This window comes from Yoonia tamlensis (assembly GCF_900115105.1).
Taxonomy (GTDB): Bacteria; Pseudomonadota; Alphaproteobacteria; order Rhodobacterales; family Rhodobacteraceae; genus Yoonia; species Yoonia tamlensis.
Window position 1 is genome coordinate 976,926 of sequence record NZ_FOYP01000001.1, and the last position, 115,343, is coordinate 1,092,268.

The window sequence follows — 115,343 nt, forward strand, 5'->3', positions numbered from 1 at the left end:
GGGCCGGATGTTCCTTGCGGGGGTTATACCGGGCCTGTTGGCTGGGTTGATGCTGATGGTAACGATCTACGTGATCGCGCGTATTCGCAACATGCCCAAAGGCGAATGGCTTGGCTGGGGTGAAGTCTCAGGCGCGTTGATTGATGCCTTCTGGGGGCTGATGTTGATCGCAATCATTATGGTTGGCATTTACGGGTTTCCGGGTATCACAGGCGCAATCTTTACGCCAACTGAAGCCGCCGCCGTAGCGTCGATTTATGCCTTCTTCGTTGCGATTTTTGTTTACCGCGATATTGGTCCGCTAAAATCGCGCCCTTGGCTGAGCGAGGATGAGTACCCCGCGCTGAGCCTGGGGTTTCGTGTGATCGTCTTCGCGTTGATCGGCTTTTGCCTTCACTACTTCCCTAGCAGCAATGCACCGGATGCGTTCTACCCTCGTCGAATCGGTGGGCCCGTCGCATTTGGTTGGGTCGCTCTGTGTCTGGTTACCGGCTGGGCGATGCTTACATTTCACGCCCAACGTGGACTGATAGGGCGTGTGATGATTCTTGTGCTCGGTGTCCTACCTGCAATCGCCGCAGTCGTGTACGTAGCCCCCGGCGTCTATTCTTCGATTGCAGTAAGTGCGACGGCTGCGACCGGACTTGCGTGGTTTGGCGTGATCATTGGAATCGTTGTCGCCACATTTGTCGGCGCACTGCTGGGCCTATGCGCTGCCCTTCCGGCGACGATATTTGTGTTCTCGCTGCGTGTCAGTTCCAAAGCGGCCGAAGAAACAGGCACGGGGTATCGTCAGTCGCTGGGCGGGGCTGTTCTAAGCTTTGCAAAAGGTGTCGCGAACTCCGTTGTCTATTTCGTGCCTGCGTTTGTTCATAAAGACACACGCGCAGCGCTTTTCGACGCAGGCAAGCTGACCATCACCTTGATGTTCATTATCGCCAACGCGTTGTTGCTGAAGCACGTGCTGACAGATGAGCAAATCCCGCAGCATATCGCGGATGCGATGCTGGGTGCGGGCATGGGGCCGATTACCTTCTTGATCATGGTCAATGTGATTTTGCTGATCGGCGGGCAGTTCATGGAACCGTCAGGCCTGATCGTGATTGTGGCGCCATTGGTGTTCCCGATTGCAATCCAGCTTGGGATTGATCCGATCCATCTGGGCATCATCATGGTGGTCAACATGGAAATCGGGATGATCACGCCGCCCGTTGGTCTGAACCTGTTCGTGACATCCGGTGTGGCGGGCATGCCTGTCATGGCCGTTGTGCGCGCGGCATTGCCATTCTTGGCCGTGTTGTTCGTGTTCCTGATCATGGTGACTTACATTCCGTGGATTTCCACCTATCTGCCCACATTGTTCATGGGGCCGGAAATTATCGTGAACTAGCAAGCGATAACCGTGAAACAAAAAGACCGCCGGGGGAAACCCCGGCGGTCTTTTTGTTGGGGTTTGATTTGGCGGCTCTTCTCTGCTCAAGTCGGTGCATATGTTTCCCAACCCGAAAGGAAGAATGAAATGGTGAATGTCCTTGGCATAGGCGGCGTATTTTTTCGCGCGAAAGATCCGGCTGCGTTGGCGGACTGGTATCAAACGCATCTGGGTATCGCGCCCGCGCCAACATCGGCAGAGGCTGCGCCTTGGGTCACTGAAACAGGCGTGACCGTATTTTCACCCTTTGCCGCTGATACCGACTATTTCCCGAGCGATAAGGCGTTTATGTTCAATTTCCGCGTCGCCGATCTTGACGCTGCCTGTGCAGAGCTTGCGGCGGCGGGGGTCACCTGTGGCGATGTGCTGGCAATGGACGGGGTCGGGCGCTTTGCGCGTATCCACGACCCCGAAGGCAACCCGATCGAGCTGTGGGAACCAGCAACCTAGGGCCGCGGCGGACGCGCAGACGCATCGCAGGTCTGGTCAGGGTTCTCGGATGCGCAGCCGGTTTCGGCCTTGAGGCATGACAGGATCGCGTTCGAGCCGGCTTCGCCCGCGTGATAGTGATACCCGCCCGCGTCTACGTGGCCGTTGCAGCTATCAAGATCAGCGGGCGCTGTGCCATCAAGCAACAAGCGGGCGTAGATGTCATAGCCGTCCATCGCAATGCCGATCCGTACTGCGTCAGACCCTGCGTCTTGCGTGCCTTTGATACAGTCGGTTGCCACGTGGTAGTGATAGCCGACATGGGTGTTTACATGGCCACCGCAATCGTCAAACGGGGCAATCGTATGGGCGGCAAGGATCGCGTCAACCGGCGCAGCCGCATCAAGCCGCACGCCGTTGCTTGCAATACCGGCGCCCGAAACATTCGTCCGGTTGCTGCGCGCGCTATCTTGCGGCACGAGCGGGATCACATAGGTCATGCTTGCATTGGCATCCATATATTCGGGCAGGCATTGCACACAGTAGTTCTGGTATTCGGGCGCAACATCGGGGCGGGCTGCGGCCTCGCAGGATTCTTTGGTATCCGTGACACGCACAGCACCTGACGCGCTGTCAAACAATTGCCAGATGTCATCCCCGTATAGCGCGGCCAGACCGGCGATAAATGCGCCGTCCACATCATGCACTTCGCCGTCTTTCAACCAGATGCCGCCAGCATCTGCGGTATCATCGACCGATGAGGGGCACCATGGACCCGGGGTATAGTCTTGGGGTTCGGGTTTGACCGTGATCGAAAAACAGCTGGTTTGCGTACCGCCCGACAAGGTGCAGTCAACCAGCGAAGGCCCGCTGATCACCGTAGCGTTTGCAAAAAAACCTGCGATGTCGCGCAGCCGGTCTGTATTGGCATCAGCAAACGCGGGGCTACAGTACATAGCCAAAGCGGGAAGGGCGAAAGAATAGCGCATATTCGGTCCGATCATTAGAACTGCACGGCAAAAGCCGGCTCAGGTCTTATACGGGCGGACCAGCGTTTTCCGCCGCACCTTGAGATCAGTTTTTCAGGCGGCTTCGAGCGCTGCGATAATCGCGCTGAAATCATCGGCCTTCAAGCTCGCACCGCCGACCAATGCGCCATCGACATGTGGAACACCGAAAATCTCGGCTGCGTTGCTGCCCTTTACGGACCCGCCGTAAAGAATCCGCATCTCGGCGCCATCGTCGAAACGCGCGTTCAGTCGCGCGCGGATATGGGCGTGTACTTGGGCGATCTGGTCACGTGTCGGTACTTTGCCCGTGCCAATGGCCCACACCGGTTCATAGGCAATCACCGTGTTCTGCGCGGTTGCTGTGGCCGGAACAGAGCCGGCCAGTTGCGCATCAATAACAGCAAGTGTCGTGCCGTTTTCACGTTCAGCCAGCGTTTCGCCAAGGCAAATAATCGCTGTGATACCCGCAGCATAGGCCGCCTGTGATTTGGCAGCGACAACGTCGTTGCTTTCGCCGTGATCTGCGCGGCGCTCTGAATGGCCGATGATCACATAGGTAGCACCCACATCCGCCAGCATTTGTGCGCTGATGTCGCCTGTATGCGCGCCTGACGTGGCGGCGTGGCAATCCTGCCCGCCGATATCAAGCAGCGAATCCTGACAGGCTGCGATCAATGTGGCAGGCGGGCAGATTAGAATATCGATCTGCGCGTCGGCGTGCCGTGCGGCCAATGTTTCGATCTCGGCCAGATTGGCGCGAAGCCCGTTCATCTTCCAGTTTCCAGCGGCAAGTTTACGCGGCATATGCCCATCCTTTTGTCTGCGGTTGCTAGTTGCTATCAATTGCGCGCGCAGATCGGAAGGGGTCGGATGTCCAAAACTGAATTGCGGCGGCTGTTTTCGCGCGGCAGACAGCGACCGTCACCGGCACAACTTCTAGGGTTTGGCGAAAAGCGTTTCGTCAAATTTGATCGATTCGCCGCATCCGCAGGCATCAACCACATTTGGGTTGCGGAATTTGAAACCGGATTCGAGCAATGAGGTTTCATAGTCGATTTCGGTGCCAAACAAGAACATCTGCGCCATCGGTGCAATCATTACACGTGCGCCGTCGATCTCGACAACCTCATCTAGCGGGTCGACCTCGGTGACATAGTCCATCGTGTATTCCATGCCCGCACAGCCGCCTTTTTTGACGCCGATCCGCAGGCCCTGATGGCCGTCTTTTTGCATCAGCGCTGCAATTTTTGCAGCCGCTTTTGGGGTGACGCTTACCGCTTGTTTGCCCGGAATGCTGAACATGAATGTTCTCCTTTGGACCCAACTTAGTTGCTGCGGGGCATGATCTCAAGAAGGGGCGCGCCGTTTAACCCGTTGTTGATCGCAAGGATCAGCAAAGACACCGCGATTGCCCAGCAAAACGACGCCAACGTGCCGATGATCACATATTCGGCTTTTGCGTTGTTGGATGCCGCATCAAAGCGCAAAATGGACTTTGCCGCGATCAAGAATCCGATACCTGCGGGCAGCCCTGCGATAAACATCAGATAGATCAGCCCGCGTTCAAGTTGCCCGATCATCATGCCGCCTGCGGGCAGGCTGTCGCTTGGGGCGCCCGCTGCATAAGGGCCCATCAATTTGCCCACGGCAAAACCGCCAGCGCGGGTGGCATAGATCGCACCGGCAGCCAGCAACATGCATTCCGGTGCCCAAGCGGTTGTTTGCATTGCCCAAATGCCATTATGCCAAAGCGCAGGGGCAAACCCCGCGACAGCGGCCAGTGTTACAAGATGCGCGCCCTGATCGGCCAGATAGGCCATAATCGTGTCACTGCGATATTTGATCCACAGCGATTTTGCCAGATCAACGATCAGGTGCAACCCAGCCAGGATCGCTATCCACCAGTCAAACGATCCCAGTGCAATGATAGCCGTCAGATAGACAATCCCGATATGGGTCAAAAGCGTCAGTGGCCGGTCTTTGGTTGCGACCATCTTTTCGGTTTGCAGCACATAATCTGCAAGGACATGTGCAAAAAACAATGCGGCAAGTGTTTCAAACATCAGTCAAAATCGCCTTCCAATAGGCTCAGGGCCGATATGATCGCGTCAAAACCCGCAGCGTTTAATGATTTTGTCACGGCTTGGCGTGACTTTCCCAGATTTTGGGCAATTTCGGTAAATGAAACAGTATCGTTTGGTATGATTTTTTGCAGTATGGTTGCTGCCTGCGCCTGCGTCCAGCCCTGCGAGATATGGTCGGCAAGGATCGCCGCTGCGCCTACGCCACCCTTGTCCGCGTGGCCTATGGCTTGCCCTGTTTTTGTCGCCTTGAGAAAATCAAGCAATTGCCCCGAGGCAATAAATGCCGCGCTGTTTTCGACGTTCAGATCATCCGACAAACGCGCGGGCCGCGGACCGGTTGCAATTGCGACATAGCTGTCGAAATCCGCACTTTGCGCGCGCAATGCCGCGCGAAATCCAAGCGCGGACCGCAAGGCATATTCCGGTTTGGCCAAGACAACCTGCCATCCATCGCCACGGTGGCGCGTGAACCGCAGCGGGGCACCGAACCATTCCCCCTGCATTTCGGCGCAATGCCCCAAAGCAGCCAGCGCGTCCGCAAGACGATCCTGTCCAAGCGCGGTCGAGCCGATAATGTCACCTGTTAATACAGCGATTTGGGTTTGGTTACCTGTTGTCATGCACCCAATATAGGGTGCATTTGTGAATTCGCAACCATTTTAGGTTGCTTATTGTGATTTGCAACCTATTTAGGGTGCGTTGGCTACATGAACCCGAGTTCAAGCCGCGCTTCGTCGGACATCATTTCCATGCCCCACTGCGGCTCGAATGTCATTGCGACGTCCACATGTTTGACACCCGGCAGCGGTTCAACCGCATCGGCAACCCAGCCCGGCATTTCGCCCGCCACCGGACAGCCCGGCGCGGTCAGCGTCATGGTGATATTCACCGCGTTATCGTCTTTGATATCAATTGTATAAATCAAACCAAGATCAAAGATATTCACAGGAATTTCAGGATCAAAGACGGACCGGCACGCCTGCACGATGTCCTCGTAAAGCGGATGATCGGTTGTAGATGGCGCAATCAGTGGCGCGCCTTCAAGCGGGGCTGTTGTGTCGGTCATGCGTCGTTTCCTTAAATCCTGAGCAAACATATAGGGATTGGTGCGCCCAAGGTAAAGGCCACCCCGGCGCCCCTGTGTCACTTGCACGCAGGGCATTGCCCCAACGTGATTTCGCCAGAACCCCTTGGCATTTGCATCCAGATCGGTGAAAGACAGGGCATGACACAAAGTTTTTCATTCTCGCTTAATGCCACCGATGGCAAGGCCCGCACGGGTGTGATTTCAACCCCGCGCGGCGACATCCGCACGCCCGCCTTTATGCCTGTTGGTACCGCCGCCACGGTCAAGGCGATGATGCCCGAAAGCGTCGCGGCGACTGGGGCTGATATCTTGTTGGGCAATACATATCACCTGATGCTGCGCCCTACGGCGGAACGTATCGCCAATCTGGGCGGGCTGCATAAGTTCATGAATTGGGACAAACCCATTCTGACCGACAGCGGCGGGTTTCAGGTGATGTCCCTGTCTGATTTGCGCAAAATGTCGGAAAAAGGCGTGACCTTCCGGTCGCATATAGACGGGTCTAAACATGAATTAACGCCTGAGAGGTCGATGGAAATCCAGAAACTTCTCGGGTCCGATATCGTGATGTGCTTTGATGAATGCCCCGCACTTCCGGCGGATCGCACGCGGATCAACGAAAGCATGCAAATGTCGATGCGGTGGGCACAGCGGTCGCGCGATGCCTTTGGCGACCGGCCCGGCTATGCGCTGTTCGGCATTCAGCAGGGCGGGCTTGAAGAAGATTTGCGCGCTGAAAGTGCGGCCGCGCTGCGCGACATCGAATTTGATGGCTACGCTGTCGGCGGGCTTGCCGTGGGCGAGGGCCAAGAAGCGATGTTCAACGTGCTTGATTTTGCGCCGGATCAATTGCCCACAGATAAGCCGCGTTATTTGATGGGTGTTGGCAAACCAGACGATATTGTCGGTGCGGTCAAACGCGGCATTGATATGATGGATTGCGTGCTGCCCAGCAGGTCAGGGCGTACAGGCCAGATATTCACGCGCCACGGTGTGCTGAACATCAAAAACGCGCGCCATGCCGATGATCCGCGCCCGTTGGATGAAAACTGCGGTTGCCCTGCGTGCCGGAATTACTCGCGCGCCTACCTGCACCACGTGTTCCGCGCCCAAGAGATGATCTCTGGCATGCTGCTGACTTGGCATAACTTGCATTATTTTCAGGACATCATGCAAGGCATGCGCGATGCCATTGCCACGGGCAGCTTTGCCGCGTGGGAGGCTGATTTTCATGCTGGCCGCGCGCAGGGCGATATTGAACCGCTCTAAAAGGTTCGGCGTCAAAAAACGCAATTTCTCTTAGCTGATCTTAAGGTTTTTGCGTTTGGATGCTTGCGGCTGGCGTCAGACACGGGCAGTCTGCGCTGCGAAATAACGACATGTTTGGTTGAAAGGTTAACGCCACAACCCCACATGAATTCGGCAAGAGGAGATGCGCAAGCTGCCGTTAGACGGGGCTGGGCGTCTTGCCAGTAAAGGAAATGACTATGCAAGAACCACTGAGTTCATCCTACCCCGTCCTGCCGCTGCGCGATATTGTGGTGTTCCCACATATGATCGTGCCGCTGTTTGTAGGCCGTGAAAAATCTGTCCGCGCCCTTGAAGAGGTGATGCAGGACGATAAGCAAATTCTTTTGTCCAGCCAGATCGACGCGGGCGAAGATGACCCTGCGCAGGACGGCATCTATAAGTCCGGCGTGCTGGCCAATGTACTGCAACTGCTGAAACTGCCCGATGGCACCGTCAAGGTGCTGGTCGAAGGGCGCAGCCGTGTGCGCATCACAGGTTTCATTGACAACCCCGAATTCTTTGAAGCTTCCGCAGAATATCTTGAAGAGGTCGCAGGCGACCCCGCCGAGGCAGAGGCGCTTGTGCGCAATGTCGCGGCTGAATTTGAACGCTATTCCAAGATCAAGAAAAACATCCCCGAAGAGGCGCTTGCCGCGGTGAGCGACGCAACAGAACCTGCCAAGCTTGCTGATCTGGTTGCCGGACATCTGGGTATTGAGATCGACCAAAAACAAGGACTGCTTGAAACCTTGTCGGTGACAGAGCGGCTTGAGAAGGTCTTTGGCTTGATGCAGGGCGAAATGTCCGTGTTGCAGGTCGAGAAAAAGATCAAAACACGCGTCAAAACCCAGATGGAGCGCACCCAGCGCGAATACTATCTGAACGAGCAAATGAAAGCCATTCAGAAGGAACTTGGCGATGGCGAAGAAGGCCAGAATGAAGTGGCTGAGCTGGAAGGCAAGATCGCTGAAACCAAATTGTCCAAGGAAGCCCGCGAAAAGGTCGACGCAGAGCTGAAAAAGCTCAAGAACATGTCGCCCATGTCCGCAGAGGCCACAGTCGTGCGCAACTATCTTGACTGGATTCTCGCGGTGCCGTGGGGCAATAAATCGCGCACCAAAAAAGATCTGGGCCACGCGCAAAAGGTGCTGGATAACGATCACTACGGCCTTGAAAAGGTTAAAGAACGCATTGTCGAATATCTCGCGGTGCAGCAGCGCTCGCAGAAACTGAAAGGCCCGATTATGTGCCTTGTCGGCCCTCCGGGTGTGGGTAAAACAAGCCTTGGTAAATCTGTGGCCAAGGCGACAGGGCGCGAATTTATCCGCATCTCACTGGGTGGGGTGCGCGACGAATCCGAAATTCGTGGCCACCGCCGCACCTATATCGGGTCGATGCCTGGCAAGATCATTCAGGCGCTCAAAAAGGCGAAAACAACCAACCCGCTGATCCTGCTCGATGAAATCGATAAAATGGGGCAGGATTTCCGCGGTGATCCGGCGTCTGCTATGCTCGAGGTTCTGGACCCCGAACAAAACGGCACATTTGTCGATCACTACTTGGAGGTCGAATATGACCTGTCAAACGTGATGTTCCTGACCACGGCGAACAGCTATAACATGCCGGGGCCGCTTTTGGACCGGATGGAGATTATTTCCCTGTCGGGTTACACCGAGGACGAAAAGGTCGAGATTTCAAAGCAGCATCTGCTGCCCAAGGTCATGAAAAACCACGGGCTGAAACCTGCTGAATTCTCGGTCTCTGACGATGCGCTTTTGTCGATGGTGCGGGTCTATACCCGCGAGGCAGGCGTGCGGAACCTTGAACGCGAATTGGCCAAAGTGGCGCGTAAAGCCGTGACCAAGATCGTCAAGAAAGAAGCCACCAAAATTGCGGTGACCGCCGAAAACCTGAACGATTTCCTCGGGGTAGAACGGCACCGCTACGGGCTGGCCGAAGAAAGCGATCAGGTTGGGGTTGTCACCGGTTTGGCATGGACCAGCGTTGGCGGAGAGTTGTTGAACATCGAAGCCCTGCGCCTTCCGGGCAAGGGCCGGATGAAGACCACCGGCAAGCTGGGCGATGTGATGAAGGAATCGATTGATGCGGCATCCAGCTATGTGCGCTCTATTGCGCCGGAAATCGGTGTAAAACCACCGCTGTTCGACAAGATCGACATCCACGTGCATGTGCCTGATGGTGCGACGCCCAAGGATGGTCCGTCTGCGGGTTTGGCAATGGTGACATCCATTGTGTCTGTGCTGACCAAAATTCCGGTCCGCAAAGATGTCGCCATGACCGGCGAAGTATCCTTGCGCGGGAATGCGATGCCCATCGGCGGGCTAAAGGAAAAGCTGCTGGCCGCGCTGCGCGGGGGCATCAAAACCGTGTTGATCCCGCAAGAAAACGCCAAGGATCTGCCGGAAATCCCCGATAACGTCAAAGAGGGTCTGACCATTATCCCCGTGACCCATGTGTCAGAGGTTCTTAAGCACGCGCTGGTGAGCGCGCCCGAGCCGATCATCTGGGACGAGGCCGCAGAAGAGGCGGCGGCAGCCGCGCTCAGGGCAAGTGAAACGGGCGAGGGTGCGCGCGCGCATTAACCGCCAAGCCGACAAACCATCAAAGGCGCGCCCGCAACGGTGCGCCTTTTTTGTCTTTGCGAAATCAGGCGCTGGCATGTCTCGCGGCACCTGCTAGGTTGGGCGCAAAGAAAAGGAACCCCCATGACCAACCTCGACACCCCAGCCACCGACGACGTCAACGCAACGCCTGTTTTGAAAAAGCCGCAGTTGTTCAATGAGGTCGTCGCGCGCACGGGACTCAAGAAACGCGATGTTAAACCTGCCGTTGAGGCTGCGCTTGCTGTTATCGGCGAAGCGCTCGCGCGCGGGGAAGAACTGATCCTGCCTCCGATGGGCAAGACCCGGATTGTGAAGTCAAAGGAGCTTGGCAATGGCGCAGCGCTTTTGACGCTCAAGTTCCGCACAGCCAAAGTGCACGCACCCGCGCAGGGCACAGCCGACACAGACGAAGACGCATAAAGCGGTATCTATGACCTATCCGGAAGTTTACATCCTCCGTCACGGCCAGACGGCGTGGAACCTTGAAGGGCGTATGCAAGGCGAACTGAACTCGGCGCTGACGGAACAGGGCAAACAAGAAGCGGCGCGCCAAGGCGCAATTCTTGCGCAATGTGACCTGACGGGATTCGCGTTTTTCACCAGCCCGCAGGGCCGTGCCGTGCAAACTGCGGGAATCGCCTGCGCGCCCTTGGCTGAAATCATACGTACCGATGACCGATTGCGTGAAATCGGCGTCGGCGACTGGTCCGGTTTGCTGCGCGATACCTTACCGCTGCCCGATGCGCCGGATCCGTTTATGGCCCAATACGAGATTGCCCCGAACGGCGAAGGAATCGCCGCTGTCCGGACGCGTTGCAGCAGTTTTTTACATGATTTAAAGGGGCCTGCGGTCATTGTAACCCATGGCGTCACCGGACGCACATTGCGTGAAATTCTGGCGGGTCCCGAAGCGATCAAAGGCACCACAATCCACGGCGGACAGGGATGTGTCTATCATTTGAAAAATGGTTCACAAAACTTGCTGACTTAGGCTTGCGCCCGCCCGCAACATGCCCTAAATCGTGCGCATCGGGTGATTAGCTCAGTTGGTAGAGCGCTTCCTTTACACGGAAGATGTCGGGAGTTCGAGCCTCTCATCACCCACCAGATCCCTTACTTTCAAGTGACTGTTCGCAGTCCGGCATCGCAACCCGCAGCATGCCGGTCTTTCGCGACCTGTTTTGCGCATTGAAGCGGTGAACATGGTGGGGGTGCAGTCAAAAGACAAAACATGTTGTTTGCTGACGTCATATCCTACAGTTCGACAGGAATGGTCTGATTTTCGGCATCCATCCCGCAATTTATTGCAAAAGACAATCGCGCCTTTGCGGGCACCTTGCGTACCTTTCATAGCAGTTCCTGTAAGTTAACACCGAGGAAACGACAAACATGTATGATATTATCCCCGATATTCACGGACAGGCTGGCAAGCTCAAGGGCGCACTTTGTGATTTAGGCTTTCGCAGGCGCAACGGTGCATGGCGGCACGACGATCCGGCACGACAAATTGTTTTTCTGGGCGATTTTATTGACCGGGGCCCCGAAAACCAAGAGGTGATCCGCATTGTCAGATCGATGCTGGATGCAGGAACGGCCTTGGCTTTAATGGGGAATCACGAACTCAACGCAATCCACTTCCATACCGATGTCGACGGACCATTGCGGCCGCACGACGATAAAAACATAGCGCAGCATGCGTCGTTCTTGCAAGAATATCCACTTAACTCCGCTGCAGCAAAGGACGCGATCAGTTGGATGGTGTCTTTGCCGCTCTATCTCGAGTTTGGCGGATATCGCGCTGTTCACGCGTGTTGGGCCGCGGAAAAAATTGATGCGCTAAAGCGGATTTCCAAAGATGGGGTTCTTACCAAGGAGCAATTTATCCGCGCTGCCAATCCTGACGATCCGCTATTTGACATAGTCGAAACTGCCCTAAAAGGTCCCGAGATCGCACTACCGGATGGAGTATCCTTTGTCGACAAAGGCGGGCACAAGCGAACAAATATCCGCATAAAATGGTGGGACAGCCGCGCTGACACTCCGCAAAAAATTGCAATGTCAGTACCCGAACCACATCTTCTGCCTAACGACCCGCTGCCCGCGGACATCTTGCAAGCCACCTACCCAAGCGATGCACCTCCGGTTGTTTTTGGCCACTACTGGATGGAATGCCCGCCGGTACTACAGGCTCGGAATGCATTGTGTCTGGATTATTCTGCTGGAAAGGGGGGACCCTTAGTTTCGTATCACGCCGAAACGGGTATTGGCGTGCTTTCTCTCGACAACCTTAGAATTCATGACCTGGATTGATATCCGGCGTTAGTGCAAGACATCTTTGAATGAATGCCGGATTGCGGCCATTGCCGTGCAGGTCCGTTTCATGCCTTTGATTGTCCGAGTCTAACGCGTCTGTTCAGCTTTTGTGATCACCTAAGAAATTGCAAATAAACAATAGATATTGGCAGTTGTGCGTTTGCGTGATGCAAGTGGATTTTGTTCGTCGTCATATAAAATGGGACATCAGAGCGGCTTGAGCATTAGAGGCTCTGGCTCGTTTGTGTGATTGATTATGCGGCTTGTTTTTGATGTTGCAAGCGGCGTTGTTGGATTGTCTGTTTCTTGATCTTCTTCCTTTCCCTGAGAATAACTTGGTCGCGTCCGAAGTAGACGTCAGCTGGTGTGACGTTGTTCAGGCTCTCGTGGTAATGCTGGTTGTTGTCGTAGTCGACGAAGGCCCCTATTTGGCGTTCGAGATCACCGGGTAGGTAGTAGTTCTCCAGAAGAACCCTGTTCTTCATGGTCTGGTGCCAGCGTTCGATCTTGCCTTGGGTCTGCGGGTGGAATGGCGCGCCGCGGACATGCGTCATTTTCCGATCCTCTAACCACTTGGCCAGATCGCCTGAGATGTAACATGAGCCGTTGTCGCTGAGCAGACGTGGTTTGTGCCGCACCACGGCCCGGTCGCAGCCTGATGCTGTCAGAGCCAGTTCAATCGTGTCTGTCACATCTTCGGCCCGCATATTTGCGCAGAGTTTCCAGGCGATGATGTAGCGGCTGTAATCGTCCAGGATCGTGCTGAGATAATACCAACCCCAGCCGCTCGCCATTGTGCTTGAACCAATGGCGCATCAATGCCTCGCTCTTGAAGTAGGTGAAGTCGGTCTGCCACATCTCGTTTATGGCCGTTGTCTTATCTTTGAACTCATCGGCCGATTTGATCACCACGTAATCAGGCGCAGTGATCAGATCGGCTGCTTTGAGAATGCGATAAGCTGATGATTCAGAGACAAAATACCGTTTCTCATCCGTGTATTTGACGGCCAGTTCCCGCGTGGTCAGCGCTTCATGTTCCAGCGCAAACTCAATCAAGTCGTCACGGCGGGTATCCGGGATGCGGTTCCAGACTGATCCTGGGCGTGGGGATCTGTCAGCCAGCCCATCCAGGCCGCCGTCGACATAGAGATCATACCATCGATAAAATGTCGTGCGCGGGATGCCCAGCATGTCGAGGGTCTGCTGAACCGGCAAATGCGATCCCTCTACGGTGCGGATGATCTCCAGTTTCTCGGACGCAAGATATCTCATTCCTCGAACTCCCCAGCCCCTGTCATGCTTTTTTTGAGCAGGCGGTTTTCAAGGGTCAGATCAGCGACGCACTCTTTCAGGGCCAAGGCCTCAGAACGTAAATCCTTTACCTCAGGCGACGTGGCCTGCCGTGCCGTATCGCCAGATAACCGGCGCTTGCCAGCTTCAAGGAACTCCTTGGACCAGCTGTAATAAAGGCTCTCAGCGATCCCTTCCCGGCGGCACAGCACAGAGATGCTTTCCTCGCCACGCAGGCCCGCCAAGACAATCCGGATCTTCTCCTCGGCTGAATAAGTTTGGCGCGTCTTACGGCGGATGGTTTTAACCACCTTGTCTGCGGCGTCTTTCGATGTCTGCGGTTTCTTCGTCATCTCGATCTCCTAATCGATAAGATGAACCAGAAATCCTCCGTTATTCAAATCCTCAAATCTGTCCCAGGGGTGCTGACGTCAGACACTGGAACCGTCAGAGTGCCGGCATGGCATTCCTACTTTCACGATCAGATACAGCGCCACTGATGCTGGAACGGCGCCACGTTAAGAGGCTGGTCGCACGTACAATTGAAGATTTTCGTCGCAATATCGGCGATAGTTATACGATGTTTACCTATGCGCCGCTCTTGCTGGTTGGCTTGTTGCGGTGGCGGCTTAAGGATCCGCTTGCGCTTGTCGCGGGGACAGAGCCGTTGGCTGATGATTTGCTGGGCATAATCGACAGGGCAATTGTCGACCTTGAAGGTCGCGTGAACGTTCGTGAAAGTCTGCAGCGACGCCGCAACAAGTTCCTGCCCATTTTGTACGATATCAAGAATGAACTGCAAGGGGAGGGAACCAATCCTGACCTTTTGCTCGATATTTATAATGCAGGTGATTGATTGCAACGCGCGTACGCTTTGGGCGGCCCTTGATCTATGCTGCGCGGACCGTTTGCGGACCCTGGCCTTGTGCCTTCACGCATGGGCATCTGTATGTCTTTGGACCCAATGGTTTGCAATAACGGCTCTAAGTTGTCCTTGTAATTCGTTTTTTTCTAACGTTACCTGAAGAAAGCCACCGTTGGGTAATCGTGTTTATGCGCATTTTTATCCCTAAAATGAAAGACTGTTTCGATGGGGTTTGACGATCTAGAGGACGCGACATTTCTTGCGCAGCAGGTCAAGACAGGGGCCGTTTCGCCGGATGAATTACTGGACGAGGCGCTCGCGCGGGTGGCCGCGTTTAATCCGCAGATAAATGCCGTGACACTGCTACAAGAAGACACCGCGCGTGCGGCCATCCGGGCAGGTTTGCCGGACGGCCCGTTTCGGGGTGTTCCGTTTCTGCTTAAGGATCTGGGCGCCGAGGCAATTGATTTTCCGTCGCATAGCGGGTCCAACCTGACGCGTGATCGCCGCTATACCTACGACAGCGAGATTTACAAACGTATGCGGGCCACGGGTGTTGTAACCTTTGGGCGCACGACTTCGCCCGAAGGCGGCATCGGTGCCGCGACCGAAGCTGCGGTATACGGCGGCCCGACACGGAACCCGTGGGATATAACGCGCACATCTGGCGGGTCATCTGGAGGGGCTGGCGCGGCTGTGGCTGCAGGCATTATTCCGATGGCGCATGGATCGGATGGCGGCGGTTCGGTGCGCATTCCGGGGTCCAGCTGCGGCTTGTTCGGCTTTAAGGCGACGCGTGCGCGGTTGCCTGACGGCCCCATGGCTGGCGAAGGTTGGGCTGGCATGGCAATTGACGGGTTTTTGACCCGCTCGGTGCGCGATAATGCCACGATGCTTGATGCTTGCGCCGGTCCTGATCTGGGCGCGCCCTATGCCGCACCCGCGATGGAGACGACCTATAGCGCGGCCATCGCGCGCCCGCCGCGCCGTTTGCGGATCGGGGTTTGCGATACGACATTCACCGGCACACCAATTGACAAGGCCTGCCAAAGCGCTGTGCATCAAACCGCCAAAACGCTGGAAGGGCTGGGCCATCACATCATCCCGTTCTGCCCAAAGGCCGATCATATCGGCATGATGCATGCCTGGACCAAGATCGTGGCCTGCGGCACCGCCAACTGGATTGAAGCCAAGCTGAAATCATTGGGCCGCGATTTGCAGCAAGACGATGTTCAGGGCATCGCGCGCGGTGCTTTGGCCTTTGCGGCAAATATTTCGGGTGCCGATTATATCGGGGCGGTTGATAAAATTCATGCTTATGGGCGTGAAATGGCTGCGGCATTTGCAGATGTGGATATCATCCTGTCAGCGACACTGGCCGAGCCGCCCGCCTTGGTGGGCCGCCTGAGCCATGACCGCGAGGACTACGAAAACTATCGCATCGGGCAGGGAGGCGTATTTGAATATTCGCCGTTTTGTGCGGCGTTTAATGCCAGCGGCCAGCCAGCAGCGACATTGCCGCTGCATTGGACGGATGACGGGCTTCCTGTGGGTGTGCATCTGGCCGCGGCTTATGGCGCTGATGCAAATTTGATCGCCCTGTGCGCAGAACTTGAGCAGGCCGCGCCATGGCACGCACGTAGACCGAATATGCTGTCAGAGTATCTTGCTTTTGCGCAGAACCAGCCGCAGAGTAAAGTTCAGAGGATAAACGATTGAACACAAATGTCGCAGTCGACGCGCAAAATGTCGGCAAAATCTATGGCATTGGCAATAGCGCCGTAACCGCGCTTGGCGATGTTTCTTTATCCATTCAGAAAGGCGAGTTTTTTACCCTTCTTGGGCCCTCGGGCTGCGGGAAAACCACGCTTTTACGGTGTATCGCTGGGTTTGAAACGCCGACATCGGGCGCGATCCACCTGTCTGGGCGCGATATTACCCATACGCCACCAAACGCGCGGCCGGTGAACACGGTTTTCCAGTCCTATGCGCTGTTTCCGCATCTGACGGTGGCGCAGAACGTGGGTTTTGGTCTGAAAATGCTGGGCAAGCCTGCGGATGAGGTGACGAAATCTGTCGCGCGGGTGCTTGCGCTTGTCAAACTCGAAGAATTTGCCGACCGCTTTCCGCAGCAGCTTTCGGGTGGGCAGCAGCAGCGTGTCGCACTGGCGCGCGCGCTGGCGCCCGAACCCGAAGTGTTGTTGCTTGATGAACCTTTGTCGGCGCTTGATCTCAAATTGCGCAAGGAAATGCAAAGCGAGCTGAAGCGCCTGCAAACCGAGACAGGGATCACATTCATCTTTGTGACCCACGATCAGGAAGAAGCGTTGACCATGTCGGACCGTATCGGCGTGATGTCACGCGGAGCACTTTTACAAGTCGGCACGCCGCATGAAATCTATGAAAATCCGGCAGACCGTTTTGTAGCGGATTTTATCGGCGAGACGAATTTTCTTGAAGGTACTGTTGCCGATGGCAAGGTCCGGATTGGTACGGGCGACGTTCTGGATGTGGCGCTAAAGGTGCAAACAGGCGCCGTGACCCTTGCGATCCGCCCCGAGCAGGTCAGCATTGTTCCAACCGGCAGCGGCATTGCCGCCAAAATCACCGAAACAACATATATGGGCACGGATACCCATTATACGCTTGCGCTTGATGATGGCAGTGACATTGTCGCGCGCGTGCAGTCAAACACGACCCAAGCGCATAAGGTCGGCGATGCGGTTGCGATCCGGATCGGGACCGTACAGGTGCTGCAATCATGAGCAAACCCAGCGGACAGCGCAGCAAAGGTGTGAACGGTTGGTTGCTTTCGACACCTGCGCTTGTCCTGCTGCTTTTGGCGGCGAGCGGACCTTTGTTGATCGTCGCGGCCTATTCGGTGATGGAAAAGGGCGACTATTCGGGTGTGCGTTGGGTATTATCCGGCGAAGGCTGGTTTCGTGTACTGTTCGAGCGCGATATTTTTGACCAGACAGTCAGCCTTGCCGATGCGAACCTGTCGATCTTCTGGCGGTCGGTCAAACTGTCGATTGCAACCACGCTGATCACGTTCTTTCTGGGTCTGCCGACCGCGTGGTTTATCGCAACACGCCCTGCCAGTTCCCGCGCGTTCTGGCTGTTTCTGATCACGATCCCGTTCTGGACAAACCTGTTGATCCGCACATTTGCGATCATGGAAGTGATCCGCAATCAGGGCATTCTGAACACGGCGTTGATGAAATCCGGCCTGATATCAGAGCCAATTCAAATTCTTTACACCGATACGGCCGTGCTGATCGGTATGGCCTATGTCTATCTACCGCTGATGGTGCTGCCACTTTATGCGGCAGTGGACCGGTTTGATTTCAAGCTGATCGAAGCGGGCTATGATCTTTATGCGTCGCGCTGGCAGATCCTGCGCAGGGTGATTTTGCCGATTATCAAACCGGGGATCATTGCGGGGTCCATCCTTGTCTTTATTCCCAGCCTTGGCGCCTATGTGACGCCGCGCGTATTGGGGGGCGGCAAGAATATGATGATCGGCAATTTCATCGAACTTCAATTCGGTCAGGGGCAGAACTGGCCGCTTGGGGCGGCGCTGTCGACGGTGCTGTTGCTGGTCGTTCTGGTGTCTTTGGTGGTCTATACCCGCGTGTCTTCAAGGGATAATCAAGATGGCTAAACCGCGCGCATTTGATGTGACAACCCTGCCCGGGTTTACCTTTATCGCAATCTTGTCGTTTGTATTGCTTTACGCGCCGATTGTGACGCTTGTGGTCTATTCGTTTAACGGCGGCAATTCGGTCAACCAATGGGGTGGTTTTTCGCTGGAATGGTATGTCGTGGCCTTCAACAACGCGGCGGTGCAGGACGCGACCATGCGTTCGCTGATCATCGCGCTTTGGGCGGCGGTGATTTCTACCAGCGTGGCGACATTGGCCGCACTTGGCACGACAAGACGTGGCAAGTTCAAAGGGCAGACGGTGATCTATATCATCATCAACCAGCCACTGATGGTGCCTGAAATTGTGACCGCTGTGGCGCTGCTGATCTTCTTTTCATCGGTCAAACTGGCCACCGGCTATAGCGGATTGGGTTATCTTATTCTGGCGCATTCGGCCTTTTGCATTCCCTTTGCCTATCTACCCATCCGCGCGCGGCTAGAAGGCATGGATACCGCAATGGAAACTGCCGCAGCCGATCTTTATGCGACGCCTTTGCAGACATTTCGCTATGTGACGCTGCCGCTGTTGTTACCCGGTGTCATTGCGGGCGCGATGCTCGCGTTTATTATCTCGCTTGATAATGTGGTGATCACGGAATTTGTGAAATCCGCAGGGCAAGATACACTGCCTACCTATATGCTTGGTCAATTGCGCCGCGCGCTCACGCCGGAAGTAAACGCAATTTCGACCACATTGCTTGCGCTGACGATCTTTATTCTGATCGCTTTCGCACTCGTCACTAAAAAGCGGAATTAACCCGCGTATTTCACCAACGGAGAGTCAAATGAAAACATATTGTCTTGCAACCGCTGCATTACTTGGCAGCACGGTCGGCGCCTATGCCGAAGGCGAGCTGAACCTGTATAACTGGGGCAACTATACCAGCCCCGAACTGATCGAAAAATTCACAGCCGAAACCGGCATCAGTGTGACGATCACCGATTACGACAGCAACACAACCGCATTGACCAAGGTAGAGGCCGGCGCGTCGGGCTATGATCTTGTGGTGCCATCGGCAAACTATATTCCGATCTATGTCGAAAAAGGTCTGCTGGCCGAACTTGATCATTCCCGTATCCCCAATATCGGCAACATCGCCCCTGAATGGCAGGATGTCGCTTGGGATCCGGGCCGGTTCTATTCTGTGCCATGGCAGTGGGGGTCTGTTGGTATCGCGGTCAACACATCCGTCTACAGCGGTGATCCGAACACGTCGGAACTGTTCTTGAACCCGCCGCCAGAACTGATCGGCAAGATCAACGTCGTTCCCGAAATGACCGATGTGTTGAACATGGCAATCTTTAACGCAGGCGGCGAAGCCTGCACCGAAGATCTGGAAGTGCTGCGCACCGTGCGTGACCGTCTGATGGCGGCCAAGCCAAGCTGGCTGTCGATGGATTACGGCACCACCGACAAGCTGTCGTCAGGCGACTATGCCGCGTCGGTGAACTGGAACGGGTCCACCATGCGCGCGCGCGTCAATAACCCCGATGTCGTTTACGGCTACCCCGTCGAAGGCTACCCGTTGTTCATGGACTCAGTCGCGCTTTTGTCCGACGCGCAAAACGTTGACGAAGCTTATGCATTCATCAACTTTATCCTCGAGCCTGAAAACGCGGCGATGATTTCTGCCTTTGCGCGCTATGCAAACGGCGTTGCAGGGTCGGATGCATTCATGCCCGAAGACATGAAAACAGCCCCTGAAATTGTCACCCCAGCCGAATTTGCCAGCGCGGGCCAGTTCCTGCCGACATGTCCGCAGTCAGCGACAGATCTTTACACAGCGATCTGGACCGAACTGTTGAAATAATAACGTTTGCGGGGCCGTATTGCGGCCCCGCATCTTTAGACGTGCCGGAATGCGTGACATTACGCATCTTTGAACCCTTCCAGCACGTTCACCGTATTCACGCCGACAGCCTCGATCGCATAGCCACCTTCCATGCAGAATACGGTCGGCAAGCGCATCCGCCCGATCCGGCGCCCCGCATCGGTGAAATCATCGCTTTCCAATTTGAAAAAGCTGATCGGATCGTCCTTATAGGCATCCACACCCAATGACACGACCAATGCCTGCGCGCCCCAAGCGGTGATCCTGGCAATTGCATCGTCCAGCGCCTGTGCCCAAAGGTCATAACCCGTTCCGGCGGTCATCGGATAATTCAGGTTTGCCCCTTCGCCCGCGCCTGCGCCCTTTTCATCGGCGTAGCCAATAAAATAGGGGTATGTTTCTTGCGGTGCCCCGTGCAACGACACAAACATCACATCCGGACGGTCGTAAAATATCGTTTGGGTGCCATTGCCGTGGTGAAAGTCGATATCAAGCACCGCAACCCGTGCAGCACCGGAATTGCGGAACATTTCAGCCACCACAGCCGCGTTGTTGATAAAGCAATACCCGCCGTATTGGTCCGCCGTCGCGTGATGCCCGGGCGGACGGCAAAGCGCAAATGCAGCATCAGCCCCAGCAGCAACATGGCGCTGCGCCGATTGGGCGCAAGCCACAGACGACAGTGCAGCAGCCCATGTTCCCCGCGTGATCGCCGTTTCAGAGGCATGACAATAATACCCTACCTTGCCGTCGATATTTTGCGGTATCCGGTCCATATGCATCCCGCGCGCAGGCACATTTGCGGCAATAATTTCGCCTGCCATGCCTTCGGCTTTCCAGTCGTCCCATGCGGTTTCCAAAAACGACAAATAACCCGGATCCAGCAGGGTTCGGATCGGGCCCATATCGACGGCGGCGGGTGCGTTGATGTCGGTCAGGCTGCGTTCGCGCAGTCGGGTGAGGACATATTCAACCCGAGAAGGGCGCTCGAACGGGGTGACAAATTGCCCGCCGGACAGTTCCGCTTGCGGAAAATGAAGCCGGTGATCTTCGCTATAATAAATGCGCATGCGCGGTGCCTGTTTTGGGGTGAGATGGTAATGAATCCTAATACGCCGAAACGACTCTGTCACGCTATGCGTGATCTGGCGGCGGGCATGTAGAAAATTTGTGGGGGAGCGGTAACGCTTGCGCGACGGGGCTGCTTTGATCAGCCGGCACAATGAAAACCCGGTTCTGGCAGCGGGGTGGTTTGCCGAACGCCCTTGGTGCAAGGCGTCCGGCTTGGAATTGGTGCCTGGCTTTCCCTAGATGGGTCAGGCACTGTTTTGGGCGTTAGTCGTGAAATTCAGACCACATGTTGGATTCCGAAATCAGGGAAGGCGCGCCGATATGACCGTTCGCGCGCGCAGCGCTAGTGTTCCCGAAATAATAGCGGATACCGATCGAAGCCTCGGCCGCGCGCATTTCATCTGTTTCACCTTCATCCGCAATTGAATATGTGCCAAAGAAAGCGAGCTCGTAAGTGGCAGCAAGCTGCGTACCACCCAGCATGGTTTCCCCGCCGATTGCGATATTGTGGAACGCGTAATCTTCGCCTTCGTCTTCATAGTCCGCAGCGCGTGCAACCTGGATGTCAGCATAAAGCGACGTATTGGCCAGCCCGTTATAGGTAGCGCCGATACGAATTAATTTACCGTCTTGGGTGCCGTTAGGGCTGCTCGCATCGCGCTCTGCGCCAAACCCGCCGATTTGGCCGTATGCGCCAAAATCATCATTGATTTGATAATGCGCTTCGATCCCATAACCGGACAAGGCAAATTCGCCATCACCGTCACCGTTATTTGCCGTGCCGCCGGTGACAAATGCGCCCAGATCCAGATTGTCGCGCATCCCGTAAAGCGCGTGCACCGCAAAAAGCGCGTTATCGGCGCGGTTGTCGTCAAGATCTTCAACTTCGTTTACCTTCAGATCGACTGCGCGCATGCGCCCGTCAACGATCAAACGGTAATCGCCAAATGTGTAACCGTAAGATCCGTCGATGACCGCGGTCGCGCCCGAGTAAGGCTGGTCGCCGTTCAAATTGGTGCCGCTAAGCCCACCAATGCTGGCACCGACAAAAGCATCTTGTGCCGTTGCACTGCCTGCGCAAAGCGCAACAATCATTGCGGTCGTGGAAAGTTGTGTAAAATGTGCCATCGTTAGCTCTCCTTAAAAGAAATTTGACAGAATTTTGCATAAACTCTTACGAAATGACAGGAAAGCTTGCCAATCGCGCAGTTCAAATGTGCAAATGCGACCCATTTGGCACAGAAATTGCGTCAGTTGCGCGTTGTTAAAGTGGATACGAGTTGGGGGCGAAATTGCAGCACAGCGAAGTTGCGGATGCAGCTTGTCGCGCCCTGCCAATTGCGGGGATTTCGAAAACCTTGCGCCGAAGTCATTTTTTGCAAAACGACCGCTTGACGAGGGGCGGGCGCGGACATAGAAGCACCCCACGTTCGGTCACAGACCGGAAAGTAGATGCGCGGTTGTAGCTCAGCTGGTTAGAGTACCGGCCTGTCACGCCGGGGGTCGCGGGTTCGAGCCCCGTCAACCGCGCCACTACTTTGTTCTGTGATTTGATCTGATGCGCGGTTGTAGCTCAGCTGGTTAGAGTACCGGCCTGTCACGCCGGGGGTCGCGGGTTCGAGCCCCGTCAACCGCGCCACTCTCCATACTTTTTGATTCGTGTCTTACCGCAAGAGAGGTTTTGCGTTCTTGGCATGGCGGGCCAAAAGGCGGCGCTGTTGCTTGCCGGTAGGGATCGGATTGGCGGGGATCACGCGATGGGTTTGCACCGCCAGTTCCGGAAACAGGGTTAGAATTTCTTCGCGCGCTTCTGCGCTGACGGCCCTGAGCGCCTCTGGTCCGGTGAACAGGCTTTCTGTCGGGGCGCCATTGGCAAAAATGATCTGATGCGCATCAAACAGCAGGTGGAAATAGGTGACGTTGTCGATTGTATGATCAACTGCGAATCCGGGCAGGGAGGTCAGGTGCACCGCGCTGACCAGCACCTGTTGGGCGTCAAACATGCGCACAGCGATCGGGGAATTCACCTGCATCCTGTGCTGGCGCGACACATGCATATCCCGTTCAGGAAGCCCGCCACCCATTGCGCCGGCGCTGATTTTGACAGGGCGCAGTTTTTCATTCGCTCCAAGCGCTTCTGCCCCGACATGTCGTTCACCGATCCAGCGCAGCGGTTTTGGGCCGTTTTGGGTCAGCACCATGTCCCCGACTTCCAGCGTTTCAATTGCGCGTGCACCGTCTGGCGTGCTGATCAATGTACCGCGGCACAGGCACACGACCATTATCGCGATATCGTCAATCAGCGCGCCATAGGAATTGGCGTCGCCGTCAATCTCGGTGATGGTCAGCGTATAGTCGCCGGAGGCGGTGAAATCGACGGGAAAGCTATAACTTGTAAAGGTGATCGTGGTCGGCAACACATCTTCGTTCAGGATGATATTGCCGTTGGAATCGCGGATCGTCACGTTGAACCCGTCACCACCGACGAGGGCACGAAAATTGTTCCTGATCGCCGCCTCGAATGTGATGTCGGTCGTTTGCGCCGCATCAATGGTGAAATTCTGCTCCATCACCGTGATCTGACCGCCGCTGCCGTTCACTTCGGAAACGCGGTCTGTTGATCCGTTACCCTGATAGGTGTTTTCGGTGTGGCTCGCCTCGATATCGTTGCCAGCGCCATTGTCGTTCCAATTGGCGGCACCGTTATCAAACGATCCGTTGATGATAATATTTGTCGTTCCCAATAGTCAGCCTTTGGCGTTTGGCGTGTTGCGGCGGTTTCATGGGCAATAGCGCATAAAACCGCCGGCATATAACAGCGCAGTCCGCCAGTTTGGCAATGCGGTCAGGTACGAAACCTAACGTCAGAAAGTTAATCTTTGCTGTTCATTTCATGCAAGATACGCGCCCAAGACCGGATACCTTTGTGAAATGACGACAGGTCGTACTTTTCATTGGGCGAATGGATGGCGTCATCGTCCTTGCCAAAGCCGATCAGCATTGCGTCCATGTTCAGGATGTCCTTGAAATGTCCCGCAATCGGGATTGATCCGCCGCAACCGACAAAGGCCGCAGCGTTGGGCCATTCGTCAGATAGCGCTTTGCGGGCCTGGTCGAATGCGGGATGGGTGGTGGTCATCTGGCCTGCAGCGCTGGCACCATGGTCGCTAAAGGATACGGTGCAATCGCTGGGCAGCATATCTTGCACCATTTTACGGAAACTTTCGCGGATCTTCAGCGGGTCTTGGGTGCCGACAAGCCGGAAGCTGATTTTTGCGTGGGCCTCGGATGGCAGCACGGTTTTGAATCCGTCGCCGGTATAACCCGACCAAATGCCGTTGACCTCGCAAGTCGGGCGGGACCAGATCATTTCAAGCGGGCGGCGGCCCTTTTCACCAGCGGGCTCGGAAAGTCCGACCTCGCCCAAAAAGGCCTGATCGTCGAATTTCAGATCATCCCAAGCGGCGGCAAGTTCATTCGACAGCTCTGGCACGCCATCATAGAACCCCGGCACCGTGATCCGACCGTTATCGTCATGCAATGCGGCGATAATCCGCGCCAGAACGCGCGCAGGGTTCATCGCAAGCCCGCCATACATGCCCGAATGCAGGTCCTTGTTAGGGCCGGTGATGGTCAGTTCTTCGCCCAGCAGCCCGCGCAGTTGCGTGATAATGGCTGGTGTGCTGTCGCCATAAAGTCCCGTGTCACATATCAGCGCGATATCGGCGGTCAGTTCTGCGGCGTTGTCGCGCATGAACGGGGTAAGTGAGGGCGATCCTGATTCTTCCTCGCCTTCAAAAAAGATCGTGATGTTGCCGGGCAGGGTACCATGCACGGCCTTCCATGCGCGGCAGGCCTCGACGAATGTCATCAACTGGCCTTTGTCATCGGATGATCCGCGGCCGCGGATAACGCGCCCGTTGGCGGTGTCTTCGATTTGCGGGTCAAACGGGTCGCGATCCCAAAGATTAAGCGGATCAACGGGTTGTACGTCATAATGCCCGTAAAACAGCACATGCGGCCCGCTACCCCCCGAATGGGCCACCACCATCGGATGCCCCGTGGTCGGGCGTTTTGATGCCTCAAAGCCGATGCTTTGCAAATCCGCGACCAGCCAATCGGCGGCGGTGTCGCAATCGCCCTTATAGGCGGGATCGGTGGAAATCGACGGGATGCGCAGCAGTTCAAGAAGGCGCTCTGTGGCGGCGTTCAAATCGGTATCAATGCGCGCGAGTACGGGGTCAAGTGTCATGGGGCGGTCCTGTGTTATGATTGCCAAGAGGGTGGCATGATTGGCGCCAAGGTCAATCACAAACAGGATTCAATTGACATGGGGCGACCGGCTGGAAATTGTCGGGGCAATGACATCGGGACCGCAATATGATCGACTATATCCAAGACATTATTACCACAGCATTTGACTTTGATGGCACTGACAGGCTGGCGCGCCGCTATGCGTTCGCGCAGCTGATGATTGGCGGGGTGATCATTGTCGCTGTGCCGTTCCGGATTTTAATGTCTGTTGCGGACGGTATACGTAACCGGCGCGCGCGTGCGGCGCTGTTGGATGAATTGACGCGTGACATACCGGCGGGTGCAACCGCAGCGCAAGTCAAGGATCTGCTGCCATTGCAGCAAGTAAACCGGCGGCGCGCCTATACGGCCCCGCTTTTGCCGCCGATTGCGCTTGCGACTGCGCCTGCCGACGGATCCTACTTCATGACGTTGCGTCAATTTGCGCAGGAAAAATCCCGATCGGGCGCCGCGATGAACACCTATGAGCGCGAGGCCATGGGGCCAGTGGCCTATATCCATGATTGTTTTGGAACCGGCGGGTTCGGCCAGTTTGATGGCTATACCCAGACGCCACCCTACAAAACGCATGAGTTGCGCGCGATCATGGGCCAGCTGGGGTTGTCTGAAATGGCGAACGCCGTGGAATCGGCCAATGCGCTGCATCTGCAACGTTATCAATTATTTCAGGATTTCACGGCCACCGGCATGCCGGCCGCGCAGGCAAAGGCGCACCCCGATATGCCCGACTATACGCCGCTTGATAATGCGATTGCTGTGGCGGGCGGGCAGGCGCGGCTGTTGCGCGCGGCCGACCGGTATTTTCAGGCCGCTTACCCGTGGTTGGAAAATGATACAGATAGCGCCGTGTTGCCGCTATAAATATAGATGCAGTCAGTTTGATCTAGGTCAACGTCCGGCGCGCGCTTGGCTGGCACTAGGGAGAGGGGCGACAGTTTGTAGCGTGTTGATTGCGCGGCGTTGCCACTATATGAGGTTTAGAACGATTCAAACTTGGGGCTGATCCATGTTTGAGCCGCAAGACAAAGGAAGTATCAGTGGATTATTCTGCCCAGCTTGATGCCGCAATCGCACGTTTGCACGACGAAGGCCGTTACCGGACCTTTATTGATATCGAACGCAAGCGCGGCCAGTTTCCGCACGCTACATGGCGCAAGGAAGACGGGACCGAAACGCCGGTCACCGTCTGGTGCGGTAATGATTATCTGGGCATGGGCCAGCATCCGGCGGTTTTGACCGCCATGCACGAGGCTGTTGACGCCACCGGTGCCGGTTCTGGCGGCACCCGCAATATTTCGGGCACAACCGTTTACCATAAACGGCTCGAGGCTGAACTGGCCGATCTACACGAAAAAGAAGCGGCGCTTTTGTTTACGTCCGCCTATATCGCCAATGACGCAACGCTGAGCACATTGCCCAAGCTGTTTCCGGGGCTGATCATCTATTCCGATGCGCTTAACCATGCGTCGATGATCGAAGGCGTGCGCCGCAACGGTGGCGCAAAACGTATTTTCCGGCACAATGATCTGGACCATTTGCGCGCGCTGATGGCCGCCGATGATCCGGCTGCGCCGAAGCTGATCGCCTTTGAATCCGTTTATTCCATGGACGGTGATTTTGGCCCAATCGCACAGATTTGTGATCTGGCGGATGAATTCGGCGCGTTGACCTATATCGATGAAGTTCACGCCGTTGGCATGTATGGTCCCAAAGGGGCAGGCGTTGCCGCACGTGACGGGCTGATGGGGCGGATCGATATTATCAACGGCACCTTGGCCAAGGCATACGGTGTTATGGGCGGCTATATCGCGGCCTCTGCCAAAATGTGTGACGCGATCCGGTCCTATGCGCCCGGATTCATCTTTACGACCAGCCTGCCGCCCGCGGTGGCAGCCGGTGCTGCGGCCAGCGTCGCGCATCTCAAGGCCGATGACAGCCTGCGCGTACGGCACCAGACACAAGCCAAGATTCTAAAGCTGCGGCTCAAGGGGCTGGGCATGCCGATCATTGATCACGGCAGCCATATTGTGCCGTTGATTGTCGGCGATCCGGTGCATACGAAAAAACTGTCGGATATGCTTTTGTCCGAATTCGGAATTTACGTGCAGCCGATCAATTTCCCGACCGTGCCGCGCGGAACCGAAAGATTGCGCTTTACGCCTTCACCCGTGCACGGGCCGCGTGAAATGGATGCGCTTGTCGGGGCGTTGGACAGCCTTTGGTCCCACTGTGCGCTGAACCGCGCCGAGTTGGCAGGTTAATCTTTTTTCAACGTATGCATGGCACCCGCGAATATGTTAGCGTCCGCACAGGTGCTTTGGTGATTTTGATTCGGATTGCTGGGTTGCTGAGGGGCATTAACCGACGGGACAGTCGATGATCGGGAAGACCTTTAAACGGGCAGGCAAGGGCGATGACGTTCAAACCAAGGGGTTTGACGATTTTGAATTGCGTCTTGGCGATCTGATGCGTGGCGAACGCGCGACTATGGGCAAAAGCCTGCTGGACGTGCAGCGCGAGCTCAAGATCAAGGCAGCCTATATTGCGGCCATCGAAAACGCGGATCCCTCTGCTTTTGATACGCCCGGATTTATTGCAGGCTATGTGCGGTCCTATGCGCGCTATCTGAAAATGGATCCCGATTACGCCTTTAACACATTCTGCGCCGAAAGCGGCTTTGCAACGGCCCATGGCATGTCTGCCAAGGCATCATCGTTGCAAGGCAAATCCGGCGATCCCGCGGTCGCCCCATTGGGCAAGGATATCTTTTCTGCTTCGACCACCCCGTTCGTGCCTGCGGCCGATCGGGTCATGGCAGGCTTTGAACCCCGTGCGATCGGGTCGGTTCTTGTGCTGGTTGCGATGATCGGCGGGCTTGGCTTTGGAGGATGGACAGTCCTGCAAGAGGTGCAAAAAGTGCAATTTGCACCTGTCGAGCAAGCCCCAGTGATCGTGTCCGATCTTGATCCGCTTGCGGGTGTGACCGGACCTGTGGACGAAGGGCAGGATCTGGCCGGCTTTATTGCTCCGTCACGTGATGATCTGGACCGGCTGTATCGCCCGCAAGCGCTTGACCTGCCTGTACTTGTCGCGCGGGATGCGCCGATTTCGACCCTCAACCCAGGCCTGTACGGGTCTGTGCTTCCCGCTGAAATTGACACCGATACCGTGGTGGCCGAAGCCGTTGATACGTCACCCCATCCGCCTGCTATTCAGGTGGTTGGCCCCGATGTCCCCGCATTGCAACTGGTTGCGGTGCGTCCGGCATGGGTGCGCGTGCGTGCCGCTAATGGTACGGTCATTTTTGAAGGTGTGATGGCACCTGGCGAAAACTTTGAAGTCCCCGCCACCGAAGAGCCCGCCACATTGCGCGTTGGCGAAAGCGGCGCGGTCTATTTTGCCGTGAATGGCGTGCATTACGGACCAGCAGGCCAAACCGGTGTTGTGACATCCAATGTCGCGCTTAGCGCCGAAAGCCTGCTTGAAACCTATGCTGTTGCTGATCTGACTGCAGATGATGATCTGGCGGCCGTTGTGCGCGTGGCTGAAAATACCGCAAGCGAATAGGCCGCCAAGCGGTTGCTGCAGCCGGCATTGATGCATAGATTGCGGATAACCGTGACTGCTTGAAAGCTGCCCCCATGTCCCTGAATTCCATCCGCCCGTGGCGCCATATCGAACGCCGCAAATCCCGCCAGATTATGGTGGGCAATGTGCCTGTCGGGGGCGATGCGCCAATTTCGGTGCAGACGATGACCAATACGCTGACCACTGATATCAAAGGCACTATTGCACAGATTCAGGCCGCAGCGGATGCTGGCGCGGATATTGTGCGCGTCTCGGTTCCCGATGAGGCGTCCAGCAAGGCGCTCAAACAGATTGTCCCCGAGGTCTCCGTGCCTATCGTCGCGGATATCCATTTTCACTATAAACGCGGTATCGAGGCTGCCGAAGCAGGTGCCGCCTGTTTGCGGATCAATCCGGGCAATATCGGTGATGAAAAACGTGTCCGCGAGGTGATCAAAGCCGCGCGCGACCATAATTGTTCCATCCGCATTGGCGTGAACGCTGGGTCGCTCGAAAAACATCTGCTGGATAAATACGGCGAACCGTGCCCCGATGCGATGGTGGAAAGCGGGCTTGATCATATCAAAATCCTGCAAGACAACGATTTTCATGAATTCAAGATCAGCTGCAAAGCGTCCGATGTCTTTATGGCCGCTGCCGCCTATCAGCAATTGGCTGACGCCACAGATGCGCCGATCCACCTTGGCATCACCGAAGCCGGCGGGCTGATTAGCGGCACCGTCAAATCTGCTATCGGAATGGGCAATCTGCTTTGGGCGGGGATTGGCGACACAATCCGCGTGTCGCTGTCGGCTGATCCCGTTGAAGAAGTCAAAATGGGGTTTGAAATCCTCAAATCTTTGGGCCTGCGCCACCGCGGCGTGAATATTATTTCCTGCCCGTCCTGCGCGCGCCAAGGGTTTGACGTGATCAAGACCGTTGAAACGCTTGAACGGCGGCTAGAGCATATCAAAACACCAATGAGCCTGAGCATCATCGGCTGCGTCGTCAACGGTCCGGGCGAGGCGCTGATGACCGATGTCGGCTTTACCGGTGGCGGCAACGGGGCGGGCATGGTCTATCTTGCGGGCAAGCAAAGCCACAAACAATCGAACGACGACATGATCGAACATATCGTTGAACAGGTTGAAAAGAAGGCTGCGGAACTGGACGCAGTGCGCGCAGCAGAGTAACGCGCGGGCGGTTTCTTGCCGGTCAAGAAATATGTTCTATAGAGCGCGTACATGAGTGTGCAACCTTGATGCTGTTTAATTGAACGCTTTTTAGGAAATCACTTATGTATAAATATTCAAAACCGGCGATTGTTCTGACCGCTAGTACAATTGCACTTGCTGGCTGCACAATCGACCGACCAGACCGTTCAGACCTAGAAGGTCCCGGTATCGATTTTGCGTTTTCAGGTGGCGCAGAGTTTACGTTAAGCGAAGATTCACCGCGCCGAACGCCAGCTGATAGTTGTGCGATTGTGCGCGACGTAAACGGCGGGACGGTCAATAATCGCAGCGTCGATGTCAGCGCCTCGGCATTTGATCAATCTGGCATGAACAGGTTCCGCATTACCGTTGAAGGTGAAGGCGTAAGGCGTGGAGCGATCACTGTCACACCATCCCCCAACCCGCGTCTAAACTTCAACGACACCCGTGACGTTGATGTCATCGAGTTGGTATTCTTTCCCGAAGCTGATGGCGTGCTGAATGGCGGTATTGTGCAATTTTCAATTGATAGCCCGTTTACGCCCGGCGTGACGATTTCCGCGTTTGCGTCTGACAGCTTTGGCAATGAAACAAGTTTTGCGCCTTTTGAGCTGATAAGTGCGCTTGGCGCCGGAATCTGCAACTACTGACCGCGACCACTGTGCGGCAATGCCATTGTGTACATCTAAGCTGACAAAAGTGATTTGGCGTTCTTGCAATGCCTATGTACCAGCTGTTTTTGTCGGGTATTTGACAGGGATCGTCAGTGCCGAATCCCTGTCAAAGTCAGCTTTGGCAGCCTAGGAGCGCCTAACTATACCAGTTGCCCAGTTTTACTTCGGTTGGTCCCGTCAGAAGTGCTGCAAATTCTGCCGGATCTTGTGTGCCGCCGTCGCGCCCGCGGTAGTGATAGGGGTAGACATAGGTCGGCGCAAACGCGGCCACGGCCGAGGCCGCCGCGGTGATATCCATCGTAAACGGCAGGTTCATGCAGACAAAGGCCACATCGATATTTTCAAGTGCGCGCATTTCGGGGATGCCTTCGGTATCGCCTGAAACATAGATGCGCAGCCCGTCCACGGTAATGACATAACCGTTGTCGCGCCCGACGGGGTGGAAATTCATCCGCTCTGGCGTGGTGTTATGCGCAGGGATCGCGGCTATCTCGACCGCGCCTGCCTGGCCTGTGTCACCATTGGCCAGCGAGGTAGTGCGCGCCATCAATTCGGCGGGCAGTTTGTCGTAAACCGCAGGGTTGCTGATCAGGGCCGTTTGGTCGGTGACAAGCGCGCCAAGCGTTTCGGTGTTAAAGTGATCCCCATGTTCATGGGTGATCAAAACCAGATCGGGCGCGGGCAAATCTGCATAAAGACCGGCATCACCCACCGGATCAACATAGATCACGCCCGCGGGGGTTTGCAGCACAACAGAGGCATGCGCAACCGGATGCACGCTGACGTGGCCGCTCGCAGTTGCGAACTGGTCTGCGCCATGGCCCGCAGCAGACAGCCGGAAGGGCAAGAACGTTACAGTGCCAACTGCGGTGGCACCTTTGATGAAATTGCGACGTGTAGTCATGGCTGGCTCCCTTTGGTGATAAGAACGCCACCAGTTTAACCTATGCGCGCATTATGTCGAGCCAGCCCAATTGACGATTGCGTGACGACTAGTCTTCGCGCAATTCTGCGACGATGGCCGCCATGGCGTCGACAGGCACATAGCCGCGCAGCATCTGGTCTTCGATCACAAACGTCGGGGTGCCGGTGATTTGCATTTGCTGGCCCAATTGGCGGTTGGCGGCGATCACCGCTGTCACAGCATCGGAATCCATTTGTGCGATGATGGCTTGCGCATCCAGTTCCAGAATTTCGGCAAGCCGCGTCATGCTGACTTCGGTGATGTCACCGTTAAATTCCATCAAAGTATCATGCACAGATTTATAGGCTTCATCACCTGCAACCATTAGCGTGGCCACTGCAAAGCGCGATGCCAGCACGGATTGTTCGCCCAAAATCGGGTATTCCTTGACGATAAAGCGGATATTGGCATCCGCGCCCAATAGCGTCTCGATTTCGGGGTAGGCGCGTTTGCAATAACCGCAGCGGTAATCCATGAATTCGACAATTGTGATATCGCCCGCCGGATTGCCACCGACATAGGAATGGCGGTCATTAAACAGATCATCCGCATAGGCCACGGCAAGCTGTTGATCATTGGTAACCTGTGCCTGTTGTTCGCGCATTTGCAACACGGAAATTGCCTCTTGCAGGACCTCGGGGTTTTCCAAGAGATAGGCGCGCACTTCGGCGCGAAAGGCTGTCCGCTGCGCATCTGTCATCGGCTCCGCGTCTTGGGCAATGGCGGGGGCGGACAGGGCAAAAAGCAGGGGCAGGGCAAAGCGCAGGGACATAAGGACCATCTCGTTTTCATAAATTTGCATGTGTCAGACCATATCCGCGCATGAATGCCAAGGTGCATTGACCTCACATAGCGGTGACGGGCACATAGGGCGCAAAGATCGAGGGCAGAGATATGCGACATTCACAACGGGGCGAGGTTGATCCATTTATCGTGATGGACGTCATGGAAGCCGCGCGCAAGGCCGAGGCCGCAGGCCGCCATATCATCCACATGGAGGTGGGCCAGCCCAGCACCGGCGCCCCCGCACAGGCCCGCGCCAAATTGATTGCCGATCTTGATGATCCGCTTGGCTATACCGTGGGGCTGGGGTTGCCCGCGTTGCGCGCGCGGATCGCGCAGCATTATGGCGATTGGTACGGGGTTGATCTTGATCCGGCCCGTGTCGTGGTGACCAGCGGCGCGTCCGGTGCTTTCCTGCTCGCGTTTTCGGCGCTTTTTGACAATGGCGAACGGGTCGGACTGGGCACGCCGTGCTACCCGTCATATCGCCAGATTTTGCGCGCGGTGGGGCTGACCCCTGTCGATATTCCAACAACGCTTGCGCAAAGGTTCCAGCCACAGCCCGCACATGTTGCCGATTACGATCTCGCGGGGCTGATCGTGGCATCGCCCGCCAACCCGACCGGCACGATGCTCGATGCGCCGGCCATCAAGGCGCTGTCGGACGCCTGCAATGCGGCGGGGGCTGCGTTTATTTCGGACGAAATCTATCACGGCATCGACTATGATATTGCGCCCGTATCGGCGCTTCAGGTCACGTGTGACACCTATGTGGTGAATTCTTTTTCCAAGTATTTTTCAATGACCGGCTGGCGGGTTGGCTGGATGGTCGTGCCCGACGATCACGTGCGCCGGGTTGAGAGGCTGGCGCAAAACATGTTCATCTGCGCGCCCCACGCGGCACAGCGATTGGCGCTGCACGCGATGGATTGCCCCGCAGAGCTGGAACAGAACAAAGCCGCCTATGCCGCCAACCGCACATTGATGATCGACGGGTTGCGCGCCGCAGGGCTGACCCGTTTTGCGCCGCCGGACGGGGCGTTTTATATCTATGTCGATGTGTCGGACTATACCGATGATGCGCGCGCGTTTGCAGCGCAGATACTGGAACAGGCGGGCGTGGCGGTGACGCCCGGGCTTGATTTTGATGCGGCGCGCGGGCACCGCTGGCTTCGGTTTTCTTATGCGCGCAGCACCGATGACATCCGCGAAGGTCTGGACCGGATCGCGCAATTCATGCAGGCGCAGAAATGATTTTGCGGCTGGTTTGCTGCCTGATCCTGCTGTGCAGCGGCGCGCAGGCGCAGGTCACTATCGACCCTGCACGCACTGTCGTGCGCGATGGCTGGTGGCAACTTGAAGTGCAGGTCGGACTGTCAAAAATGACCCCTTACAGGTTGTTTACATTGGATAATCCGCGCAGACTTGTGGTAGATTTTCAAGATGTGGTCTGGCCCGATATCGCGGCGCAGACGTTGGTTTCGGGTGACCGTGCGACCGGCCTGCGGTTTGGGGCATGGGGGGCAAAATGGGGACGTATGGTGGTTGATCTGGCCGGACCGATGGCCGTGCAAGAAGCCGCGATGCAAACGGGCGATCAAGGCGCGCAGTTAACCATTATCTTGGGGCGCAGCGACGCCCAAAGCTTTGCCGCTGCAGCAGGCGCGCCCGCGGGCGCCGATGATTTTGCGCCCTTGGTCTTGCCGCGATCCGATGCAAGCCGGTTTCGGGTGGTTATTGACCCCGGCCATGGCGGGATCGATCCCGGAGCCTTGCGCGAAGGGCTGACCGAAGCTGCGTTGATGTTGCAATTGGGGCGCGAAGTAGTGAACGCACTTGACGCGCTTGAAGGGGTCGACGCGGTGCTGACACGCGAGGCAGATGTTTTTGTGCCGCTCTATGCGCGGGTGCAAATGGCGCGTGACGCAGGCGCCGATCTGTTTATTTCGCTGCATGCGGATGCACTTGAAGAAGACGCCGCAAGTGGTGCTTCTGTCTATACTTTATCGACCGACGGCGGCTCTGTTGCGGCGGACCGGATGATCGCGCGCCACGAGGCAGGCGATCTGTTGGCGGGGGTGGATCTTGCGCAACAGGGCGACAGTATCGCAGCATTATTGATGGATCTGGCGCGTGACCGGACAGGACCGCAAGGGCATGCATTTGCCGAAATACTGATTGCGCAAATGCAAGCGGCAGGCGTACGCGTCAACAGCAGCGCGCATCGGTCGGGCCAGTTGGCAGTGCTGTCTGCTGCCGATTTTCCGAGCGTATTGGTCGAGGTCGGTTTCTTGTCAAATGCGCAGGACCGCGCGGATTTGATCGCCCCGCAAAGCCGCGCCAGAATTGTTACGGCCATAGTCGCAGCCGTTAACCAATTTGCGCGCTAAATCGTGATCATATATGCGCCGGTGACGCATATGGCCTTTTGACCATTCGCCGGTACGGGCGTATAAGAGCCTTCGAAACCATAGGAATTTGATCACCCGTGCTGCGCTTTATTTTCTCTTTCTTTGGTGGAATTTTCACCATGCTGACCATGGGTCTGATCATGGGCGCGCTGACGCTTGGCGGCGTGTTTTATATGTATGGGCGCGATCTTCCGACCTATGAAACGCTGGCGCGCTACCAGCCCAAAACCATCAGCAGGATCTATTCCGGCGAAGGGCTGATTATCGACGAATTCGCGGTCGAACGGCGGCTGTATACGCCTGCCTCTGAAATTCCCGATATCGTCAAGCAGGCGTTTATTTCCGCCGAGGACAAGAATTTTTATACGCACACCGGCTATGATCCGCGCGGGATTCTGGCTGCGATTGTTGAAGGTGTGACGTCACGCGGTGAAAACCTGCGCGGCGCGTCAACAATCACCCAGCAGGTGATGAAAAACTTCCTTTTGGACGGCTCCACCACGCTGGAACGCAAGATCAAGGAAATCATTCTAGCCACGCGAATCGAAGGCGCGATGAGCAAGGACCAGATTCTTGAACTTTACCTGACCGAGATCGATCTTGGTGTGCGTTCATTCGGGGTGACGGCGGCTGCACGATCCTATTTCAACAAATCCCTGTCCGAACTGACCCCCGCCGAGGCCGCGTTTCTGGCAGTCCACCCCAAGGCGCCCTATAGCTACCACCCCGTCCATAACCGCGAGGCTGCAATCGCGCGCCGCAATTTCATTCTGCGCGAGATGTTTGAAAACGGCTATCTAACCCAAGAAGAACTGACAGTTGCGCTGAATGATCCGTTGCGCACGGTGCAGAACGGCGATTTCCCGAGCTACCAAGAAAGCCTGCCGCCGCGCGATTATTTCACCGATGAAATCCGCCGCCAGCTGTCGCAAAACTTTGGCGAGGACGAATTCTTTACGGGCGGTTTGTCGATCCGCGCGACGGTTGACCCTGATTTGCAGGTTACCGCAGCGCATTCGTTGCAGCGCGCGCTAGAAGAATTTGACCGTGAACTGGGCGTATGGCGCGGCACGGGGCAGACAATCCCCGAAGATCAGCTGACCAGTGAAGAAGACTGGCGTGCCGCATTGGCCGCGCTGACAGTTCCGCGCGATATCACCTATGTGTCGCAATGGTATCCGGCGGTTGTGCTTGCGGTGGAAGAAAACCAATTGCAAATCGGCATCGAAAGTGTCGTTGAAACCGAGGCCGAACCATTTGTCGTACCACGTCGTGATATCGAATGGCTGCGCGGTGATTTCTTTGACAATTTCAACGTGGGCGACGTGGTGCATGTGCGCCGGATGACCGCTGACAGTGATGGCGCGTTTATCCGCTGGTCGCTGCGGCAGGTCCCTGAGGTCCAGGGCGGCTTTATGGCGATGGACGTGAACACGGGCCGTGTGATCGCGATGCAGGGCGGGTTTAGCTATCAGGATTCGGTATTTAACCGCGCGACCCAAGCCCAGCGTCAGCCGGGATCGTCGTTTAAGCCGTTTGTCTATGCAGCTGCTTTGGATAGCGGCTATTCGCCCGCGACAATTATTATCGATGCGCCGATCACTATTAACACCCCGCAAGGGGTCTGGCGGCCACAAAACGCTTCTAACCAGTATTACGGCCCGACACCGTTGCGCACAGGGATTGAACGGTCGCGAAACCTGATGACGATCCGGCTGGCGCAAGAAATCGGTATGGATACGGTTGCGGCCTATGCCGAACGATTTGGCGTTTATGACCGGATGAATCAGGGGTTGGCGGCGTCACTTGGCGCGGATGAAACAACATTGTTCAAGATGATTTCTGCCTATGCGATGTTTGCCAATGGTGGCGAACGGGTTGAACCGACATTGGTTGACCGCGTGCAAGACCGCTATGGCAATACCGTCTATCGCCATGATCAGCGGACCTGTGTTGATTGCGACGATATGATTATTGCCGCAGGGTTTGGCCCGCGGATCGAAACCAACCGCGACCGTGTGATGAATGAAATCACTGCCTATCAGCTGACGTCGATGATGCGCGGCGTTGTTGAACGCGGCACGGCCAGCGGAACCGTAAATCTGCCGGTTCAGATTGCGGGTAAAACAGGGACGACGAACGATTCAAAAGACGTGTGGTTCATCGGCTTTTCGTCAAACATCGTTGCGGGTTGTTATATCGGCTATGATACGCCCCGATCACTGGGGCGCGCGGCTTCGGGTGGCGGGATCTGCGGGCCGGTGTTTAACCGCTTTATGAGCGATGCGATCGAAGTATATGGCGCAGGCCCGTTCCACGTGCCCGAAAGCTGCCAGTTCATCAATATCGACCGCTATAGCGGCGCGCGCCTGCCTGATGGCGTGTCGGGCGAAAACGTGATCGCTGAGTGTTTCCGCCCCGGCGAAGAGCCGCTCTTTGGCATCATGTTTGACGGCGGCTTTGCGATGGCAGGTGATTTGCCACTGTTCGACGAGGTCCCGCGCACTGCCCGCGAGGTAACGACATCCACCGGCGAAACCGCCACTGTGGGCCCCAAAGCGACATTTGGCACGCTTTCGACAGGTGGTCTTTACTGACCACCTGCTTGTCGGCGCGAAGCCCGCGCTGTAAGACCCTTTGACAATTCACTGACCCCAGATAGGTGCCACATGCGCGCAGAAATTCAGACCACCGCAGATGCGATAGCAAAGTCGCTTGACCTGCTTGCGCAGCGCATGGACCGTGAAACCGCGCCGCACCGGCTCGAGGAGTTTAACGCCCGCGTCGAAGACCCCACATTATGGGATAATCCGGAAGCCGCGCAAAAGCTTATGCGCGACCGGCAATTGCTGGTTGATGCCATGGCGACTTATGATGGTATCGCGCAGGAACTGGCCGATAACATCGAACTGATTGAGCTAGGCGAGTTGGAGGGCGACGCGGAAATCGTCAGTGATGCCGAAGCCGCAATCACCGCATTGCGCGCCAGAGCCGCTAAGAAAGAACTCGAAGCCCTGCTGGACGGTGAGGCAGATGCCAACGACACGTTCCTTGAAATCAACGCAGGTGCCGGCGGCACCGAAAGCTGCGATTGGGCCAATATGCTGGCACGGATGTATGTCCGCTGGGCCGAGAAAAAGGGCTACAAGGTCGAACTGCAATCGGAACAATCGGGCGACGAAGCAGGGATCAAATCGGCATCCTATAAAATCAGCGGCCACAATGCCTATGGCTGGCTAAAATCCGAAAGCGGCGTGCACCGTCTGGTCCGCATTTCGCCCTTTGACAGCGCCGCCAAGCGGCACACTTCCTTTACATCCGTAAAGGTCTATCCGGTGGTCGATGACAATATCGAAATCGAAGTGAAATCTTCTGATATCCGGCTGGATACGTTCCGGTCATCGGGCGCGGGCGGGCAGCACGTCAACACCACCGATTCCGCCGTGCGGATCACCCACTTTCCAACCGGTATTGTGGTGACAAGTTCCGAAAAATCGCAGCACCAGAACCGCGACATCGCGATGAAGGCGTTGAAATCGCGGCTTTATCAGCTCGAACTGGACAAACGGTCAACGCTGGTGAACGAAGCCCATGAAAACGCAGGCGATGCGGGATGGGGCAACCAGATCCGGTCTTATGTCTTGCAGCCCTATCAAATGGTCAAAGACCTGCGCACCGGTTTCGAGACATCCGATACCAAAGGCGTGCTGGACGGTGATCTTGACGGGTTTATGGGCGCGACCCTCGCGATGGATGTCTCCGGCAAAAGCCGCGCAGAGGCCAACGCCGAATAACCGATAGACGCGGTCGCAATTGGTTTCTATCCTTTGGAAACGGTCCTTTAGACCGCTAGGGGGGGCCAAATGACGCAGACGACCAAGCCACAGGTGCAGCAACTGGCACCCGCAGATCTACGCAAAGCCATGCACGCAGGCTGCGTCGATTTTCGCAAAGCGCCGCAATTCGGGCTGTTCTTTAGCGCGGTCTATGTTCTGGGCGGTTTTCTGATGATTTGGCTTGGTGCCGGTCATGTCAGTTGGATTTTGGCGACCTCGCTTGGTTTTCCGCTTGTCGCGCCATTTGCCGCCGCCGGATTGTATGAGGTGAGCCGCCGGATGGAGCAGGGCAGGCCGCTGGACTGGGCGGAAATTCTGGGCATCGTCTGGCATGAACGCACGCGGCAATTGCCTTGGCTTGGCGCGATTATCGTCATCTATTTCCTGTTCTGGACCTTCCTTGCCCATATGATTTTTGCGTTGTTCATGGGGCTTTCGACCATGACCAATGTGACCGAAAGCTACGAGGTGTTTTTAACCACAAACGGGTTAAGCATGATCGCCGTGGAGCTGGTCATTGGTGCAGTTCTGGCGTTTTTGCTATTTTCGCTGACGGTCGTGAGCTTGCCGCTTGTGCTTGACCGCGAGGTGGATTTTGTCACCGCGATGCTGCTAAGCCTTCAGGTCGTCAAGCAAAACCCGATTGTGATGCTGGCATGGGCCGTAATCATTGCCGTGCTGTCGCTTGCCGCGCTGATCCCGTGGTTTTTGGGGCTGGTGATAGTGCTGCCGATTTTGGGCCATGCGACGTGGCATTTGTACCGGCGCGCGATTGTGTGATCCTGACAGGTAAAAAAGGGGCGCCACTGACGCCCCTTTTTGCTTTTTAATATGACACGTATTATTGCGTTTGGGCGCGGTGTGCCGACAGGTGCCGGTTTACGATTTCGAACCACTGACCGTCTGATTTAATCGCAGCAATTCCGCTATTCATAATCGCCAATAGCTCTTCACGATGCGGGTTCGATTTCGCGATGACGGGGCTAAGGTTAAGAACTTTGGTGAGCTGTTCGTTCAGCATGATGTCATCTTGGGCACCAAGTTCCAATACTGCGCCTTGGCCGGGATCAACGGCAATCACAACGACATCATATGTGCCGTCAAGCAATCCGGCCATGCAGCCGGTGATCAGCCCTTCTTGGCCAAATGAAATCGCAGGTTCTACAAGCCCATCCTCTTCGAGGACGAATGTTTCGTATCCATCTGGTCGGCAGATGCTTTTGCCGACCAACTCTGCGTGCGTTGCTGGCAGCGGCTCGCCCGCGCGTCCAAAATATCCCAGTAGAATTTCGAACATGGGATCGGCCCATTCAAAGTTGTTACACCGGAATTTGGCATCATCGCCAAGCTGGTCGATCAATTCGCATGGTGGCTCGTACCAAGCGGTCGCAAAGTCGTAAGCGTGATCGGTTAATAGCGGCTGCAGATGAGACCCCCAATCATTGATAAAGTCGATCTTATATGCAGGGCTCCCTGTTGCTGAAGCTAGCGCAACGTTTGTCAGCTCCGTCACCATGCCGCCTTGCGCCTGGCTTTCATCAAAATACGGTGCCCAATCTGTGGCGGTAACGACGCGCACGGCAACATCGGCGGGGCCGTCAAGTTGCTCGGTGGTTGTGATTTTGCGAATAAGGGTGTCGTTGGCTTGTGACGTGGTGCTGCCATTGCGGCAGGGGATATAGATCACTTGCCCACGCGAGATGAGGCCAGGGTTCGGGCCGATTGTATCGACGTTGGCACTATAAATTAACTGAAAGGCTGAGGCGGACCCATATACATCGGCGGCAATACCCGAAAGAGAGTCGCCCGCAGCGATGGTATAGTTTTCACCGCAGCTGATGCTTTGGGCCATGGCAGATTGCGCGGATAGCATGAGGCCCGAAGATGCGATGCCAATGCACAGGCTGCGTAGGGAAGGCGCGAATAAGGTCAAAAGGTTACTCCATTTTACGATATTTTATTTTGATTGACTGATGAATCAATAAAATATCATGGTCTGGAATAGATGTCCGAATTTCGTCAAAATCACGGTATTTTCTGGATGGTCAGGACGGGTGAGACGGGGGCTTTGACGCACAACGAAAAAGGGCACCCCATCGGGTGCCCTTTACCAAATTCAATCGTGCCAAGGAATTAGGACTTGGGAGCGTCCGCAGCGGCGGCTGTTGGCATCTTTTTGGCGCCGGTTGACAGCGGATCGTCCTGACGCTGCACGGAGCCTTCGAAATGTGCGCCGCTTTCAATCGCGATTGTCTTGTGGATGATATCACCCTCAACACGTGCAGAGGATGACAGGCGCACCTTCAGACCGCGCACACGGCCAACAACGCGGCCGTTGACGACCACATCATCAGCAACAACTTCGCCCTTGATGGTGGCGCCTTCGCCGACTGTCAGCAGATGCGCGCGAATATCGCCTTCGACCTGACCTTCGACTTGAATGTCGCCGGTGGTTTTCAGGTTGCCGGTGATCAGCAGATCAGACGACAGCACAGATGGCGCTGGCTTTGGGCCAGATGGTTTATAATCTGAACCTGCTGCTTTCTTGGCATCGGCGCCTTTTTTGGTTTCAGTTTCGGACGGCTTGGGCCCGGGTTCATTGATTTTCGATTTAGAAAACATCTTGTCCAGCTCTTATATAGATCATCGGGTTGACGGGCTCGCCTCCGACGCGAACCTCGTAGTGAAGGTGCGGTCCTGTCGAGCGACCTGAATTGCCCATATCACCAATTCTTTCCCCGCGCGAGACTCTTTGCCCGACAGAGACATGCATAGCGTTTAAGTGTGCGTATCTTGTCTCAATGCCAAAGTCGTGCTGGATCTTGATCAGGCGCCCGTAACCTGATGACCAGCCTGCGCTTGTTACCACCCCGTCAGCGGTTGCATAGACAGGAGTGCCGATCGGACCCGCAAAATCCGTACCTGCGTGCATGCGCCCCCAACGCTGGCCAAAACCCGATGTAAACCGGAAATTGGCTTTGACGGGGATGTCGAACGGGGCTTTTTCGGCGGCAATCCGATAAAGGTTGATTCGGTCCATCGAGGCCAGAATCGCATTTGCGCGCAGCGCGTCGGGGTCAGGTTCGCCGCCGCGTGTCGAAAACTGCATCGGTGAAAGAGGGCCGCCCTGACCGGAATAGCCGCGCCGCACCTGCGCGAGCATGCTGTCGGGGCTCATGCCGGCCGCGCGGAACATATCGTCAAGCGGTTCAACCGAAACCAGCATGGCCTCTTCGAGTTGGCGGAAAATCTGGTCGTTGCGTTCATGCAATAGCCGCAGTTCGAGTTCCAGTTCCTGCGCGTGGTCGATTGCAAATTCCGCGTCTGCCGCGATCAAATCGCGTTCGGCAGCCGTTTGCGCCAGTGCATTGGCCAATAGATCAACCGTGCCCACTGCATCTTGGGACATGGTTGCCGCTGCCACACCGTCCGATTGATCCGTTGCGGCGGCAAGCAGTGTGCGCGCTTCTTCACGGGCTTTCATCGTGTCGCGCAACGTGGCTTGCACAACATCAAGTCCGGTTTCCAGCTCGCGGCGCTTTTCTTCGGTGGCAAGCAATTCCGATTGCATAACCGAAATTTGCTGTAGCGCGGTGCTGAACCGGTTTTGGGCGTCGGCGGCTTCTTGGGCGCGCAGATCACGTTCCGACGACAGCGCATTCAGCCGCTGTTCATAGGTCATCTGGTCACGCTGCGCCTGCGCGCGGAAATTTCCCGCGCCGATGCTATCCATCAGCAGGATCGCCGTGGCGACGATGGTCCATGCCACAACAATGGTACAACCGACCCATGCGACCAGCTGCGTTTCCGAATTCAGACGGATGAACCGCGTTTCATAATCGGACCGCAGAAATAGCCGGCGCTCGGGGAACCAGCGCTCCAATTGGTGGTGAATGGTTTTTTTCAATCGTGATCGCACGTAAGAATCCTGTGTCGTCCCGGAGATCCGCTGGCCCCGCAATTGTGTTGGATGACTGTGTAAGCAGCCCACGGCCGTGCTGCAAGAAATTTCACCCCCCTCGGGCGGGATCACGCCTTGTCGGGTTTTTGCCTATTTGTTGCTGCAAGGGGCCAGTAGAAATCGGGCGGGATACCAGCCTGCGCACGTTTTTCTTCGTTGAACGGCGGCTTGAGGTCGGAATGAAAGTATTTGCGCACCAGTTGGTGAAAGACCCCTGTCGGGTCCAGATCATGGCGCCCGCACAAAAAGTTGAACCATTTCGACCCGTAGGACACGTGATGCACTTCCTCGGCGTAGATCACTTCAAGCGCTGCGACTGCGGATTTATTCTTGGCCTGCTTGAAGATATTGATCATCCCCGGTGTCACATCCAGCCCGCGCGCCTCGAGCACCATCGGCACCACGGCAAGCCGCCCCATCAGATCATTGGCGGTATCTTCGGCCGCGCGCCACATGCCAGCGTGTGCGGGCAGGGCACCGTAATAGCTGCCTTCTTGCTCAAGACAGTCGCACATCAGCTGGAAATGTTTGGATTCCTCATCTGCCGATTTCACCCAATCGTCGTAAAAACCCAGCGGCAAAGGTGTATCGGCAAAACGCGGGATGATATCCCAATGCAGATCAATGGCGTTCAGTTCGATATGGGCCACAGCATGCAATAGTGCGATCCGCCCTTCGGGCGTGCCCGGTTTGCGGTGCGGCACATCACGCGGATCCAGCAGTTCGGGTTGCGCGGGGCGGGCCGGAAAATCGGGCGGCGTGGCTTGGCCGATTTCAATGGCGGGGCCATCTGCACGCGACGCGCGCCACTCTGCCGCAAATTTGCGCGACAGCGCTGCCTTTTCGCGCCCGTCCGCGGTCCTTAGCACCGCAACCGCCATTTCAGCCAGCGTCATCATGCGCGCAGCGCCTCAAGCACCGCATCAACATGGCCGGGGACACGGACCTTGCGCCAGATCTGTTTGATCTTGCCGTCAGGCCCGATCAGAAATGTCGCACGTTCAATGCCCATATGGGTCTTGCCGTACATCTTTTTTTCGACCCAGACGCCATAGCGTTCACAAACATCGCTATCCGTGTCCGCAAGCAGCGCGATTTTCAGATCATGTTTGGCGACAAATTTGTCGTGCTTTTTTACGGGGTCTTTGGAGACGCCCAGAACAACCGCGTTCAATGCGTCAAATTCTGCAAGGTTTTGTGTGAAATCAATTGCTTCTTTGGTGCAGCCGGATGTGTCATCGCGCGGATAGAAATAAAGCACCACATTCTTTCCGGCGAAATCGCCCAAATTCACAATTTCGCCGCCGTCGCGGGGCAGGGTGACATGCGGTGCGGTATCGCCAGCAGCAAGAAGGGTCATGATAGGTCCTTTTGAACGTTGTGCTTTTGTTTTAACTCGGCACAGGCAAAGATAAAGGCCAAACCTATTTCCGGCAGAGACGCATTGACCCAGACACAGCCCCAACCTGACCCCGCGCCCAAGAAAAAACCGCGCAAGCGCTTGCGGCGCTGGTTGTTCTGGCTGCGCGCGGCATTTGTTGTCTGTCTGACGCCGGTGGTTTTTGTGGCGGTGGCGGCGGTCATGATGATCAACCGCGAAATAACAGCGCCCAGCTGGATCGTTGACCAGATTGAAACCCGCGCCGCACAGGCGCTTGACGGTGCGCATCTGGAATTCGGATCGATCACGGCCCGTATCGGCCGCGACCTGCATCCGCATGTGCGCCTCCTTGATACGCGGCTTTATGACCGTGACGGGGTCATGCTGACCCGTGTGCGTGTCGCCGAAGGTGGCATGTCGCCGCGCGGGTTGCTGTTTAACCGGCTTGTTCTGATGCAAGATATCCGTCTGGTCGGGGCGCAGATCAACCTGCGCCGCGCGCGTGACGGGACTGTCGCAGTTGCTTTGGCGTCGGGCGGGGCCGAAGTCGGACAGGCGCGGTCGGTGCCGCAGCTTTTGGATCAGCTGGACCAGATTTTTGAACAGCCGCAACTGGCGGCATTGGAAACCGTGACCGCAGACGGGGTGATCGTGAATTTTGACGACGCCCGCGCGCGGCGCAGCTGGGTGGTGGACGGTGGCACCTTTGCGCTTGATCTGCGCGGCGGTGAAACAACGATGCGCGCCAACCTGAGCCTGCTGTCAGGGCGCGCGGGTGTGACAACCGTGAACATGTCCTACAGCAGCCCGCGCGGATCGCAAGCGGCGCAGCTGGCGGTCAATATCGACGATGCAATTGCCAGTGATATCGCGGCGCAATCGCCCGCACTGACATGGCTGCGCGATGTCGAAGCCCCGATTTCTGCGGCCCTGCGCACGGAACTTGACGCCGATGGCGCGCTTGGCCCGCTCAGTGCAGTGCTTGAAATCGGGCAGGGCGTGTTGCAACCCAACGAGGCAACCGCTCCGGTGCAATTCGACGCGGCCAAAGCCTATCTGACCTATGACCCTGTGCGCGACAGGATCGCCTTTTCCGAAATTGTGCTGGACACCGAATGGGGGCGCCTGCGGGCCGATGGCACCGCCTATTTGCGTGAAATCACCGATGGGTTGCCAGACGCATTGCTGGGACAATTCCAGTTTCGCGATGTGGCCCTGAACCCGATGGGTTTGTACGATGTGGCGCCCAGTATTGCCAATGCGGCGGTTGATTTCCGGCTGCGGTTTGATCCGTTCCAGATTGAATTGGGGCAGGTCACCCTATCGGACGGCGATTTGCGGGTGCTATCAAACGGGACAATCACCGCCCGCGCCGACGGCTGGCACGGCGCGTTTGACGCGCATATGAATGAAATCGCGCCGACGCAACTGCTGGCGTTCTGGCCCCCCGATGTCAAACCGCGCACCCGGTTGTGGATTACCGAAAACCTGTCGGCGGGGCGGTTGCTGAATGGCAATGTCGGCGTGCGTATTGCCCCTGGCCAGCCGCGGGAAATGGCATTGGGGTTTGAATTTGACGGTGCGGATATCCGGTTTATGCGGCAGATGCCGCTGATCACAAACGGGGCGGGGGTTGCCACGATCAGTGACCGCCGGTTTGTTGTCACGCTTGATCAGGGGCAAGTGACGCCGCCCCAAGGCGGTGCGGTCGATATGACCGGCACCAGTTTTACAATCCTTGATACAGCGCAGCGGCCCAGCAACGGCCAGATTGATCTGGTCGCCAATGGCGCTGTTACGGCGGTGTTATCACTGCTGAACCAACCGCCGCTGTTGTTTCTGGACAAGGCCAACCGTCCGGTCGATCTGGCCGAAGGGCGCGCGCATGTCACGGGGCGCATTGCGTTGCCGCTGGTGCGTGGCGTCCAGTTTGATGCGATCGACCTGAACCTTGCGGCGCAACTGCGCGATGTGCAATCCGACCAGCTGGTGCCGGGGCGCAATCTGACCGCCAGCCGGCTTGAGGTTACAGCGAACAATACAGGGCTAGAAATCGGCGGGCCGATCAGGCTGGGGGCCGCGCGCGGCAATGCAACCTGGACGCAGCAATTTGGCCCCGCCCATCGCGGCCAGTCGCAAATTCACGCAAATATCGCGCTGAACCAAGCCACCTTGGATGCGTTCAACATCAATCTACCGTCCGGTATGGTCACGGGCGATGGCCGCGCCGAACTGACGATTGAATTGAACGCCGGCGCGCCGCCTGCCTTTGTTTTGCAGTCTGATTTGCGGGGGGTGCGGTTGGCGTTGCCTGCAATCGGCTGGACAAAATCGGCAACCCAAGAAGGCAATCTGCAAATCAGCGGACGGCTTGGCACTGTGCCCGAAATCGACGCCCTGCAGATCAGCGGCGGCGGGTTGCGCGCAGAAGGCCGGATTTCGCTGACCCAGAGCGGCCAGTTTGCAGCGGCCACATTCAGCAGCGTGCAAATCGGCAATTGGTTCAATGCGCCGGTGACATTGCGCGGGCGCGGCACGGGGCAACCCTTGGGGATTACGATCAGCGGTGGCACATTGGATTTGCGGCGCGCGCAATTTGGCAGCGGTGGCGGCAATACACAGGGCGGACCGATGCAGGTGAGCCTTGGCCAGCTACAGATTACCGAAGGCATCGCGCTTGCCGATTTTCAGGGCGAGTTCAATAATGCAAACGGGCTTTCGGGGCGTTTTACGGGGCTGTTGAACGGGGATGCGCCTGTGGCAGGCATAGTTGCGCCACGCGACGGGCGCACGGCGGTGCGCATAACAGGCGATGATGCTGGGGCCGTTGCGCGCGCGACGGGCCTGTTGGAAAACGCGGCCGGTGGCGCAATTGATCTGACCTTGCTGCCGGCAGGTGACGCGGGGACATTTGACGGGTTTTTGACCATCAGCGATATCCGTGTCCGCGATGCACCGACGATTGCCGCACTGTTGGACGCGATCAGCGTTGTCGGGCTGTTGCAGCAGCTGGACGGGCAGGGGCTGCGCTTTGACAGTATCGAGGCACAGTTTCGCCTGACCCCTGCGCAAATCATCGTCACCCAAGCCAGCGCCGTCGGTCCCGGGCTTGGCATTTCGATTGATGGCATTTACACGCTGGCGACAAAGCAGCTTGACCTGCAAGGCGTTGTCTCGCCGTTTTATTTCTTGAACGGGATTGGTTCGGTATTGACCCGCAGGGGCGAAGGGCTGATTGGGTTCAACTTTAATATCCGCGGGCCAACAGCCGACCCGCAGGTCAGCGTTAACCCACTCTCGGCGCTCACGCCCGGCATGTTCCGGGAGCTGTTCCGCCGACCGCCACCGGAAGTAAGCCAATGAAACTGAGCGATTTCGACTTTGATCTGCCCGAGCAGCTTATCGCCACACGGCCCGCGCGGCCACGCACATCGGCGCGGCTTTTGCTGGCTGATAGCGCAGGGATTGCCGATCACAGGGTCGCGGATCTGGTGGATCTGTTGCAGCCCGGCGACCGGCTGGTGCTGAATGATACCAAGGTGATTCCAGCGCGGCTTACTGGCATGCGCCACCGCGATGGCGAGGCCGGACCAACCAGCGCCAAGATCGAAGTGACCCTGCTAGAGCCACGTGCAACAGGCGATTGGGCGGCTTTGGTCAAACCCTTGCGCAAAATACGCGACGGCGAGGTTATTGTGTTCTCCGATGTGCTGTCAGCAACCCTGACCGCGCGGGCGGATGGGCAAGCCCACCTGCAATTCAACCTGCAAGGCGATGATTTTGATGCGGCTTTGGCTGCGGTGGGCGCGATGCCCCTGCCGCCCTATATCGCCGCCAAACGCCCCGCCGACGAGGCCGACAAGCAAGATTATCAAACCTATTGGGCACGCCACGCGGGTGCGGTTGCCGCGCCGACCGCATCGCTGCATTTTGACGGACCGTTGCTGGATGCGCTGCGCGCGCGCGGCGTTGCATTCACCCATGTCACGCTGCACGTCGGCGCGGGCACGTTTTTGCCGGTTAAGGTCGACGATGTGCGCGACCATAAAATGCACGCCGAATGGGGCGAGGTGACCCAAACGGCGGTTGACGAAATCACCGCGACCAAAGCAGCGGGCGGGCGGGTGATCCCTGTGGGCACAACCGCATTGCGGCTGATCGAAACAGCGGCCAAGGAAGGCACGTTAAAACCTTGGGTCGGCCCGACCGATATTTTCATCACGCCGGGATTCACGTTTCAGGTGACAGACGGGCTGATGACAAATTTCCATCTGCCCAAATCAACCTTGATGATGCTTGTATCGGCGTTGATGGGGGTAGAGCGTGTCAAAGACATCTATGCACATGCAATCACAACGGGTTACCGGTTCTTTAGTTATGGCGATGCATCATTGTTGTTGCCAGCAAATGTCAAGAAGGCGTGAACGGACAAAACAAGGTCGCATTTGTCTTGCGATCGGGGGCAATAATCATCCATAGGGCAGCTCTGCCAGATTGAAGGGGCACACGATGCTACAGGTTTTTACCGGCTCTTGGGCCTTGTTCATTGGGATGTTCATGCTGATGGTCGGCAACGGCCTGCAAGGGACATTGCTGGGGCTGCGCGGCGACCAAGAGGGCTTTAGTACTTTGGCGCTCTCGATCGTGATGTCCGCCTATTTTCTGGGTTTCCTGTTTTCGTCGCGCTACACGCCAGAATTGATCCGCCGCGTCGGGCATGTGCGTGTCTTTGCGGCGATGGGGTCGCTGATTTCAGCGGTTTTGATCAGCTATCCGATCCTGCTTGAACCTTGGGCATGGACTATCGGGCGGGTTGTAATCGGGTTTTGCTTTTGCGGTGTGTATATCACGGCGGAAAGCTGGCTGAACGATGCCTCGTCCAATGACACGCGCGGCAAGGCGCTGTCGGTCTATATGATTGTGCAAATGGCGGGGATCGTGTTTGCGCAATGGATTGTCAGCCGTGGCGATGTTGCCGGCTATACGTTGTTTATCATTTCATCGGTGATGGTTTCACTGGCCTTTGCGCCTGTCTTGCTATCGGCGCGCCCGATGCCTGCATTTGCGACCACAAAACGGATGAAAATCAAAGATCTGGTAGCCGCATCTCCGCTTGCCTGCTTTGGGATGTTCATGCTGGGCGGGGTGTTTGCAGCACAATTCGGCATGTCAGCCGTCTACGGAAACAGGGTCGGGCTGACGGTCGGGGAAATCTCGTTCTTTATTTCGGCGATCTACATCGGTGCGCTTGTTGCACAATATCCGATTGGCTGGCTTTCCGACCGGATTGACCGCCGGTTCTTGATTATCGGGGTCGCGTTTGTTGGTGGCATAGGGTCGCTGGCGGCGTTTTTCATCACCGATAACTTTGCGGTAATCGTCTTTTCGGGCGCCATTGTGGGGGGCATGTCGAACCCGCTATATGCGCTGCTGTTGGCCTATGCGAATGATTATCTGGATAGGGATGATATGGCTGCCGCTTCGGGCGGGTTTTTGTTTGTGAACGGTCTGGGCGCCATCGCGGGGCCACTGATCGTGGGGCGGATGATGGATGTGATCGGCATCAGCGGCTATTGGCTGTTTACGGCTGTACTGATGCTTGCGATCGGGGGGTACGGGTTGTACCGGATGACCCAGCGCAGCCGCACCGCGTTCGACGATGCCAACGCGGTGCATTATGTGCCCGTTTCGGCCGCTGCGACGGCGGTTGCAACCGAGGTCGCGCTTGAAGTCTATATCGAGGCGGGCGACGAAGAGGAAAACCCCGCTTGATGTCACGCTGAAAGATGTTGTGATCACATTTGCTGCGAAATTAGCTTGTCAGGGGGCAGTTTGTCTGCTTGGCTTGACCTAGCGACAGGCAAGTTAAGGAGCATAGCCATGGTTACCCCTCAAGAGGTACTGGCGTTTTGGTTGGACGAATGCACGCCCGCAGACTGGTATAAATCCGACCCGGCATTTGACAGGTTAATTCGCGACCGGTTCGAAGAAACCTGGAAAGAGGCGCAAGAAGGTGCGCTTGGGCTATGGTTAACGCATGCATCCGAAACCTTGGCCTATATTATCCTGACAGACCAGTTTCCACGCAACATGTTCCGCGATCAGGGCGATGCATTTGCAACCGACAATCAGGCCCGCGCTGCGGCCAAAGCCGCGATCGACCGCAACTGGGATCTAAAAATAGATGAACCGGCGCGACAGTTTTTCTATCTGCCATTGATGCATTCAGAGTGTCTGACGGATCAGGACCGCGCCGTGCGGTTGATCCATGACCGGATGCCGTTGCACCGGGCAGGCAATATTGATCACGCTTGCGCGCACCGCGCAGTGATCCGCGATTTTGGGCGGTTTCCCTATCGGAACAAGGCGTTGGGCCGCGAAACAACCCAAGCAGAACAGCAGTTTCTGGATGCGGGCGGATACCGTGTAGCCTATCAGGCGCAGGTTGGCGCGCTGACCTGAACTGCCTATGCGCTTGCGAAATGTCAGTTATGACGCAAGGTCACTAGAGGTCCGTAAAAAAATAGTTTAGTGTTGAACTAATTTCATATCTGGAGGACCAAGCATGGCCGCAAAGAACTTTGACATGATCGTAATCGGGGCAGGGCCAGGTGGCTATGTTTCCGCAATCCGTGGCGCGCAGCTTGGGCTGAATGTCGCTGTGATTGAACGCGAAAACCTGGGCGGGATTTGTCTGAACTGGGGCTGTATCCCGACCAAAGCACTGTTGCGGTCGTCCGAAGTGTTCCACCTGATGCACCGCGCAAAGGAATTTGGCCTGTCCGCGGAAGGTATCGGATACGATCTTGATGCGGTTGTAAAACGCTCGCGCGGGGTGTCCAAACAGATGGAAGGCGGCGTAAAGCACCTTTTGAAAAAGAACAAAGTCACCGTGATCATGGGCGAGGCCACAGTCCCCGCCAAGGGCAAAGTGTCCGTGAAAACCGACAAAGGCACTGAAGAGCTGACCGCCATGAACATCGTGCTGGCGACCGGCGCACGTGCGCGCAACCTGCCGGGTCTTGAGGCTGACGGCGACCGCGTTTGGTCTTATCGTCACGCGCTTGTCCCGCCGCACCAGCCGAAAAAACTGCTGGTCATCGGGTCTGGTGCCATCGGCATCGAATTTGCAAGTTTCTATAACACGCTGGGCGCCGATACGACTGTGGTCGAGGTCATGGACCGTGTGCTGCCAGTTGAAGATGCCGATATCAGCGCATTTGCGAAAAAGCAATTCGTCAAGCAGGGCATGAAAATCCTTGAAAAATCTGTGGTCAAGCAGCTTGATCGCAGCAAGGACAAGGTCACAGCGCATATCGAAACCGGTGGCAAGATCGTCAAAGAAGACTTTGATACCGTCATCAGTGCCGTGGGCATTGTCGGCAACGTCGAAGGTCTTGGGCTCGAAGCTTTGGGCGTGAAAATTGACCGCACCCATGTTGTGACAGATGAATTCTGCCGTACGGGTATCGACGGGCTATATGCCATTGGTGATATCGCAGGCGCGCCGTGGCTTGCGCACAAGGCCAGCCATGAAGGTGTGATGGTTGCTGATCTGATCGCCGGCAAACATGCGCATCCGGTCAAACCCGAAAGCATCGCGGGTTGCACCTATTGCCACCCGCAAGTGGCCAGCGTCGGCTATACCGAAGCAAAGGCGAAAGAGCTGGGTTACACAGTCAAGATCGGTAAATTCCCCTTTATCGGCAACGGTAAAGCTGTAGCACTTGGTGAACCCGAAGGTATGATCAAGACCGTGTTTGACGCCAAAACTGGCGAACTGCTGGGCGCACATATGGTCGGCGCCGAAGTGACCGAGCTGATCCAGGGCTATGTGATCGGGCGTCAGCTTGAAACCACCGAAGAAGACCTGATGAACACCGTGTTCCCGCATCCGACATTGTCAGAAATGATGCATGAAAGCGTTCTCGACGCTTATGACCGCGTCATTCACATGTGAAACGGCGTCAGGGTGACCCTGACTGCCACCACAATAACAAAGCCCCCGCAACGCGATGTTGCGGGGGCTTTTTTCTTGCACGCTATGTCGCTGTTACTTTGTCACGGTAATCATGCGGGTGCCGATGATCGTGCGCTCTTGGTTGATAAAGTAGCGCAGTTCGTAATCTCCGGCGATGTCCGGCGCGGTCAGGCTTACTGGGTTGCCGCTTTCGGTATAAGCGTAATCTTCATAGGCGCTGTCACCTGGTACAGATATACCGATATAGTCGCGCGGGTAATCCGGCCCGTCCCAGCCAACGACAAATTCGGTGCCCGCGACAACGCTGTCTTCGGCGACCAGTTCGGCCGTGATCGCGTCAACGGTGATTTGCTGGCGATAGATGATGGCACTGCCCTGGCCTAGATGATAGCGCAGCTCGTAAGTACCTGGTTCTGTTGGCATCTCAATGCCCAGCGGGCTGCCAGCTTCGGTGGAGGTATAGTTCAGATAGCGTGTCTCGCCGACGGGGCCGACCCCGATAAAGTCGCGCGCATAATCCGGCCCTGTCCATTCGATTGTGATCGTATCGCCGATATTTGCATTTGCAGGGCCGGTGATGCCTGCCTTGACAGCGGTGATCGTAATCGGCTGGCTTGCCACGACAGTGCTGCCTTGGGCCAGCACATAGCGGATTTCATAATCACCGGGTTCAACAGGCATCAGCAATTCCAACGGGTTGCCGTTATTGGTATGGGCGTAATTCACATAGTTACTCGCTCCGGTTTCGGCGACCGCTATATAGTCGCGGTCATGATCCGGCCCGACCCAGTCAACGGTCACTGTACTGCCTGCTATTGCCTCGGACGGGGCGTTCACCGAGATTTCAGGCGCGGTGATTTCAATCGTCGTTTGCGCCAGAATTTCGGACCCTTGGGCAAGCTGATAGCGGATTTCATAAGTGCCAGGTTCGGCGGGCATCTGCAAAGCGAGCGGATTGCCGTCATCGACATATGTATAGTTGATATATCCGGATTCACCGACCTCCCCGACCGAGATAAAATCACGATCAAACCCGGGGCCATCCCAGCCGATCATGACCTCGTCGCTAATTTCGGCCGTTTGTGGCGCGATCAGCGTCACTTTGGTATCTGTGACGGTAATGGGCCGCGTCATCAATGTGGTTGACCCTTGCCCCAGCACATAGCGGATTTCATACGCACCGGGTTCGGTCGGCATCTGCAAATCAAGCGTCCCGCCTTCTTCGGTGTAGGTATAGTTAATATAGGCATTTTCACCCGGAACGCCGACCGCGATAAAGTCGCGCGCATAGTCTGGTCCTGTCCATGTCACGCTTAGCTGTTCGGAAATGGCCGCTTCATCGGCGGCATCTAGTGTGATTTCGACAGGCGTGATTGTGATCGGCGCGGTTGCAATTGTTTCGCCATCACTTGTGACATAACGCAGCTCGTAGCTGCCGGTTTCAGGCGGCATTTGCAGCGCCAGAGGGTTGCCGTCGGCAGTGTAGGTATAGTTGGCATAGCCTGTTTCACCAACTTTGCCTACCGCCAGATAATCCCGATCTCCGTCCGGTCCATCCCAGCCGACCTGTATCGTCGCACCTAGCGGGGCTTCGTCCGGGCCGATGATTTTCGCTTGCACTTCGGGAACAGGGAAAGTGATGACAACTTCGGCACCATCGCCAATGGCGATGAACTGCGCATCAAGCGCGGTTTCGGTGCTGACACGGTACGCCGTCGCAACATAGGATCCTTCGGGCAGTTCCATTTCATAGGGGTTGCCAGCGATATCGGAAACATCCGCGCCCGTGATGGACCACAAAACAGGGTCACCAATGACCGGCCCGTCCGCGCCTTCGATGGCGGTAAATGTAACAGGAACCAATGCCGGTTCGGGTTCTGGCGCGGGTGCTGAGACCATTTGGGTCATCGCAAGGTCAAGTTCGGCCGCATTGGCGGCTGTCAGGAATTTGCCACCTGTTTCTTCGGCCAAACATTGCATTTGCGCAATGGCTTCGGGGTCGTCGACATCAAAGCCGACAACATGGGCGGTGAAATTGATCCCCGCTTCTTCAAGCAGACGCGCGGCGGCGCAAGGGTCTGGGTTGCAGGTTTCAACACCGTCCGACACCAGAATGACAGTCGCGCTGTCTTCGGTGTAACGCAGCGCCTCTGCGGCGGCGATTACGGCGTCGGTCATCGGCGTCTTGCCCAGCGGCTTGATCGCGTTCACGGCATCGACAATGCTGGCCGCAGTGCCGGGGGCAGGGGCGACGATGGTTTCGATGTCGGTGCAATTGCCACGTTCGCGGTGGCCATAAACCGTCAGCCCGAGCCCCTGATCAGCAGGGAAATCCGACAATAGCTCGGCGACGACTTCTTGCGCGATGGTGATCTTGGCGACGCCGTCAATCTGGCCCCACATTGATCCGGAACCATCCAGAACAAGGATGGTATTTGGTGCATCTTGCGCGGTCGCGGCTGTGGCAATGGTGGCTGTGACGACAAAGGGAATGAGTCTATACATCATGAATCCTTGGATAAACGTGTTTTCAGATCACCAAAGCACAACCTTATGGCTGTGCAAAGCAGAATTCTGAAATGGTCAGGAATTGCATACCTCGGGCCGGAAATGCCACGCAGGGCAACCGCGGCATCATGACCGCAAAAGCTTATCACTTAGGCATATATACAGGCGCAGGGTGAAATATCATGCGCCGTGAGAATTGATACACCTTTGATTTACGTTAGGTAATGTATTTACTACATAAAGAGCCATCGTACTGACCGTGTTTCGCCATATTTCTGTCTGTTTTCAGGGCGAGCATTGCAGGCTTGGTCAGAGAAATACGCATGCCAACGGGCGCGCGCGGGCCACAAGTAGTGCAATTGGTACAAAGGTATGAAAAGCAAATGAAAACGACACAATTGAGCATGGCGGCCGCAATCACTTTTGCCGCTGCGACAGCGGCAAGCGCGCAAGAGGCCTGTACCTCTTACACAGTGCAGCCCGGCGATTCACTTAGCGCTATTGCGCGTACCGCCTACGGCAATATCAGCTTTCAACAGGTCTGGGATGCGAACCGCACCCAGATCGGGTCCAACCCGAATTCGATCTCAGTCGGCATGACGTTGCGCCTACCCTGTGCTGACGGTTCACTGCCAGGCGAAAGCCCTGCTGTTGCTGCGGCCCCTGCGCCAGCACCTGTTGCGCCTGCCTCCGGCCCGTTGAATATCCGTCTGGTCACCGGCAGCGATTACCCGCCCTTTACCGAAGAAAGCATGGAAGGCGGGGGCGTGTTTACCCAGCTTGTGCGCGCGGCTGCCGATGCCGTTGCACCACAAGCCCAGACAAGCGTGACCTTTGTGAATGACTGGGGCTCGCATATGGATGTCCTGCTACCATCGGGCGCATTTGACGGCACATTCCCTTGGGTTCTGCCCGATTGCGAGGCCGCAAGCCTGACTGATGACATGCAAGCACGTTGCGACAATTATCTTTTTGCTGATCCGGTTTATGAAATTGTCACAGGTCTTGTCACCCGCGCCGACGACGTGCTCGCGACTGCGGCAAGCGCCGACGCATTCCGCGGCAAACGCGTTTGTGTGCCAGAAGGCTATGCCGCGATTTTGCTTGCGGGCGGTGGTTTGACAGAATCCGACGTGACCTATGTGCGCCCCACAAACCCGAGCGCCTGCTTTACAGAACTGGCCGCTGGCAATCTGGATGCCGTCGAAATGGAACTGTCACAGGCCGCCGATATCGTTGGTAAACTGGGGCTGACCGACCAGATTACCGTCAATGACCAACTGACATCCATTTCCGTGCTAACTGTTTACGTTCACAAGGAAAACCCGCGCGCGGACGAGATTTTGTCAACGATCAACAGCGGTATCGAAGCCATCCGCCAAAATGGAAAATGGTTTGAAGTCGTACAGGCCGGATTTGCGGCCTATTACGCGCAGTAACTGCTGATTGCATCGGTCGGCTGTTTTCGGCCAAAAATGACAGGCGCCCGGCCATGAATATGGTCGGGCGTTTGCGTTTGCGCCCTTGTTTTCAGCGCGTGAATGTCTGAATATGTTCCTTTAATGTTCTGTCTGTGCATTGGCAGTTGGAACCGTTCGTATTATGTGCCTTTGCATGGGTAAGGGAAATCTACATGGCTGAGCTGAAGAATATCGAGGTCCGCGGCGCGCGCGAACATAATCTCAAGAATATCGATGTCGATATTCCCCGCGATCAGCTGGTGGTGATCACGGGGCTGTCGGGGTCTGGCAAATCATCGCTTGCCTTTGATACGATCTATGCCGAAGGGCAGCGGCGCTATGTCGAAAGCCTGTCGGCCTACGCGCGCCAGTTTCTTGATATGATGGAAAAGCCGGATGTGGACCACATATCCGGCCTGTCGCCCGCGATTTCGATTGAACAGAAAACTACGTCGAAAAACCCGCGCTCGACTGTCGGGACCATCACCGAAATTTACGACTATCTGCGCCTTTTGTTTGCCCGCGCAGGCACGCCGTTCAGCCCCGAAACAGGCCTGCCGATCGAAGCGCAGCAAGTGCAGGATATGGTTGACCGCGTGATGGGCCTGCCCGAAGGCACGCGCGGCTACCTTCTCGCGCCGATTATCCGCGACCGCAAAGGCGAATACCGCAAGGAATTTCTGGAACTGCGCAAGCAAGGGTTTCAACGCGTCAAGGTTGACGGCGTATTCTATGAACTGGACGAGCCGCCGACGCTTGATAAAAAATTTCGGCATAATATCGACGTGGTTGTTGACCGGATTGTTGTGCGCGAAGGGCTGGAAACGCGGCTGGCCGATAGTTTTCGCACCGCGCTTGATCTGGCCGATGGGATTACCGTGCTGGAAGCCGCCCCGACCGAGGGCGACCCTGAACGCTTCACGTTTTCTGAAAACTTCGCCTGTCCGGTGTCGGGGTTTACCATTCCTGAAATCGAACCGCGGTTGTTTTCCTTCAACGCGCCCTTTGGCGCCTGTCCCAGCTGTGACGGGCTGGGGGTCGAGTTGTTTTTCGACGAAAAACTATGCGTGCCGGATGTGACGCTGAAAATCGCGGATGGGGCGATTGCGCCTTGGCGCAAGGGTAAATCGCCCTATTTCCTGCAAACGATTGAAGCCATCGCCAAACATTACGGGTTCAACAAGAATGCGCGCTGGAAGGATCTGGACCCGAAATTCCAGAACGTATTCCTGTACGGATCCGGCAAGGAAGAAATCAAGTTCCGCTATGACGAAGGCGGGCGGGTTTATCAGGTGGAACGCGCGTTTGAAGGCGTGATCCCCAATATGGAACGCCGCTATCGCGAGACCGACAGCAACTGGATTCGCGAGGATTTTGAGCAATATCAAACCAATCGCCCCTGTGGCACCTGCGGCGGCTACCGTTTGCGCGCCGAAGCCTTGGCCGTCAAAATCGGCGGGCTACACGCGGGGCAGGTGGTGCAGATGTCAATCAAGGATGCATATGATTGGTGTCTTGGGGTCCCTGATCAATTAAGCAAACAAAAGAACGAAATCGCCAAGGCGATCCTGAAAGAAATCCGTGAACGGCTCGGGTTTTTGAATAACGTCGGGCTGGAATATCTGACGCTTGCGCGTAATTCCGGCACGCTTTCGGGGGGTGAAAGCCAGCGGATCAGGCTGGCCAGCCAGATCGGTTCCGGCCTGCAAGGTGTGCTTTACGTGCTGGACGAGCCATCCATCGGATTGCACCAGCGCGACAACGACCGGCTGTTGACGACGCTTAAGAACCTACGCGATCAGGGGAACACCGTGATCGTCGTTGAACATGACGAAGAAGCCATCCGCGAGGCTGATTATGTCTTTGATATCGGGCCGGGTGCTGGCGTGCATGGCGGGCAGGTCGTGGCCAAAGGCACACCCGCTGAAATCATGGCGAATGAGGCGTCGATCACCGGCCAGTATCTGACTGGCGCGCGTGAAATTGCGGTGCCGGCCGTGCGCCGCAAGGGCAACAAGAAAAAACTGACCGTGGTCAAGGCCACAGGCAACAACCTGCAAAACGTGACTGTCGATTTTCCGTTGGGACAATTTGTTTGCGTAACAGGCGTTTCGGGCGGCGGCAAATCCACGCTGACGATTGAAACCCTGTTCAAAAACGCGTCGCAAAAACTGAACGGGTCGCGTCAGGCCCCCGCACCTTGCGAAACGATCAAAGGGTTTGAACACCTTGATAAGGTGATCGACATTGACCAGCGGCCCATCGGGCGCACCCCGCGATCAAACCCTGCGACCTATACCGGCGCCTTTACCCCGATCCGTGACTGGTTCGCGGGCATGCCCGAATCCAAGGCGCGCGGCTATAAACCGGGCCGGTTTTCGTTCAACGTCAAAGGCGGGCGCTGCGAGGCCTGTCAGGGCGACGGTGTGATCAAGATCGAAATGCATTTTCTGCCGGACGTCTACGTGACCTGCGAAACCTGCAAAGGCGCGCGCTATAACCGCGAGACGCTCGAGATCAAGTTCAAGGGAAAATCAATCGCCGATGTGCTGGATATGACCGTCGAAGATGCGCAGGCTTTTTTCACGGCCGTTCCGTCGATCCGGTCCAAAATGGACGCGCTGATGCGGGTGGGGCTCGGCTATATCAAGGTCGGGCAACAGGCGACGACCCTGTCAGGGGGCGAGGCGCAGCGCGTCAAACTGTCGAAAGAACTGGCGCGGCAATCCACGGGGCGCACACTTTATATTCTGGACGAGCCGACAACGGGCCTGCATTTTGAAGATGTGCGTAAGCTGTTGGAAGTGTTGCATGAACTGGTCGATCAAGGCAATTCCGTTGTGGTGATTGAACATAATCTGGACGTGGTGAAAACCGCGGATCATATCATCGACATCGGCCCCGAAGGTGGCGACGGCGGTGGCATGGTTGTGGCGACCGGTACGCCCGAAAAGGTCGCTGAAAATGCCCATAGCCACACGGGCCGCTATCTCAAAGAGATGCTCGCGCCCAAACGCGCCGCCGCTGAATAGATAGGTGCGCAGGGATTTGCCTGAATAGACCAGCCCGCGCAGGGCCCCACGCGTTGCGCGATCATAGATTTTCTAGCGTTAGCGAAAAATTAGAAAGATCGGTCCATGCTGCATCGAGGATGCAAAAGGATGGTACCGTGGCTGGACAAAAACTTGGGGTTGTCGTGATTCACGGGGTATGGAGCCAGGCCGGCAGCAAACCGGCCGATCCTGTGCAGCCAACCTATTCGCGAGGGATGGCACAGCGCGTTATGCGCAAGTTGGGAAAACGCGCAGAAGATATCATCTGGAAAGAGGTGTCTTGGGCCGACATCCTGCAACCACGCCAACGTGAATATCTGGAACTGATCCGGGATAAAACCGGCAGCGAACCGGCCCGCGCCTTTGTGCTATCCGCGCTGTCGGATGTGGCCAGCTATCGCAAGGTCAGCGATGGTTCTACTGCGATTTATGAACAGATACATAGCCGCGTAGAACAGACGATGCGCGCACTTGCGGCACAAATCGGGCCGAACGGGCCGGTGCTGATACTGGCGCATTCACTGGGCGCGCATATCATGTCGAACTATATCTATGATGTGCAGAATTTTATGCGGCTAACGGGTGATCACCGTTTTGACTGCGCGCTTGAAAATATGCAGACGGTTGCGGGTTTTATGACCTTTGGTTGCAATATTCCGGTGTTCCTGTTCGCACATAGGCGAAACAGCATCGTGCCGATCAACTATCCGGGTTCCGCGCTGGCCGATCATCAACAGATATCGCCTTGGTGGCAAAATTTTTACGACAAGCAGGACGTGCTTGCCTATCCGATGGGACCGGCAGCCCCCTGCTATTCAAAGATGGTCGTGGACCGGCAATTGCGCGATGTGCCGATGCATCTTGGCAAACCCGTTGCAAAACACTGGGATCCGACAACACATGGCGATTACTGGGACGATCCGGAAATGATCGCCCCAGTAGTGCATTACATTAACAAGTTCTTTAACGCGAAACCTACTCCATCGGCTTGAAGTTGAATTCGCCGCCTTCTTTGATGCCTGATGGCCAGCGCGATGTGACGGTTTTCGTGCGCGTATAGAATTTGAACGCATCCGGTCCGTGTTGGTTCAAATCGCCGAACATGGATTTCTTCCAGCCGCCAAAGGTGTGATAGGCGAGCGGCACAGGAATCGGGACGTTGATACCCACCATGCCGACATTGATACGGCTTGCGAAGTCGCGCGCGGCGTCACCGTCACGGGTAAAGATCGCGGTGCCATTGCCATATTCGTGATCCATGGCAAGGCCGATGGCCTCTTCATAGGATTGCGCGCGCACGCAAGACAGGACAGGCCCGAAGATTTCTTTCTTGTAGATATCCATGTCCTTGGTCACGCGGTCAAACAGATGCGGCCCGACAAAGAACCCGTCCTCATAGCCTTGCAAATTAAATCCGCGCCCGTCGACAACCAGCTCTGCGCCTTGCGCGACACCGGTTTCGATCAGTTTGAGGATATTTGCCTTGGCAGCAGCAGTCACAACCGGCCCGTAGTCCACGTCATTGCCGCCAGTATAAGGCCCGACTTTCAGCTTTTCGATGCGCGGCACCAGCTTTTCGATCAGACGGTCGGCGGTTTCTTCGCCGACGGGAACAGCCACCGAAATCGCCATACAGCGTTCGCCCGCCGCGCCGTAGCCTGCGCCGATCAGCGCATCCGCCGCCTGATCCATATCGGCATCGGGCATGATGATCATGTGGTTCTTGGCGCCGCCAAAACATTGCACACGCTTGCCGTTGGAACAGCCGCGCCCATAGATATATTCCGCAATCGGGGTTGACCCGACAAAGCCGACAGACTGGATCACTTCATGATCAAGGATCGCGTCGACAGCTTCTTTATCGCCATTGACGACCTGCAGAATGCCTTTGGGCAATCCCGCTTCCTCCATCAATTCAGCCAGCATCAGCGGCACGGATGGATCGCGTTCGGATGGTTTGAGGATAAACGCATTGCCGCATGCGATGGCTGGTGCAAACATCCACATCGGGATCATCGCCGGAAAGTTGAACGGCGTGATCCCTGCACAAACGCCAAGCGCTTGTTTCATCGAATACATATCAATGCCGGGGCCGGCTGCATCGGTGAATTCACCCTTCAGCATCTGCGGCGCGCCGATGCAGTATTCGACAACTTCCAGCCCGCGCTGCACGTCGCCTGCGGCATCCGGCAGGGTCTTGCCGTGCTCGCGCGACAGTGCTTCGGCGAGTCTATCCATATCGCGGTTCAGAAGATCGACAAATTTCATCATGACCCGCGCGCGGCGCTGCGGGTTGACGGCGGCCCATGTAACCTGTGCTTTGGACGCTATTTCAACGGCTTGCGCCAACTCATCCGCATTGGCGAGCGGCACTTTGGCCTGCACTTCGCCGGTGGCGGGGTTGTAGACATCTGCAAAGCGGCCCGATGTGCCTTTGACATGTGCGCCGCCGATGTAATGGGTCAGTTCTTGCATGGAATCCTCCGTTGGTTTGGATGCAGTTTAGCCTTGCATTTTTCGACGTAAAAGAACGAATATATCAAAACCATTTTGCAAAAATGTAGGTATGGATGGACAATTGGGATGACATGCGGGTGTTTTTGGCCGTGGCCCGCGCAGAAAGCCTGACCGGAGCCGCGCCGATCCTGAAAATGGATCCGGCAACATTGGGCCGCCGGATTACACGGTTGGAACGGTCGCTAGGTGCGTCGTTATTTGTGAAATCACCGCAGGGCTATGCGTTGACGGATTTGGGCGAACGCATGCGCACCCGCGCGGCAGAGGCCGAGGCGCATCTGGTGCTGGCGCGCGACGAAGGGCAGGGTGCCTCTTCTGGGTTGACCGGACAGATCCGGATCGGTGCGCCTGACGGGGCGGCAAACTTTCTGCTACCGCAGGTTTGCGCCGCGATACAGGCGGACAACCCCGCGCTTGAAATCCAGATACTTAGCCTGCCGCGCGTTGTGAATCTTTCGCGCCGCGAGGCAGATATGGCCATCACCGTCAGCCCGCCCGTGGCCGGCCGCCTGAGCGTGCAACGCATTTCGGACTATCACCTGCATTTGGCAACGCGTGTGGATGGACCCGCGATTACGCGGCGCGCGGATCTGAAATCCCAACCGGTTGTTGGCTATATTCCGGATATGATTTTTGACAAGGAACTGGATTATCTCGGGGATCTAGGGGCAAACGGCGTGCAGCTCGCGTCAAATTCGGTTGCCGTGCAATTGCAGATGCTGCGCCAGTCGGGTGTCGGCATCGTGCATGATTTTGCCCTGCCATTTGCGCCTGAATTGCGCCGCATCCTTGTTGATGATATTGCGCTCACGCGGTCATTCTATCTGGTCCGCCACATATCCGACCGTCAATCAGAGCGGTTGAACACAGCGGCTGCGGCAATTACCCGCGGGCTTCAGGCCGAAGTTGCGCGGCTCGAAAAAATCGCGCGCTTGACAGATACCCCTGTGATTTGACACCATTTTCATACGCAACCCGTTTAAGGAGCCCGCGATGATCGTTTCCCAAATTCTAAAATCCAAAGACAGCACTGGCGTTGTGTCGGTAAAGCCTGGTGATCCTGTTTCTGCTGCTGTGATTTTGCTGTCTGAAAAACGCATCGGGACCGTGGTCGTTTCATCGGACGGGGTGTCGCTTGATGGTATTTTGTCAGAGCGAGATATTGTCCGCGAATTGGGCAAGCGTGGCGCGTCTTGCCTGTCGGATAAAGTATCAGAACTGATGACCGCAAAGCTGGTTACATGCACCCCCGACGAGCAAGCGGATGTTGTGCTTGAAAAAATGACCGCAGGCCGCTTCCGGCATATGCCTGTCATGCAAGACGGCAATATGATCGGCCTGATTTCGATCGGCGATATGGTCAAAGCCCGCCTGTCCGAGCTGGCAATGGAAAAAGATGCGCTTGAAGGTATGATTATGGGCCATTAGCGCCCTTGCATTTTGGCCCGTAATAATATTGCGTGTGGCGAAATAAAAATTTACGAGGTGCACCATGCGTGTTGGACTTTATCCCGGTACTTTTGATCCGGTCACGCATGGCCATGTCGACATTATTCGCCGCGCGTGCAGCTTGGTTGACCGGCTGGTCATCGGTGTCGCCATCAACCGCGACAAAGGCCCGCTTTTTTCGCTCGAAGAACGTGTAGCCATGGTCGAGACAGAATGTGTGCCGCTTGGCCGTGCGCATAAATGCGAAATTGTTGTTCACCCGTTTGAAAACCTATTGATTGACTGCGCACGCGATGTTGGTGCTGGCGTGATCATTCGCGGGCTGCGCGCTGTTGCTGATTTTGAATATGAATTTCAAATGGTTGGCATGAACCGCGCGATGAATGACACGATTGAAACCGTGTTTTTGATGGCTGACGCCAAGAATCAGGCCATTGCCTCGAAGCTGGTCAAAGAAATTGCGCGGCTTGGCGGGGATGTGTCGAAATTCGTGACGCCGGCTGTCAACGCTGCACTGACGGACCGCTTCGGCGCTTAATCCCAAAACGCAAAAGGCCGACCCAACGGGCCGGCCCTGCGTTCGCAAGAATGCTTCGCCTAGATCAGTTTGCCCATCGCAACGGCTGTATCGCTCATCCGGTTAGAGAAGCCCCATTCGTTGTCGTACCATGTCAGGATACGCACCATATTGCCGTCCAGCACCTTGGTTTGGTCAAGGTGGAAGATCGAAGAATGCGGATCGTGGTTAAAGTCAGAGCTGACCATCGGCAGGTCGGTATAGCCAAGGATACCCTTGAGCGGGCCATCAGCCGCAGCGATGATCGCAGCGTTAACTTCTTCGACAGTTGTCGCGCGCGATGCTTCGAAAGTCAGGTCAACGACGGACACGTTAGGGGTGGGCACGCGGATTGCGACGCCGTCAAGCTTGCCGTTCAGTTCGGGCAGAACCAGACCCACGGCCTTGGCCGCACCGGTCGAGGTCGGGATCATTGACAGGGCCGCCGCGCGTGCGCGGTAGAGGTCCTTGTGCATTGTATCCAGTGTTGGCTGGTCGCCTGTGTAGCTGTGGATCGTGGTCATAAAGCCTTTGGTGATGCCGATGGCATCGTTAAGAACCTTGGCCACAGGTGACAGGCAGTTGGTTGTGCAAGATGCGTTTGACACGATGATATCATCGGCGGTCAGCGCGCTATCATTCACACCGAACACGATTGTTTTGTCGGCATCTTTACCGGGTGCGGAAATCAGCACACGCTTTGACCCGTTATCAAGATGCGCCTGACAGGCTTCCTTGCTGGTGAAAATCCCTGTGCATTCCAGAACCACGTCAACATTTGACCAAGGCAGGTCCGCAGGATTGCGGATCGCAGTCACTTCGATCGGGCCGCGCCCTGCGTCGATTGTGGTTTCTGTGGTTGTCACAGTGCCAGGAAAACGCCCGTGAACAGAATCAAACCGCAGCAAATGGGCGTTGGTTTCCACCGGGCCAAGGTCGTTGATCGCAACAACTTCGATATCCGTGCGCCCGCTTTCAATGATTGCGCGCAATACGTTACGGCCAATACGGCCAAATCCGTTGATGGCAACTTTTACGGCCATGATAGTTTCTCCTAGAGGATGCTTGTTGGCGCTAACATTGCGATTTATTGCAAAAGGTCAACCGCAGATCGGCATTAGCGCCAAAATGCGAGATATTCGATGAACGCAACAAGCTTGCGAAACAAGAATGGCACCGCACCCCAATCCATCACATAAAGGTCCGTCACCACAAAGCCGGTGATCAAAATAGCGAGAATAAGAGCGATCGAATTTGTCATTGCGCAGTTTTAGCCTGAAGGTGTTAAAAAGGTAAGACTATTGAGAAAGCAAATGCGATGCCCAAAGCAGCGACGCCGCCTGTTGCCGATTTCCGGACGCCGCGATTGCGTGTCAGCCATTGGGCGACAACTTTGGCCGATGCAGACGCCTATGCAAAGGTCTTGCAAGACTTGCCCGCCCTGCTGAACAAAGAGGTGACCCGCGATTTGCCGCCTTCGCTTGCCTTGGGGGAGAGTATTTCCGATTGGGTCGCGGCGCGCGCGCGCGAAAGCGATGTTTATCTTGTGACCACAAACGACAAGATGATCGGCCTGCTGATCCTGTTTCGCGCTGCACCTGATGCGGCAATCCATCTTGGCTATCTGTTTGCACAAAATACTTGGGGGCAGGGTTATGCGACGGAACTGCTGCGCGGGCTTTTAGCCGCAACGCCCCCTCCGGCCACGCTTTTGGCGGGGGTCGCAACGACAAACCCCGCCTCTGCACATGTGCTGCGCAAGGCGGGGTTTGAACAGCAGCCCGCGCAGTCGGAAGGCATGCTTGCATTTGCGCGGGTAATTGCGGGTTAGTGCAGACGCCCCATCGTGGCCGCAACATCGGCCATGCGCGCCGAAAATCCCCATTCATTGTCGTACCATGCCAGAACCCGCACGGTCTTGCCGCCGACGACTTTGGTCTGGTCGGGCGCAAAGATGCACGATTGTGTGGTGTGGTTAAAGTCGATGCTGACCTTGGCTTCGTCATCATAGGCCATGACCATGCCCATGTAACCGCCTGCGGCCTCGGCGACGATGGCGTTTACATCGGCCACAGTGACGGATTTGCCGGCCTCGAATGTCAGATCAACGGCGCTGACGTTGGGCGTGGGGACGCGCATTGCGGTGCCGTCCAGCTTGCCCGCCAGTTCTGGCAGCACGTCACCCAGCGCCTTGGCCGCACCGGTGGATGTCGGGATCATCGCCATTGCAGCGGCGCGCGCGCGGTAAAGATCCTTGTGGCGCCGGTCCAGCGTCGGCTGGTCACCAGTGTAGCTGTGGATCGTTGTCATGATCCCGCGTTCAATGCCGATGGTGTCATTCAGCACCTTGGCCAGCGGCGCAAGACAATTGGTGGTGCATGACCCGTTTGATACCATCCGTTCGCCCGCGATCAGATCGCGGTGGTTCACACCGTAAACGACCGTGCGGTCAACGCGCGATGCCGGGGCCGAAATCAGCACTTTTTTCGCGCCGCGTTCCAGATGCACCGCAGATTTTTCGCCGTCATTGAATTTGCCCGTGCATTCCAGCACGACATCCACGCCCGACCAATCCAGTTCCTCGGGGTTATAGGTCGACATCACATCAATCGGGCCGCGGCCCAGATCAATCGTGTTGCCAGAAACTTTGATCGGGCTGCCAAAGCGGCCATGCACGCTGTCATATTTTAGCAGATGCGCGTTGGTTTCAATCGGGCCGGTGGCGTTGATCTTGACGACTTGCACGTCATTGCGCGCGGCCTCGGCGATATGTGCCAATGTGCAGCGGCCGATGCGGCCAAACCCGTTGATCCCGATGGTAACTGTCATGGCTTCGTCCCCCCCAACTTTGCGTTATGGGGTCGATAGGCAATGAAAACGGTTCTGAAAACCCTAAAAATGACTATTTTTCAAACTGTTAGCGTTAACTTGCAATGGTTGCGCTAACCGTTTTCGCTAACAAATTGCGATTGCGGCAATACGCTGTGTCTACAAGGTTTCATGACCGGAAGTCAGAATAAATGCGCTGTAGAAAATTCAGGAAGGGGACGGCGTTGGTTGTCCTGATGCAAATGTTGGAAAAATGCGACAACCGGAAACCGATTATGCTGCACTTGCAAAAACAGCCGTCGCAAAAGTATTAAGAATTCGTTAACGTAAGGTCAGGTTAGATAGTTATCTTTGTGGTCGGTGCGGTCGCGAAAATTGTACGCGCAGAATGGATATCTAACTAAGTGTATTAGTAAAAGAGAAGTGCAAATCCATGAAACTACAATTGCTCAAGAATTCATTGCTGGCCGGCGCCAGCGTATTGTTGGTACAGCCTGCGTTTGCTGGTTCATTGGCCGAACCGATTGTGGAAACTGCTGTTGTTGCCCCGCAAGCAGCCGCTGTGACTGACTGGTCAGGTGCTTATGCAGGCGGGACGCTAGGTGGCGTTTCAGGCTCATCCTTATTTTGTGAGGACGGATATGATGATACCTGTGAAGGTAATCCAAGTGACCGTGATCTGCCGATGCCCGCACCAGAAGGTACAATTTTCGGCCTGACAGCCGGCTACAACTGGCAGCGCGGCAATCTTGTCTATGGTGTCGAAGCCGATATTTCCAAAGCATCTGCCGAAGGCGGCGCAGAAAGCACGATTGACTACGGATGCGGCATCGGCGAGTGCCGCACGGATATTCTAGCCGCGGCGACGTTGCGTGGTCGTGTTGGATACGCCACAGGTCAGTGGCTGCCCTACGCAACTGCCGGCGTTGGGGCATTGGAAGTCGAAGTCGGCTTTCCCGAATTTGATCCGGCAACCATGAACACCGCACGCGTGACAACGCCAGTTGCGGGCCTTGGTGTCGAATACATGATGAATTCAGGCCTTTCGCTAAAAGCAGAGGCGCTCTACTTTTTCGAATCCGAAGAGCTTGTCGAGGCTGCAAATGATCCTTGCGGTGACCCCTGCGGCGCAACGGCAATCGACGCTACTATCGTTCGTTTTGGTGTGAACTACCACTTCTAGTTCCGGCATTGTAACAACGGCAAGAGGGCGCGAAAGCGCCCTTTTTTGTTTTCAGGGGGTCCCGTTTCGGACGCTTGGTAGCCATGATCCCTGTCTTGACCTGCCAAGTTGCGCTAACGCCGCTGCAACTGCCCGAGCGTATAGCTTTGCGCGACATGGCCTGCATCCGAAGGGTCGTCGCGCGGGTCGGCGTAAATGCATAGCGGGCCGCATATCAGGATGGCGATCCGTTGGCGGTGATCGACACGCCACAGCCGCCCGCCGGGTGTGCTGACATAGCCGTCTGTACCAAATGCAAAATCGGAACGCAGATCTCCGGTTGATGGCACTTCGTTATCATAGGACCGCGAATAGGATCCGTGCGTATGGTAGGAGGCAACAGTATTTTGCGACGGGTAGGGCAGATCGCAAGAGGCTTCGTCGCCCGGTATGGCAGGGGTCGCCGCCAGCCCGCCGTCGGCCCGCCTGTAGATATAGCCGCAATATTCACGCGATTCTGCAATGGAACGCGGCTGCAAAGCATCAAGCAGGGTCTTGGCATAGGCATCAACAGCGCTGGTTACGACAGGCGCTGTGACAGGTGCCGTTTGTGGTGCGGATTGGATGATCTTGGACGCGGTGCCAATCGGCGTTTGCGTCTGCGGGGCCGTGCAGCTTGCCAGCGCGAGGCCCAGCAAAAGCGGCACCGCTGTGATCCGGATGTGATAAATCAAAGCGGTGCCTTTTGCTTATTTGATCAGTGACTTGACCATGTCAGCCGTGTCTTTTGCGGTGATCCCGAATTCTTCGAACAGACGTTCCGCAGGGGCAGAGGCCCCAAATCCGGGCATGCCGACAAAACCGGCCTTTTTGTTGTTGCCGCGTTCGCCCATCAGCCATTTGTCCCAGCCAAGTCGCACGCCTGCCTCGACCGCGACCCGCACGGGGCCTGCGGGCAAAACCTTGCGGCGGTAGGCTTCGTCTTGGGCTTCGAACAGCTCCCAGCAGGGCATGGAAACAACACGTGTCCCGATGCCTTCGGCCTGCAGCAGATCACGCGCGGCAAGTGCGATTTCGACCTCGGAGCCTGTCGCCATGATGATGGCCTGACGTTTGCCTTCGGCATCGGCCAGCACATAGGCACCTTGGGCTGTCAGGTTCTTGGTCTTGTGTTCGGTGCGCACGGTTGGCAGGTTTTGGCGCGACAGGCACAGCACAGACGGGGTGCTGGTTGATGTCAGGGCCATTTCCCAGGCTTCGGCTGTTTCCACGGTGTCCGCAGGGCGGAACACATGTGTATTGGGCGTTGCGCGCAACATTGCAAGATGTTCAACCGGCTGGTGGGTTGGCCCGTCTTCGCCAAGCCCGATGCTATCGTGGGTCATGACATAAGTAGTCGGAATACCCATCAGCGCGGACAGGCGCATCGACCCGCGCGCGTAATCGGTAAAGCACATGAATGTGCCGCCGTAAGGCCGTGCGCCACCGTGCAGTGCCATTCCGTTCATTGCAGCGGCCATGCCGTGTTCGCGCACACCGTAATAGATGTAGCGGCCTTTGCGGTTTTCGGGGTTAAAGATACCCATATCCGCCGTCAGCGTGTTGTTTGACCCAGTAAGGTCCGCAGATCCGCCGATCGTTTCTTGCATGATCGGGTTTACCGCCTGCAATGTCAGCTCGGATGATTTGCGTGTTGCGACCTTGGGCTGGTCTGTGCTGATCTGCTTTTTCAACGCGCGGATGGTGGCCGACAGTTTTTTCGGTGCCTCGCCCGCATAGGCGCGGTTAAACTCGGCCTGCTTTGTGTCTGACAACGTGGCAAAGCGGGTTTCCCAATCGGCGCGGGTTGCGGCACCGCGTGCGCCGATGGCTTCCCATGCGGCTTTGACCTCGGCAGGGACTTCGAAGGCACCCAAGGGCGCGCCATAGAGTTCCTTAGCCGCTTGCAGCTGCTCAGGGTTGGTCAGGGCGCCGTGGCCTTTGGATGTGTCTTGCGCGGCGTGGCCCAATGCGATGTGGGTCTTGCAGGCAATCATCGACGGGCGCGGATCGGCCTTGGCGGCGATGATGGCTGCATCAATCGCCACAGGGTCATGGCCGTCGATTTCCTGCACATGCCAGCCGCTTGCCGCAAAGCGGGCAGGCTGGTTGGTGATATCGGCCATATCGACGGTGCCGTCGATGGTGATGTTGTTATTGTCCCAGAACACACAAAGGTGTCCCAGCTTTTGCATACCGGCAAGACCGATGGCCTCTTGGCTGACGCCTTCCATCAGGCAGCCGTCGCCCGCAATCACATAGGTCTGGTGATCAACGATCTTTTTGCCCCAGGTTGCGCGCTGGATTTCTTCGGCGATGGCAAAACCGACCGAATTGGCAATGCCCTGGCCCAATGGACCTGTGGTGGTTTCAATACCGCGTGCATGGCCATATTCAGGGTGCCCTGCGGTTTTCGCGCCCCATTGGCGGAAATCCTTGATTTGTTGCAGGGTGATATCTTCGTAGCCGGTCAGATACATCAGCGCATAGAGCAACATCGATCCGTGGCCAGCGGACAGAATAAACCGGTCACGGTCAGGCCATGCAGGGGCTTTGGGATCAAAATTCAGATGCTTTTCAAAAAGCACGGTTGCCACATCGGCCATGCCCATCGGCATGCCGGAGTGGCCAGAGTTTGCAGCCGCAACCGCATCAAGCGTCAGGGTGCGAATAGCAGCGGCTTTGTTCCAGTGATCGGGGTGGGCAGTGCGTAGGGCTTTGATATCCAAGGGGTCACATCCTGTTCAAAAAGGTAAATGTCTTGCTTGAAAGCGTCATATCAGGGTGAAGCCTAAGATCAAGCGTGACGGTTAAGTCGTTCAAATGAAAAGACAGCTGTGATTTGCCGCGGCCGCAATGATGGCATAGTCTGCAATGCAAGAGCCACGATTCGGATGGCGCGCGGATGGCAGCGCGCTTCGGATCACAAATAGCCCGTGGGATGTTGCGGCCTAGAGGACGAGCAGATGAGTAGTATTAGCGCATTGGAAAGCCGGATAACCGCGGCTCTGGACCGGATCAGGCAGGGCGTTGAAGCCCAGTCAATGCGCGACACCGATGCAGAGCTGCGCGCAGCCCTCGCGGCCGAGCGGGCCACAAACGCGGAATTGGTTGCACGTGTGCGCGCGCTCAAGGAACGGCAGGACACACAAGTCGCCAGTCTGACCGAGCGGGTCGAAAAACAGCGGGCGCAACTGGCGTCTTATGATGCGCAGATGCAAACCTTGCGGTCGTCCAACGCGCAAATGCGCGACATCAATGCAAAGCTGCGCGAAGCCGTGACCGAAGGGTTGGCGCCCGAACTGGTGAATGCTGCCGTCGCCGCAGAGCTGCAGGCCCTACAAGACCAACGCACGGCGGAAGCCGTTGAAATTGATGCGATTTTGTCAGAACTCAAACCATTGGTAGAGGAGAAAACCCATGCCGCAGGTTGAGATTACGATAGGGGGGCGCACATTCGAGGTCGCCTGCCAAACAGGCGAAGAGCAATTCTTGCAATCCGCAGCGGCAATGCTGGACGCTGAAGCTGCGCATCTGTCCGGCCAGATTGGCCGGATGCCCGAAGCGCGGATGCTTCTGATGGCGGGTCTTATGCTCGCGGATAAGACGGCAGGGCTGGAAGATCGGGTGCAGACGCTGACCACCGAGGCCGCAGCGCTGCGCGCGCAGATTACAGCGCTCGAGGAAAAACCCGCACCACTGCCAGAACGTGTCGAAGTGCCCGTTGTGCCCGCAAGCGTGACCGAAGCATTGGCCGAAATCGCCGCCCGCGCCGAAGCGCTGGCCGATCAGGTGAACCGCTAGGCGAAAAAATGGATTGCCCCGCGCCGGCCTGTAAAACGGGCGCGGGGCATTCCAGATAATTGGTTATGCGTTGGCTTCGCGGATTTGGTCGGCTGCGTTTTTGTCGAACGCGACGCCATTGTCCGCAAACAATGTGTCCAGTTCGCCTGACAGCATCATTTCGGTGATGATATCACAGCCGCCGACAAATTCGCCTTTGACGTAAAGCTGCGGAATGGTTGGCCAGTCGGAATAATCCTTGATGCCTTGGCGGATTTCTTCGTCTGCAAGCACGTTCACATCGGCGTAATCGACGCTCATGAAATTCAAAACACCAGCCACACGGGATGAAAACCCGCATTGCGGCATGGTCTTTGTGCCTTTCATGAACAGCACTACATCGTTGTTGGTGACGGTTTCTTTGATTTGGGTTTCTGCGGTCATGGTCGGTATCCTCTGATCAGGTGCCAAAGTCTCATCGAGACTTTGGGCGCAAATTTTGTGCCAAAATTTGGCGTGTTATGCGGGCGCTTTGGTCGTCAGCGCGAGCGCGTGCAAGGCGCCGCTGTCGATCTGTTCTTTCAGTGCTGCATTGACAGCACGTTGTTGCTGGATGCGGTTCAGCCCGCGAAAGCTTTCGTCAATCACCTCGGCTGCGAAATGCGCGCCATCGTCGCCGTGAACGGTAATGGTCGCATTCGGGAATTTGGCCCGAAGCAGGGATTCGATTTCGGTGGTTGTAATCGGCATGCGCATTCCTTTGGTCGGTTACCAGTAATTTAGGTCCGTCATGGCGGGGCGGCAAGAGGCCACCCCGTGAAGTTTTACGCGACCGCTGCAGCAAACGCGCCGCGGAAAATGGCGGAGAGGTCGGCCAGTGGCGCTGATTGCGCGCCAAAGCTGACAGTCTCACCGCCGACTTTGCCGACCATCGCGACCGGCACGCCTGCATCGGCGGCGGCAACCATCAGGGCTTCGGCCATATCAAAATTGCAGCCGATCAAATAGCGCGCCTGATCTTCGCCGAAAAGTGTCGGCGTGTCTTCGGCATCAATGCTGACGCCCACGCCCGCCTTTTCGGCCAGTTCGAACGCGGCAAGCGCAAGCCCGCCATCGCTCAGATCGGTGCAGGCGGTGATCATGGCGTGGTTGGCGCGGATGAAATCGCCGTTGCTTTTCTCGTCCGCAAGATCAACGGGGGGCGCATCACCTTCGGCGCGGCCAAACTGTTCGGCCAGAAGCGCGGATTGTCCCAGATGCCCTTTGGTTTCACCCACCAGCAGCAAAACATGCCCCTCGCGGATTTGCCCGTTGATCAGGTTTTTGCTTTCGCGAATGATTCCGACGGCGCCGATTGTCGGGGTTGGCAAGATGCCGCTACCGTCTGTTTCATTGTAAAGCGACACGTTGCCCGAAACGATCGGCATATCAAGCGCCGCAACCGCTGCACTGATCCCCTGGATCGCGCCCACAAACTGGCCCATGATCTCGGGCTTTTCAGGGTTGCCAAAGTTCATGTTGTCCGTCGTCGCAAGCGGGGTCGCGCCCACTGCTGTCAGGTTGCGGTAGGCTTCGGCGACGGCCTGCTTGCCGCCTTCAACCGGATTGGCCTTGACGTAGCGCGGGGTAACATCGCTGGTAAAGGCCAGCAATTTATCGGTGCCATGCACGCGCACGATGCCCGATCCGGCACCAGGCGTGCGGGTGGTATCGCCCATGACCTGCTGGTCGTATTGTTCATAGACCCATTGTTTGCCCGCGTAATTGGGGCTGCTGATCAAGGTTTTCAACCCGTCAATCGGGTCCACCTGTGGCGCGTCCAAGAGCGGCGCAGCCGCCGGCGTTGGCACCCATGGCCGGTCATATTCAGGGGCAGAACCTGAAAGGGTCGCCAATGGCAAATCTGCTTTCACTTCGCCATTGTGCAACACGATAAACCGGTCCTCGGCGATGGTTTCGCCGACGATGGCGAAATCGAGATCCCATTTTTCGAACACGGCACGGGCTTCGGCCTCCAGTTCTGGTTTCAGGACCATCAGCATCCGTTCTTGGGATTCGGACAGCATCATTTCATAGGCGGTCATGTTTTCTTCGCGTTGTGGCACGTTTTCAAGCATCAGCTTGACACCCAGCCCGCCTTTATCGCCCATTTCAACGGCCGAACAGGTCAGGCCCGCAGCGCCCATATCCTGAATGGAAATCACCGCGCCGGTTGCCATCAGCTCCAGAGTGGCTTCCATCAGACGTTTTTCGGTGAACGGGTCGCCAACCTGTACGGTGGGGCGTTTTTCTTCGATTGTGTCGTCAAATTCGGCTGACGCCATTGTCGCACCGCCAACACCGTCACGACCTGTTTTTGCGCCCAAGTAAACGACAGGCATGCCGACACCTGACGCCGCAGAATAGAAAATCTTATCGGCATCGGCGAGGCCCGCAGCAAATGCGTTCACCAGACAGTTGCCGTTATAGGCAGGGTCAAACCGGACTTCGCCGCCAACCATCGGCACGCCAAAACAGTTGCCGTAGCCGCCAACACCCGCGACAACACCATTGACCAGCTGGCGGGTTTTGGGGTGATCAGGCTGCCCGAACGACAGTGAATTCATCGCCGCAATCGGGCGCGCGCCCATGGTGAATACGTCGCGCAAAATACCACCCACGCCTGTGGCAGCGCCCTGATAGGGTTCGATGTAGGACGGGTGGTTATGGCTTTCCATTTTGAAAACAACTGCTTGGCCGTCACCAATATCAACGACACCTGCGTTTTCGCCAGGGCCGCAGATAACTTGGGGGCCTGTTGTGGGCAGGGTGCGCAGCCATTTTTTGGAAGATTTATAAGAACAATGTTCGTTCCACATGGCCGAAAAAATGCCCAGCTCGGTGAAACTGGGTTCACGCCCAATGATCTCTAGGATGCGCTTGTATTCATCGGGCGATAACCCGTGAGAAGCAATCAGGTCTTCGGTGATCATTGGTTCGGTCATGGTCGTCTCCCAAGCAGGTTTGCGGCCTTGTAAGGCCTTGTTGCGCTGGTTGGAAGGGCCAACAGCGCAACAATTGCTTAGGAGGTTCGATCGTGGCTCTTAGCCGAGCTGCGCAAGCAGTTCTGCCCGATCTTGTGGCAGCATCAGCTGATGGTCAGTGAACGATTTTGTGGCCACCTGAAAGCGCAGCACATTATATGGCGCGCCAAAGCTGTCAGCCGCTTCAACACGCACGATAACCTTGTCATCAAGTTGCCGTTCTATGCCCGTCACCATGCCAACAAGTTGGCTGTCATGTGACCATACAGATGAGCCAATGATGCCAAGCCCAAGCGCGACTTCGGGTGCGAGGGGGGGCACAAGGGTCGGATCAACGCCGGCGATGTAGGTGCCGCCGCCTTCGGTGCCCACGCCGATGTCAACGCCGCCCGCACCGCCACCGCCGCCAGCACCACCGCCGCCAATTGAGACGCCAACCTCTGCGCTGCCGCCGATGCTAACGCCTACGCCCGCGCCACCGCCACCAAGGTTAACGTCAACACCAATATCAAGTGCATTGGCAGGTGCAGCAAGTGCAACGAGGATCGCCAGCAAGCCAGTCTGTGATTTCTGAGAAAACGTCATTTTGGGCCACCTTTCATGAAAATAGAGACTAAACTACCTTGCGGCGCGGCCAAATGCGCCGCCTTCGGTAATTCAAGTCTGTGCCCAAACCCTGGGTTTGAAAAGGAAAATAACAATCTTAAGCGGTATTAGTGCCAAATTGTATGCAAGTTAGGATTGTTTATTTATCGATTTGATTAAAAAAATTGTTCAATTGTCGTAACTTGTGGTTTGTGCTGCTGCATCTATGTGCATTTTCATGATGCCTGCGGTGACTTGTGGGAAATGTGGTGAAAATATGGCGCATTGTGTTCGATTTTGGCGTGGTTGCAGGTTCTCGCCTAGATCGTTTCTGATTTTTGCAATGCGATGATTCGTCGCACGCAGATTCTCCGTCAATTTAAGCGGAGCAAAAAAAATGCCGGGCACAGGGCCCGGCGAAGTCCAACAGGGAGGTGAAAGCGATGAGCGTATAAGCATCATTGCCTTCGAGGGGTCAGATAAGGCGTAAATATTGAGCAATCAAGAAAAATGCCTAGGTTTTTGCGCAAACCCGTTATGCTATGGGTGCATAGCTCTGATTTGCCCAGCGCATAAAGCGGTTTAGTTCCCGATGTCCAAGGTCAGCCCGAAAACCAGAATAACATCTGAATGGGCTTTGCCGGACGGCCCGCCGATCAATCCGCGCCCGGGCATGGCCTGCACAAAGAACGGTCCGCATTCACTGTGCAGCCCGCCAATCGGAATCCAGCCGTTGTGTTGGAATTGCACCGTATCACTAAGTTCGGGGTAATGCGCTGTGCCAACAAAACCGGCAAGGCTGCAATGTTCACCCTCCCAAAAATCGCGGGAAATGGTGATAAAAGGGGCCGTATTGTGAAAACTGTTGCGCAGGGATCCGGCGGTAATATCGGCCCAACCGCCGTTCCATGTCAGCGCGAAACCCGGATTGATTTCATTCAGGTCAACATCCATCTGGTTGTTCACATGGCGGCTGCCAAGCGGCACGCGGATTTCGTCGGGCATAAAATCCCACGCCCACAGCTGAGAGGGTACAAGAAGACACACCGCTAACGCGGCCTTTTTCAACATATTCATCGTTAACACCCATCTAAAAAGCATGGCGAACTTGGGCACACAAAAGGTGTGGCGTGGTCCGCTGATGCTGGATTACTTGTTACGCTTTGGCCCGCTGTGGGCGCAGTTCAAATGTAGCGCAATGCGGCCCTGCAACCAATGAAATGTTTAACAATTGGTAAACGTGCGGCGGCACAGACCCGTGGCCCCCTCGTTAACCAAGTTTTTGAAATCATGCCGAAATTTGGGTAATTTGGTTAATCTGCACCCTCGTCAGATTGGGTTGCTTCGCGCAGTTTGCGGCGATGCGCAAAGATTTCGTCCTGGACGAAATCGCGAAAGGCGCTGATGCGTTTGGACTGCCGCAGCTCTTCCGGATAGGCCAGAAAAACCGGCACCTCACCGCTTTGCAGGTCGGGCAGAATGCGGACCATATGCGGGAAATCTTCGACCAGATAATCGGGCAGCACGCCAACGCCCAGATTGTTCACAACGCCCTGCAAAACGCCAAAGTAGTTGTTCACCGTAAACAGGCTATGCACGTCATAGGTCATCAGGTGTTGCACCAGTGTCGCGCCGGCGCTGACTTGGGTTGAATTGGGGCTTTGGCAGATCAGACGGTGGTTTGCGATGTCTTCGACATCATTTATCATCCCGTTCTTTTCGATATATTCGCGCGACGCATAAAGACGCATGCGCACAGACATCAGACGTTTGCGGATCAGATCCGCCTGCGATGGCTCTTTCATCCGAATAGCGACATCTGCCTCGCGCATTGGCAGATCAAGCACCCGTTCTTCAAGCATCAGATCAATTTTCAGATCGGGATATTTTTCATAGAGTTTGGGCAGACGCGGCGCCAGCCACATCGTGCCAAACCCTGTTGTCGTGGTGACACGCAATTCGCCAAAGACTTCTTCTTCACTGTCCTTGATACGCGCCGCCGCTGCATCCAGCCGCTTGTTCATTGATTTTGTCGCGTCAAACAGCAGTTCACCCTGTTCGGTCAGGATCAATCCGCGCGCATGGCGGTGGAACAATGTCGTGTTCAAGGATTCTTCGAGCGCGCGAATTTGGCGGCTGACAGCGGATTGCGACAGGTGCAGCGTATCGCCCGCATGGGTCAGTGACCCCGCGTCGGCAACAGCGTGAAAAATCCGTAGCTTGTCCCAGTCCATATGTTCCTACTTGTGAATGACCATCGTGTCGTTACCTACCTGTCTACGCTATCTCAGATAACGGTTGCAAACTGGTTACATCCTCATAAGCGGATTTTCGAAAAACTGCGCATAAACGCGGCGAAATTAGGCGCTTTTATAGCTCTGGCGTGTTGATTGCCCCTGCATGGCGGCGAAAGAAATATCGCCAGCCCAGTTTATTGTCATTTTCTTGTTGTGCCGTTGCCGGTAACCTCCGGCCACCATTCTTACGGACGCGATCATGTCAAAACACCACAGCGAAGTCGCTCGCGATATTTCTTATGCGACATCTGTCAGCGGTCGCAGTGGCCGCGTGCTTGTGCGCGCGATGGAAAACGCCACCGGCCGCCTGTCGTTGATCCGCAAAGCACGCGGTTATGACGTCGAAGTCGCGGCGGGGCAGGATTTTTGGGACGTGATTGTCGCGCGCTACGGGCTCGAGCTGCAGATCATCGGCGGAAGCCTTGAAAACATTCCGCAAACGGGGCCGTTGATTGTGGTTAGCAACCACCCTTACGGGATTCTTGACGGGTTGATGCTCGGGCGGATCATGTCGCGACGGCGGGGCGGCGATTTTCGCGTGCTTGCGCATGAAATTTTCCGCAAAGCGCCTGATCTGAAACGTGTGATTTTGCCGATCTCGTTTGACACAACCAAAGAAGCCGCCAAGCTCAACCTTGAAACGCGCGCTGCGGCTGTTGCCTATATTGCGCAGGGCGGCGCAATTGGCGTGTTTCCGGGGGGGACGGTTTCCACTTCTGCCACGCCGTTTTCAACGCCGCTTGATCCGGGCTGGCGGACATTTACGGCCAAGATGATCGCAAAATCGGGCGCGACCGTGGTGCCGATCTTTTTTGAAGGCCGCAACAGCCGGCTGTTCCAGCTGGTCAGCCATCTACATGCCAATTTGCGCACGGGTCTGCTGATCCGCGAATTTCGAAAACGCATCAATAAACCTGTCCGTATTGTTGTCGGTGACCCGATTGGCCCCGAGGTTTTGGACCGGTTCAAAAAAGACCCGCTGGCATGCATGGATTTCCTGCGCAAAGCCACGTATGACCTAAGTCCAAGCCCGATAGATTCAGATGAATACGGGTACGAGGTAGACCTAAAATATAAGGTGCGTGATGGCAGTCGGCATATTCGATAGTGGGCTAGGGGGGCTGACAGTGCTTGACGCTGTTGCCAAACGTTTGCCCGAAGTCCCGCTTGTTTACTTGGGCGACAACGCACATGCGCCATACGGCGTGCGCACGCCTGATGATATTTACAATCTGACGACAGCAGCAACGCAGCGGCTGTTTGACGAGGGCTGCGATCTTGTGATCCTTGCCTGCAACACGGCCTCTGCGGCGGCTCTGCGGCGGATGCAGGAAAGCTGGGTGCCCAAGGGCAAACGCGTGTTGGGCGTCTTTGTGCCAATAATCGAGGCGCTGACCGAACGGCAGTGGGGCGATAATTCGCCACCGCGTGAAGTTGCCGCCAAACATGTCGCGCTTTTTGCGACGCCTGCCACCGTGGCCAGCCGCGCGTTCCAGCGTGAACTTGCGTTCCGCGCCGTGGGCGTCGATGTCGAAGCACAGGCCTGTGGCGGTGTTGTCGATGCAATCGAAGACGGCGACATGATCCTGGCCGAGGCATTGGTGCGTAGCCATGTCGATGCGCTGATGCGCAAGATGCCATCGCCTGATGCCGCGATCCTTGGTTGTACCCATTACCCGCTGATGGAAGCCGAATTCCAAGCGGCACTTGGCCCAGAGGTCAAGGTGTTTTCCCAAGCCAATCTGGTGGCCGAAAGCCTTGCCGACTATCTGACCCGGCGCCCGGAAATGGTGGGCTCAGGGCAGAATTCGGCGTTCCTGACAACGGGTGACCCGGTCAAAGTCTCTGCCCGCGCGACACAGTTCCTGCGACGACAAATCACATTTACCGCAGCCTGAATCCATCTAAATTTCATCCCAAAGGGATACGACTATGACATATAACGTCGCCATTCTTGGCGCTTCTGGTTACACTGGGGCCGAACTGGTCCGGTTGATTGCCACACACCCCAGCCTGAATATCGTCGGGCTTTCCGGAAATTCCAAGGCCGGTATGGCCATGGCCGATGTGTTTCCGCATCTGCGCCATCTGGACCTGCCCACGCTGACCACGATCGAAGACATGTCGTTTGACGGGGTCGATCTGGTGTTTTGTGCGCTGCCGCATGCGACATCGCAGGCGGTGATCTCGCAATTGCCGACGCATCTGAAAATCGTCGATCTGTCAGCCGATTTCCGGCTGCGCGACCCTGCCGCCTATGAAAAATGGTATGGCAAACCCCACGCCGCGGTCGAACTGCAAAAAGAAGCCGTTTACGGCCTGACTGAATTCTACCGCGAAGACATCAAAACCGCGCGGCTTGTGGCGGGCACGGGCTGTAACGCAGCGACGGGACAATATGTGCTGCGGCCATTGATTGCGGCGGGGGTGATCGACCTTGACCAGATTGTGCTGAACCTGATGGCAGCCGTATCGGGCGCAGGGCGCAGCCTGAAAGAAAACCTGCTGCATGCGGAATTGTCCGAAGGCGCGCATGGCTATGCGATCGGCGGCACGCATCGGCATTTGGGTGAGTTTGATCAAGAGTTTAGCGCCATCGCAGGCCGGCCTGTGCATATCCAGTTCACCCCGCATCTGATCCCCGCAAACCGCGGCATTCTGGCGACGACCTATGTGCAGGGCGACCCGCAGGTGATCTATGACACGCTCAATGCTGCCTATGCGGACGAGCCGTTTATCGAAATGCTGCCAATGGGGCAGGCACCGTCGATCAAACATATTCGCGCGTCGAACTTTTGCCATATCGGTGTTGTCGCCGACCGTATCGCTGGCCGTGCCATTGTGATCGCAGCGCTTGATAACCTGACCAAAGGGTCATCAGGACAAGCAATCCAGAACGCAAACCTGATGCTGGGCCTGCCCGAAACCGAAGGGTTGATGCTGGCCCCTGTATTCCCATGAGTGGGCTCAAGAGCCTCAAGAAACGCCGCCGCGTGCAGGTGATCGGCATTGCCGGTGCCTGTATCGCTGCGATCCTGACGGCGCTGTGGTTCCTGCCAGAGGACAGCTTTCAATACTTCCGATCACCCAGCGAAGTTGTTGCCGCCCCCCCTGCGCCAAACGAGCGGTTCCGCATCGGCGGGCTGGTCGAAGAAGGCTCACTTGTGCGCGGACAGGGGCAGGAAATCCGCTTTGCGGTGACCGATGGCGGCGCACTGGTCAATGTCGTCTATTCCGGCATTCTGCCTGACCTTTTTGCCGAAGGTCAGGGCATTGTCGCGCAGGGAAACTACTTGAACGGCACCTTTGAAGCCGTTGAAATTCTGGCCAAACACGATGAAACCTATATGCCAAAAGAGGTCATCGACGCGCTCAAGGATCAGGGCACATATGTCGCACCGGACGGTGCCGAAGACACGCGTTAACCTGTTTCAGGCAGTGTTCATGTCAAGCAGACATGAGGGCCGCCAATGCAATCCATCACCCAAATCGCCAGTGAAATTGTCGCCCGCGAGGGCGGCTATGTAAATGACCCCGACGATCCGGGCGGGGCCACAAATCACGGCGTGACGATCCACACGATGCGCAGGTTGGGGCTGGATCTGACCGGCGATAACCAAGTGACCGAGGATGACGTTCGGGTGTTGACCCGCGCCCATGCAGTGTCGATTTTTGTCGAACACTATTTTCGGGCCCCACAGATCGACAAGCTGCCAGAGCCGCTGCACGCCACCATTTTTGATATGTATGTGAACGCTGGTGCACATGCGGTGCGGATTTTGCAAAAGCTGCTCAACGATATGCGCATCGAGGTGGCCGTCGACGGGCAGATTGGTCCGCAGACGATTGCAGCCACCCAAAAGGCATTGAGGGCCGCCCCCGACCACATTGTGGATGCCTACGGGATCGCGCGCCGCAATTATTACTATGATCTTGCCGCGCGCCGCCCCGCGAGCCGCAAATACGCGCGCAGGCGTAATGGCGGCAAAGGCGGCTGGATCACGCGGGCCGAAGAATTTATCGACCCGCGCTATCACCTGACAGAAACACAACATAAACAGAGGGTTGCGCAATGGGATTAATCACCGGTGTCATGGGTTTTTTGTTCGGGGACGGGCGCAATGTCATCACTGATACCGCCGAAGTGTTCCGCGAAAACGCCGAAGGCGGTGCCGCGCGTGCGGCCAATGCCAAATCCGAAAGCCTGCAACAGTTTGCGGCCGAATTTGCGCATGCGCGTCGCGGGCTTTTTGACCGCTTTGTTGATGGGTTAAACCGGCTGCCGCGGCCGATGCTGGCGCTTGGCACGATCTGGATGTTTATCGCCGCGATGCGCTGGCCCGATGAATTTATCCGCGGCATGGAAGGGCTGGCGCTGGTGCCAGAGCCGCTATGGTGGTTGATGGGTGCAATTGTCAGTTTCTATTTCGGCGCGCGTCATCAGGCCAAAGAACAGGATTTCCAGCGTGCCGTCGCCAGTACAATCGCCGCCGTTCAGGCAAGCAAAGCCCCCGAAAGCGTGCCCGTGTTCAGTGACAACCCCGCGCTTGATGATTGGCAGGCCCGAAATGGATAGGACATGGTTTGACAAGGTCGAACAACGGCTTGGCATGATTGAAACCCGCAACGCCGTGGATGAGGTCCACCGCGATAATGTGTCGGATAGGCTTGGCGCGATTGAAGACACGCTCAAATGGCTGGTGCGGCTGGTTATCGGCGGGTTCTTGATGGGGGCTCTGACCTATGCGCTGCAGGGCGGCTTTCGTCTGTGACAAATTGCGCCACAAACGCGTGCTGAAATATCCGTGAACCCATGTCCCAGCCGCGCAATTTGGGCTAAGACTGCGGGCATGATTACAGAACTTGGACATTTCGCGCTGATTCTGGCTTTTGGCATTGCCATTGTGCAGATGGTGATCCCGATGATCGGCGCGCACCGCAATAACCCCGGCTGGATGGGGGTGGCCGAACCTGCGGCCATCGCACAATTCTTGCTGGTTGCCTTTGCCTTTGGGGCGCTTACCTGGGCCTTTGTGACCTCGGATTTCTCGCTCAATCTGGTCTATGCCAATTCGCATACGGACAAGCCGATGATCTATAAAATCAGCGGCGTTTGGGGCAATCACGAAGGATCGATGCTGCTTTGGCTGCTGATCCTGACGCTGTTTGGCGCAAGTGCGGCCGTGTTTGGTGACAATCTGCCTGCGCGTCTGCGCGCGCGCGTTCTGGCGGTGCAAGGGTCCATTGGCGTGGCGTTTTTTGCCTTTATCCTGTTCACATCCAACCCGTTTTTGCGTCTTGCGGTGCCGCCATTGAATGGCCGCGATTTGAATCCGCTGTTACAAGATCCCGGCCTCGCATTTCATCCCCCGTTTCTTTACCTTGGTTATGTTGGCCTCAGCATGGCGTTTTCCTTTGCGGTTGCGGCCCTGATCGAAGGCAAGGTTGACGCAGCTTGGGCGCGCTGGGTGCGCCCGTGGACATTGGCAGCATGGGTGTTTTTGACACTTGGAATCGCGCTGGGGTCATGGTGGGCCTACTATGAACTTGGCTGGGGCGGGTTCTGGTTCTGGGATCCGGTTGAAAACGCATCATTCATGCCATGGCTGATTGCGGCGGCCCTGCTGCATTCCGCCATCGTTGTTGAAAAGCGTGAAGCGTTGAAAAGCTGGACGGTCTTGCTTGCGATCCTTGCCTTCGGGTTTTCGCTTTTGGGGACGTTTATCGTGCGCTCTGGCGTGCTGACATCGGTGCATGCCTTTGCGAACGATCCGGAGCGCGGTGTGCTGATCCTGATCATTCTGGCGGTGTTTCTTGGCGGCGCGCTGACGCTATTTGCTGTGCGCGCGAACGCGCTGGAATCCAAAGGCGTATTTGGCACGGTTAGCCGTGAAAGTGCGCTTGTGCTGAACAATGTCTTGCTGGCTGTTAGCTGCTTTGTGGTCTTCTTGGGCACGATCTGGCCTTTGGTCGCAGAAATGCTGTTTGGTCGGACACTTTCCGTCGGGCCGCCGTTCTTTGAGGCGGCATTCACCCCCTTTATGGTGGCGCTGGCCGTGGTGCTGCCGATCGGGTCGATCCTTGCGTGGAAACGCGGCAACCTGTCGCGCGCGACTAAACCCATACTGCCATGGCTTGTCTTGGCCGTTGCGCTGGGGGCATTGGCCTATGCGGTGCAGACGGAACGCAGCGCCTTAGGGCCGATTGGTGTGATCCTCGGGGTTTGGGTCGTGGGCGGCGCAATTGCTGACCTGTGGCTGCGCAGCGGGCGGGGCGGGTTTGCCGCGCGCCTTGGCCGGATCACACGGTTGCCGCGCGCCGATTGGGGCAAGGCATGCGCACATATGGGGCTGGGTGTCACCGTCTTTGGCATCGCCGCGATGATGGCCTGGGAGGTCGAGGATATCCGCGTCGCCGAGATAGGTGACCGTTGGGATGTCGGGCAGTTTGCCTTTACGCTTGATGATGTCCGTCAGGTCGAAGGGCCGAATTACACCACGACCATGGCCACGCTTGGCATCTGGCGCGGTGACCGGCAAATTGGCGCGCTGAACCCCGAAAAGCGGTTCTATCCGGTTGCGAAAATGCCCACGACAGAGGCCGACATTCGCAACGGCATCCTGCGCGATATCTATGTGGTAATCGGCGATCCGCAGGCAACCGGGGGCTATGCGGTGCGCGTTTATGTCAAACCTTTCGCCAACTGGATTTGGGGTGGCGCGCTGTTGATGGCTTTGGGGGGCTTTGTGTCGCTGTCTGACCGGCGTTTGCGGATCGGGGCGGCGGCGGCCAAGCCCAAACAGGCGGTGCCGGCAGAATGAAACATCTGATCTTGCTGTTTTGCATGCTTGCCGCCCCCGTTTGGGCTGTTGAGCCGTCAGAGATTTTGGACGATCCGGTGCTAGAGGCGCGCGCGCGTGAACTGTCGCAAGGGCTGCGCTGTCCTGTGTGCCAGAACGAATCCATCGACGAATCGCACGCGCCCGTGGCGCAAGAATTGCGGGTGGTCCTGCGTGAACGGCTGGTTGCAGGCGACACGGATGCGCAAGTGATTGATTATATGGTGTTTCGCTATGGCGAATATGTGCTGCTGCGCCCCAATGTGCGCGGCGCGAACCTGATCCTCTGGCTGGCGGCGCCATTGATGCTTTTGCTAGCGCTCGGCGTTGGCTGGGCTACGATCCGGCGCAAATCCGATGGTGCGACCCCATTAAGCGCCGAAGAAGAAGAAGCCCTCGCAGAAATCCTGAAAAAGTGACGCATGGTTCCGCTTGGGTGCGGGGCGCGCTGCGGTAGGGTGGCGCAAATGCAGCCCAAGGATACGCAGATGGATTTTCACGCAATCACCTATGACATCACTGATGATCTGGCCACAATCACGCTGAACCGTCCGGCGCTGATGAATGCGCTGAACACGCAAATGCGGCTTGAGATCACGCAAGCCTTTCAGCACGCACAAGACAATGCGCGCGCGGTGGTAATGACAGGGGCAGGGGTGTCGTTCTGCTCTGGCCAAGACCTTGCGGATGCTGCGGCCGATGGCAAGATCGATATGGAAGCCACGTTGCGCGACGAATATGTGCCGATGCTCAAGGCGATATTTGATTGCAAAGTGCCGACAATCTGCGCTGTCAACGGGCCTGCCGCGGGGGCGGGGGCAAACCTCGCGCTGGCGGCGGATGTGGTGATTGCATCAGAGGATGCCTATTTCGTGCAGGCATTCACGCGCATCGGGCTGATCCCTGACGCGGGCGGCACCTATTGGTTGCCGCGCCAGATCGGGGCCGCGCGGGCGATGGGGGCGGCGCTTTTTGCAGATAAGATAAGCGCCAATCAGGCGCGCGACTGGGGCATGATCTATGAAACGGCACCGGCGGCGGATTTTGCGGCCCACGTAAAAGCACGCGCGATGCAATTGGCCAGCGGCCCGACCGTTGCCTATGCGCAGTTGAAAAAGGCGATCCGCGGGTCGCTTGAAAACACATTGGACGAACAACTGGCGGTCGAGGCCAAACTACAGGCGATCTGCGGCGACACCGATGATTTCAAAGAAGGGGTCGCCGCATTTTTGGAAAAACGCGCGCCGCGCTACACGGGCCGCTGAACCGCCGCCATAAGGGCAAGCGCATCGCTGGGCGGGGCCTGTTCGATCCGGCGGTAAGTGGCGCCATCGCGCGTGCGGGTGACCAAACGGTGATCAATCAATGACCGGCGCAAAAGCACGTGGTCGCCAAAGCTATTGCCGGATTTCAGCACTTCATTCACCTGTTTTTCGCGCAGATCTACGTTGGCCGGCAATTGCGCCCAAAACGTCCAAAGGCAAAGCCCCTGCACAGCGGTCTGTTTCGGCCAGCGGGTCATGATCCCCTGATCAAAGCAGCGCAAAGCACGTTCTAACCCGCGCGATGGCCTATCAGGCGTGGCCGGGCGTTCAGCCTTAAGGTGTTGATAATTATCGAAACCTGCGGCTTTGGAGACAAGGCTCAGCATCTTTGCATGGGATGGGAATGCGTCTTGCTGTTGCAATGACGCGCGCAGTGATTTGGTAAAGGTCGACAGATCCTTGATCGTCACCTGTTGGGTTTGGCGTGGCATATTGTGCCCCTACAATCTGTGCCGGCACCCGTTTGCGGGGTGTGATGGTCGCCCTTGTCGTCCGGCTGATCAAAAGCACAGCGGATAATTATTGCCATATCAGGTTTAGCTGGGTCCGGCTGGACTGGCGACGCCTTGGTGAACTGATGACCAATGCGATCTTACCTTAGGTTTTCTGGCCGCGGCAAGGATAAATAGACGCTATCGGACCAGACGCCATTGATGCAGAACGTGTTCTTGGCCCGGTGGGTTTCGGTAAACCCCAGCTTTTTCAAGGTGGCGACAGAGCCCACGTTTTCGGGATCAGCATCTGCGGTCAACTGCGCTTGGTCGGTGACCTCAAATAGGTGGGGGATAATGGCTTGCATGGCCTCTGAAATGATGCCCTTGCGCCAAAAATCTGGATGCAAGATGAACCCGACCTCATCTGCGCGATGCATCCCAGCGGTGCCGATAAGCCGCCCATCTAGCGTGATCATGAAATAGGTCAGTGGCGGCGTGGCAGCCCTTGCGATCATCGCATCAAGATTGCGCTGGGTCTGGTCGGGCGACGTATGCGGGGCGGTCGACCAATAGCGCATCGATTGCGGATTGCTATAGATCGCGAACAGATCGTCGAGGTCAGCTTGGCGCGCCCCGCGCAAGATCAGTCTTTTCGTATGCAGCGTCATCATCGCCCAAGGCCCGTGGTGCGTAAAAAAGGCCACCCGAAGGTGGCCCAATTCTTAGCGCTTTTCGATGTCGAAATAATCGCGGGTTGTCTCGCCCAGATAAAGTTGCCGCGGGCGGCCGATTTTCAGTTGCGGATCGGCAAGTTGCTCTTTCCACTGGGAAATCCAGCCAACGGTCCGTGCCATCGCAAAGATCGGTGTGAACATTGATGTCGGGAAACCCATCGCTTCGAGAATGATGCCCGAGTAGAAATCAACATTCGGGAAGAGTTTCTTTTCAGCGAAATACGGATCGGCCAGCGCTTGCTTTTCAAGCTCCATCGCGACCTGCAACAGCGGGTTGTCTTCAACGCCCAGCAGTTCCAATACTTCATCCGCAGATTGCTTCATCACAGTCGCGCGCGGGTCAAAGTTTTTGTAAACGCGGTGGCCAAAGCCCATCAGACGGTAGGGGTCGTTTTTGTCTTTTGCACGGGCGATAAATTCAGGAATACGGTCAACCGAGCCAATTTCCTTAAGCATTTCAAGGCAAGCCTGGTTCGCGCCACCGTGCGCAGGGCCCCAAAGACAGGCGATACCCGCAGCGATACAGGCAAACGGGTTTGCACCTGATGATGACGCCAAACGCACGGTCGATGTTGATGCGTTTTGTTCGTGATCCGCGTGCAGCGTGAAAATACGGTCCATCGCGCGCGCCAGAACAGGGTTCACATGGTATTCTTCGGCCGGAACCGAGAAACACATATGCAAGAAGTTCGAAGCGTAATCGAGATCATTGCGCGGATAAACAAACGGTTGGCCGATTGAATATTTATAGGCCATCGCCGCAATTGTTGGCATCTTCGCGATCAGGCGGATCGATGCGACCTCGCGTTGGTGATCATCGTTGATATCGGTCGAATCGTGGTAGAAGGCCGACATCGCCCCCACAACGCCAACCATTGTCGCCATCGGATGCGCGTCACGGCGGAAGCCACGGAAGAAGTTGTGCATCTGCTCGTGGATCATTGTGTGATTGGTCACGAGGCGTTCGAATTTCTCCAACTCGACGGCAGAAGGCAATTCACCGTAAAGCAGCAGATAGCATACTTCTAGATAATGTGACTGCGCGGCTAGTTGATCGATCGGGTAACCGCGGTGCAGCAGTACACCCTTGTCACCGTCGATAAATGTGATGGTGCTGTCGCAAGCCGAAGTCGATGTGAAACCGGGATCATAGGTAAACACATTTGCCTGCGCGTAAAGCTTGCGAATATCGATGACATCAGGGCCTGCCGTTGGGGAATGGATCGGCAGATCGTAGGTTTCACCCTTGATCGTCAGTTTCGCTGTATCTGTATTTTCGGCCATAAGTCTTCCCCTTTATGCCGCGCAACGCAGATGTTGCCGGCGCATCTCTAAACTTTAATGCTCCATTTAACTGCCAATCGTAACCAATTGGTTTCAGTTGCTGGCATCTTGGAGCCGCGCGAGTGTTTCGGTTTGGCCCAAGACTAACATCATATCGAACACGCTCGGAGAGACCGCACGCCCGGACAGCGCCGCACGCAGCGGCCCAGCAAGTTTGCCTAGTTTCGTATCATGAGCTTCGGCAAGCGCGGTGACGATCTCTTCTAATGTGTCACGGGTCCACGTAGCATTTTGCAGCTGCGGCGTCAATTCCGACAGTATACCACGGGATACATCATCCAACAGCCCTTGGGCTTTCTCGTCCCGCTCAATGGGGTGGTCTATCATCAAAAACCGTGCTTTTTCAAATAGTTCAGGCATGGTCTTTGCGCGCTCTTTCAAGCAGTGCATTGCCTGCAAAAAACGCGCATTTTGTTGGTCGGTTAGCGGATCCTCCCCGACGGAAGCCAGATATGCCTGCAATTCGTGCAGCAGTGCAGCATCGTCGGCAGCAGCGATATGCTGGCCGCAGATATTTGCAAGTTTCTTGAAATCGAACCGCGCCGGCGATTTGCCAATCCCGCCCAGATCAAACCAGTCGCGGGCCTGCGCATCGGTGAAAAATTCGTCATCGCCGTGGCTCCAGCCAAGGCGCGCCAGATAATTGCGCATGCCCGCCGCCGGATAGCCCATTTGCTGGTATTCGGCAGCCCCTGTCGCCCCGTGGCGTTTCGATAATTTCTTGCCGTCCGGCCCGAAAATCAGCGGAATATGCGCCAGCACCGGCTTGGCCCAGCCCATTGCCTCGTAAATCAGGTTCTGGCGGAATGCATTGGCAAGGTGGTCATCGCCGCGGATCACATGGGTCACGCCCATGTCGTGATCATCCACAACAACGGCCAGCATATAAACGGGGCTACCGTCCGAACGCAGCAGGATCATATCGTCAAGCTGGTCGTTGGACCATGTCACATCGCCTTGGACTTCGTCGTGCAAGGTCGTTTTGCCGTCGCGCGGCGCCTTGAGCCGGATCACATAGGGCAGGTCAGGGTGGTCAGCAGGGGCGACATCACGCCACGGAGACTGAAACAGGGTTGATTGTTTGGCCGCGCGCGCCGTTTCGCGAAATTCTTCAATCTCGTCTTGGGTGCTAAAGCATTTATAGGCGTGGCCGCTGGCCAGCATCGCCTGCGCGACTTCGACGTGGCGGGGTGCATTATTGGCCTGACTGGTTGGTTCGCCGTCCCAATCAAGTCCCAGCCATGTCAGCCCGTCCAGAATGGCCTGCTTGTTTTCATCAGTGGACCGGCTTTGGTCGGTGTCTTCGATCCGCAACAGGAATTTCCCACCCCGACCACGTGCATAAAGCCAGTTGAACAGGGCTGTGCGCGCGCCCCCGATGTGCAAGGCGCCCGTGGGCGATGGGGCAAAGCGTGTGACGATGGACATGGGGAAATTAACCTTTCGCTAACCAGCTTTCCGGTAGGGTGCCGGATGTGGCGGGGATACAAAACTGCGGGGTAAAGAACAAGTGCGCGCAGCTTTGCAAGAAATGCTTCTGGCGCAGCGGGGCGGGCTGATTACTTGGGTGCCCGTGTGTCTTGGCATCGGGATCGGCACCTATTTCGCGCAGTCAACGGAACCTGATTTTGCGCAGATGGTTATGGTTTGGGGGCTTGCGTTCGGATTGCTGGCCGCTTCGCGCCTGATTACCCCCGCCTATGCGCCTTGTGCGGTCGCAATCGCGCTGGTTTGCGCTGGTGGCGGGGTGGCGCAGTGGCGCACGGTGGCGGTTGCCGAACCGGTCTTGGGGTTTCGTTACTACGGGCCGATTCAGGGGCGGGTGGTCAATATCGACAGATCCGCAAGCGACGCGCCGCGGCTGACATTGGATCAGGTCGTGCTGTCACGGATGTCGCCCGCGCGTACACCCGCGCGGGTGCGTGTTTCGGTGCATGGCGACCAGTATTTCACCGATTATCAACCCGGCGAGACCTTGATCCTGACCGGACACCTTTCGCCGCCATCCGGACCGGCAGAGCCGGGCGGCTTTGATTTCCAGCGCCATTCCTGGTTTTTGGGACTTGGTGCTGTGGGGTATACGCGCACACCGGTGCTGCGGCTGCATGCAGCGGATCAATCATCTTTGGGGCTGCAGGTTTTTGCGGTGCGCATGCGGCTGTCGCACTTTGTGCAAAAGGCAATCGCGGGTGACGCGGGCGCGTTTGCGGCGGCCATTATGACTGGGGATCGGTCCGCGATGCGGCAAGATACGCTGGATGATTTGCGCGCCGCGAATCTTGCGCATCTGCTGGCGATATCGGGGCTGCATATGGGGTTGCTGACCGGATTTATCTTTGCGGTCATGCGCTATGGGTTGGCGCTGAGCGCGACGATTTCACTGCGGTTCCAGACCAAAAAGATCGCAGCCATTGGCGCGTTGATTGTCGGCGCGTTTTATCTGGCGCTTTCGGGAGGCAATGTCGCGACTGAACGCGCGTTTATCATGGTTGCGGTGATGCTGGTTGCGGTGCTTTTGGACCGGCGCGCATTGACCCTGCGCGCCGTTGCAATTGCCGCGATTATTGTACTGCTTTGGCAACCCGAAGCCCTGATGGGGCCAGGGTTCCAGATGTCGTTTTCGGCGACAGCAGCGCTTGTTGCGGTATTTGGCGCGCTGCGTAAATTTGACCTGTCACACTGGCCAAAATGGCTGCGCGGGACATTTGCCGTGTTCATGTCATCGTTTGTTGCAGGGCTTGCCACCGCGCCCTTTGCGGCGGCACATTTTAACCAGATCGCGCATTTCGGATTGGTCGCCAATCTACTTAGCGTGCCGTTGATGGGGGTGCTTGTGATGCCCGCAGCGGTGCTCGCGATCTGCCTTGCGCCTTTTGGCCTGTCTGGCATCGGATTTGCGCTGATGGGATGGGGCTTGCGGTGGATACTATGGGTTGCGCAGACCGTGTCCGGCTGGGACGGGTCCGTCGGACATGTGGTGGCGCCGGGGGGCGGGGTTGTGGCGCTGCTGGCGTTGGGGCTGTTGTGGTGTATCTTGTGGCGCGGGCGGGCGCGGCTGATCGGTGTTGCCCCTGTGATAATTGCGTTTTGGCTATGGGGGCAGGCGACGCGGCCGTTGTTATTAGTGGCGGATAACGCCGCATTGATCGGGGTGATCGGGCCGCAAGGCCGCGCCTTGTCCAAAGGAAGCGGCAGCAGCTTTGTCGCGCAGATCTGGCTTGAAAACGATGGCGCGCCGGTGCCGCAGCAGGAGGCCGCAAATCGCTCTGGCTATACGCGTGATGGCCGGATCGTGCGCGCCAATATCGGTGACTGGCAGATTTTGCAGGTCACGGGCAAAACAGCGCTTGCGGCGCTTGATGGTTGTGGCGGCGCAGATGTGCTGATCAGCAACCAGTCAGATGTGACAGGACGCCCCTGCATTGTCTTTGATATCAACAGGTTGCGTCAAACAGGGGCTTTGGCGTTTGATCTAACGGAAATGGGCGATTTGCAGCTGACAACCGCCCAAGGCGTGGCTGGTAACCGTCCGTGGAACGCAAACGCAGATGCATCAACACAGCCGGAAATTGTGCTGAAAAACCCCTAATAGGTGCGGATCAGCCCGACCAAGCGCCCTTGGACTTTGACTTGATCATCGCGGAACACGCGGGTTTCATAGGCGGGGTTGGCCGCCTCTAGCGCGATGGCGCTACCATTGCGGCGGAACCGTTTGAGCGTGGCTTCATGCCCTTCGACCAGCGCGACGACAATATCGCCATTATCGGCAACCGAAGTTTCGCGGATCACCACAACGTCGCCGTCGTTAATCCCCGCTTCAATCATCGAATCGCCTTTGACTTCAAGCGCATAGTGATCACCCGCGCCGACCATGGATTGCGGAACGGAAACCCTGTGCGACACTTGGCTGATCGCCTCGATCGGGACACCGGCGGCAATCCGGCCCATCACCGGCAATTCAATCGCGCCACTATCAATGGGCAGCGCGGCAGGCGGGGTGCTGTCTGGTCTGTCGCCATCTATCACACGCGGAGTGAAGCCGGATTTGGATTGCATTGCATCAGGCAGCTTCACGATTTCCAATGCCCGCGCGCGGTGCGCCAGCCGCCGGATAAACCCGCGTTCTTCGAGCGCGGTGATCAGCCGGTGAATTCCCGACTTTGACCGCAGATCCAAGGCTTCTTTCATTTCATCAAAACTGGGGGGAACACCATCGCGCTGGATGCGGGTGTTGATAAAGGCCAAAAGGTCGAGCTGTTTTTTCGTGAGCATGACTTATCCCCAGATAGGTTTTGCATATGTTCTATGCATGTTCCCGTTTTGTGTCAACTACCCTGATCAAAGCGGCAGAATGGCGATTTCGTCACCGGCAGCGCGGGCGGGGTCGTCAATGGGCCGTAGGGCCAGACAATTTGCGTCGGCCAGCACGGTCAGCAGGGCGCTGTCCTGACGGTCAAAAACCGTCACACCGTTAGGGCCAAGATGCGCGCGCATATAATGTTCGCGCGGCCCGTTCGGGCCGATGGCTTTGGCCAGCTTGGCAATCCTGCGCGGTGCCACAGCGGCCCCTTGTCCCAGCATATGCCGTATCACGGGGGCCAGAAACACATGGCCGCACACCATCGCCGATACCGGATTGCCGGGCAGGCCGATCATCAGCGCATTGCCCATACGCCCCGCCATCAGCGGTTTGCCCGGGCGCATGGCGATTTTATAAAACGCCTGCTGCATGCCTTTGGATTGCGCAACTTGCCCGACCAAATCATGATCCCCAACAGAGGCCCCGCCAATGGTCACAATCAGATCGGCATCCGCCGCCAGATCAAACGCCAGTTCCAGCGCTGGGATATTATCGCGCGCAATCGGCAAAAGCCGCGGATGCGCGCCAAGCTGCTGTACCATTGCTGCCAAACCATAGCTGTTGGACGCAATAATTTGATCAGGGCCGGGGGTCTCTCCGGGTTGGACCAATTCATCGCCCGTCGCAATAATCGCGACGATAGGGCGGCGCGTGACAGGCACCTGCGCGATATTCATTGCAGCCAGCAGCGCGATATCGGCGGACGATAGGATGCGCGGGGCTTTAATCTGATCGCCGACCCGAAAATCAGCACCAGCCGGGCGGATATGTGGTTTGGTTTCAAGCGCTTGCCCCAGCGTGACTTGATCACCTGCGCGGGTCACATCCTCTTGGATCACAACCCAATCGGCCCCTGTGGGCAGTGGTGCGCCTGTAAAAATCCGCACGGCCTGACCGTGTCCCACAGCCCCTGAGTACCCGTGACCCGCAGCAGATTCCCCGATAACCAAAAGCCGCGCGCCCGCCACGGCATCATCGCGGCGCACCGCATAACCATCCATCGCCGATGCCGCAAAGGGCGGCTGATCACGGGTTGCAGCGACATCTCGCGCCAAGTTGCGGCCCGCGGCCTGCGTCAATGGCACATCCTCGGATCCAAGCGGCGCGCAAAGCGCAAAGAGATTATCAAGGGCCGCGTCGACAGTGATCATTGTGTTACATCATCCAATTGTGCGGCTTCCCAATCGGCAAATGTTTTCCCCGTTTCGAGTTCTCTCCACGCAATCCGTCCATTGGTGCTATAGCCGTTGATGAAATCGGCGGCACCAGAAGGCGTGCGAAATGCAAAGTCGTCTACGAATTCTAGCCAACCATCGTTTTCAACAACCGACTTCGCATTGAGTAACTGTTGCCGTTTCCTAATTGTGCCTTCGGAACACGACGACCTAACTGCGATTGATGCCCGCGATCCTTTATGAACAATAAACTCACCGAGCCTTAATGTTGCAGTGGCTACAATTTCGCCTTTGCCTGCCTTGAGGTGAAACCGTGTTTCGGTGTTGCTTTGGGAGCCAATTTTATTGGCTTCATCGCTGGAAGCACTTTCAAAGCTTTTTGAAGAACTCTTCTTGCTCAAAAACAGATCCACCCGAATGGCGGGCAGCACCATCATCAGCGTATCGAGAAAGCTTTCCATATTGGCGCGGGCAGCCTCATTAAGGCTACTGCGCGGCGGGGTATTCCCGTTTTCAAGCGGTGTATGGGCGACGTCGCGGGCGATCTCGACCAGACGCGATTCGAGGTATTTGATATGCGCCTTGTGCAGATTATTTGCAGCCGAGCTGATCAGGATCGCATCATCCCACCAATCCTTGTTTGTGACATGGTCGCGCAAGCGAATGCGCATATCCTCGGCCTCACCGATATAGGCGCGGGGGCCGTTCTGATCTTCGCCGATCAGGACATAGACGCCGGTAAAACCTGCCTCGGGGCGTGCTAGGGCCTCTTTTATTTGGGTGCGCGGGGTGCGCAAGACATGGCCGGTCCAGTTGAATACTTCGGCGGTCAGCATCCCGTCGGCACGGCCATCAACAAAGAAAAGTTCAAGCGAACGGCCGGCATTTGTCATGGGTTTTCAAATCGCCCTGATTTGCCGCCGTCCTTGAGCGTCACACGGATGCCGCCGATTTCCATGTCTTTTTGCACGGCTTTCACCATGTCATAGACGGTCAATGCGGCGGTGCTGGCGGCGGTCAGCGCCTCCATTTCAACGCCGGTTTGTCCGCCGGTTTTGACTGTGGCCACGATCCGGATTCCGGGCAGGGTATCGTCGGGGGTCAGATCAATTGCCACTTTGGTGATCGGCAGCGGATGGCATAGCGGGATCAGATCGGCAGTTTTCTTGGCAGCCATAATGCCCGCAATGCGCGCGATGCCCAGAACGTCGCCCTTATCCGCGCGGCCCGCAACAATAAGCGCCAGCGTCGTAGCGGTCATTTTAATGAACGCTTCTGCGACGGCCACGCGCGCAGTGACAGGCTTGTCCGAGACATCGACCATATGCGCCTTACCATCGGCGTCAAAATGGCTGAGCTTGGGCATCAGATACCACCGGTCGCGGGATTGGCGAGCAAGGCGCGGGTCGCGGCGGCGACATCGGTTTGGCGCATCAGGCTTTCGCCGATCAAGAATGTGCGCGCGCCATATCGTGCCATATCCGCAAGCTCTGCGGGGGTGTTCAACCCGCTTTCGCAGACAATCGTGCGGTCCGCAGGCACCAGTTTCGACAGGGTGCGCGTGGTATCCAGCGTGGTTTCGAAGGTCTTGAGGTTGCGGTTATTGATCCCCATCAGGGGCGATTTGAGCAGGCAGGCGCGTTCCAGTTCCGCGGCATCATGCACCTCGAGCAGCACATCCATGCCCCATTCAAAGGCCGCCGTTTCAAGCTCTTGCGCTTGGGTGTCGCTGACGGAAGCCAGAATAATCAAAATGCAATCGGCATGAAGCGCGCGGGCCTCGGCGACCTGATAGGTGTCATACATGAAATCCTTGCGCAGGGCGGGCAGGTCAACGGCGCTGCGCGCAGCAGTCAGATAGCTGTCGTCGCCTTGGAATGACGGGCCGTCGGTCAGCACAGACAGGCAGGTCGCACCCCCTGCCTGATAGGCTTCGGCCAAGGCGGGCGGGTTAAAGTCTTCGCGGATCAACCCTTTGGACGGGCTGGCTTTTTTGATTTCGGCGATCAAGCCGTATCCTTCGCGCGCTGCGTCCGACAGACGGTCAGCAAAGCCGCGCGTGGGCGGCGCATCTTTGGCGCGGGCCTCGATTTCGGATAATGGCACAGAAGCCTTGCAGGCCGCGACATGTTCCAGCTTATAGGTTTTGATCTTTTCAAGGATATCGGTCATGGGTCCGCCCAATTGATTGGCTCTTGTCCCTGATCAATAAGCCACTGGTTGGCCTTTGAAAATGGGCGCGACCCGAAAAAACCGCGGTGGCAGGACAAAGGGGACGGATGCGCCGAGGTCAAAACCAGATTTTCAGGCGTAATATGTTTGGCGTAGGTCTGCGCCGGACCACCCCAAAGCATATAGGCGCGCGGACGATCATTAAGCCGCTTGATCACCTCGACCACCAGATCGGACCAGCCAAATCTTGCATGCGCCTTGGGCTTGCCAGGCGGCACGCTCAGCGCGGTGTTGAGCAAAAGCACGCCTTGATCAGCCCAATCATGTAGGCTGGTTTTGCGGCGGATAGCGTTAAGGTCGCTTTCTATCTCTTTGAAAATATTTCCAAGACTATCAAGCCTGCCGCCAAAACCATCGGGGATCGAAAACGCCAGCCCGTCGGCCTTGTCCGGCGTATGATAAGGGTCTTGCCCGATGATCACGATGCGGGTCGCATTTGGTTGGCAGCGCTCAAGGGCCGCAAATGTCAGCGCGGGCGGTGGCAGAATATCGGCGTCTAATTTGGCCGCAAGCGCGGGCAGGCTTTCGTCAAAAAACGGAAGATCACGCCACGCGCCAAGCCGCCCCAGATCAAACATCAGCCCGATGTGATCCGCGCCAGTGCGTCCACCGCTTGTCTGGCTTTGCCGCTGTCGATGCTTTCTCTTGCGATTTCAACGCCTTCGGGCAGGGTGCTGGCCTTATCCGCCACAATCAGCGCAGCGGCCGCATTGAACAGCACCGCGTCACGGTAAGCACCCTGAGCGCCATCCAAAAGCGCGCGCAGCGCGACGGCGTTTTCGGCGGGGGTGCCGCCGATAATATCGCGGAAATTGTGTTCGGAAAGGCCTGCGTCTTCGGGATGGATTTCGCGGGATGTGATTTTACCGTTTTCAAGCGCGGCCACAGATGTCGGGCCGCAGATCGTGATCTCGTCCGTGCCGTCGCTGCCATGCACCAGCCATGCTTTTTCACTGCCAAGCTGTTGCAGGGTTTCTGCCATCGGGTGGATCAGATCAATCGCAAACGCGCCGGTCAACTGCCGTTTCACGCCCGCCGGATTTGTAAGCGGTCCCAAGATGTTAAAGATCGTTTTGCATCCAAGCTCCAGCCGCACGGGGCCGACATGTTTCATTGCGGGATGGTGCATCGGGGCCATCATGAACCCGATTCCGGCCTCGGCAATCGCGCGTTCAACCACATCGGCACCAACCATAACATTGATGCCGAGTTCCGATTGCACATCTGCTGTGCCCGATTTCGACGACAGGTTGCGGTTGCCGTGTTTGGCCACCGGCACGCCTGCGCCCGCGACAACAAAAGCGGTCGCGGTGGAAATGTTGAGCGTGTGCTTGCCGTCACCACCAGTGCCAACGATATCCATCGCACCTGCGGGGGCTTTGACGGGAATACAATGCGCGCGCATCACAGCGGCGGCGGCGGCGTATTCCGACACGGATTCACCGCGTGCGCGTAGCGCCATCAAAAACCCGCCGGTTTGGGCGGGGGTGGCTTCGCCTTTGAACAGGATTTCGAACGCTTGTTCCGCTTGGGCGCGTGACAGCGGCCCTTCTGAGGCGGCATAGATCAGCGGTTTCATTGCGTCGCTCATGCTGCCACCTTTGCCATCTGAAGGAAATTATTCAGCAATTTATGCCCGTGTTCGGATTTGATGCTTTCGGGGTGAAATTGCACGCCGTGGATCGGCAGGGTTTTGTGTTGCAGCCCCATAATGGTGCCGTCTTCCAGCTCTGCGGTGATTTCCAGACAATCGGGCAGGGTGGCGCGGTCCACGACCAGCGAATGATAGCGGGTCGCGTCAAACGGGCTGGGCAGGTCTTTGAACAGGCCAATGCCTTTATGCTGCATCGCACCCATCTTGCCATGCACGATTTCATGACAGCGCACGACATCGCCGCCAAAGGCTTCGCCAATGGCTTGATGGCCCAAACAAACGCCCATCAGCGGAATCTTAGCTTCGGCGGCGGCATGGACAAGGGCCAGACAAATGCCGGCTTGGGCCGGATCACAAGGGCCTGGCGAAAGCATGATCGCATCAGGGCGCATGGCCATTGCTTCTTGGGTATCAAGCGCGTCATTGCGTTTTACAACGACTTGCGCACCCAGCTCGCCCAGATAATGCACGAGGTTATAAGTGAAACTATCGTAGTTATCGATCAGCAAAAGCATGACTATTTCCCAATATTTGCACATTTAGGGGTACCGTCCCCCCGTCGGGTCGCGATATATCAATGCTATACATGGGCCGACACGCGGGGCAGCGTCAAGGTCGAACGGCGCGAATTTGCGTGCCTGAGTGAATAGGGTGATTGAAAGATGCGGGGCAGTCTACGGGGCGGTATTTGGGCGCTTGGGCTTAGCAGTGTGACGCTGGGCGCGGTGTCATTGGTGAATGAACAGCCAGCGGGGAACATGCCGCCACAAGTGCCACTGGTTTCTGCACCCGCAGCAGTTGCTGCCGCGCCAGACAGTAGTTTGACGCGAACGGACCCGACCGCGGTGGCACGCGAATATGTAGCTGATGCACCACGGCTCGCGGCGCCTGATGCCGAAACCGCCCTGCCTCAGGCCGATACAGATACCGCAACGGCACCGCAAACACCTGCACAAGAGCCTGCGCATGATACGCCGGTGGTTGACGACGAATCGACCATGATTGTGACGCTTTTGGAGCCTGCGCTTGATACAATTGCGGCTGCTCCGCCGCATATTCCGCAACCCGAAGCGCCTGCCGTGATCACAACGCGGCCAGCTGCGCCGCGCGCAGAGCAGCTGAACACCGCCGCGCCGGTCGTCGCAGGGCTTGCCGAAGATGCTTTGGTTGTGGTTGTCCCAGCCCAGGACGCGACGCCAACGCCGCAGGTTGCCGAAATTGCTTCAGCGCAACCTGCCATTACGCCCCAAATCCGCCCGCAAGCCACCCCGCAACAAGAGCCGACAGTCGTTGCACAAACACCTGCGCCGGTGATTGTCTCGCCTGCGCCATCCAACCCCGCAAGTGACGCACAAACCGCCGCCGGGGCAGCGCCCGCAGCGGCGCAAAGCGGCGAAAGCCGGGTTTTGCGTCTGGGCGGATCTTCGGGGCTAATTGCGCCACCCGCTATCGCAACCGAGCCCCCCGAACGCGAACCACAGGCGCAACAGGCGCTGGTGCGTTTTGGCACAGCCTTTGAAAACCCTGCGCAATTGCCGCTTCTTGCGGTGCTGCTTGTTGATGACGGGACCCAGCAAGTGGCAGCAGATGAAATCGCGGCATTGGGGATGCCGGTGACGGTGGTTTTGCATGCGCTTGACCCAAACCTGCGCGACCGCATGGCCGCCTACCGCGCCGCTGGAATTGAAATCGCGGTGCAGGCGTCGCTGCCCACAGGGGCGGTGCCCACTGATATCGAAGTGGCATTCGAAGCCGTGTTCGGGCTGATGCCCGAGGCCGCGATCCTTTATGCCGATGGCAGCGGCGTTTTACGCAACAATCGCGCGGCGACCGAACAGGTTATGCAGATTCTTGCCGCCGACGGGCGCGGGTTGGTTACGGCACCCCAAGGGCTCGGCGGGGCGCTGCAAGCAGCACAGGCTGCCGGCGTGCCAGCGATTGCCGCCATACGAAATATCGATAGCGCGGGCGAGCCTGCGGATGCGATCAAACGCGGGCTGGATCAGGCGGGGCTGCGGGCGCGGCAAACTGGCAATGTGGTGTTGCACGGGCAGCTACAAGCCAGCACGCTTGGAGCCCTTGCCGAATGGGCCGTTACTGTGAACCAGTCGCAGCTGGCCCTGGCGCCGGTCTCTGCTGTGCTGCGCGAGGTGCAGCCATAGAGTAAGGTGGATCTTGATCCACCCTACGTGGCGTGTCTAGTTTCCGCCCGGCTTGAACATCGTGGCATCTGCGGCTGCCTTGCGGATCGCGTTCGATTTATGCACGGTTTCCTGATATTCGGCCTCTGGGTCGCTGTCATAGACAACGCCGCCGCCCGCCTGGATATACAGTTTTTCATCCTGTAAAACGGCAGTGCGCAGCGCGATACACATATCCATATCACCATTGGCGCTGAAATACCCGCAACCGCCGCCATAGACACCGCGCTTTTCGGGTTCCAGCTCGTCGATGATTTCCATTGCACGCACTTTGGGCGCGCCCGACACGGTGCCCGCAGGCATGCCCGCGAAAAACGCCGAAAGCGCATCTTGATCATCGGCCAGCTCGCCGACGACGTTGGATACGATATGCATCACATGGCTGTAGCGTTCGATAATGAACTGCTCGGTTGGCTTTACAGTGCCGATCTTGCTGACCTTACCCGTATCATTGCGGCCCAGATCCAGCAGCATCAAATGCTCGGCCAGTTCCTTTTGGTCCGCAAGCAGGTCCAACTCATACGCTTTGTCTTCGGCAGGGGTTGCGCCGCGTGGGCGGGTGCCTGCGATTGGCCGAATTGTGACTTCTTTGCCGAACACGCGCACCAGAATTTCAGGGCTTGCCCCGATGACCTGAAAACCGCCGAAGTTAAAGAAAAACATAAATGGCGAGGGATTCGTGCGCCGTAAACTGCGATAAAGCGAAAACGGCGGTTCGCGGAATTCCTGTGTCCAGCGCTGCGACGGCACCACCTGAAAAATATCGCCCGCGCGGATATATTCTTTTGCCTTTTCAACGGCTTCCAGATAGCCGCTATGGCTGAAATTCGATTGCGGCGGGCTGACGGGGGCCGGATCGGCCAATGCGCGCCCTTCGCCTGGTGTGGGGCGGTCAAGCGCGCGTTGCGCATCCATCACCCGTTCAGCCGCTTGCGCATAGGCCGCGCGCGCGTTCAGCCCCGCGTTCACGTAGGCGGGCGCAACAAGGATCACATCACCTTTCACCCCGTCAAGAACGGCCACAACGGAAGGGCGCAGCATTACCGCATCGGGCAGGCCAAGCGGGTCAGGGTTCACATCGGGCAGGTGTTCAACCAGCCTGATCATGTCATAGCCAAGATAGCCGAACAGCCCCGCAGATGCGGCGGGCAGATCGGCGGGCAGATCAATACGCGATTCGGCGATCAGCGCGCGCAGCGCAGTCAGCGGATCACCGTCCATGTCGTGAAAATCAGCATCATCAAAGCGCGCGTTACGATTGATCCGCGATGTCGTGCCGCGGCATTCCCACGCTAGATCAGGGTTCATCCCGATGATTGAATAGCGCCCGCGCACTTCGCCACCCGTGACACTTTCAAGCATAAAGGCATTCTTGCCCGCGCCTGAAAGTTTCAGCATCAATGATACCGGCGTATCCAGATCGGCGGCGATGCGGGTGTAGACAATCTGGTTTTCGCCCGCGTCATAGCCGCGAGCGAAACTGTCATAATCGGGTAAAAGCGCCATTTTGACCTACTGGAACTGGGCGTTGACCGCGTTCACGGTGGCCTGATTGATATTCACATCGGTGTCTTTTTGCAGCTGCGCTGCATAGGCAGCAAAGATATCTTGCGCGATACCGGTTGTCGCAGTTTGCGCAAGGCTTTCGATCTGCCCCGCAACAAGCGCGTCTTGGGTATCGGGCGCGGCAATTGCATCGAGCCGCAAGATCAGTGCGCGGTCACCGGCATCCAGCACGTTTACCGCGCCAACGCTTGCTTCAAACAATGTGGTGTTAAAGGTAGCTGGTGTGCCTTCGACAAAACCTGTGCGGGTGATATCTGTGCCTGATTCCTGTGCCAGACCCAGCGTGTCGAACGCCGTTTGGGGATCAATTTGTGCGGCCATGTCTTCGGCAAGTGCGCGCACGGCGTCCTGCCGGATTTGCGCGACGGCACCGGTTTCGGCCTGTGCGCGCACATCGTCAAGCGGCTGCACAGTGGGCGGTGTAATACCGTCGAGCCGCAGCGCGAATACACCGCCATCAGCCAGATCCAGCAGTTCTGCAAAGGAACCTGTCTGTGCGGCGGCGGCGGCATCGCGGAAATTGTCATAGGCGGCGATGCCTTCGGCAACTTCGGTGGTCCAGCGAATGGTGCCAAGCTGCAAATCCGTCCGTTCCGCAAGATCTTCGAGCGTGGCGCCGCCCGCGACAAGATCAAGGATCGCATCGGCGCTACCTGAAATCACCGCGCGCGCCGCATCCGCGGCCAGTTCATCGCGCAGTTCCGGCGTTGCCTCTTCAAGCGTGGTTTCTTGCGCGCTAAGCACCGCATTCATCCGGAACAGGGCAGGCCCCAGCGGCGAATTGAACGGCCCAACCACATCACCGGCCTGGGCCGCAAATACGGCCTCGCCAGCGGCGCGCAGTTCTTCTTGGTCGACATCGCCCATATCGACATCGTTGAGCGTCAATCCGCGTTCCGCGACCAGTGCGTCAAATGTGACCTCACCCGCATCCAGACGGGCGCGGGCCTCGTCTGCTTTGGCGGCGTCCAGATAGACCAGACGTTCAACAAGACGGCGTTCGGGCTGCATGAATTCGGCGATGCGGTCCTGATATAGTTGCGCGATGGCTGTGTCGGTCACTTCCATCTCGCCTTGGATCATATCCGGCGTGAGCCAGACATAGGTAATGTCGCGGGCCTCGGGCAGGGTGAATGCGGCGGGGTTCGCTTCATAATAATCCTGAATTTGGGTCTCGGTCGGGGCGGGCAGGGGCGCTGTCAGCATATCGGCATCGACAAATGCCCAAGTAGCACTGCGTTTTTCACCGATAAAGCCGATTAGGGTTTCGCCAAATCTGTCCATTTCGGGCAGTCCGCTTACAACAGAGGCCTGTAGCAACACGCGCGCCATTTCATCGCGCAGGTTTGTTTCGAACGCGGCCTCTGACTGGCCTGATTGCTGGAGCGACAGGCGGTAGCTTTCGGCGTTAAAGCCGCCCGCGCCCTGGAAGGCGGGGATGGATTTGAGCTGGTCAAACACGCGCTGGTCGCCGACCGACAGACCAAGCTGCGCGGTTTCATTGTCAAGCGTGCGGTTGCGGATCACAGCCTGCAAGGCACTGCGGTCAACACCAAAAGCGACAGCCTGCTGAAAGCTGACCGGCGTGCCAAACTGTTGGGACAGGGCTTGGATCTGTTGGTTAAGCTGCTGTTGATAGGCGTTGATCGGCACATCTTTGTCACCCACGGTGCCAAGGCTGCTGATATTGCCCGTAAACCCGCCAGAGCCAAAGCCCGCCATGCCAACAAGCACAACGCCAACGATGATCAATGGACCGACCTTATTTTTCTTTTTTTCTGACATGGTTCTTGCGTGCTCCGCCCTTGTGTTGGGCCATGAATACGGCCCTGCGCAGATGGGTGCAAGGGTCAGTAGGGCAGGTTTGCCAGCCGATTGAACAAGGTTTCCACACCCGCGCGGTCGATATTGGCAAAGGCCACGCGAATCTGCGTTTCACCGCCAGCCAGATCATCTGGCATAAACATGGTGCCTGGCAGGACAAGAACGCTGGCATCGCGCACGAGACGCTGCGCAAGATCAGTGGATGACATGGTAAACGGGTGTTTGAGGTAGGCAAAATAGGCGCCACAGCCCAAAAGCTCCCAACCCTTGGCCGCCAGTTGCCCGAAATTGTCGGTAATCGCCGCGCGCCGGTCCAGAATTTCCAGCCGTTCGCCCGCAAGCCAATCGTCAAGGTTTTGCATCCCCCATAGCGCTGCATGCTGGCCCAACTGGTTGGGGCAGATCGTGACTGTGTCCAGAAATTTTTCAACCTCGGCCAGACGGGCGGCACTGGCGATGATCGCACCCACACGGTGACCGGTCAGCCGGTAGGCTTTGGAAAAGGAATAAAGTTGGATCAGCGTGTCGTCCCACGCAGGGTCTGCAAACAGATCATGCGGCGCGCCGGTGCGGCTGTCGAAATCGCGGTAGGTTTCATCGACAATCAGCGCGATACCGCGGCTGCGCGCCAGTTCCAAAAAGGCGCGCAAGACATGCGCCGGATATTCCACCCCGCAAGGGTTGTTGGGGCTGACCAATGCAATCGCACGGGTGCGCGGTGTGATCAGTTGCGCGGCTGCGTCCGCATCGGGAACCATACCCGCACCGGTTTGCAGCGGCACGGTGCTGACGCCCGACATATCCAGCCACATCCGGTGGTTAAAGTAATAAGGGACAGGAAAGATGACTTCGTCCCCGTCAGCGCAAAGCGTGGCAATGGCCGCCGCAAATGCCTGATTGCAGCCCGAAGTGATGGCAACCTGATCCGCGCCGACAGTGCCACCATAGGCTTGCGTCCACCGCTTTGCGATCTCACTGCGTAATGCGGGCAAACCCAAGACCGGACCGTAAAGATGTGCATCGGGATTGGTCAGCACAATCTGCGCCATTGCTTCGCGCAAGGGTGCGGGCGGTGGATCTACGGGGGCCGCTTGGCTTACGTTCAGCAGTGGGCGGTCCACAGGATGTGTGACCCCGTCAAGCCAGCGGCGCGCCTCCATGACGGGGGGCGCAAAAGTTGTTTTTGTACGGGGCAGTGTCATGGTTTGATCCAATTGAGCGGCTGCGCCGCAAGCCATTTTTTGTGGGTCTGCTTGGCGGGTCTAGTCTGTCCCGCGGTAAGGTTCGACATATTGCAGCGCCATGTCCCAAGGAAAGAAAATCCATGTGTCCTGGCTGACTTCGGTGATAAACGTGTCGACCTGCGGGCGGCCTTTGGGTTTTGCATAGACGGTTGCAAAATGCGCATTCGGGTACATTTCGCGCACCAGTTCCAGCGTTTTGCCGCTATCGACCAGATCGTCGATGATCAAAATGCCGGTCCCGTCACCCATCAGTTCGGCGTCTGGTGCCTTCAGCACTTTGGCTTTTGACTGGTCTTGGTGATCATAGCTTTTGACGCTGATTGTATCGACTGTGCGAATGTCCAATTCGCGCGCGGCAATCATCGCAGGCGCCATGCCGCCACGGGTGATTGCAACGACGGCTTTCCATGCGCCATCATCAGGGCCTTTGCCATCCAGACGCCACGCCAGCGCGCGGCTGTCGCGGTGGATTTGGTCCCAGCTGATATGAAAGCCTTTTTCGTGCGGCAGGCGTGTGTCGGTCATCGTTAATTTCCTTATGGGCGGCGGCTATGTGGCGGCAATCTTGACACCTAGCAGCGCCAAAGTCGCGCCAAAACCGCGATCGATTATGGATTTGAGGCTTATGTAGCCTTGGCGTGATCTTTCAAGCGAAAATATCCGGGCGACAAGGATGTTCCAGATCGTTTCATTGGCAAAGACGATCATGAGGATCGCCAGATAGGTCCAAAAACCGGTGCCCGCAGGCACAGTGCCCAGAAAAATCGCGCTAAACAGAACCGCTGGCTTGGGGTTTGCGAGCTGCGTTACAATGCCCAACCGCAGGGCGGACAGCGCGCTACGCGGCGGGGCATCTTGTGCGCCCATATCAAGCGGGGCGTCGGCTGCGCGCCACAGGTGCCACGCCATCCAAAGCAAATATGTGCCGCCGCAAATCTTTAACACGATCAAAAGCGCCGGTGCGGCCTGAAACACGAAAGCCAAGCCGCATAGCGCCAAAAGCGCCCAGATCATACCGCCTAGCCCGATACCTACTGCGAGCATCGCGCCGGTGCGCATCCCTTCGATCACACCGGTGCGCGCTGACATCACCACGGCAGGGCCGGGGCTGATTGCTGCCAGCAGGTGCAAGAACCAAATGGTCCCAAAGGCGGCCAAGGTCATTGCTATTCCTTGGTGATGTCGGGCGCGTCGACGGCTTTCATCCCGACCACGTGATAACCGGCGTCAACATGGTGGACCTCGCCTGTGACAGCGCTACCCAAATCAGACAGCAAATAGAGCGCGGATTTGCCCACCTCTTCTTGGGTCACGGTGCGGCGCAGCGGCGAATTATATTCGTTCCATTTCATAATGAGCCGAAAATCGCCGATGCCGGATGCGGCCAAAGTTTTGATCGTGCCCGCGCTGATCGCATTCACGCGGATATTGTCTTTGCCAAGGTCTTCGGCAAGGTAGCGCACAGATGCCTCGAGCGCGGCTTTCGCAACGCCCATAACGTTGTAATGCGGCATGACTTTTTCTGCGCCATAATATGTCAGTGTCAGGCACGACCCGCCCGGGTTCATCATCTTTTCAGCGCGGTTCACAACAGCAGTGAAAGAGTAGACCGAGATATCCATCGAGGTCAGAAAGTTGCTGCGGCTGGTGTCGACGTACCGCCCGCGAAGTTCATTTTTATCTGAAAAACCAATGGCATGAACGATAAAGTCCAACTTGCCCCAGCGTTCCTGAAGGCTTTCAAACAGCGCGTCAATTGACGCCTCGTCGCCCACATCACAAGGCAAAACAATGTCCGATCCCACAGAGGCGGCAAGCGGGTCGACCCGCTTTTTCAGCGCGTCACCTTGGTAGGAAAATGCGAGTTCCGCGCCGGCATCCGCACAGGCTTTGGCGATCCCCCAGGCAATGGATTTATCGTTGGCAAGACCCATAATAAGTCCGCGTTTGCCCTTCATCAGCTCTGACGTCATCGCAAGTGTTCCTTCGGCTGTAAAATACTAGTCAACTTCGTTTAGGCGATTGCACAGAGCACAGCAAGCTTTTGAACATGCGACCTAAAAAGGTTGCCAGCCCCCGCGATTGACCCTAAGCGTGTAACGATGGATTTGGGAGAGCATTCAGGCATGGTTGAACGCACAGGGATATTCGCTGGCGAAGACCCTTTTGTTATTGCGCGTCAATGGCTTGAAGAGGCGCGGGTAAGCGAACCTGCCGACCCGAATGCCATTGCTTTGGCAAGTGTTGATGCAACAGGTTTTCCGAACGTCCGGATGGTGCTGCTCAAGGAGATTGAGCCGGCAGCATTTGTGTTCTACACAAACTACGAAAGCGTTAAGGCGCAAGAAATCGAACAATCCGGCAAGGCGGCATTTGTTCTTCACTGGAAGTCGCTTGCGCGGCAGATTAGAGTAAGAGGTGTCGTCAGTCGCGAGAATGGCCAAATAGCGGACGCTTATTACAGGTCTCGGTCACTCAAGAGCAGGCTCGGGGCTTGGGCATCGCGTCAGTCACAGCCATTGTCGTCACGCGCGGCACTTATGGCGCAGGTCGCAAAAGTGACTGCGCAGCATGGGGCCAATCCGGAACGGCCACCGTTCTGGGGAGGGTATCGTATTGAACCGCTCGAGATCGAGTTTTGGTCGGATGGCGCGTTCAGATTGCATGACCGGTTTCGGTGGTCACGCAATGCGGTGAGCGAAAGTTGGGATGTTGCGCGATTAAGCCCATAGATTCGGGCGCGCGCACAATGTATGGTTAAGTTGCTTTAAGTTGAGTTTGGTTTTTGGTTGAAATCGGGATAAAATTGAGAATGAACAGGGGCGATGCAAATTGTGCCTGAGGGGAATACGAATGGAAGCGCAGGGCACAACCAACCAGCAACGTGTCACAGGATTAGTAAAGTGGTTTGATCCTGCAAAAGGGTTTGGCTTTGTTGTTTCTGATCAAGGTGGGTCCGATATCTTGTTGCATGCGAATGTGCTGCGCAATTTTGGTCAGGGATCTGTCGTTGACGGTTCGGTGATAGAAATCGCCGTACAAGACACACAACGCGGGCTACAGGCCGTCGAAGTCATTTCGATTACGCCGCCAAGGATGGAAACTGCTGTGCCTCTTAAGGATATGGCCGAATTCTCACCCGAAGATATCGCAAGCCGTGCGATTGAACCCGCACGCGTGAAATGGTTCGACAAGGCCAAGGGCTTTGGTTTTGCCAATATTTTTGGCAATGACGATGATGTCTTTATCCACATTGAGGTGCTGCGCCGTTCCGGCCTGTCGGATTTGCAATCGGGTGAGGCGATCGGCCTGCGGCTGGTTGATGGCGAGCGTGGCCGGATGGCGATCGAGGTTGTCGGTTGGGAAGTCGCGGCCAAGTGAGAACCACACTTCTTGCTATTGCAATCACCACTTGCGCACATGCAGCCACGGCTGCCTGCGCGCCGGACATGGTGACGGTGCGGGGCGATTTTGGTCAGGCCCATTTTCACGTCAGTGTTGCAGACGACAATGCCGAACGCGCGCAAGGTTTGATGTTTGTCGAACAGATGCCGCTGATGTCGGGGATGCTGTTTGTCTATGATCACCCGCAAGCTGTCAGCTTTTGGATGCGCAACACATTGATTCCCCTTGATATGTTATTTGTGGCGCCTGATGGCGAGATTCGCGCGATTCATGAAAATGCGATTCCTTTGGATACCACACCGATTCCCGGCGGCGACGGCATTCAGGTGGTTCTAGAGATCAACGGCGGCCTGTCTGCGCGTTTGGGCATCGCTGCGGGTGACGTGTTGCAGCATCCTGCCTTTGGTACACAGGCAATTTTGCCTTGTGACGAAAAGAGTGACGATTAGGTCTTTTCAAATCGGTTCACGGGGTTTAGAGAAACCCTCGTCGGGGCGTAGCGCAGCCTGGTAGCGCATCTGTTTTGGGAACAGAGGGTCGGGAGTTCGAATCTCTCCGCCCCGACCATTAAGTCCAGAATTGGACCTGAACGCCGGATCGCCGCAAGGCCGTCCGGCGGTTCCATTTCCGCCCCATATTTACGCGCCGTATTGACCCGCAGCGGATGGTTTCGCGGGATATGCTTCATTTGATTTATTAAGAATTTTTACTAAGTCAGCCGAACCAAACGGCTTTCTGGTTTTGCACAGTAATTAAGATTCTGTGGACAGAATGGTGGATGAATCGGTGCAAAAAAACCGGCTGTGGCGGAAACAGGCCGTCAACAGATTTAATCAGTATTTTGTGTTAAAAATGCGTTGACCCACTAGGGCTAGATGCGTCAGTTTGTGCGGGCAGGTCGAGGCTCCACAATATGTAGTGTCGATTTAACCGGGGGCGGTTCAAGAGGCACACACTATTATGCATCCGAAATGCTGGCTTTGGCCAGACAGGATTGTATTGGCCAATTGAACCCCCGGACGCAGTTTTTAGGTGCCGTTTTAACGGTTAGGATCAAGTTTTTCGCTGCAACGTCAGCATGTCGATAAATCAGGGGCAGACAAATGAAAATCGAACGCAATTTCACCAAATCCGGTCAGAGCGCATATGCCGAACTGGAGTTCAAATCCACTACCTCCGAGATTCGCAATCCTGACGGCACAATTGTGTTCAAACTTGATGACTGTGAAATTCCGCGTGGCTGGAGCCAGGTAGCATCTGACGTGATTGCGCAGAAGTATTTCCGCAAGGCAGGCGTGCCGTCTGCGCTAAAGAAAGTGAAAGAAAAAGGCGTCCCTGAATTTCTCTGGCGTTCTGTCCCTGCCAAGGATGCAACATTCGGCGGCGAAACATCTGCCAAGCAAGTATTCGACCGGCTGGCGGGCGCATGGACATATTGGGGCTGGAAGGGCGGCTATTTCACCTCTGAGGATGACGCGCGCACATATTTTGACGAAATGCGTTATATGCTGGCGACCCAGCGCGCGGCCCCCAACAGCCCGCAGTGGTTCAACACCGGCCTGCACTGGGCTTACGGCATCGACGGGCCTGCACAGGGCCACTACTATGTGGACTATCAGACGGGCGAGCTGACAAAGTCCGCCTCCAGCTATGAACACCCGCAGCCACACGCCTGTTTCATTCAGTCCGTACAGGATGATCTGGTGAACGAAGGCGGCATCATGGATCTTTGGGTCCGCGAGGCACGTCTGTTCAAATACGGGTCCGGCACAGGTACCAACTTTTCATCCTTGCGCGGCGCGGGCGAGCCGCTGTCGGGTGGCGGCAAATCATCGGGTTTGATGGGCTTCCTGAAAATCGGTGACCGCGCTGCAGGTGCGATCAAATCAGGCGGCACCACACGCCGCGCGGCCAAGATGGTGATCGTCGATTCGGATCACCCCGATATCGAAGAATTCATCAACTGGAAGGTCATCGAAGAACAAAAGGTTGCGAGCATCGTCGCCGGTTCCAAGATGCACGAACGCTATCTGAATGACATCTTTGCCGCCATTCAGGCGTGGGACGGCACCGCAGACGGCGCCTATGACACCAAAACCAACGAAGCACTGGCATCTGCCGTGCGCGCCGCGAAAAAATCCGCGATCCCCGAGACATATATCAAGCGCGTGCTGGATTACGCCAAGCAGGGCCACACCAGCATCGAATTCCCCACCTATGACACGGACTGGGATTCAGAAGCCTATTCATCCGTGTCGGGGCAGAATTCGAACAATTCAATCCGCGTCACCGATGCATTCCTGAAAGCCGTCGAAGACGATGCCGATTGGAAGCTGATCAACCGCAAAAACGGTGAGGTCGCCAAGATCATCAAAGCCCGCGACCTGTGGGAACAGGTTGGCCATGCCGCATGGGCCTGTGCTGATCCGGGAATTCAGTATCACGACACGGTCAACGCATGGCACACATGCCCCGAAGACGGTGAAATTCGCGGTTCAAACCCTTGTTCCGAATACATGTTCTTGGATGATACGGCCTGTAACCTTGCATCAATGAACCTGCTGAAATTCTACAAGGACGGTGATTTTCAGGTCGAAGACTATATGCACGCCACACGTTTGTGGACTGTGACATTGGAAATTTCCGTGATGATGGCACAGTTCCCATCCAAGGAAATCGCGCAGCGGTCTTATGATTTCCGCACGCTGGGGCTTGGCTATGCAAACATCGGCGGTCTGCTGATGAACATGGGCTTTGGATATGATAGTGCCGAAGGCCGTTCAATGGGCGCGGCGTTGACTGCGATTATGACTGGCGTGTCCTATGCGACATCTGCGGAAATTGCGGGCGAATTGGGTGCGTTCCCGGGCTATGGCAAGAACGCCAAGCACATGCTGCGCGTCATCAAAAACCACCGTCAGGCGGCACTGGGCAAGACCACGGGCTATGACAAGCTTGACGTGAAACCTGTGCCTTTGGACCACAAAAACTGCCCTGATCAACGCTTGATCGCATTGGCCGTATCCGCATGGGACGAAGCACTGGAGCTGGGCGAAAAGCACGGCTACCGCAACGCCCAAGTATCCGTGATCGCACCGACCGGCACCATCGGTCTGGTCATGGATTGCGACACCACAGGGATTGAACCTGACTTTGCACTCGTGAAATTCAAAAAGCTTGCTGGCGGTGGCTATTTCAAGATCATCAACCAGTCTGTGCCCGCTGCGCTTGAAAAAATCGGCTATGGCCCTGCGCAGATCGAAGAGATCATTTCTTATGCGGTTGGCCACGGGTCTATCGGTCAGGCCCCTGCGATTAACCACACATCCCTGATCGGTCACGGCTTTGGCCAGCAGGAAATCGACAAGGTCGAAGCGGCGCTTGCCTCTGCATTCGATATCCGTTTTGTGTTCAACCAATGGACATTGGGCGAAGATTTCTGCACCAAAACGCTGGGCATTCCGGCGACGAAACTGAATGATCCGACATTTGATCTGCTGCGTCACCTTGGCTATTCGAAAAAAGACATCGAAGCCGCGAATGATCATGTCTGCGGAACCATGACGCTTGAAGGTGCGCCGTTCCTCAAAGAAGAGCATTACAACATCTTCGATTGCGCCAACCCATGCGGCAAAAAAGGCAAACGTTATCTGAGCGTTGACAGCCACATCCACATGATGGCCGCAGCACAGTCGTTTATTTCCGGCGCGATTTCAAAAACCATCAACATGCCAAATGACGCGACGATCGAGGACTGTCAAAAGGCCTATGAATTGTCTTGGTCTTTGGGTGTGAAGGCAAACGCGCTTTATCGTGACGGGTCCAAACTGTCGCAGCCTTTGGCCTCTGCCTTGGTTGAGGACGATGATGAAGCGGCAGAAGTGCTCGAATCTGGTACGCCGCAGCAAAAGGCGGCCGTGCTGGCCGAAAAAGTGATCGAAAAAGTGATCATCCAAGAGGTGCGCAATCGCGAACGCGAAAAAATGCCACAGCGTCGCAAAGGCTATACGCAAAAGGCGATCGTTGGCGGTCACAAGGTATACCTGCGCACCGGTGAATATGAAGACGGCAATCTTGGTGAAATCTTTATCGATATGCACAAAGAAGGCGCCGGTTTCCGCGCGATGATGAACAATTTTGCCATCGCCGTATCCGTCGGGCTGCAATACGGCGTGCCGCTCGAAGAATTTGTCGATGCTTTCACATTCACCAAGTTCGAACCGGCTGGCATGGTCCAAGGCAACGACAGCATCAAAAATGCGACCTCGATCCTTGACTATATCTTCCGCGAATTGGCCGTGTCCTATCTGGACCGCACCGATCTGGCCCATGTGAAACCCGAAGGCGCATCATTTGATGACATTGGCCGCGGCGAGGAAGAAGGCGTTTCAAACGTGAAAACCCCGACCGAAACCGCTGCCACGCGGTCGCTTGAGGTGCTCAAGCAGATTTCATCGACAGGCTACCTGCGCAAACGGATGCCAAGTGATCTGGTCATGATGCGCGGCGCGACAGAAGAAACAGCCGAAACGACTGTCCAAACCATCGCCCCCGCAGCAAAATCCGAAACCGCGATCAGCACAGGCACCGTCAGCATTTCGGCCCGCGACAAGGCCAAGATGCAAGGCTACGAGGGCGATCCTTGTGGCGAATGCGGCAATTACACTTTGGTGCGCAACGGGACTTGCATGAAATGCAACACCTGTGGCGGCACATCGGGCTGTAGCTGATGGAACACGTTTTCGAAATCGCTGGTATCCGCTGCGACGCCAATGAAATCCGCCTGCGTGGCCGCAGTGTCGAGGCGCAATTTGCGCCCGATGCTGCCGGTCCACTGGCAGATGCCTATACCAATAAAATTGCGGTCGCCTTTCTCGGGGCTTCCGCGATGAATGCACTTTATTCCGTTGATGCAATCGAAACGACAGGCGGGTCCTGCCGCGCCTTGTTTTCAATGCATTAACATATCCATCCGGGGCGGATGCGTTCGTCCTTGGTGCGGATCAGGCCGCAGGCAAAAAATCCGAGCGGTATAATACCGAGCCTGATCAGCAAGACTTTAGGGGGGCAATGCCCCCCTTTTTTTGTGGGAACATTTGTTTCACTTGTCGCAAGGTAAGGTTTTCGTGTCTTTGTCTGGCCAAACGGCTATTCTAGACTGCAGGCAGCAGATTTTCAGGAGATTATTCAATGCAATGCCATGAAGTAGATTATGAGATTTTCGGCGATGATATGCAGATCGTCGAGGTTGAACTTGACCCGCAAGAAACCGTCATCGCCGAAGCGGGCGCCATGAATTACATGGAAGACGGGATCGGGTTCGTGTCCAAGATGGGCGATGGCACCACCCCGACCAAGGGCGTGATGGGCGCGCTTTTGAATGTCGGGAAACGGGTGCTGACCGGCGAATCGATCTTTTTGACCCATTTTTCAAACAACGGGCAGGGCAAGAAACGCGTGGCCTTTGCCGCGCCATACCCGGGCAAGATTATTCCCGTGGATATGTCCAAGGTCGGTGGTGAATTGATTTGCCAGAAAGATGCGTTTCTTTGCGCCGCCTTTGGCACCACAACCGATATCGCCTTCCAAAGAAAGCTGGGCGTCGGGTTTTTTGGCGGTGAAGGCTTTATCCTGCAACGTCTGCGCGGCGACGGCATGGCATTTATCCATGTTGGCGGCACCGTGATCAAACGCGAATTGCAGGCGGGCGAGGTGTTGCGCGTTGATACGGGCTGTATCGCGGCGTTTGATGCGGGCGTGACCTATGACATCGAACGCGCCGGAAGCCTGAAATCCATGGTCTTTGGCGGCGAAGGTATTTTCCTTGCCACGCTGCGTGGGCCAGGTACCGTATATCTGCAAAGTCTGCCATTCTCGCGGCTTGCCGACCGGATCATGCGCGCGGCAGGGCCGGGGGGCTCCAAGGGCGAAGGATCGGTGCTTGGCGGTTTGGGCGATATGTTCGGCGACCGCTAACGCGGAATGTCAAAGCCGGGTTCCGCAAGGTGGAATCCGGCAAAATCAAACCCCGGCGACACAGTACAACTGACCAATGTCCAGTCGCCCGTGGTGGCCGCTGCTTGCCAGTGGTTTTCCGGCACAATGATTTGCGGGGCCTGACCGGCCAGCACATCGGGGCCAAGCATGTGATCAATCGCGGGGCCTTCATCTGTGGCGGAGAGGCTGAGGATTATCGGTGCGCCCGCGTGGTATAGCCAGATTTCCGTGGCATCGACGCGGTGCCAATGGCTGCTTTCACCTGATTTCAGCAGAAAATAGATGCAAGTGCCCGTCGCGCGCCCTGCGTTATCGGCGATCCATGTCTGGCGATAGTAACCGCCTTCGGGATGCGGTTGCAGGTCCAGCTTTTTGATGATGGCGTCCGCTGTCATTTGAACACCGGAACATGTGCGCCAGCCGTGGCGGGCAGGTGGCCCGTTAACCGTGGATCCGGTGCGATCTCGATCTCTTGCTTGACGGGGATGAACCCTGCGCGGGTGTAAAACGGCAGGGCCTGCGGGCTATCCAAAGTACAGGTATGGACATGGAAGCGGTTGATATCGCGCGTAAATGCGCGCGCGATTGCCTGCGCCATCATCACGCGCCCCGCGCCCTTGCCAACCGATTCAGGCGTTAGCCCAAAGAAGGCCAATTCACAGGCACCCTGCGTGCGGTGATCAATCTCCAACAGGCCGATGTCGCGGCCTTGGTCTTGCAATGTCCAGACCTCGTAGTCCGGATCATGCAAGATGGCGGTCAGCACATTATCTGCCAAATGCAGCCGCGAAAACCACAGCCAGTCTTCGCCCACGGCCCGAAACAGCGTGCGGTACCAATCGTGATCGGCGGCGGTATGGCGGGTAAAAGTGAAGTTATGAGCGACGGTCGTGGCCACAGGGGGCGTAACCATCTCAAGATGCGTGACAACAGTTGCGACCATGCCGCGCGGAATTTGGTGGAAGCCGGGATTTAACATGGGGGGAAGGTAGTCTGAAATGATCGGCGGGGCCAAGGCATTTCGCAAGAAAATGCCCCGCGCAGCAGTTGGCGCGCGGGGCAAATATTTTAGCCTTTCAGGATCGAACGTCCTGCGTAAGTGGCTGTTTCGCCAAGCATTTCTTCGATGCGGATCAGTTGGTTGTATTTCGCCAGACGGTCAGAGCGCGACAGCGAGCCGGTTTTGATCTGGCCGCAGTTGGTCGCGACCGCAAGATCGGCGATTGTCGCGTCTTCGGTTTCGCCGGAACGGTGCGACATCACGTTGGTAAACCGCGCACGGTGCGCCATGTCGACGGCTTGCAGGGTTTCTGTCAGCGTGCCGATCTGGTTGACCTTGACCAGCATGGAATTGGCAGACCCTTTGGCGATGCCGTCTGCCAGACGGGCAGGGTTGGTCACAAACAGATCGTCACCGACCAGTTGCACCTTGTCGCCGATCAGGTCGGTCAGCATTTTCCAGCCGTCCCAGTCATCTTCGGACATGCCGTCTTCGATGCTGATGATCGGATAGTCGGAAGCAAGTTTGGCAAGGTAAGCTGCGTTTTCTTCGGACGTCAGGGACACGCCTTCGCCGACCATCTCGTATTTGCCGTTCTTGTAATATTCGGTCGCCGCACAATCGAGCGC

Annotated in this window: 107 protein-coding genes, 4 tRNA genes and 2 pseudogenes (2 of these 113 cut by a window edge); 61 read left to right on the forward strand and 52 right to left on the reverse strand. The window is 56.6% G+C overall.

The genetic code is table 11. The annotated features are described in order from the left end of the window. The 3 genes and pseudogenes from BM320_RS16595 to BM320_RS05135 form a co-directional block, all read left to right on the forward strand. Window positions 1-304: pseudogene (locus BM320_RS16595) on the forward strand (TRAP transporter large permease); its annotated part reaches 503 nt to the left of the window's first position; the annotation flags it as partial. 237 nt (window positions 305-541) lie between these two features. Further along, window positions 542-1,390, forward strand: coding sequence for a TRAP transporter large permease subunit (locus tag BM320_RS16600; protein WP_375342069.1), 849 nt, complete (start codon window positions 542-544; stop codon window positions 1,388-1,390). Window positions 1,391-1,519: 129 nt separating this feature from the next. Further along, entirely contained in the window at window positions 1,520-1,882 is a 363-nt protein-coding gene (locus tag BM320_RS05135; RefSeq protein ID WP_090197274.1) for a VOC family protein, read from the forward strand. Here BM320_RS05135 and BM320_RS05140 read toward each other — a convergent pair. The 6 genes from BM320_RS05140 to BM320_RS05165 all read right to left on the reverse strand — a co-directional run bounded on the left by BM320_RS05140 (window position 1,879) and on the right by BM320_RS05165 (window position 6,021). Beyond that, window positions 1,879-2,850, reverse strand: coding sequence for a YHYH protein (locus BM320_RS05140; protein ID WP_165614990.1), 972 nt, complete (start codon window positions 2,848-2,850; stop codon window positions 1,879-1,881). The genes BM320_RS05135 and BM320_RS05140 overlap by 4 nt on opposite strands. A gap of 93 nt (window positions 2,851-2,943) precedes the next feature. After that, complete coding sequence (gene tpiA / locus BM320_RS05145) at window positions 2,944-3,675, reverse strand: triose-phosphate isomerase (RefSeq protein ID WP_090197279.1); 732 nt, start codon at window positions 3,673-3,675, stop codon at window positions 2,944-2,946. 132 nt (window positions 3,676-3,807) lie between these two features. Beyond that, window positions 3,808-4,173 carry a HesB/IscA family protein gene (locus tag BM320_RS05150; RefSeq protein ID WP_090197281.1) on the reverse strand — a complete coding sequence of 122 codons (366 nt, stop codon included), beginning with the start codon at window positions 4,171-4,173 and terminating at the stop codon, window positions 3,808-3,810. Window positions 4,174-4,196: 23 nt separating this feature from the next. Then, a complete protein-coding gene (locus BM320_RS05155) occupies window positions 4,197-4,934 on the reverse strand; it encodes a DUF3307 domain-containing protein (protein ID WP_090197286.1) in 738 nt (245 codons plus the stop codon). Beyond that, the gene (locus BM320_RS05160; protein WP_090197289.1) at window positions 4,934-5,575 is read right to left on the reverse strand and encodes a hypothetical protein; all 642 of its coding nucleotides are present in this window, start codon (window positions 5,573-5,575) and stop codon (window positions 4,934-4,936) included. The genes BM320_RS05155 and BM320_RS05160 overlap by 1 nt, the downstream gene beginning before the upstream one ends. 83 nt (window positions 5,576-5,658) lie before the next feature. Beyond that, complete coding sequence (locus BM320_RS05165; RefSeq protein ID WP_090200376.1) at window positions 5,659-6,021, reverse strand: SUF system Fe-S cluster assembly protein; 363 nt, start codon at window positions 6,019-6,021, stop codon at window positions 5,659-5,661. Window positions 6,022-6,180: 159 nt separating this feature from the next. Between BM320_RS05165 and tgt the strand changes: the two genes are divergently transcribed. The 6 genes from tgt to BM320_RS05195 all read left to right on the forward strand — a co-directional run bounded on the left by tgt (window position 6,181) and on the right by BM320_RS05195 (window position 12,266). Next, window positions 6,181-7,311 carry a tRNA guanosine(34) transglycosylase Tgt gene (gene tgt / locus BM320_RS05170; RefSeq protein ID WP_090197292.1) on the forward strand — a complete coding sequence of 377 codons (1,131 nt, stop codon included), beginning with the start codon at window positions 6,181-6,183 and terminating at the stop codon, window positions 7,309-7,311. Between the two features lie 218 nt (window positions 7,312-7,529). Further along, window positions 7,530-9,935 carry an endopeptidase La gene (lon, locus tag BM320_RS05175; RefSeq protein ID WP_090197295.1) on the forward strand — a complete coding sequence of 802 codons (2,406 nt, stop codon included), beginning with the start codon at window positions 7,530-7,532 and terminating at the stop codon, window positions 9,933-9,935. Between the two features lie 123 nt (window positions 9,936-10,058). Further along, window positions 10,059-10,376 carry an HU family DNA-binding protein gene (locus BM320_RS05180; RefSeq protein ID WP_090197298.1) on the forward strand — a complete coding sequence of 106 codons (318 nt, stop codon included), beginning with the start codon at window positions 10,059-10,061 and terminating at the stop codon, window positions 10,374-10,376. A 10-nt stretch (window positions 10,377-10,386) separates the two neighbouring features. Further along, a complete protein-coding gene (locus BM320_RS05185) occupies window positions 10,387-10,947 on the forward strand; it encodes a histidine phosphatase family protein (RefSeq protein WP_090197301.1) in 561 nt (186 codons plus the stop codon). Between the two features lie 40 nt (window positions 10,948-10,987). Beyond that, window positions 10,988-11,063, forward strand: a tRNA-Val gene (locus tag BM320_RS05190). 282 nt (window positions 11,064-11,345) lie between these two features. Beyond that, a complete protein-coding gene (locus BM320_RS05195) occupies window positions 11,346-12,266 on the forward strand; it encodes a metallophosphoesterase (RefSeq protein ID WP_090197305.1) in 921 nt (306 codons plus the stop codon). A gap of 257 nt (window positions 12,267-12,523) precedes the next feature. Here BM320_RS05195 and BM320_RS05200 read toward each other — a convergent pair. After that, window positions 12,524-13,912, reverse strand: a pseudogene (locus tag BM320_RS05200) (IS3 family transposase). A gap of 107 nt (window positions 13,913-14,019) precedes the next feature. Here BM320_RS05200 and BM320_RS05205 point away from each other — a divergent pair. The 6 genes from BM320_RS05205 (at window position 14,020) to BM320_RS05230 (ending at window position 19,941) form a co-directional block, all read left to right on the forward strand. After that, a complete protein-coding gene (locus tag BM320_RS05205; protein ID WP_131802289.1) occupies window positions 14,020-14,415 on the forward strand; it encodes a hypothetical protein in 396 nt (131 codons plus the stop codon). A gap of 234 nt (window positions 14,416-14,649) precedes the next feature. Beyond that, complete coding sequence (locus BM320_RS05210) at window positions 14,650-16,143, forward strand: amidase (protein ID WP_090197311.1); 1,494 nt, start codon at window positions 14,650-14,652, stop codon at window positions 16,141-16,143. Next, window positions 16,140-17,189, forward strand: coding sequence for an ABC transporter ATP-binding protein (locus tag BM320_RS05215; RefSeq protein ID WP_090197314.1), 1,050 nt, complete (start codon window positions 16,140-16,142; stop codon window positions 17,187-17,189). Before BM320_RS05210 ends, BM320_RS05215 begins: the two co-directional genes overlap by 4 nt. Beyond that, entirely contained in the window at window positions 17,186-18,088 is a 903-nt protein-coding gene (locus tag BM320_RS05220; protein WP_090197317.1) for an ABC transporter permease, read from the forward strand. Before BM320_RS05215 ends, BM320_RS05220 begins: the two co-directional genes overlap by 4 nt. Next, entirely contained in the window at window positions 18,081-18,887 is an 807-nt protein-coding gene (locus tag BM320_RS05225) for an ABC transporter permease (RefSeq protein WP_090197320.1), read from the forward strand. Before BM320_RS05220 ends, BM320_RS05225 begins: the two co-directional genes overlap by 8 nt. A 28-nt stretch (window positions 18,888-18,915) precedes the next feature. Continuing rightward, window positions 18,916-19,941 (forward strand): extracellular solute-binding protein, encoded by a 1,026-nt coding sequence (locus tag BM320_RS05230; RefSeq protein WP_090197323.1) that lies wholly within the window; start codon window positions 18,916-18,918, stop codon window positions 19,939-19,941. 59 nt (window positions 19,942-20,000) lie between these two features. Here BM320_RS05230 and BM320_RS05235 read toward each other — a convergent pair whose 3' ends face one another. Further along, window positions 20,001-21,032, reverse strand: coding sequence for a histone deacetylase family protein (locus tag BM320_RS05235; protein WP_090197325.1), 1,032 nt, complete (start codon window positions 21,030-21,032; stop codon window positions 20,001-20,003). Between the two features lie 265 nt (window positions 21,033-21,297). Beyond that, window positions 21,298-22,161, reverse strand: coding sequence for a putative outer membrane beta-barrel protein (locus tag BM320_RS05240; RefSeq protein WP_090197328.1), 864 nt, complete (start codon window positions 22,159-22,161; stop codon window positions 21,298-21,300). 328 nt (window positions 22,162-22,489) lie between these two features. Between BM320_RS05240 and BM320_RS05245 the strand changes: the two genes are divergently transcribed. Further along, window positions 22,490-22,566: transfer RNA gene (locus BM320_RS05245), tRNA-Asp, on the forward strand. A 29-nt stretch (window positions 22,567-22,595) separates the two neighbouring features. Continuing rightward, a tRNA-Asp gene (locus BM320_RS05250) sits at window positions 22,596-22,672 on the forward strand. Window positions 22,673-22,697: 25 nt separating this feature from the next. Here BM320_RS05250 and BM320_RS05255 read toward each other — a convergent pair. Together BM320_RS05255 and BM320_RS05260 are read right to left on the reverse strand one after the other, a co-directional pair. After that, window positions 22,698-23,777, reverse strand: coding sequence for a Hint domain-containing protein (locus tag BM320_RS05255; protein WP_090197330.1), 1,080 nt, complete (start codon window positions 23,775-23,777; stop codon window positions 22,698-22,700). A gap of 128 nt (window positions 23,778-23,905) precedes the next feature. Continuing rightward, window positions 23,906-25,285 carry a M20/M25/M40 family metallo-hydrolase gene (locus tag BM320_RS05260; RefSeq protein ID WP_090197332.1) on the reverse strand — a complete coding sequence of 460 codons (1,380 nt, stop codon included), beginning with the start codon at window positions 25,283-25,285 and terminating at the stop codon, window positions 23,906-23,908. Window positions 25,286-25,413: 128 nt separating this feature from the next. Between BM320_RS05260 and BM320_RS05265 the strand changes: the two genes are divergently transcribed. The 5 genes from BM320_RS05265 to BM320_RS05285 all read left to right on the forward strand — a co-directional run bounded on the left by BM320_RS05265 (window position 25,414) and on the right by BM320_RS05285 (window position 30,778). Further along, entirely contained in the window at window positions 25,414-26,208 is a 795-nt protein-coding gene (locus BM320_RS05265; RefSeq protein WP_090197335.1) for a hypothetical protein, read from the forward strand. Window positions 26,209-26,384: 176 nt separating this feature from the next. Further along, on the forward strand, window positions 26,385-27,608 hold the full coding sequence (hemA, locus tag BM320_RS05270) for a 5-aminolevulinate synthase (protein ID WP_090197337.1): 1,224 nt from the start codon (window positions 26,385-26,387) through the stop codon (window positions 27,606-27,608). Between the two features lie 115 nt (window positions 27,609-27,723). After that, a complete protein-coding gene (locus tag BM320_RS05275) occupies window positions 27,724-28,914 on the forward strand; it encodes a helix-turn-helix domain-containing protein (protein WP_090197340.1) in 1,191 nt (396 codons plus the stop codon). Window positions 28,915-28,988: 74 nt separating this feature from the next. Continuing rightward, window positions 28,989-30,107, forward strand: coding sequence for a flavodoxin-dependent (E)-4-hydroxy-3-methylbut-2-enyl-diphosphate synthase (gene ispG / locus BM320_RS05280; protein WP_090197343.1), 1,119 nt, complete (start codon window positions 28,989-28,991; stop codon window positions 30,105-30,107). Between the two features lie 104 nt (window positions 30,108-30,211). Continuing rightward, window positions 30,212-30,778 (forward strand): hypothetical protein, encoded by a 567-nt coding sequence (locus BM320_RS05285; RefSeq protein ID WP_090197346.1) that lies wholly within the window; start codon window positions 30,212-30,214, stop codon window positions 30,776-30,778. 160 nt (window positions 30,779-30,938) lie between these two features. Here BM320_RS05285 and BM320_RS05290 read toward each other — a convergent pair whose 3' ends face one another. Beyond that, window positions 30,939-31,706 carry an MBL fold metallo-hydrolase gene (locus BM320_RS05290; protein WP_090197349.1) on the reverse strand — a complete coding sequence of 256 codons (768 nt, stop codon included), beginning with the start codon at window positions 31,704-31,706 and terminating at the stop codon, window positions 30,939-30,941. Window positions 31,707-31,794: 88 nt separating this feature from the next. Beyond that, entirely contained in the window at window positions 31,795-32,568 is a 774-nt protein-coding gene (locus BM320_RS05295; RefSeq protein ID WP_242650957.1) for a DsbA family protein, read from the reverse strand. A 92-nt stretch (window positions 32,569-32,660) separates the two neighbouring features. Here BM320_RS05295 and BM320_RS05300 point away from each other — a divergent pair, with 92 nt between their 5' ends. The 5 genes from BM320_RS05300 to BM320_RS05320 all read left to right on the forward strand — a co-directional run bounded on the left by BM320_RS05300 (window position 32,661) and on the right by BM320_RS05320 (window position 39,576). Then, a complete protein-coding gene (locus BM320_RS05300) occupies window positions 32,661-33,803 on the forward strand; it encodes a pyridoxal phosphate-dependent aminotransferase (protein WP_090197352.1) in 1,143 nt (380 codons plus the stop codon). After that, complete coding sequence (locus BM320_RS05305) at window positions 33,800-34,939, forward strand: N-acetylmuramoyl-L-alanine amidase (protein ID WP_090197353.1); 1,140 nt, start codon at window positions 33,800-33,802, stop codon at window positions 34,937-34,939. Before BM320_RS05300 ends, BM320_RS05305 begins: the two co-directional genes overlap by 4 nt. Before the next feature lie 98 nt (window positions 34,940-35,037). Next, window positions 35,038-37,557 (forward strand): penicillin-binding protein 1A, encoded by a 2,520-nt coding sequence (locus tag BM320_RS05310; protein WP_090197356.1) that lies wholly within the window; start codon window positions 35,038-35,040, stop codon window positions 37,555-37,557. A gap of 72 nt (window positions 37,558-37,629) precedes the next feature. After that, the gene (gene prfB, locus BM320_RS05315; RefSeq protein ID WP_090197359.1) at window positions 37,630-38,754 is read left to right on the forward strand and encodes a peptide chain release factor 2; all 1,125 of its coding nucleotides are present in this window, start codon (window positions 37,630-37,632) and stop codon (window positions 38,752-38,754) included. A 69-nt stretch (window positions 38,755-38,823) separates the two neighbouring features. Continuing rightward, window positions 38,824-39,576 (forward strand): DUF2189 domain-containing protein, encoded by a 753-nt coding sequence (locus BM320_RS05320; protein WP_090197363.1) that lies wholly within the window; start codon window positions 38,824-38,826, stop codon window positions 39,574-39,576. A gap of 61 nt (window positions 39,577-39,637) precedes the next feature. On the opposite strand, the gene BM320_RS05325 is transcribed toward BM320_RS05320, so the two are convergent. The 5 genes from BM320_RS05325 to bcp form a co-directional block, all read right to left on the reverse strand. Next, entirely contained in the window at window positions 39,638-40,648 is a 1,011-nt protein-coding gene (locus BM320_RS05325; protein ID WP_090197365.1) for a hypothetical protein, read from the reverse strand. Window positions 40,649-40,929: 281 nt separating this feature from the next. Continuing rightward, window positions 40,930-41,418, reverse strand: a complete 489-nt coding sequence (locus BM320_RS05330; protein ID WP_090197367.1) for a bactofilin family protein — start codon at window positions 41,416-41,418, stop codon at window positions 40,930-40,932. Next, window positions 41,408-42,715 carry a M23 family metallopeptidase gene (locus tag BM320_RS05335; protein ID WP_090200379.1) on the reverse strand — a complete coding sequence of 436 codons (1,308 nt, stop codon included), beginning with the start codon at window positions 42,713-42,715 and terminating at the stop codon, window positions 41,408-41,410. The genes BM320_RS05330 and BM320_RS05335 overlap by 11 nt, the downstream gene beginning before the upstream one ends. A 110-nt stretch (window positions 42,716-42,825) precedes the next feature. Next, the gene (locus BM320_RS05340) at window positions 42,826-43,656 is read right to left on the reverse strand and encodes a ferritin-like domain-containing protein (protein ID WP_090197370.1); all 831 of its coding nucleotides are present in this window, start codon (window positions 43,654-43,656) and stop codon (window positions 42,826-42,828) included. Continuing rightward, window positions 43,653-44,117, reverse strand: a complete 465-nt coding sequence (bcp, locus tag BM320_RS05345) for a thioredoxin-dependent thiol peroxidase (RefSeq protein ID WP_090197373.1) — start codon at window positions 44,115-44,117, stop codon at window positions 43,653-43,655. Before bcp ends, BM320_RS05340 begins: the two co-directional genes overlap by 4 nt. Before the next feature lie 84 nt (window positions 44,118-44,201). Between bcp and BM320_RS05350 the strand changes: the two genes are divergently transcribed. The 5 genes from BM320_RS05350 (at window position 44,202) to lpdA (ending at window position 52,098) form a co-directional block, all read left to right on the forward strand. Beyond that, complete coding sequence (locus tag BM320_RS05350; protein WP_242650958.1) at window positions 44,202-47,501, forward strand: DUF3971 domain-containing protein; 3,300 nt, start codon at window positions 44,202-44,204, stop codon at window positions 47,499-47,501. Beyond that, the gene (queA, locus tag BM320_RS05355; protein WP_090197376.1) at window positions 47,498-48,562 is read left to right on the forward strand and encodes a tRNA preQ1(34) S-adenosylmethionine ribosyltransferase-isomerase QueA; all 1,065 of its coding nucleotides are present in this window, start codon (window positions 47,498-47,500) and stop codon (window positions 48,560-48,562) included. The genes BM320_RS05350 and queA overlap by 4 nt, the downstream gene beginning before the upstream one ends. Before the next feature lie 85 nt (window positions 48,563-48,647). Beyond that, window positions 48,648-49,910 carry an MFS transporter gene (locus BM320_RS05360; protein ID WP_090200383.1) on the forward strand — a complete coding sequence of 421 codons (1,263 nt, stop codon included), beginning with the start codon at window positions 48,648-48,650 and terminating at the stop codon, window positions 49,908-49,910. 108 nt (window positions 49,911-50,018) lie between these two features. Beyond that, window positions 50,019-50,600 (forward strand): DUF924 family protein, encoded by a 582-nt coding sequence (locus BM320_RS05365; RefSeq protein ID WP_090197379.1) that lies wholly within the window; start codon window positions 50,019-50,021, stop codon window positions 50,598-50,600. A 103-nt stretch (window positions 50,601-50,703) separates the two neighbouring features. Then, complete coding sequence (gene lpdA, locus BM320_RS05370) at window positions 50,704-52,098, forward strand: dihydrolipoyl dehydrogenase (RefSeq protein ID WP_090197382.1); 1,395 nt, start codon at window positions 50,704-50,706, stop codon at window positions 52,096-52,098. Between the two features lie 93 nt (window positions 52,099-52,191). On the opposite strand, the gene BM320_RS05375 is transcribed toward lpdA, so the two are convergent. Continuing rightward, on the reverse strand, window positions 52,192-54,627 hold the full coding sequence (locus BM320_RS05375) for a VWA domain-containing protein (protein ID WP_090197384.1): 2,436 nt from the start codon (window positions 54,625-54,627) through the stop codon (window positions 52,192-52,194). 383 nt (window positions 54,628-55,010) lie between these two features. Between BM320_RS05375 and BM320_RS05380 the strand changes: the two genes are divergently transcribed. The 3 genes from BM320_RS05380 to BM320_RS05390 all read left to right on the forward strand — a co-directional run bounded on the left by BM320_RS05380 (window position 55,011) and on the right by BM320_RS05390 (window position 60,132). Next, a complete protein-coding gene (locus BM320_RS05380; protein WP_165614992.1) occupies window positions 55,011-56,066 on the forward strand; it encodes a LysM peptidoglycan-binding domain-containing protein in 1,056 nt (351 codons plus the stop codon). A 194-nt stretch (window positions 56,067-56,260) separates the two neighbouring features. Beyond that, entirely contained in the window at window positions 56,261-59,119 is a 2,859-nt protein-coding gene (gene uvrA / locus BM320_RS05385; protein WP_090197390.1) for an excinuclease ABC subunit UvrA, read from the forward strand. Between the two features lie 137 nt (window positions 59,120-59,256). Then, window positions 59,257-60,132, forward strand: coding sequence for a hypothetical protein (locus tag BM320_RS05390; RefSeq protein ID WP_131802293.1), 876 nt, complete (start codon window positions 59,257-59,259; stop codon window positions 60,130-60,132). On the opposite strand, the gene BM320_RS05395 is transcribed toward BM320_RS05390, so the two are convergent. After that, on the reverse strand, window positions 60,116-61,615 hold the full coding sequence (locus BM320_RS05395) for a CoA-acylating methylmalonate-semialdehyde dehydrogenase (protein WP_090197395.1): 1,500 nt from the start codon (window positions 61,613-61,615) through the stop codon (window positions 60,116-60,118). The genes BM320_RS05390 and BM320_RS05395 overlap by 17 nt on opposite strands. Window positions 61,616-61,710: 95 nt before the next feature. Between BM320_RS05395 and BM320_RS05400 the strand changes: the two genes are divergently transcribed. From BM320_RS05400 to coaD, 3 genes are all read left to right on the forward strand, one after another. Then, on the forward strand, window positions 61,711-62,613 hold the full coding sequence (locus BM320_RS05400) for a LysR family transcriptional regulator (RefSeq protein ID WP_090197398.1): 903 nt from the start codon (window positions 61,711-61,713) through the stop codon (window positions 62,611-62,613). Between the two features lie 37 nt (window positions 62,614-62,650). Continuing rightward, window positions 62,651-63,085 (forward strand): CBS domain-containing protein, encoded by a 435-nt coding sequence (locus tag BM320_RS05405; RefSeq protein ID WP_090197400.1) that lies wholly within the window; start codon window positions 62,651-62,653, stop codon window positions 63,083-63,085. Window positions 63,086-63,149: 64 nt separating this feature from the next. Then, window positions 63,150-63,644, forward strand: coding sequence for a pantetheine-phosphate adenylyltransferase (coaD, locus tag BM320_RS05410; RefSeq protein WP_090197403.1), 495 nt, complete (start codon window positions 63,150-63,152; stop codon window positions 63,642-63,644). A gap of 59 nt (window positions 63,645-63,703) precedes the next feature. On the opposite strand, the gene gap (BM320_RS05415) is transcribed toward coaD, so the two are convergent. Next, complete coding sequence (gene gap, locus BM320_RS05415) at window positions 63,704-64,705, reverse strand: type I glyceraldehyde-3-phosphate dehydrogenase (protein ID WP_090197406.1); 1,002 nt, start codon at window positions 64,703-64,705, stop codon at window positions 63,704-63,706. 74 nt (window positions 64,706-64,779) lie between these two features. After that, entirely contained in the window at window positions 64,780-64,923 is a 144-nt protein-coding gene (locus BM320_RS16355; protein ID WP_165614993.1) for a hypothetical protein, read from the reverse strand. A gap of 57 nt (window positions 64,924-64,980) precedes the next feature. On the opposite strand from BM320_RS16355, the gene BM320_RS05420 reads away from it, so the two are divergent. After that, complete coding sequence (locus BM320_RS05420) at window positions 64,981-65,493, forward strand: GNAT family N-acetyltransferase (RefSeq protein ID WP_090197408.1); 513 nt, start codon at window positions 64,981-64,983, stop codon at window positions 65,491-65,493. On the opposite strand, the gene gap (BM320_RS05425) is transcribed toward BM320_RS05420, so the two are convergent. Then, window positions 65,490-66,491, reverse strand: a complete 1,002-nt coding sequence (gene gap, locus BM320_RS05425; protein ID WP_090197410.1) for a type I glyceraldehyde-3-phosphate dehydrogenase — start codon at window positions 66,489-66,491, stop codon at window positions 65,490-65,492. The genes BM320_RS05420 and gap (BM320_RS05425) overlap by 4 nt on opposite strands. 433 nt (window positions 66,492-66,924) lie before the next feature. On the opposite strand from gap (BM320_RS05425), the gene BM320_RS05430 reads away from it, so the two are divergent. Beyond that, window positions 66,925-67,674: an outer membrane protein gene (locus BM320_RS05430; RefSeq protein ID WP_090197415.1), complete on the forward strand. Its 750-nt coding sequence runs from the start codon at window positions 66,925-66,927 to the stop codon at window positions 67,672-67,674. Window positions 67,675-67,787: 113 nt separating this feature from the next. On the opposite strand, the gene BM320_RS05435 is transcribed toward BM320_RS05430, so the two are convergent. Both BM320_RS05435 and tkt read right to left on the reverse strand, forming a co-directional pair. Further along, window positions 67,788-68,387 carry a DUF4329 domain-containing protein gene (locus BM320_RS05435; RefSeq protein ID WP_090197418.1) on the reverse strand — a complete coding sequence of 200 codons (600 nt, stop codon included), beginning with the start codon at window positions 68,385-68,387 and terminating at the stop codon, window positions 67,788-67,790. Between the two features lie 15 nt (window positions 68,388-68,402). Next, entirely contained in the window at window positions 68,403-70,421 is a 2,019-nt protein-coding gene (gene tkt / locus BM320_RS05440; RefSeq protein WP_090197421.1) for a transketolase, read from the reverse strand. Window positions 70,422-70,658: 237 nt separating this feature from the next. On the opposite strand from tkt, the gene BM320_RS05445 reads away from it, so the two are divergent. Together BM320_RS05445 and BM320_RS05450 are read left to right on the forward strand one after the other, a co-directional pair. Continuing rightward, window positions 70,659-71,126, forward strand: coding sequence for a hypothetical protein (locus BM320_RS05445; protein WP_090197423.1), 468 nt, complete (start codon window positions 70,659-70,661; stop codon window positions 71,124-71,126). Continuing rightward, a complete protein-coding gene (locus BM320_RS05450; protein WP_090197426.1) occupies window positions 71,113-71,496 on the forward strand; it encodes a cell division protein ZapA in 384 nt (127 codons plus the stop codon). The genes BM320_RS05445 and BM320_RS05450 overlap by 14 nt, the downstream gene beginning before the upstream one ends. A gap of 63 nt (window positions 71,497-71,559) precedes the next feature. On the opposite strand, the gene grxD is transcribed toward BM320_RS05450, so the two are convergent. From grxD to BM320_RS05480, 6 genes are all read right to left on the reverse strand, one after another. Further along, on the reverse strand, window positions 71,560-71,919 hold the full coding sequence (gene grxD / locus BM320_RS05455; protein WP_090197431.1) for a Grx4 family monothiol glutaredoxin: 360 nt from the start codon (window positions 71,917-71,919) through the stop codon (window positions 71,560-71,562). Window positions 71,920-71,994: 75 nt separating this feature from the next. Further along, window positions 71,995-72,225 (reverse strand): BolA/IbaG family iron-sulfur metabolism protein, encoded by a 231-nt coding sequence (locus tag BM320_RS05460; protein WP_090200385.1) that lies wholly within the window; start codon window positions 72,223-72,225, stop codon window positions 71,995-71,997. A 74-nt stretch (window positions 72,226-72,299) separates the two neighbouring features. Beyond that, window positions 72,300-74,459, reverse strand: coding sequence for a phosphoribosylformylglycinamidine synthase subunit PurL (gene purL, locus BM320_RS05465; RefSeq protein WP_090197433.1), 2,160 nt, complete (start codon window positions 74,457-74,459; stop codon window positions 72,300-72,302). A gap of 99 nt (window positions 74,460-74,558) precedes the next feature. Next, entirely contained in the window at window positions 74,559-75,083 is a 525-nt protein-coding gene (locus BM320_RS05470; protein ID WP_090197436.1) for a hypothetical protein, read from the reverse strand. Between the two features lie 582 nt (window positions 75,084-75,665). Then, window positions 75,666-76,088, reverse strand: coding sequence for a hypothetical protein (locus BM320_RS05475; RefSeq protein ID WP_131802295.1), 423 nt, complete (start codon window positions 76,086-76,088; stop codon window positions 75,666-75,668). A gap of 308 nt (window positions 76,089-76,396) precedes the next feature. After that, window positions 76,397-77,317 (reverse strand): LysR family transcriptional regulator, encoded by a 921-nt coding sequence (locus BM320_RS05480; RefSeq protein WP_090197442.1) that lies wholly within the window; start codon window positions 77,315-77,317, stop codon window positions 76,397-76,399. Window positions 77,318-77,579: 262 nt separating this feature from the next. Between BM320_RS05480 and BM320_RS05485 the strand changes: the two genes are divergently transcribed. From BM320_RS05485 to BM320_RS05530, 10 genes are all read left to right on the forward strand, one after another. Continuing rightward, a complete protein-coding gene (locus BM320_RS05485; protein WP_207496854.1) occupies window positions 77,580-78,488 on the forward strand; it encodes a lysophospholipid acyltransferase family protein in 909 nt (302 codons plus the stop codon). Further along, window positions 78,466-79,278, forward strand: coding sequence for a glutamate racemase (locus tag BM320_RS05490; RefSeq protein WP_090197447.1), 813 nt, complete (start codon window positions 78,466-78,468; stop codon window positions 79,276-79,278). The genes BM320_RS05485 and BM320_RS05490 overlap by 23 nt, the downstream gene beginning before the upstream one ends. A gap of 34 nt (window positions 79,279-79,312) precedes the next feature. Next, on the forward strand, window positions 79,313-80,341 hold the full coding sequence (gene argC / locus BM320_RS05495) for an N-acetyl-gamma-glutamyl-phosphate reductase (protein ID WP_090197450.1): 1,029 nt from the start codon (window positions 79,313-79,315) through the stop codon (window positions 80,339-80,341). Further along, window positions 80,338-80,805: a cytochrome c maturation protein CcmE gene (ccmE, locus tag BM320_RS05500; protein WP_090197452.1), complete on the forward strand. Its 468-nt coding sequence runs from the start codon at window positions 80,338-80,340 to the stop codon at window positions 80,803-80,805. Before argC ends, ccmE begins: the two co-directional genes overlap by 4 nt. A gap of 45 nt (window positions 80,806-80,850) precedes the next feature. Next, the gene (locus BM320_RS05505; protein ID WP_090197454.1) at window positions 80,851-81,462 is read left to right on the forward strand and encodes a holin-associated N-acetylmuramidase; all 612 of its coding nucleotides are present in this window, start codon (window positions 80,851-80,853) and stop codon (window positions 81,460-81,462) included. Beyond that, window positions 81,453-81,956, forward strand: a complete 504-nt coding sequence (locus BM320_RS05510; RefSeq protein WP_090197456.1) for a holin family protein — start codon at window positions 81,453-81,455, stop codon at window positions 81,954-81,956. The genes BM320_RS05505 and BM320_RS05510 overlap by 10 nt, the downstream gene beginning before the upstream one ends. Beyond that, window positions 81,949-82,152 (forward strand): hemolysin XhlA family protein, encoded by a 204-nt coding sequence (locus BM320_RS05515; RefSeq protein WP_090200387.1) that lies wholly within the window; start codon window positions 81,949-81,951, stop codon window positions 82,150-82,152. The genes BM320_RS05510 and BM320_RS05515 overlap by 8 nt, the downstream gene beginning before the upstream one ends. A gap of 78 nt (window positions 82,153-82,230) precedes the next feature. Then, the gene (locus tag BM320_RS05520) at window positions 82,231-84,201 is read left to right on the forward strand and encodes a heme lyase CcmF/NrfE family subunit (RefSeq protein ID WP_090197458.1); all 1,971 of its coding nucleotides are present in this window, start codon (window positions 82,231-82,233) and stop codon (window positions 84,199-84,201) included. Then, on the forward strand, window positions 84,198-84,638 hold the full coding sequence (locus BM320_RS05525) for a cytochrome c-type biogenesis protein (protein WP_090197460.1): 441 nt from the start codon (window positions 84,198-84,200) through the stop codon (window positions 84,636-84,638). The genes BM320_RS05520 and BM320_RS05525 overlap by 4 nt, the downstream gene beginning before the upstream one ends. 69 nt (window positions 84,639-84,707) lie before the next feature. After that, on the forward strand, window positions 84,708-85,484 hold the full coding sequence (locus BM320_RS05530; protein WP_090200389.1) for an enoyl-CoA hydratase-related protein: 777 nt from the start codon (window positions 84,708-84,710) through the stop codon (window positions 85,482-85,484). Here BM320_RS05530 and BM320_RS05535 read toward each other — a convergent pair. From BM320_RS05535 to gltX, 4 genes are all read right to left on the reverse strand, one after another. Then, window positions 85,469-85,975, reverse strand: coding sequence for a DUF2087 domain-containing protein (locus BM320_RS05535; protein ID WP_090197461.1), 507 nt, complete (start codon window positions 85,973-85,975; stop codon window positions 85,469-85,471). The genes BM320_RS05530 and BM320_RS05535 overlap by 16 nt on opposite strands. A 161-nt stretch (window positions 85,976-86,136) precedes the next feature. Continuing rightward, entirely contained in the window at window positions 86,137-86,682 is a 546-nt protein-coding gene (locus BM320_RS05540; protein ID WP_242650959.1) for a GNAT family N-acetyltransferase, read from the reverse strand. Between the two features lie 18 nt (window positions 86,683-86,700). After that, window positions 86,701-87,996, reverse strand: a complete 1,296-nt coding sequence (gene gltA / locus BM320_RS05545; protein ID WP_090197463.1) for a citrate synthase — start codon at window positions 87,994-87,996, stop codon at window positions 86,701-86,703. Window positions 87,997-88,089: 93 nt separating this feature from the next. After that, the gene (gltX, locus tag BM320_RS05550; protein ID WP_090197465.1) at window positions 88,090-89,484 is read right to left on the reverse strand and encodes a glutamate--tRNA ligase; all 1,395 of its coding nucleotides are present in this window, start codon (window positions 89,482-89,484) and stop codon (window positions 88,090-88,092) included. An 82-nt stretch (window positions 89,485-89,566) separates the two neighbouring features. Here gltX and BM320_RS05555 point away from each other — a divergent pair, with 82 nt between their 5' ends. After that, the gene (locus BM320_RS05555; RefSeq protein WP_311135491.1) at window positions 89,567-91,645 is read left to right on the forward strand and encodes a ComEC/Rec2 family competence protein; all 2,079 of its coding nucleotides are present in this window, start codon (window positions 89,567-89,569) and stop codon (window positions 91,643-91,645) included. Here the strand turns inward: BM320_RS05555 and lexA are convergent. The 8 genes from lexA to BM320_RS05595 form a co-directional block, all read right to left on the reverse strand. Beyond that, window positions 91,642-92,328: a transcriptional repressor LexA gene (lexA, locus tag BM320_RS05560; protein WP_090197469.1), complete on the reverse strand. Its 687-nt coding sequence runs from the start codon at window positions 92,326-92,328 to the stop codon at window positions 91,642-91,644. The two genes, BM320_RS05555 and lexA, sit on opposite strands and share 4 nt — an antisense overlap. A 66-nt stretch (window positions 92,329-92,394) precedes the next feature. Continuing rightward, a complete protein-coding gene (locus BM320_RS05565) occupies window positions 92,395-93,567 on the reverse strand; it encodes a molybdopterin molybdotransferase MoeA (RefSeq protein WP_090197470.1) in 1,173 nt (390 codons plus the stop codon). Next, window positions 93,564-94,484 (reverse strand): GIY-YIG nuclease family protein, encoded by a 921-nt coding sequence (locus tag BM320_RS05570; RefSeq protein ID WP_090197472.1) that lies wholly within the window; start codon window positions 94,482-94,484, stop codon window positions 93,564-93,566. Before BM320_RS05570 ends, BM320_RS05565 begins: the two co-directional genes overlap by 4 nt. Then, window positions 94,481-94,957, reverse strand: a complete 477-nt coding sequence (moaC, locus tag BM320_RS05575) for a cyclic pyranopterin monophosphate synthase MoaC (RefSeq protein WP_090197474.1) — start codon at window positions 94,955-94,957, stop codon at window positions 94,481-94,483. Before moaC ends, BM320_RS05570 begins: the two co-directional genes overlap by 4 nt. Next, window positions 94,957-95,763 (reverse strand): indole-3-glycerol phosphate synthase TrpC, encoded by an 807-nt coding sequence (trpC, locus tag BM320_RS05580; RefSeq protein ID WP_090197476.1) that lies wholly within the window; start codon window positions 95,761-95,763, stop codon window positions 94,957-94,959. Before trpC ends, moaC begins: the two co-directional genes overlap by 1 nt. Next, a complete protein-coding gene (locus BM320_RS05585; RefSeq protein ID WP_090197477.1) occupies window positions 95,760-96,401 on the reverse strand; it encodes a uracil-DNA glycosylase in 642 nt (213 codons plus the stop codon). Before BM320_RS05585 ends, trpC begins: the two co-directional genes overlap by 4 nt. Further along, window positions 96,401-97,414, reverse strand: a complete 1,014-nt coding sequence (trpD, locus tag BM320_RS05590) for an anthranilate phosphoribosyltransferase (RefSeq protein ID WP_090197479.1) — start codon at window positions 97,412-97,414, stop codon at window positions 96,401-96,403. Before trpD ends, BM320_RS05585 begins: the two co-directional genes overlap by 1 nt. Further along, window positions 97,411-97,992 (reverse strand): anthranilate synthase component II, encoded by a 582-nt coding sequence (locus BM320_RS05595; protein ID WP_090197481.1) that lies wholly within the window; start codon window positions 97,990-97,992, stop codon window positions 97,411-97,413. Before BM320_RS05595 ends, trpD begins: the two co-directional genes overlap by 4 nt. 147 nt (window positions 97,993-98,139) lie before the next feature. On the opposite strand from BM320_RS05595, the gene BM320_RS05600 reads away from it, so the two are divergent. After that, the gene (locus BM320_RS05600) at window positions 98,140-99,639 is read left to right on the forward strand and encodes a divergent polysaccharide deacetylase family protein (protein ID WP_090197482.1); all 1,500 of its coding nucleotides are present in this window, start codon (window positions 98,140-98,142) and stop codon (window positions 99,637-99,639) included. A 36-nt stretch (window positions 99,640-99,675) separates the two neighbouring features. Here BM320_RS05600 and trpE read toward each other — a convergent pair whose 3' ends face one another. The 6 genes from trpE to fabI all read right to left on the reverse strand — a co-directional run bounded on the left by trpE (window position 99,676) and on the right by fabI (window position 106,285). Beyond that, a complete protein-coding gene (gene trpE / locus BM320_RS05605) occupies window positions 99,676-101,184 on the reverse strand; it encodes an anthranilate synthase component I (protein WP_090197484.1) in 1,509 nt (502 codons plus the stop codon). Between the two features lie 6 nt (window positions 101,185-101,190). Then, on the reverse strand, window positions 101,191-103,029 hold the full coding sequence (locus BM320_RS05610; protein WP_090197486.1) for a peptidylprolyl isomerase: 1,839 nt from the start codon (window positions 103,027-103,029) through the stop codon (window positions 101,191-101,193). Between the two features lie 65 nt (window positions 103,030-103,094). Next, window positions 103,095-104,270, reverse strand: a complete 1,176-nt coding sequence (locus BM320_RS05615; protein ID WP_090200392.1) for an aminotransferase — start codon at window positions 104,268-104,270, stop codon at window positions 103,095-103,097. Between the two features lie 60 nt (window positions 104,271-104,330). After that, window positions 104,331-104,837 (reverse strand): xanthine phosphoribosyltransferase, encoded by a 507-nt coding sequence (gene gpt, locus BM320_RS05620; protein ID WP_090197487.1) that lies wholly within the window; start codon window positions 104,835-104,837, stop codon window positions 104,331-104,333. A 24-nt stretch (window positions 104,838-104,861) separates the two neighbouring features. Then, the gene (locus BM320_RS05625; protein ID WP_090197489.1) at window positions 104,862-105,476 is read right to left on the reverse strand and encodes a LysE family translocator; all 615 of its coding nucleotides are present in this window, start codon (window positions 105,474-105,476) and stop codon (window positions 104,862-104,864) included. 2 nt (window positions 105,477-105,478) lie between these two features. Further along, window positions 105,479-106,285 (reverse strand): enoyl-ACP reductase FabI, encoded by an 807-nt coding sequence (fabI, locus tag BM320_RS05630; protein WP_090197490.1) that lies wholly within the window; start codon window positions 106,283-106,285, stop codon window positions 105,479-105,481. A 153-nt stretch (window positions 106,286-106,438) separates the two neighbouring features. Here fabI and pdxH point away from each other — a divergent pair, with 153 nt between their 5' ends. The 7 genes from pdxH to BM320_RS05665 all read left to right on the forward strand — a co-directional run bounded on the left by pdxH (window position 106,439) and on the right by BM320_RS05665 (window position 113,693). Continuing rightward, complete coding sequence (pdxH, locus tag BM320_RS05635) at window positions 106,439-107,044, forward strand: pyridoxamine 5'-phosphate oxidase (RefSeq protein WP_090200394.1); 606 nt, start codon at window positions 106,439-106,441, stop codon at window positions 107,042-107,044. A gap of 121 nt (window positions 107,045-107,165) precedes the next feature. Then, window positions 107,166-107,693, forward strand: coding sequence for a cold-shock protein (locus BM320_RS05640; RefSeq protein ID WP_090197492.1), 528 nt, complete (start codon window positions 107,166-107,168; stop codon window positions 107,691-107,693). Then, complete coding sequence (locus tag BM320_RS05645; protein WP_242650960.1) at window positions 107,690-108,166, forward strand: DUF192 domain-containing protein; 477 nt, start codon at window positions 107,690-107,692, stop codon at window positions 108,164-108,166. The genes BM320_RS05640 and BM320_RS05645 overlap by 4 nt, the downstream gene beginning before the upstream one ends. A 41-nt stretch (window positions 108,167-108,207) precedes the next feature. Beyond that, window positions 108,208-108,284: transfer RNA gene (locus BM320_RS05650), tRNA-Pro, on the forward strand. Window positions 108,285-108,820: 536 nt separating this feature from the next. After that, window positions 108,821-112,447 carry a vitamin B12-dependent ribonucleotide reductase gene (locus tag BM320_RS05655; protein ID WP_090197495.1) on the forward strand — a complete coding sequence of 1,209 codons (3,627 nt, stop codon included), beginning with the start codon at window positions 108,821-108,823 and terminating at the stop codon, window positions 112,445-112,447. Continuing rightward, a complete protein-coding gene (locus tag BM320_RS05660) occupies window positions 112,447-112,680 on the forward strand; it encodes a hypothetical protein (protein WP_090197497.1) in 234 nt (77 codons plus the stop codon). The genes BM320_RS05655 and BM320_RS05660 overlap by 1 nt, the downstream gene beginning before the upstream one ends. A 227-nt stretch (window positions 112,681-112,907) precedes the next feature. Next, complete coding sequence (locus BM320_RS05665) at window positions 112,908-113,693, forward strand: TIGR00266 family protein (RefSeq protein WP_090197499.1); 786 nt, start codon at window positions 112,908-112,910, stop codon at window positions 113,691-113,693. Here BM320_RS05665 and BM320_RS05670 read toward each other — a convergent pair. From BM320_RS05670 to eno, 3 genes are all read right to left on the reverse strand, one after another. After that, window positions 113,690-114,109: a cupin domain-containing protein gene (locus BM320_RS05670; RefSeq protein WP_090197501.1), complete on the reverse strand. Its 420-nt coding sequence runs from the start codon at window positions 114,107-114,109 to the stop codon at window positions 113,690-113,692. The two genes, BM320_RS05665 and BM320_RS05670, sit on opposite strands and share 4 nt — an antisense overlap. Beyond that, complete coding sequence (locus tag BM320_RS05675; protein WP_090200396.1) at window positions 114,106-114,693, reverse strand: GNAT family N-acetyltransferase; 588 nt, start codon at window positions 114,691-114,693, stop codon at window positions 114,106-114,108. The genes BM320_RS05670 and BM320_RS05675 overlap by 4 nt, the downstream gene beginning before the upstream one ends. 89 nt (window positions 114,694-114,782) lie before the next feature. Continuing rightward, window positions 114,783-115,343, reverse strand: partial view of a phosphopyruvate hydratase gene (eno, locus tag BM320_RS05680; RefSeq protein ID WP_090197503.1) — the final stretch only. Its footprint extends 717 nt past the window's final position; 561 of the gene's 1,278 nt are visible here — the last part of the coding sequence; its start codon lies beyond the right edge, outside the window; its stop codon occupies window positions 114,783-114,785.

Coding starts and splice junctions, on each gene's coding strand:
- BM320_RS05325 (WP_090197365.1), bottom strand. CDS start 40,648: ATGGCCCAAAGCATCAGCTGCGGTGAAAACTATACCATCGCTGCGGGC.
- ispG (WP_090197343.1), top strand. CDS start 28,989: ATGTCCCTGAATTCCATCCGCCCGTGGCGCCATATCGAACGCCGCAAA.
- BM320_RS05220 (WP_090197317.1), top strand. CDS start 17,186: ATGAGCAAACCCAGCGGACAGCGCAGCAAAGGTGTGAACGGTTGGTTG.
- trpE (WP_090197484.1), bottom strand. CDS start 101,184: ATGGCGCTTTTACCCGATTATGACAGTTTCGCTCGCGGCTATGACGCG.
- tpiA (WP_090197279.1), bottom strand. CDS start 3,675: ATGCCGCGTAAACTTGCCGCTGGAAACTGGAAGATGAACGGGCTTCGC.
- BM320_RS05610 (WP_090197486.1), bottom strand. CDS start 103,029: ATGTCAGAAAAAAAGAAAAATAAGGTCGGTCCATTGATCATCGTTGGC.
- coaD (WP_090197403.1), top strand. CDS start 63,150: ATGCGTGTTGGACTTTATCCCGGTACTTTTGATCCGGTCACGCATGGC.
- BM320_RS05135 (WP_090197274.1), top strand. CDS start 1,520: ATGGTGAATGTCCTTGGCATAGGCGGCGTATTTTTTCGCGCGAAAGAT.
- BM320_RS05275 (WP_090197340.1), top strand. CDS start 27,724: ATGATCGGGAAGACCTTTAAACGGGCAGGCAAGGGCGATGACGTTCAA.
- BM320_RS05615 (WP_090200392.1), bottom strand. CDS start 104,270: ATGACACTGCCCCGTACAAAAACAACTTTTGCGCCCCCCGTCATGGAG.
- fabI (WP_090197490.1), bottom strand. CDS start 106,285: ATGACGTCAGAGCTGATGAAGGGCAAACGCGGACTTATTATGGGTCTT.
- BM320_RS05535 (WP_090197461.1), bottom strand. CDS start 85,975: ATGCCACGCCAAACCCAACAGGTGACGATCAAGGATCTGTCGACCTTT.
- BM320_RS05375 (WP_090197384.1), bottom strand. CDS start 54,627: ATGATGTATAGACTCATTCCCTTTGTCGTCACAGCCACCATTGCCACA.
- BM320_RS05320 (WP_090197363.1), top strand. CDS start 38,824: ATGACGCAGACGACCAAGCCACAGGTGCAGCAACTGGCACCCGCAGAT.
- trpD (WP_090197479.1), bottom strand. CDS start 97,414: ATGAGCGACGCAATGAAACCGCTGATCTATGCCGCCTCAGAAGGGCCG.
- BM320_RS05670 (WP_090197501.1), bottom strand. CDS start 114,109: ATGACAGCGGACGCCATCATCAAAAAGCTGGACCTGCAACCGCATCCC.
- BM320_RS05260 (WP_090197332.1), bottom strand. CDS start 25,285: ATGACACTTGACCCCGTACTCGCGCGCATTGATACCGATTTGAACGCC.
- BM320_RS05185 (WP_090197301.1), top strand. CDS start 10,387: ATGACCTATCCGGAAGTTTACATCCTCCGTCACGGCCAGACGGCGTGG.
- BM320_RS05600 (WP_090197482.1), top strand. CDS start 98,140: ATGCGGGGCAGTCTACGGGGCGGTATTTGGGCGCTTGGGCTTAGCAGT.
- grxD (WP_090197431.1), bottom strand. CDS start 71,919: ATGACCGCAGAAACCCAAATCAAAGAAACCGTCACCAACAACGATGTA.
- lon (WP_090197295.1), top strand. CDS start 7,530: ATGCAAGAACCACTGAGTTCATCCTACCCCGTCCTGCCGCTGCGCGAT.
- BM320_RS05225 (WP_090197320.1), top strand. CDS start 18,081: ATGGCTAAACCGCGCGCATTTGATGTGACAACCCTGCCCGGGTTTACC.
- BM320_RS16355 (WP_165614993.1), bottom strand. CDS start 64,923: ATGACAAATTCGATCGCTCTTATTCTCGCTATTTTGATCACCGGCTTT.
- ccmE (WP_090197452.1), top strand. CDS start 80,338: ATGAGTGGGCTCAAGAGCCTCAAGAAACGCCGCCGCGTGCAGGTGATC.
- argC (WP_090197450.1), top strand. CDS start 79,313: ATGACATATAACGTCGCCATTCTTGGCGCTTCTGGTTACACTGGGGCC.
- BM320_RS05360 (WP_090200383.1), top strand. CDS start 48,648: ATGCTACAGGTTTTTACCGGCTCTTGGGCCTTGTTCATTGGGATGTTC.
- BM320_RS05515 (WP_090200387.1), top strand. CDS start 81,949: ATGGATAGGACATGGTTTGACAAGGTCGAACAACGGCTTGGCATGATT.
- BM320_RS16600 (WP_375342069.1), top strand. CDS start 542: ATGATTCTTGTGCTCGGTGTCCTACCTGCAATCGCCGCAGTCGTGTAC.
- BM320_RS05485 (WP_207496854.1), top strand. CDS start 77,580: ATGTCAAAACACCACAGCGAAGTCGCTCGCGATATTTCTTATGCGACA.
- BM320_RS05565 (WP_090197470.1), bottom strand. CDS start 93,567: ATGATCACTGTCGACGCGGCCCTTGATAATCTCTTTGCGCTTTGCGCG.
- BM320_RS05165 (WP_090200376.1), bottom strand. CDS start 6,021: ATGACCGACACAACAGCCCCGCTTGAAGGCGCGCCACTGATTGCGCCA.
- BM320_RS05450 (WP_090197426.1), top strand. CDS start 71,113: ATGCCGCAGGTTGAGATTACGATAGGGGGGCGCACATTCGAGGTCGCC.
- pdxH (WP_090200394.1), top strand. CDS start 106,439: ATGGTTGAACGCACAGGGATATTCGCTGGCGAAGACCCTTTTGTTATT.
- BM320_RS05570 (WP_090197472.1), bottom strand. CDS start 94,484: ATGACAAATGCCGGCCGTTCGCTTGAACTTTTCTTTGTTGATGGCCGT.
- gltA (WP_090197463.1), bottom strand. CDS start 87,996: ATGGCCGAAAATACAGATACAGCGAAACTGACGATCAAGGGTGAAACC.
- BM320_RS05405 (WP_090197400.1), top strand. CDS start 62,651: ATGATCGTTTCCCAAATTCTAAAATCCAAAGACAGCACTGGCGTTGTG.
- BM320_RS05300 (WP_090197352.1), top strand. CDS start 32,661: ATGCGACATTCACAACGGGGCGAGGTTGATCCATTTATCGTGATGGAC.
- BM320_RS05150 (WP_090197281.1), bottom strand. CDS start 4,173: ATGTTCAGCATTCCGGGCAAACAAGCGGTAAGCGTCACCCCAAAAGCG.
- BM320_RS05230 (WP_090197323.1), top strand. CDS start 18,916: ATGAAAACATATTGTCTTGCAACCGCTGCATTACTTGGCAGCACGGTC.
- BM320_RS05490 (WP_090197447.1), top strand. CDS start 78,466: ATGGCAGTCGGCATATTCGATAGTGGGCTAGGGGGGCTGACAGTGCTT.
- BM320_RS05505 (WP_090197454.1), top strand. CDS start 80,851: ATGCAATCCATCACCCAAATCGCCAGTGAAATTGTCGCCCGCGAGGGC.
- uvrA (WP_090197390.1), top strand. CDS start 56,261: ATGGCTGAGCTGAAGAATATCGAGGTCCGCGGCGCGCGCGAACATAAT.
- BM320_RS05155 (WP_090197286.1), bottom strand. CDS start 4,934: ATGTTTGAAACACTTGCCGCATTGTTTTTTGCACATGTCCTTGCAGAT.
- BM320_RS05530 (WP_090200389.1), top strand. CDS start 84,708: ATGGATTTTCACGCAATCACCTATGACATCACTGATGATCTGGCCACA.
- queA (WP_090197376.1), top strand. CDS start 47,498: ATGAAACTGAGCGATTTCGACTTTGATCTGCCCGAGCAGCTTATCGCC.
- tgt (WP_090197292.1), top strand. CDS start 6,181: ATGACACAAAGTTTTTCATTCTCGCTTAATGCCACCGATGGCAAGGCC.
- BM320_RS05295 (WP_242650957.1), bottom strand. CDS start 32,568: ATGCAAATTTATGAAAACGAGATGGTCCTTATGTCCCTGCGCTTTGCC.
- BM320_RS05475 (WP_131802295.1), bottom strand. CDS start 76,088: ATGCCCGACGAAATCCGCGTGCCGCTTGGCAGCCGCCATGTGAACAAC.
- BM320_RS05365 (WP_090197379.1), top strand. CDS start 50,019: ATGGTTACCCCTCAAGAGGTACTGGCGTTTTGGTTGGACGAATGCACG.
- gpt (WP_090197487.1), bottom strand. CDS start 104,837: ATGACCGACACACGCCTGCCGCACGAAAAAGGCTTTCATATCAGCTGG.
- BM320_RS05480 (WP_090197442.1), bottom strand. CDS start 77,317: ATGGACTGGGACAAGCTACGGATTTTTCACGCTGTTGCCGACGCGGGG.
- BM320_RS05235 (WP_090197325.1), bottom strand. CDS start 21,032: ATGCGCATTTATTATAGCGAAGATCACCGGCTTCATTTTCCGCAAGCG.
- BM320_RS05340 (WP_090197370.1), bottom strand. CDS start 43,656: ATGATGACGCTGGCTGAAATGGCGGTTGCGGTGCTAAGGACCGCGGAC.
- prfB (WP_090197359.1), top strand. CDS start 37,630: ATGCGCGCAGAAATTCAGACCACCGCAGATGCGATAGCAAAGTCGCTT.
- trpC (WP_090197476.1), bottom strand. CDS start 95,763: ATGACCGATATCCTTGAAAAGATCAAAACCTATAAGCTGGAACATGTC.
- BM320_RS05655 (WP_090197495.1), top strand. CDS start 108,821: ATGAAAATCGAACGCAATTTCACCAAATCCGGTCAGAGCGCATATGCC.
- gltX (WP_090197465.1), bottom strand. CDS start 89,484: ATGTCCATCGTCACACGCTTTGCCCCATCGCCCACGGGCGCCTTGCAC.
- lpdA (WP_090197382.1), top strand. CDS start 50,704: ATGGCCGCAAAGAACTTTGACATGATCGTAATCGGGGCAGGGCCAGGT.
- BM320_RS05460 (WP_090200385.1), bottom strand. CDS start 72,225: ATGCCGATTACAACCACCGAAATCGAATCCCTGCTTCGGGCCAAATTC.
- BM320_RS05210 (WP_090197311.1), top strand. CDS start 14,650: ATGGGGTTTGACGATCTAGAGGACGCGACATTTCTTGCGCAGCAGGTC.
- BM320_RS05380 (WP_165614992.1), top strand. CDS start 55,011: ATGAAAACGACACAATTGAGCATGGCGGCCGCAATCACTTTTGCCGCT.
- BM320_RS05400 (WP_090197398.1), top strand. CDS start 61,711: ATGGACAATTGGGATGACATGCGGGTGTTTTTGGCCGTGGCCCGCGCA.
- BM320_RS05585 (WP_090197477.1), bottom strand. CDS start 96,401: ATGTTTGATCTGGGGCGGCTTGGCGCGTGGCGTGATCTTCCGTTTTTT.
- gap (WP_090197410.1), bottom strand. CDS start 66,491: ATGACAGTTACCATCGGGATCAACGGGTTTGGCCGCATCGGCCGCTGC.
- BM320_RS05330 (WP_090197367.1), bottom strand. CDS start 41,418: ATGTTTTCTAAATCGAAAATCAATGAACCCGGGCCCAAGCCGTCCGAA.
- BM320_RS05140 (WP_165614990.1), bottom strand. CDS start 2,850: ATGCGCTATTCTTTCGCCCTTCCCGCTTTGGCTATGTACTGTAGCCCC.
- BM320_RS05525 (WP_090197460.1), top strand. CDS start 84,198: ATGAAACATCTGATCTTGCTGTTTTGCATGCTTGCCGCCCCCGTTTGG.
- BM320_RS05445 (WP_090197423.1), top strand. CDS start 70,659: ATGAGTAGTATTAGCGCATTGGAAAGCCGGATAACCGCGGCTCTGGAC.
- BM320_RS05285 (WP_090197346.1), top strand. CDS start 30,212: ATGTATAAATATTCAAAACCGGCGATTGTTCTGACCGCTAGTACAATT.
- BM320_RS05625 (WP_090197489.1), bottom strand. CDS start 105,476: ATGACCTTGGCCGCCTTTGGGACCATTTGGTTCTTGCACCTGCTGGCA.
- BM320_RS05205 (WP_131802289.1), top strand. CDS start 14,020: ATGGCATTCCTACTTTCACGATCAGATACAGCGCCACTGATGCTGGAA.
- BM320_RS05660 (WP_090197497.1), top strand. CDS start 112,447: ATGGAACACGTTTTCGAAATCGCTGGTATCCGCTGCGACGCCAATGAA.
- gap (WP_090197406.1), bottom strand. CDS start 64,705: ATGGCCGTAAAAGTTGCCATCAACGGATTTGGCCGTATTGGCCGTAAC.
- BM320_RS05240 (WP_090197328.1), bottom strand. CDS start 22,161: ATGGCACATTTTACACAACTTTCCACGACCGCAATGATTGTTGCGCTT.
- moaC (WP_090197474.1), bottom strand. CDS start 94,957: ATGCCCAAGCTCAGCCATTTTGACGCCGATGGTAAGGCGCATATGGTC.
- BM320_RS05520 (WP_090197458.1), top strand. CDS start 82,231: ATGATTACAGAACTTGGACATTTCGCGCTGATTCTGGCTTTTGGCATT.
- BM320_RS05640 (WP_090197492.1), top strand. CDS start 107,166: ATGGAAGCGCAGGGCACAACCAACCAGCAACGTGTCACAGGATTAGTA.
- purL (WP_090197433.1), bottom strand. CDS start 74,459: ATGACCGAACCAATGATCACCGAAGACCTGATTGCTTCTCACGGGTTA.
- BM320_RS05290 (WP_090197349.1), bottom strand. CDS start 31,706: ATGACTACACGTCGCAATTTCATCAAAGGTGCCACCGCAGTTGGCACT.
- BM320_RS05420 (WP_090197408.1), top strand. CDS start 64,981: ATGCCCAAAGCAGCGACGCCGCCTGTTGCCGATTTCCGGACGCCGCGA.
- BM320_RS05265 (WP_090197335.1), top strand. CDS start 25,414: ATGATCGACTATATCCAAGACATTATTACCACAGCATTTGACTTTGAT.
- BM320_RS05160 (WP_090197289.1), bottom strand. CDS start 5,575: ATGACAACAGGTAACCAAACCCAAATCGCTGTATTAACAGGTGACATT.
- BM320_RS05195 (WP_090197305.1), top strand. CDS start 11,346: ATGTATGATATTATCCCCGATATTCACGGACAGGCTGGCAAGCTCAAG.
- bcp (WP_090197373.1), bottom strand. CDS start 44,117: ATGACCCTTCTTGCTGCTGGCGATACCGCACCGCATGTCACCCTGCCC.
- BM320_RS05180 (WP_090197298.1), top strand. CDS start 10,059: ATGACCAACCTCGACACCCCAGCCACCGACGACGTCAACGCAACGCCT.
- BM320_RS05665 (WP_090197499.1), top strand. CDS start 112,908: ATGCAATGCCATGAAGTAGATTATGAGATTTTCGGCGATGATATGCAG.
- BM320_RS05675 (WP_090200396.1), bottom strand. CDS start 114,693: ATGTTAAATCCCGGCTTCCACCAAATTCCGCGCGGCATGGTCGCAACT.
- BM320_RS05305 (WP_090197353.1), top strand. CDS start 33,800: ATGATTTTGCGGCTGGTTTGCTGCCTGATCCTGCTGTGCAGCGGCGCG.
- BM320_RS05470 (WP_090197436.1), bottom strand. CDS start 75,083: ATGACGTTTTCTCAGAAATCACAGACTGGCTTGCTGGCGATCCTCGTT.
- BM320_RS05595 (WP_090197481.1), bottom strand. CDS start 97,992: ATGCTTTTGCTGATCGATAACTACGATAGTTTCACTTATAACCTCGTG.
- BM320_RS05510 (WP_090197456.1), top strand. CDS start 81,453: ATGGGATTAATCACCGGTGTCATGGGTTTTTTGTTCGGGGACGGGCGC.
- BM320_RS05430 (WP_090197415.1), top strand. CDS start 66,925: ATGAAACTACAATTGCTCAAGAATTCATTGCTGGCCGGCGCCAGCGTA.
- lexA (WP_090197469.1), bottom strand. CDS start 92,328: ATGCTCACGAAAAAACAGCTCGACCTTTTGGCCTTTATCAACACCCGC.
- BM320_RS05395 (WP_090197395.1), bottom strand. CDS start 61,615: ATGCAAGAACTGACCCATTACATCGGCGGCGCACATGTCAAAGGCACA.